Raw genomic sequence first — 113339 nt, forward strand, 5'->3', positions numbered from 1 at the left:
ATGGCTCCCGAGTGGTTCTCCTCCCACCGGATGCTCGGGGGTGTCTGCTACGTGGACCTCTACGCGGGCAGCCTCGTGGGCCTGCGGGACCGGATCCCCTACTTCAGGGACCTCGGGCTGACCTACCTGCACCTGATGCCGCTGTTCCGGGCGCCCGAGGAGAACTCCGACGGCGGGTACGCGGTCTCCAGCTACCGCGAGGTGGACCCGTCGCTCGGCACCATGGACGAGCTCGCGGACCTGACCCGCGAGCTGCGCGAGAGTGGGATAGCACTGGTGGTCGACTTCATCTTCAACCACACCTCGGACGAGCACGAGTGGGCCCGCAAGGCCAGGGCGGGCGACCCCGACTACCAGGACTTCTACTGGATCTACCCTGACCGCGAGATGCCCGACGCCTACGAGCGGACCGTGCGGGAGATCTTCCCCGACGACCACCCCGGCTCGTTCGTGCAGCTCGACGACGGACGGTGGGTCTGGACCACGTTCCACTCGTTCCAGTGGGACCTCGACTACAGCAACCCACGCGTGTTCCGGGCCATGGCCGGCGAGATGCTGTACCTGGCGAACCAGGGCGTGGACATCGTCCGCATGGACGCCGTCGCGTTCATCTGGAAGCAGCTCGGCACGTCCTGCGAGAACCTGCCCGAGGCCCACCTCCTGCTGCAGGCGTTCAATGCCGTGTGCCGGCTCGCGGCACCCTCGCTGCTCTTCAAGTCGGAGGCGATCGTGCACCCGGATGAGGTGGTGCAGTACATCGACCGCGGTGAGTGCCAGCTGAGCTACAACCCGCTGCAGATGGCACTCATCTGGAACTCGCTCGCCACCCGCGAGGTGTCCCTCCTCGCCCAGGCCCTCGAGCGGCGGCACGACCTCCCCGAGGGCACCGCCTGGGTCAACTACGTGCGCAGCCACGACGACATCGGCTGGACGTTCTCCGACGAGGACGCCGCGGAGCTCGGCATCGACGGGTTCGACCACCGCCGGTTCCTCAACGCGTTCTTCGTCGACAGGTTCCCCGGCAGCTTCGCGCGCGGGGTCCCCTTCCAGGACAACCCGCGCACCGGCGACTGCAGGATCTCCGGGACGACGGCGTCACTCGCCGGACTGGAGGCGGACGACGACGCCGGGGTGGCGCGGATCCTCCTAGCGCACTCGGTCATCCTCAGCACGGGCGGCATCCCGCTGCTCTACCTCGGCGACGAGGTGGGCCAGCTCAATGACTACTCCTACCTTGCCGACCCCGCGAAGGCGGGCGACAGCCGCTGGGTGGGTCGCCCCGCCTACCCCGCCGACGCCTACGCGCACCGAGACGACCCCGGGACGGACGCCGGGGCGGTCTTCACGGGCCTTCGCCGTCTCATCGAGGTCCGCCGGCAGACCCCGGAATTCGCCGGTGGCCGGCTCGCGCCCTTCCACACCCACAACCCGCACGTCCTCGGCTACCAGCGACCCGGCCGGCTCGGCGACCAGCCCGACAGTCGGGCATCGACCGTCGTCGTGCTCGCGAACTTCGCCGACACCCAGCAGGACGTCGACGCCGCGACGCTGTCCGGACTGCCCGAGACCGCCCTCGACCTCATCGGCGGCGGGCGCGCCCACCTCCGTGCGGGCGTGACGATCGAACCGCACGGCGTGCGCTGGTACCGGCTGTAGCCGGTCCAGCCCGTCGCCGGCCGGCCGCCCGGTACGGCCGCGGGTCAGGCCTCCCGGCGGGAGAACTCCCCCGCCGCGCGGACCTGCCCCGGTGTGGGCCGCACGCCGGTGTAGAGGACGAACTGCTCCTCGGCCTGGAGGGCGACCACCTCGGCGCCCGTGATGACCGGTGTGCCTGCCTGCCGGGCAGCGAGGATCAGCGGCGTCTCCGAGGGCGACGCGACGACGTCGAACACCACCAGCGCCGCGTCGATCGCGACCTGCGGGAAGGCGACCGCATCGGCGTCCGCGCCGGCCATGCCGAGGGGTGTGACATTGAGGATCAGGTCCGCCGTCGACTCCCCCACCTCCTGCTGCCATGCGAAGCCGTACAGTTCCGCGAGCGCGCGTCCCGTGCGCTCGTTGCGGGCGACGACCGTCACCCGGGTGAAGCCGGAATCGCGCAGGGCGGCCACCACGGCCTTCGCCATGCCGCCGGACCCCTGCACGAGCACCGAGTGCGTCGGAGGTACCGCGTGCTCGCGGAGCAGCCGCTCCACCGCGAGGTAGTCGGTGTTGTAGGCCGTGAGGACGCCGTCGTCGTTCACGATGGTGTTGACGGAGTCGATGGCCTTCGCGGACGGGTCGAGGTGGTCCACGAGGGCGATCACGTCCTCCTTGAACGGCATCGAGACGGCGCAGCCACGGATGCCGAGCCCGCGCAGCCCGGCGATGGCCGAGGGCAGGTCCTTCGTGGTGAAGGCCTTGTAGACGTAGTTGAGTCCCAGCTCGTCGTACAGGTAGTTGTGGAAGCGCGTACCGATGTTGCTGGGCCGCGCGGCCAGGGAGATGCAGAGGGTCATGTCTTTGTTCAGGATGGGCACTCCCCCATCATCCCAGCAGCACGCCCGATCGCCCCGCCGCCCGTGCCATGTCCGCGTGGCAGGTACTAATATTGGGACGAGTCTCTTCCGCGACGGCGCGTTGCCGAGGCACCACCATCCCCCGCATCGCTCCAGGAGCCAGCCCTTGAAGATCGACTTTGCGCAATCGGCCCAGTCCACCCTCGGTGTCGAGTGGGAGCTTGCGCTCGTGGACCGCTACAACGGCGAACTCGTCTCCGTGGCCGACCAGGTCCTGCGCGGTGTCAGTGCGAACCACCCTGAACTGCAGGACGACGACGAGCACCCGCACATCAAGCAGGAACTCCTGCTCAACACCGTGGAGCTCGTCACGGGTATCTGCACCACCGTCGACGAGGCGAAGGCCGATCTGTCCCGTTCCCTCGCCGCCGTCCGGGAGGTCACCGACCCCATGGGCGTGGAGCTCTTCTGCGCCGGGTCGCACCCCTTCAGCGCGCCCCGCGCCCAGCAGGTCACGGACCGCGACCGCTACGCGAAGCTGATCGACCGCACGCAGTGGTGGGGCCGGCAGATGGTCATCTACGGGGTGCACGTCCACGTGGGGCTCGACCACCGGGACAAGGCCCTGCCCGTGGTGGACGGCCTGGTCAACTACTTCCCGCACTTCCAGGCGCTCTCCGCCTCGTCACCGTTCTGGGGCGGCGAGGACACCGGGTACGCCTCGCAGCGGGCCCTCATGTTCCAGCAGCTGCCCACCGCCGGCCTGCCGTTCCACTTCGACGACTGGGCCGGCTACGAGTCCTACGTCCGGGACATGTCCACCACCGGGGTGATCGACTCCGTGAGCGAGATCCGCTGGGACATCCGCCCGGTGGGCAACCTCGGCACGGTGGAGATGCGCGTGTGCGACGGGCTCTCGACCCTGCAGGACGTCGGCGCCGTGGCCGCCCTGACGCAGTGCCTCGTCCACGAGTTCTCGAACACGCTCGACGCCGGCGGCAGCATCCCCCTCATGCCGCCGTGGCATATCCAGGAGAACAAGTGGCGGGCCGCCCGGTACGGTCTCGACGCCATCATCATCCTCGACGCCGAGGGCCGCGAGCAGCTCGTCACGGAGCACCTCGTCGAGGTCCTCGACCGGCTCGAGCCGATCGCCGCGAAGCTCGGCTGCAGCAGCGAGCTCGCCGATGTGGAGGGCATCCTGCAGCGCGGCGCCGGGTACCAGCGCCAGCGGCGGATCGCGGAGGAGAACGACGGCGACCTCCGCGCCGTCGTGCTCGACATGGTGCAGCAGCTGCGCGGATAGCCGGACGGGGGCTCGGCCGGCCCGGCCCGGTGTGAGCAGCCCGGATCAGCCGGCCCGACCCGGTCGGCCCGGTGCACGCCGATCTTCCTCAGCTCAGTGCGAACCGCCCGTGAAGCGGTCGTCCCTCGTCGGGTTGTCCGCGGAGCCCTCGAGGCCGACGTTCCCGGCGAGGGTCTCGGGTGACGGGTCGGCGTCGGGCACGGCCCGGCCGGCGATGAGGTCCTCCTCGTCGGCGGCGGTCAGCGGTGCGTCCCGGATCTGGCCCACGTCGGTCGGGTCGATCCCCTCGGTGTCGCCGAGGTCCTTCAGGTGATGTTCTTCGGTCGGCTGGTCCATGCACCCGAGCGTAGGCCCGGGGCCTCGGGCGCCGCAGCCCTACCCGGAACCGGGAGGACCGTCTTGCGCCCGCGTCCGGGGCGGTATAGCCGGACGCCTGCCGATCGCCCGGGCCCGGCACCTCCCGGGCTCAGTCCCCCGTGAGGACCAGGGCGTAGCCGAACTGCTGCAGGGTGACCCCCTGGACGACTGCCCCGCCGAGAACGTCCCTGCCCTGCACCTCGACGTGCACGGACTCGCTCCCGTGATTGATGACGGTGAGCAGCCGTCCCCGGCGGATCGCCTCGACCAGGGGCGGGAGCCCCGGCAGTACGGGTTCCACCTGCGCCGCTCCGAACAGGTGCCGGAGCACCTGCCCGGTGCCGTCGTCGTCGGGCACCGTGCCCAGATAGTACGCCGTGCCCGCGCCGGAGGAGTGCGCCGTCAGCGCAGGCCGACCGGCCTGCCTGCCGCCGTCGAACGCGGCCAGCACCTCGGCGCCGACGGCGTGCACCTCCTCGGCCAGGAGGATCCCCGGGAACGCGAACCCCCCGCCGCTCACCCGGGCCTGCTGCTGTCCCGGGCCCGATGATCCCGGAGCCACCAGCGCACCGAAGTCCTCGACCGCGATGCCCAGGAGGTCGCGCAGCTGGGTCCCGAACCCGCCGGCCCGGAACCGGTCGCTCTCGTCGACGACGTCGCTGAACGCCGTGACGAGCAGGTGCCCCCCGGCCTCGACGAACGCGGTCAGGTTCGCTGCGGCCTCGCGCGTCAGCAGGTAGAGGTGGGGCGCGACGACGGCGCGGTAGCGGGACAGGTCGGCGGTGGGCCGCACCAGGTCCACCTGCACGTGGAGGCGGTGTGCGGCGTCGTACCAGCCCCGCACGAGCGACAGGTAGTCGAGGGAGGTGGGATGGTCGGGATTCTCGATCGCCCACCAGTTCTCCCAGTCCAGCAGGATCGCCACGCGGGCCGTGCCGTCGTCGGGCGGCAGGCCGGGGAGATCACCGAGCTCCCGGCCGAGCGCCACCACCTCGCGCCAGGTGCGGATCTGCGTGCCGGCGTGCGGCAGCATCCCCGAGTGGAATTTCTCCGACCCTGCACGCGACTGACGCCACTGGAAGAACAGGATGCCGTCGGCCCCTCGCGCGACGGCCTGCATGCTCTGCGCGGCGAGCTGGCCGGGCGCCTTGGGCGCGTTGGACGGGCGCCAGTTGACCGCGCTGGAGGCCTGCTCCATCAGGAGCCAGGGCGTTCCGGGCTTGAGCGACCGCATGAGGTCGCCGTGGAAGGCCCCTTCCCTGAAACCCTCGGGATCGTCGGGATCCGGGTACAGGTCGTCGCTGATGACGTCGAGTTCCGCCGCCCACTGCGCGTAGTTCACCGGCTTGAAGGCGCCCATGAAGTTCGTGGTGATCGGCTGTGCGGCCCCAGCCGCGCGGATGATGTCGCGTTCCATCCTGTAGCACTCGAGCAGCATGTCCGAGGTGAACCGGCGGTAGTCGAGCAGCTGCCCGGGGTTGTGGCTGTAGGGCGCGTGGCGCGGCGGGAAGACCTCCGCGAAGGACCCGTAGCGCTGGGACCAGAACATGGTGCCCCACGCCTCGTTGAGGGCGTCGACCGTCCCGTACCTCGCCAGCAGCCACCGTCGGAACGCGTCGCGCGCGGCGTCCGAGTAGTCGATGTCCAGATGGCAGCCGTACTCGTTGTTGACGTGCCAGAGGACGACGGCGGGGTGCCGGGCGTAGCGCTCGGCGATCTGCGTGACGAGGGCTCCGGCCAGTTTCCGGTAGGCGGGAGAGGACGGCGCGTAGTGCTGGCGGCTGCCGTGCCAGTAGGACGTGCCGCGCTCGTCGGCCGCGAGCATCTCCGGGTAGGCGACCGTCGCCCAGGGCGGGGGCGACGCCGTCGCGGTGGCGAGGTCGACGGCGATCCCGCCGTCGTGCAGGAGGCCGATGACGCGGTCCAGCCACCCGAAGTCGAACTCGTGCTCGGACGGCTGGATGCGCGCCCAGGAGAAGATGCCCAGGCTGACCATCGTGACGCCGGCCTCGCGCATGCGGGCCACGTCCTCCGGCCAGATTTCCTCGGGCCACTGCTCGGGGTTGTAGTCGGCGCCGTAGTGCAAGGGGTCTCCAGGGGTCGGGACGGTCAGGAGCGGGAACTGCGCTCGCGCACGGACGTCGCGAGGGCGGCGAACACGAGGCAGCCCACCCCGGGGATGACGAGCGGCGGCAGCTGCCAGCCGACCATCGCGGTGAGGACGACGGCGGCCACGAGCCAGGCGACGCCCGCAGGGTCCTGCCGCGCGTCCGTGAGCCACAGGTGTCCCGCGGCCCGCCAGGAACGGGCGGCCTGCCAGCGGGCCGTGATACCCGCGAGGGCCACCAGCAGTCCCAGCAGCAGGACGATCCCGGCGGCCAGGACGAGTTGCCAGCCCGGCAGGGTCCGCGAGCCGGCGACGACGAGATCGACCAGGAGGAGCGCGGCAGCGACGAGCAACGCGACCCCGACGACCCAGCCCGTCCGTAGCGCTGCCGTGAAGTCGGCGGCGAAGTGACGGACGGTCGAGTCCTCGGCACGCAGGAAGCGGTGCAGGTGCGCGGAGCCGGCGGCGAACGATGCGGGAACGGTGACGATCGCGAGGCCCGCGATGCAGCAGAGCACGCCGACCCAGAGGACCTCGCCGAACAGGGCGAACTTCGCCGTCGCGCCCGGCCAGCGCAGGGCGCTGCCATCGCGGAGGGCGGCCTGCCGTCCGCGGCCGGCCGCGTCGCGCCGGCGGGGGCTCATCCCTTGAGGCCCTGCGTCGCGACGCCGTCGACGAGGAAGCGCTGGAAGATGATGAAGAACAGCATCACCGGCAGCAGGGCGAGCACGGAGATCGCGATGGTCGCCCCGTAGTCCGAGGTGCTCGTCTGGTCGTTGAAGATCCGGAGGGCGAGCGGCAGCGGGTACTTGTCCGGCGAGTTCAGGTACAGGAGCGGGCCGAGGAAGTCGTTCCAGCTCCAGATGAACGCGAAGATCGACGACGTGATGAGGGCGGGCTTGATCAGCGGCAGCGTGATCGAGAAGAAGATCCGGCCGTGGCCGCACCCGTCGATGCGCGCTGCCTCGTCCAGTTCACGCGGCAGGTTGCGGATGAACTGCACCATGAGGAAGACGAAGAACGCCTCGGTGGCGAGGAACTTGCCCGCCAGGAGCGGCCAGAAGGTGTCGATCAGGCCGAGGTTCCTGAAGATGATGTACTGCGGGATGATCAGCACGTGGAAGGGCAGGAGCAGCGTTCCGATCATGGCCGCGAAGAGGATCCTGCTCCCCCGGAAGTTGATCCTCGAGAACGCGTAGGCGGCCATGGAGGAGGAGATGACCGTGCCGATCACCGCGCCGATGCCGAGCAGCAGCGAGTTGAGGAAGAACTTCCAGGTGGGGATGCCGGCGATACCCTGCATCACCTTCACGAAGTTGTCGAAGGTGGGATTCTCGGGGAAGAAGCCCTGGTTGCTGCCGAACTCCGAGTTCGGCTTGAGCGACGCCGAGAACATCCACAGGAGCGGGTAGAGCACGATCGCCGTCAGGGCGACGATGCCCACGACCCAGAACGCGGTGGGGATGTGCCGGCGGAGGCTGCGCCGTCGCGGCCGGGGCTGCGGGTCACCGACGGTGTTCCGCGGGACGGGTACGGCGGGGTTCGATTCGATGGTGGTCACTTGGAGTCTCCTGCGTAGTGGACCCAGCTCCTGGAAGTACGGAAGAGGATGAAGGCGAGGACGCCCACGGCGAGCAGCAACACCCAGGCCATCGCCGAGGCGTAGCCCATCTGGTTGTTGGCGAACGCCCTCGTGTAGAGGTACACGGTGTAGAAGTTGGTGGCGCCCCCGGGGCCGCCGGTTCCCGACCCGATGATGTACGCCGAGGCGAAGACCTGGAACGCGTTGATCATCTCGAGCAGCAGGTTGAAGAAGATGACGGGCGAGAGCATCGGCACCGTGACGCTGAGGAACTTGCGCCACGCCTTCGCGCCGTCGACGGACGCGGCCTCGTACAGCTCGGCGGGGACGCCCTTGAGGCCGGCGAGGAAGATCACCATGGGAGCGCCGAACTGCCACACGGCCAGCAGGATCATCATGGGCATGATCAGCGAGGGGTTGCCGATCCAGCCGCCGAGGTTGATGCCGAAGAGATTCAGGGTGCCGTCCACGGGACCGTCGGTGGAGAACATGGCCCGCCACACGATCGCGATGCTGACGCTGGCTCCGATGAGGCTCGGTGCGTAGAAGGCCGAGCGGAAGAAGCCCGTGCCCTTCGCCTTGTAGTTCAGGAGCATGGCCACGGCGAGTGCTGCGGCCAGCTTGATGGGCGTCCCCACGAGGACGTAGATCAGGGTGATCCGCACGGATCCCCAGAACTTCTCGTCCTCGGCCATGCGGCCGAGGTTCTCCAGCCCCGTCCATTCGGGAGCGGTGAACAGGTTGTAGTCCGTGAACGCCAGGTAGAGCGACGCCAGCATGGGCCCCAGCGTGAGGCCGATGAAGCCCAGCAGCCACGGGGAGAGAAAGATGTACCCCGCGAGGGAGTCCCGGTTACGGGAACGCCGGGGCCGTGACGCGCCCGCCCGGCGGCTGCCCGCCGGGTGGGCGCCGGAATCGGCGCTGCGATCTGTTGCCGGCGCGTGCGCCGAGTCCGTGGTCACGGTCAAACTCCTTTGTCTGCTCAGCTGCCGAGGGTGACGGCGGCCTCGTCGAAGAACTGCTGGGCCGCCTCCTCGGGGGTCACGGTACCGAGACCGATGGACTTGCCGAGGTCCCAGAAGGTCTGCTCGATCGCGCCGAAGCCCGCCACCGGTGCTGCCGGGGCCTCGCCCAGGCGGTCGGCGATGGAGTCGAGGTAGTCCTGGACGGCCTTGTCGGGTCCCTCGAGGTTCGCACCTTCGAGCTGGGTCTCGGATGCAGGGATGCCGAGGGTCGCACCGAAGATGCCACCGACCTCGGGGCTGTTGATCAGGAAGTCGACGAACGCCGCTGCCGCCTCGGGGTGCTCGGTCGAGGAGGAGGCTGCCTGCATGAGGCCGACCTTGCGGTACAGGTCCTTCTCGTCCGGGTTGCTCGTCGGAGGAGCGACGATGGTGATCTCCTCGGCGCCGGAGTCCCCCAGGTAGCCGCCGAGGAAGTTGCTCCAGCTCATCTCGCTGGTGGTCAGGTTGCCGCCGAAGCCGGAGACGGGATTGATCTCCTCGAGCTTGCTCTGCGGCACGGTGACCTTGTCGCGGTTCGCCTGGCCTTCCTGCCAGTGCTCCGCGAGCTCCTCCTGCGTGAAGTTCAGTTCGCCCTCGTCGGTGAACAACTGGCGGCCGTCCTGGCGCAGCTTGAGCTCCAGGTCCTGGATCCGCTGCGTCGTGTCCGTGCCTCCGTAGACCGTGCCGCCGGATGCATCGGTGACGGACGCCATGTAGGTGTCGTACTCCTCCCAGCTCGTCCCGCCCGCATAGGGCTCGACGCCGGCCTCGGCCAGCAGGCCCGGGTTCTGGAAGACGGACCATGCGCTGTAGCCGGTGGGGATGGCGAAGGTGCCGTCCTCGAGCTTGCCGGTGGAGAGCAGGCTCTCGTCGATGGCGTCGGTGGTGATGCCGTTGCCGAAGTACTCCTCGAGGTTCAGGAGCAGGCCGTTGTCGCCGTACTGGCGGAGGTAGGTGTAGTCGAACTGCATGACGTCGGGGAGCCCGCCACCGGCAGCCTCGGTCTGCCGCTTCTCCCAGTAGGAGGGGTAGTCCGTGAACGTGTCGTTGATCGTGATGTTCGGATACTTCTCCTCGAACGCCGTGATGGCCTCGTCGTAGCGGGCGGCGCGGTCGTCGTTGCCCCAGAACGTGTAGTTGAGCGTGATCTGTTCTTCGGTGTCGACGGCTGCGGGTTCGCCCCCGCCTCCGCCGCAGCCGGTCAGGGCCAGCCCTGCAGCGGCCAGCGCTGCAACGCCCGTCAGGGTGCGCCGTGAGAGTGTGCGGAACATCTTTGTCCTCCTGGAAACATCTTCGTCAGCCATCGTGGAACGCCTCTGGGAAAGCGTTATCCGACAGCGTAGGTTGAATCGTATCAATGGTCAACAGCGTGCCTGCTGCAGCTTCTCCGCGCTTCATCTTCCCCTGTTCCGCCTGAAAGGACCTCACCCATGACCCACTTCGACCTCCCCCTGGCCCGACTGCGCGAATACCGCCCGGAACGCTACGAGCCCGCCGACTACGACGCCTTCTGGGACCGCACCCTGTCGGCACAGCGGGCACACGCCGCAGCTCCGCTGTTCCGGGAGGTCGACGCGGGTTACTCCCAGCTGATCACTGAGGACGTCACCTTCTCCGGGTACGACGGACAGCCGATCAAGGGCTGGCTGCTCAGGCCGAGGCATCTCGCCGGGCCCCTGCCGACCGTCGTCACCTTCATCGGCTACGGCGGCGGGCGGGGTCTGCCCGGCGAGTGGACGGCCCTGCCGAGTGCGGGCTTCGCCTCCTTCGTCATGGACCTCCGCGGGCAGGGCTCGGGGCACCGTACGGGTGATACCGCTGACGGCGCCCTCGCGGGGCCGCACCACGGCGGCTTCCTGACGCTCGGTGTCGGAAGCCCGGAGACCTACTACTACCGCAGGCTCTTCGTCGATGCCGTGCATGCCGTCGAGGCGGCGCAGGCGCATCCCGCCGTCGACGCCTCGCGGGTGGTCGTCTCGGGCGGGAGCCAGGGCGGGGGCATCACCCTCGCCGCGGCGGCCCTCAGCCGGCGGGTCAACGACACACCGCCGGTCGGCGCCATCGTCGACGTGCCGTTCCTCGCACACATCCGCCACGCGACCGAGGTCGTCGACACCGCGCCGTACTCCGAGATCGTCAGGTACCTCGGCACGCGGCGGAACGACGTCGACGGGGTCTTCAGGACGCTCAGCTACTTCGACGGCGTCAACTTCGCATCGCGCAGCACCATGCCCGCGCTGTTCTCGGTGGGACTGCTCGACGACGTCTGCCCGCCGTCGTGCGTGTTCGCGGCACACAACCACTACGCGGGCCCGAAACGCATGAAGGTGTACCCCTACAACGGTCACGAGCAGGGCGGGGCGTTCCAGGACGTCGAGCACCTGGCCTTCATCCGGGAGCTTGTCGGGACCTGAGCCCGGCGGGGGCATCGGATCCCCGGGATCCGGTGCGCCGTCCTCGCCGTCGGGATCCTGCGACCGGGAGGGATCACGGCGAACGGAGAGCCCGGTCCTGGAACCAGCCGATCAGCTCGCGTAGCGCGGTCAGGGAACGCTGTGGATCACCGTCGCGTCGGCCGTCGCGCCCGTCGCTCTCGATGTCCGCGAAGGTGGTGCGGTATCCCGGGATGTCCTCGGTGCGCGTGCCGGGGGCGGGCTCGAAGGCCATCGTCCACTCGGGGAACTGCCGTGCATCGATGGTCTCCTGGAGGAGGATCCGGACGTCCAGATGGCGGGGATCGGCGGCGATGACGGACATGCGCTCACGCAGCGTGTCACCGGGGCCCTCGAGGACCTGGAGGAAGCGCCCACTGCGGTGCAGCAGCATCCCCGTGAGTCCGGTGCGGGCGTTGTTGGCCCTGCTGATGGCCAGCAGGGCGGCCAGCTCCTCGTCCGTGAACGGGTGGGCTGCGCTGCTCGAGTAGACGATCGACAGCAGGTCGTTGGGGAGGTTGCTCACGTCTCCAATCTAGCGAACACGCCGGCGAACCGATCGATCCTTTCCGGCAGGGCCCTACGGCCCCGCACGGTCCGGCAGGGTCCGGCACGGTCCGGCAGGGCCCGGCAGGGCCCGGCAGGACCGCGTGCCCGTCCGCACGCGGCCCTGCCGGACGATTCGCGGGCTACCGCAGCGTCGCGAGGATCCCTGTCGCCTGGTGGGCGAGGGCGGCCCGGGCGCCTTCCGTCAGTGAGCCGGGCTTCTTCTGCCCGAGCCGTTCGAGGAACTTGCCCATGGCCCTGGCCGCGTTGCCGGCCTGGTCCCGTTCGATGGCACGCTGTGCCTGGTCGAGGGAGGCCCGCAGCTGCTGGACCGCCGGTCCTGACACCTCGCCGGCGACGACCAGTTCCTCGAACTGCCGCTGGAGGGCCGGCAGCGCACCCGGCAGGAAGGCGTCGGGTACCGGCACGTCCGTGACGTCGGTGTCGGATGCCAGGTAGAAGCCCGTGTAGGCCGGCTGGTTGTAGGCCGTGTTCTGGCGGGCGGTCTCCGCGCGGTACTGCGGATCGTGCATCAGCGTGTAGAGCTTCCGATCGGTCACCTCGGTGCTCGTGAAGATCCGGATGGCCGTGCTGTCCGCGGTGCGGACCAGCAGTTCCTCGCGCCAGTCGCCGAGGACGTCGGCGACGAGCGACGGGTTGCCCTTGGTGCCGTTGTTCGTCCGGGTGCCGGTCGCCGTCAGCAGTCGTCCGCGCTTCGCGTCGTCGATGGTCGGGGTCTGGTTGCCGGAGCCGTTCACGAGCTGGGTGGTGCCGTCCGCCGCCCACCGGATGCTCATGTTGGTCCCGAACCCGCTGCCCGGCAGCAGGGTGCCGGACGCCGAGCGCAGGCCCACAGCCCAGTTCTCGATACCCCGGACGCCCGGATCGACGTCGCCGATCATGCCGCGGCCGGTGTCCTTGCCCGTGTAGCCGCCGAACAGCACCTCCCCGTAGGCGGCGTCCCTCATGGCCCACCCGTACGGTGCCCCCGTGGCGCCCTCGTGGACGGAGAAGATCTCCTGGCCGGGACGGTCCGGGTCGATGTCCGTCACGTGGATGGCGTCACCGTGGCCGAGCTTCGCCTCCGTTCCCGGCGCGGAGCTACCGGCGGGGAGCGTGTCGAAGGAGCTGTAGAGGAGGGAGCCGTCGTCGTCGATCGTCGCGCTGCCGTAGACGATCTCCTGGCGGCCGTCGCCGTCCACGTCCGCGGCACTCAGCGAGTGGAAGCCCTGCCCGGACAGCGTGCCGAACTCCTCGCTGCTGCCGGTACCACCGTGGGGGCCGTCGTCGAAGGGGTTCGACATCGGCACATGGCCCGAATCGACCGCCCAGTCCTGCGTCAGCCGTTCGCCGTCCCAGCTGTACGCGACGATGTTGGCGCGCGTGTAGTAGCCGCGGGCGAACACCGCCGAGGGGTTCTCGCCGTCGAGGTAGGCGACGCCGGCCAGGAACCTGTCCACCCGGTTGCCCGGCTCGATGCGCGCCATCGCGTAGTCGCCCCAGAGCAGCCCGTCGTCACCGCGGCCCGGTTCGTACGGGACCGTCTCGAGCTCGGCTCCCGTGGCCCCCTCGAACACCGTCAGGTACTCGGGCCCGTCCAGGATGAAGCCCTCGAAGGCGCGGAGGTTGTTGCGTGCGCTGCGTGACGGCGCGTAGACGTCCACGAAGTAGTCGGTCAGGGCGCGGGCGTCGGCGTCGGAGAGCGGGTACTCGTAGCGCTGCTCGATCCCGAAGGCCTCCTCGAGGGTCGCCGGCCAGTTGCCGGCCGCGACCTCGGGGTGGTCCTGCCAGCCCGTGAACATCCCGACGACGTGCTCGTAGTAGCCGGCCGCGCCGAGGCGGTAGTCGTCACCGTTGCCGACACCGGCGGCGACGTCGGCCTCAGGCAGTGTCACGTAGCTCTCGTCGAGGACCTCGCCGCTCGGGCCGTAGGTGGTGGTCTTCGTGCCCGGTGCGGTCTTGAGCATCATCTCCGACCGGCCGTCGCCGTCGAAGTCGGACACCATGAACTGGGTGTAATGGGCGCCGGAGCGGATGTTGACGCCGAGGTCGACCCTGCTCAGCAGACGGCCGCCGGCCGTGTAGGTGTCGATGTAGGTGGCGCCCGTGTAGCCGACCTGCGAGACGTCCTTCGAGTTCGACGGTTCCCACTTGACGAAGTACTCGTACGATCCGTCGCCGTCCACGTCGCCGACACTCATGTCGCTCGCCGCGTAGGTGTACGCCTCGCCCGTCGGGGTCACACCGTCGGCGGGCTTCGCGAGCGGCAGGTCCGTGGACGCCTGCGCCCACGGTGCGACCTCGCCGCTCCGCTCCACCTCCACCCCGTCGACGACGGCACCCACGCTGTACCGCGCACCCGCAGCGGCGGCACCTGTGAGGGCCGGGTCGAGGAAGTTGGTGCTGTCGGTGACGGTGGCGATGGCCTCGCCGTCGCGGTAGACGGTGAAGTCCGTCCCCGTGAGCCCGTCGGCCGTTGCCCCCGTCACCTCCGTGGCCTTCAGCCGCCAGCTGAGGAAGACGCCCTGCGGGGTCACCGCACCCACGAGCCCGCGGTCGAGGTACTCGAGCTGCACTCCCCCGATGGACGCCCCGTTCCCCCGACCCTGGCCCTCCTCCTGGACCGCGACGGCGGGGACCGCCAGACCGCCGAAGGTGAGAAGAGTGCCGGTGGCGAGCGCCACACATGCCGAGACCGCTGTTCTCTGGACCGAACTCATCATTGAATCCTCTGTTTGGAAAACGCTTTCCTTAACAACCTAGGATTCCGTGCGCCGTCCGTCAAGGGGAAACGGAGAAGGGAGCAGCCGGAGCTGCTCCCTTCGCGTGCCGGTGTCCGTCGTCGGGACCTATGCCCGGTGATGTCCCGGTGCGTGCTGCGAGATCAGTTCACGCACGGGCCCGAACAGCGGGTGCCCGGGCTCGAGGCCCGTGATCGACGTCGCGGCCTCCCCCGGTTCCTGCGCGGCCAGGATCTCGGCCAGTGCGGCGACCTCGGGATCATCGGGCGCCGAGAAGGCCAGGGCCGCCCGCATCGCCTCGAGCAGGGCGACGGGCTGCACTCCCGCCTCGGCCAGCTCCGCGGCCGGACCGATGAACCGCTCGTGTCGGCTCAGCTTGCGGAGCGGCGCCCTGCCCACGCGTACCACCGTGTCCGGCAGGTGCCGGTTGGTGAAGCGCCGCAGGATCTTCTGCACGTAGGCCTCCTGCTCCGCGTCGTCGAACCCGTGCTTGGAGACCAGCAGTTGCTTCGTCTCCCCCAGCACGGCACGGACCCTGGCGGCGATGCCGTCGTCGGCCATGGCGTCGGCGATCTTCCCGACGCCGGCGGCGTACCCGAAGTAGGCCGCCGAGGCGTGGCCGGTGTTCACCGTGAAGAGCTTCCGCTCGATGTAGGGCGCGAGGTCGTCCACGTAGGTCGCCCCGGGGATCTCGGGCGCATGGCCCTTGAAGGGGGTCCGGTCGATGACCCACTCGAAGAAGGTCTCCACGGTGACGTCCAGTCCCTGCCCGGCCGCCTGGTCGGGGACGATGCGGTCGACGGCCGTATTGGCGAAGACCGTCCTGGACGCGAGGTCCAGGGCCGGGCCGTCGTACGCCTGCTCGACCTCCCGGCGCAGGATGTCGGTCGCGTTGATGGCGTTCTCGCAGGCCATGACCTGCAGCGGCGGCAGGTCGGCGTCGCGCCGGGCGACGGCCCGGGCGATCACGGGTGCGAGGAACCTGAGGACGTTCGGCCCCACGGCCGTGGTGACGATGTCGGCCGTCGCGATCTCCGCGACGACCTCGTCCTCCTGCGACCTCGAGTTGAGGGCACGGTAGTTGTCGACCGTCTTCACGGCCGGCTCCTCGCCGACCTCGTGGACGTCGTAACTGGGCGTCGAGACCAGCTGGTCGATGAGGGCGTCCGCGACGTCGGCGAAGACCACCTCGTACCCGGCTTCGTGGAGCAGGAGCCCCACGAAGCCGCGTCCGATGTTGCCGGCACCGAAATGTACTGCCTTCACTAGGCGTTGACCTTTCCGAAGAGGGCGAGGACCTCGTCCACGGTGGTCGCCTCGTCGAGCCTGGCCACCTGCTCCTTGTCCGAGAACACGCGGGCGATCGCGGAGAGGATGGACAGGTGCTCGTTGTTGACGCCGGCGACGCCGACCACGAACTTGACCTGCTTCCCGTTCCAGTCGATGCCCTCCGGGTACCGGATGATCGATACGGCCGAGCGCCGGATCAGGTCCTTGGCCGCGTTGGTGCCGTGCGGGATGGCGAGGAAGTTGCCCATGTAGGTGGGGACCGACCTCTCCCGCTCGTGCATCGCCGCGACATAGGTGACGTCGACCGCACCGCGGTCCACCAGCAGGCGGCCCGCCTCGTCGATGGCGTCCTGCTGCGTGGTGGCCGTGCCGTTCAGCACCACGCTCTCGTGGGCGAGGACGTCGCCCGTGGTCCCACCGGAATCCGCCTCGTTCCCGGAGCCCGTGTCGGCCGCCACGGCCGCAGGCGTCGGGTTGTGCGGGTCGAGGCCGCCCTCTGCCGCCGCGCTGGCGCGCACCAGTTCCACGATCTCCTCGTAGCGGGGGCTGTTCATGAAGTTGTCGACCGAGACGTGCGTCGCACTCTGCGTCAGGGGCTCGGCGCGGGCGGCGAGATCCTGGTGCGTGACGACGACGTCGTAGTCGTCCTTCAGGTTGGCGATGGCGAGGTTGACGACCTTGACGTCCGGGAAGCCGGCCGCCTTGATCTTGTTCCGGAGCACCGAGGCGCCCATCGCGGAGGATCCCATGCCGGCGTCGCAGGCGAACACGATGTTGCGGATAGGACCGTTGGTCGCCGAGGTGGAGCGGAAGGTGCCCGCCACCGAGCTCTTCTTGCCCTTCAGGCTCTCCATGCGGGACGCGGCGCCGGCGAGGTCGCCGTCGTCCTGGTTCTTGGCCGTCTTGAGGATGACGGAGGCGACGAGGAAGGACACGGCCGTGGCGAGCACGACGGCGAGCGCGACGCCGAAGTAGCTGTCACGGGCCGTCTGGGCGAGCACGGCGATGATGGATCCCGGAGCCGCCGGGGCCACGAGGCCTGCGTTGGTGATGCTCAGCGTCGCGATGCCCGTCATGCCGCCGGCGATCGCGGCCAGGATCAGCAGCGGGCGCATGAGCACGTAGGGGAAGTAGATCTCGTGGATCCCGCCGACGAAGTGGATGATGGCGGCACCGGGCGCCGAGGCCCTGGCCGCGCCGCGACCGAAGAACATGTACGCGAGCAGGATGCCGAGGCCCGGGCCGGGGTTGGCCTCGAGCAGGAACAGCATGGACTTGCCCTGCTCCAGCGACTGCTGGATGCCGAGGGGCGTCAGCACGCCGTGGTTGATGGCGTTGTTGAGGAAGAGCACCTTGGCGGGCTCGATGAAGATGCTGGTCAGCGGGAGCAGACCGTTGTTGACCAGGAACTGGACCACATTGCCGGCACCCGTGCTGAACGCCTGCACGAGCGGCGCGACGCCGTAGAAGCCGAGCATCGCGAGCAGCGCGCCCCAGATACCGGCGGAGAAGTTGTTGACGAGCATCTCGAAGCCGGGCCGGATCTTGCCGTCCCAGAGCGCGTCGATCTTCTTCATGGTCCAGCCGCCGAGCGGACCCATGATCATCGCGCCGATGAACATGGGGATACCGGCTCCGACGATGACGCCCATCGTCGCGATCGAGCCGACGACGCCGCCGCGGACGTCGTAGACCATCCGGCCGCCCGTGTAGGCGATCAGGAGGGGCAGCAGGTACGTGATCATCGGGCCCACGAGCCCGACGTTCGCGACGCCGTCGGTCTCGCCGAAACCGCCGAGCTGCGGTACGGGCAGCCAGCCCTTCTCGATGAAGAGGGCGGTGATGAGCCCCCAGGCGATGAAGGCGCCGATGTTGGGCATGATCATCCCGGACAGGAACGTCCCGAATTTCTGCACGCGGACCCGGGCGCTGGTGCCTGGCCTCGCTTCTGTTTGAGTTGCCACATTCTTTCCTTACCGTCGTTCCGCAACTTTGCGGGGAGGGATGAGTCCAGGTCGGGAAGCGTCAGCTTCCCGACCTGCTGGAGATGCGCTGGAGCCATTCGAGGAACAGCTTCAGCTCGGAACCGGAGAGCTGGTCGGGGTGCGAGGACTGCAGCGCGGCGTTGAGCGCTATCGCGGCCACGACCACCGAGGGCGTGCCCTCGGTGTCCGTTGTGGGATCGGCCTCGGAATCCGTGGCCACGGCCGAGATGACCGCTTCCCGCGTCATCGCGGAGAGTTCGAGGTTGCGCTTCGCCGCCGGTTCCGCGATCAGCATGAGCGTGACGCCGATGTTCGCGGCGAGGATGCTGCGCGCAGCTTCGTGCGGTGTCACCACGAGGCGGGCCGCCGCAGCTGCCCGCGCCAGGACTTCCTCGAGGAAGGCCTCCGCGCTGGCCACCATCGATGGCCGGCGCTCGGGCCGGATGTTGCCGAACATGACCAGGTAGAGGTGGGGATGGTCGAGGCCGAACTGCACGTGGTTGTCCCAGTGCATCCGGAGGTCCTCGACCGGCTGACCCGACGTCGGGAGATTCCTCTCGGCGTCGAGGTACTCGGAGAAACCCTCCGCGACGACGGCGTCGAAGAGGCCCTCCTTGTCCCCGAAGTGGTGGTAGAGGGTGGGTGCGGTGACGTGCGCAGCCTGCGTGATCTGCCGCGTCGAGACGGCCTCCCCGTTGGACTCCGCGAGAAGTGCCGCGGCGGCCCGGAGAAGCCTCGTCTTAGGCGTGGGTTCGCCTACCTTCTTCATGGCTGCTACCGTAGCACCTATAGCGGTGTTATATGAATTGGGTCACACGTTTCTCGTGCCGGAGGCGGCACAATGGAGACGAACACGACCACCGGCAAGGAAGCGAGGACGTTCAATGGTGAATTTCGCAGGAGTCGGAGTGAGCCCCGGGCGCGTGATCGGCCCCGTACGCCACATGCCGAAGTCGGTCGGGGAACCGCCCGCCGGCGAGCGCCACGAGACCCCCGATGCGCCCGAACAGGCGGTCGCTGCGCTCAGGACCGCGTCGAAGGCCGTCCAGGAGGAGCTCAAGCGGCGCGCCGAGATCGCCAAGGGGGATGCCAAGGGCGTCCTGCAGGCGACGTCCCTCATGGCCGCCGATCCCATGCTGCTGAAGTCCGCGACGAAACTGATCAACAACGGCATCTCCCCCGCCCGTGCGGTCTGGGAAGCCGGCGCATCGGTCGCCGAGATGCTCCACAACCTCGGCGGCTACATGGCCGAGCGGACCACGGACGTGCTCGATGTCCGGTCCCGGATCGTCGCCGAACTGCGCGGACTCCCCGCGCCCGGCATCCCGGCGTCCGACACCCCCTTCATCCTGGTCGCCGAGGACCTCGCGCCGGCCGACACCGCGACCCTGGACCCGGCGGTGGTCCTCGCCCTCGTCACCTCCGGCGGCGGTCCGCAGTCGCACACGGCGATCATCGCCCGCTCCCTGGGACTGCCCGCCGTCGTCGCCGCCACCGGTGTGGAGGAGATCGGCACCGGTACGCCCGTCTACGTGGACGGCGCCGCAGGAACGGTCACCCTGGAGCCCGGGAACGAGGAGGAGGCTGCGGCCGAGGCCTACCGGGCCGCCGCGGCCGCGCTCACCCTGTTCGACGGCATCGGCGTCACCTCGGACGGGCACGAGGTCCCCCTCCTCGCCAACGTCGGCGGAGCCAAGGACGCCGTCAAGGCCGCCGCGGCGGGGGCACAGGGCGTGGGCCTGCTCCGCACGGAGTTCTGCTTCCTGGGGCGCGACACGGAGCCGACGTCCGAGGAGCAGATCGAGGCGTACCAGGGCGTCTTCGACGCCTTCCCCGGCAAGAAGGTGGTGGTGCGCACGCTCGACGCGGGCGCCGACAAGCCGCTGCCCTTCCTCACCGATACCAGTGAGCCCAACCCGGCCCTCGGCGTCCGGGGCTACCGCACCGACCTGACGTCCCCGGGCGTCCTCGAGCGCCAGCTCAAGGCCATCGCGGACGCCGCCTCGCAGGCCACGGCCGACGTGTGGGTCATGGCCCCGATGATCTCGACCGCCGAGGAGGCCGCGGACTTCGCGAAGCTGTGCAGCAACGCGGGCCTGCAGACACCCGGCGTCATGGTGGAGGTCCCGTCGGCGGCGCTGATGGCGGAGGCGATCCTCGGTGAGGTGGCCTTCGCGAGCCTCGGTACCAACGACCTCACGCAGTACACCATGGCGGCCGACCGCCAGCTCGGCTCCCTCGCAGCACTCAACAACTCCTGGCAGCCGGCCGTCCTCCGGATGGTCGGGCTGACCGTCGAGGGGTCCGCGGCGGAGGGCCATGCGAAGCCCGTGGGCGTCTGCGGCGAGGCGGCCGCGGATCCGGCGCTCGCCGTCGTCCTCGTGGGCCTCGGCGTCTCGACCCTGTCGATGACGCCCCGCGCGCTCGCCGGCGTCGGCGCGGTCCTCAACAGCGTGACCCTCGCCGAGGCGCAGCGCATCGCGTCGATCGCCGTCGCCGCTCCGACCGCCGCGGAGGCGAAGGCGCGTGCCCGGGCGCAACTGCCCGTACTCGAGTCGCTCGGACTGTAGGGGCTCCGGGGCGTCCGCCTGGAGCGGGCGCCCCGCCGTCGCTCAGGCGGGAGCACACCCTGCACGGACCGCGGCCGCCGCGAAGCCGTCCCCGTCCACACGCGTGTCCGCGACCAGCAGCGACCATCCCCAGTCCAGGGTGCCGCCGGCCGCGAGGTGGAGCTCCCGGTGGAAGAAGGGTGCCGCGCACAGCATCGGGGTGTCGGCGCTCCGGACGAACCAGGAGCGCTCACCGGGATTGCCCTCCGCCGGCACCATGAGCACCGATGCGCTCTCCGACCTCACGCCGAGCCAGGGATAGGCGCTGCCCATGGCGTCCGCCCCGCCGACGACGCCTCCGGCCGCTCGACCCGCCCCGGTGGAGGGGGCGATGATGTCCGCGCCGTCGAAGGAGGGGGCGAGGCGGAGGAAGAAACCGCCGTAGCCGGCATCGGGGCGTCCTGCCGTCGTGGGGCTGCCGAAGGCGAGCGGACCGGGGCTGGTGTTGACCCACGTGCTGCGGACGGTGGTGCCCAGCCACTCGACGCCCCGGACCTGAACGGTGTCGGCGTGCCAGCTCCTCTCCTCGGTGAGGAGGACGGCGCCGTCGGCGCCACGCCAGTCGAGGTGCTGGAGGACACCGCCTCGCCGCCGCTCCGAGGCCCGCACCTGCTGGGAGCCGTTGTTCGGCAGCTGCACGTAGCCGTGACCCTCGCGGTACGTCGGGCCTCCCCAGAGGTTGACCGGGAACTCCTGGCCCGCGACGTCGACGTTCGAGACCGTGATGCCGAGCCCCCAGTGCCAGGGGTGGTCGGCGGGGCGGTAGTCGCTCACGCACACGCCCCGGGGTGTCGAGACCGGGTGCAGGAAGGGTCGCGGCGCGTGCTCCTCCGGCTCGCCGCGGCCGTCGTGCAGGATGCCCGCCGAACGTCCGTCGGAGGTCAGGACGGCAAGCGGCCCGTTCATGCCGCGGAGCCGATCATGCCGCGGGTCCGGCGGAACGGCCCTCGGGGCGGCCTTCGATGATCGGCCCGGCCAGCGGTCCCCGCAGGGCAGGGTCGGCGAGGTCGGCCCGGGAGATCCACCGGCCGTCGCGGGCCGAGGCGTACATGCCGGTGACGATCTCGAGCGCGCGGGTCGGATGATCGACGACGTCGGGCATCCCGCGCCCTGCGACGAGCGAGGCGTAGACCTCGGTGAACAACGCGTCGTGCCCGCTCGGCACCTCTTGGTCGGGCAGGACCCATCCGCCCGCGGTCCCGGCATCGACGTGGTCCGCGGCGGTGATCCGCCAGTGGGCGTGTCCGTGCCCGTACAGGTGTTCGAGTTCGATCGTGGCGTTCTCCGTGTCGATCCGGAGGAGGCTCGACTGCCGCGGGGCCAGCACCGTCGAGACCACCGAGGCGACGGCGCCCGACTCGAAGACGAGGGACGCGTGGGAGAGGTCCTCCGTCTCGACGTCGTGCTGCAGGCGCCACATCGTCGCCTGCACGGCGCGCCATTCACCGAGGAGGTACGCGAGCAGGTCGATCTGGTGGCTCCCGTGGCTGAGCGTGGTGCCACCGCCCTCCGTGGCCCAGGTGCCGCGCCACGGGACGGCGAAGTAGTCGGCCGTCCGGTACCAGGAGGTCTGGCAGAGCGCCGACAGGGGCCGTCCGAGGGTGCCGGAATCGAGCAGCTGCTTCACCTGGGCGGCGGCCGAACCGGAGCGCTGCTGGAACACGACGGCCAGGCCCCGCCCGGCCGCACGGCCGGCATCGACCATGAGGTCGAGCTGGGCCAGGCTGAGGGCTGCAGGCTTCTCGACGACGACGTGGGCTCCGTGCGCGAAGGCGGCGACCGTCTGTTCGGCGTGGCCGCCGGGCGGCGTGCAGATGTGGAGGACGTCGATGTCCTCGGCCGCGAGCAGGTCCGCCAGCGAGGTGTGGCGGCCGGGCAGGCCATAGGCCTCCGCGAAGGCGGCGAGGTGCTGCTCGGACGGATCCGCCGCCGCGACCAGCTCGACACCCGGGAGGTCGCGCAGGGCCGCGGCGTGGAGGTGCGCGACGCTCCCGGTACCGAGGATCGCGGCCCGCAGCGGCACCCGCGGTCCGGCACCGGTCGTCGCGGCAGGTGGGGGCGCTGGCAGTGGCACGGTTCCTCCATTTCCCGATCGGAAGGCAGTGCGGGAAACAGTAGCAGAGAAAGCGTTTACCGATGGGGGCCGCGCAGGCCGGCCGTTCGTGCTGACGTGCGACAATGGCCCTTCCCATGGAATTCACAGGGCACGGCCGGGTGGCTGCTGCCCGCGTCATCAGGAGAGCGATGTCGGCACCGGCCAGCAAGAGCCCTGCGACCCTGCACGACGTGGCACGGGAGGCGGGGGTCTCGCTGGCCACCGCGTCGAGGTCGCTCAACGGCAGCGCCCGCAAGGTCAACGAGGCCTACCGCGAGCGCGTCGTCGAGGCGGCCCAGCGGCTGGGCTACACGACGAATCTGTTCGCGCAGGCGGTGGCGAAGGGAAGCACCACCACGGTCGCGCTCCTGGTCGCCGACATCGCGGACCCCTACTTCTCGAGCATCGCCGCGGGCGTGATCGACGCGGCGAGCGAGGAGGGCCTGGTCGTGACCATCGCGGTGACCGGGCGCAATGCCCAGCGGGAGCTCGAGACCGTCAAGGCGCTGCGCGGGCAGCGCCCGCGCGTGATGATCCTCGCCGGCTCACGCACCACCGGATCGACCGTCGAGGAGCAGCTGCGCGGGGAGTTGTCGGCCTTCGAGGACACGGGTGGCAAGGCCGCGTTCATCAGCCAGGACGCGCCGCCTTTCGCGTCCGTGCTCCTCGACAACCGCGGGGGTGCCCGCGACCTGGCCGTGGCCCTGGCCGGGCTCGGCTACCGGGACGTCGCGGTGATCGCCGGACCTCCCGAGATCAGGACCGCCGAGGAACGGCTCGACGGCTTCGCCGCGGGCCTCGCCGAACACGGCATCCCGCTGCCACCCGAACGCGTCATCCACACGGACTTCACGCGGGACGGGGGCTACCGCGGCACCCAGGACCTTCTGGCGTCGAAGGCCCCCGTGGACCTGATCTTCGCCGTCAACGACGTCATGGCCGTGGGCGTCGTCTCCGCCCTGCGGGACGCGGGGATCGTACCCGGCGTCGGGATCGGCGTCGCGGGCTACGACGACATCCCGACCGTCCGTGACATCACGCCCGCACTGACCACGGTGCGCATCCCCCTCGAGGACGTCGGGCGACGCGCCCTGCAGCTCGCCACCGGACCCGCCCCGGGGAGCACCGATCCGATGGCCGACGGGTCGCGGAGGCCGATCCCCATGGAGACGGTCATCCGGGAGAGCACACCGCGGCGTCAGGTATAGGACGATGGGCGGGCGTACCGGGCCGGCTCGGGCCGGGCCGCGTCAGAAGGGCAGGACGGGATCCGCTGGGGATTCCTGCGCCGCGAGCTTCACGACGTCGTCCAGCGGCAACTCGGCCACCTCGGCGACGACATGGATGTCCGCCCCGTGGCTGAGCGCCTCGGAGACGGCCTCCTGCAGGACGAGTTCGGCACGGTCGAGTTCGAACTCGACGTCCTCCTTGTCCGCGGCGGCTACACGGATCTTCTGCAGGTCTTCGTTCGTCATGGCGCTGGGGTACCTCTTCTGGATCAACGGCGGGACGCTCCCCCGTCCGCTCGCCGGGCCGATGGTCCGCCGGGCCGGGGATGGCGTCGTCGAGATCATCGTAACCAGACCGACGGCCGTGCGGGCGGAATTCTACGCGACACACGGGTGTCAGCGGGGTGAACGGCCCGGCGGCGTGATCGCCCTGCTTCGGCCGTGCCGAATGCGTCCCCGCACCACTAGAATGGAACAAGCGGATCGTGGGTACAGCGCGGTCGTGGTCTAGCAGGAGGCCCGCGAAGCCAGGGTCATGCCTGGCCCGAGGTTCGAGGCTACTGATGGACCTGTTCCCCCCTTCCGGTGAGCTCGGTACGGCGTTGGGCCGCATCCGGGGACTGACCCTCACGCAGGAGACCGCGCAGAACGCCGTTGACCTGCTGGCGCGCGTCACCCAGGAGACGACCCCCAACGCGTTCGGCGCGGGCGTCTCGCTCATCCACCAGGCCCAGCGGCTCAGCGTGGGAGCGACGGACGATCTCGTCCGACTCGCGGACGACCTGCAGTACGAGCTGGGTGAAGGACCCTGCCTGGCGGCATGGTCCTCCCGCGGTCCGGTGGGGGTCGACGACACGACCACCGATCATCGGTTCCCGCAGTGGAGCGCCGCAGCGGCGGACGCGGGAGTGCGGGCGTGTTTCAGTTTCCCCCTCCTGCGCGGACGCGACGCGATCGGCGCCATGAAGATCTACTCGACGGCCCCGTCGGCGTTCGGCGAGCCGGACCGTGCCCGCCTCGCCAGACTGGCCACCGCCGCCTCCGCGCTGCTCGGCCACGTCCAGACGTCCGAGACGACGACCCGGCTCAGCACCGAGCTCAGGGAGTCGTTGCGGGCGCGCGACCTCGTCGGGATCGCGAAGGGGATCCTGATGCAGCGCGAGGGCCTGACCGAGGCCGAGGCGCTCATGGCCCTGACGCTCCGCGCCCGTACCACCGGCGTCTCGTTCCGCCGCCTGACCGCCGAGATCGCCGCCGAGACGGCCGACGGGACAGCCTTCGGGACGGATCCCGGGCCATCGGAGATGCTGTGATGGCATTCCCCCACGCGGAGGAGCAGCGGGCGCTGACCTACGCCGCGGTCACGGACTCCGGGTTCTCGATGGGCGAGGTGTGGCTGCACTACTTCTCGCTGAGCGGCGAGGTCGACGAGTACGAGGTCGAGGCGTATCTCGAGGGGCTGATGCCCATGCCTCCCCTCGAGTGCGACGTCCTCGCCCTCGCGGTCAACGAACTGATCGACGGCCTGCCGCCGAGGAAGCGGGCGCCGTTCAGCGACGAGCTGGTCCGCGCCCATGCCGGGGCCGACGGCGTGGCGTAGCGGCCTCCCCGGACCGGGCTGGTTGTCGGACCCCCCGCATACCCTCGGGGCATGGCAGAACGACCGGGATGGCATGGCATCCCACCCAGCGCGGACAGGTACGTCCCACCGCTCCAGCTCGACGCCCCCCGAGGTGCCGTCACCGAACCGCCGAGCTCGCCCGCGCTGTGGGTCGACCTCGACTACCCCGACGGCTCCCGGCGCACCGCGAAGGGCTTCGCCATGGCCTGGACGGGGACCATGGTCCTGGCGCAGTGGATCGAGTACTCGCGGGCCCGCGAGGCATGGGTGGACGCGGCACAGTGCCGACGCCGCACGCTGGAGCCACGGACGACGCACGCCGCCTGAGTGCCGGGCACGGCATGCTCGACCGGGGCGCCCGCCGTTCCCGTCGGACGAGGCCCCCTCGTAGAGTGAGGGCATGGACCACCCGTCGTCGTGCGTCACCCCGCGGGCGGACGCGTGAACCGGACGCCGGGCTGGCACGGGACGCCTCCGGCGACCCCCGGGTTCATCCCGCCCCTGCAGCTCGAGGCTCCGACCGACGGGATCACCGAGTCGGTGTCCCCCGCTCCGGCGCTGTGGGTGGACCTCGAGTATCGGGACGGCTCCGGGCAGACCGTGCGCGGCTTCGCGATGGCGTGGACGGGCTCCGCGGTGCTGGCGCAGTGGGTCGAGTTCTCGATCGCCCGTGAGGCCTGGGTGCGCCCCGACCAGTGCACGCGGCGCAAGCTCCCTCGCCGTCCGGATGCCGGACACTGACCCCTCCCCCCGCTTATTGCCCCTCCCTCCTTCTTCCCCTACACTCGCGGTAAGCGTTTTCCAAACGGGACGATACGGCCGAAACCAAGGAGCTTCAATGTCGACGAGGACAATCGGGATCATCATGAACGGCGTCTCGGGGCGCATGGGATACCGGCAGCATCTGGTGCGCTCCATCCTCGCGATACGCGACCAGGGCGGAGTCCTCCTCTCCGACGGGACGCGGGTCCAGGTGGAACCGATCCTGGTGGGCCGCAACGAGGCGAAACTCGCCGAGCTCGCCGCGAAGCACGGGATCGAGCACTATTCCACCGACCTCGACAGCGTCCTCGCGGACCCCACGTGGGAGATCTACGCGGACTTCCTCGTGACCAAGGCGCGCTCCGCCGCCATCCGCAAGGCCATCGCGGCGGGGAAGGCCATCTACACGGAGAAGCCCACCGCCGAGACGGCGGCCGACGCGCTCGAGCTCGCGAACCTCGCCGAGGCCGCCGGCATCAAGAACGGCGTGGTGCACGACAAGCTGTACCTCCCGGGCATGCAGAAGCTCAAGCGCCTCGTCGACTCCGGGTTCTTCGGGCGCATCCTCTCCGTGCGCGGGGAGTTCGGCTACTGGGTCTTCGAGGGCGGCTGGCAGGACGCGCAGCGGCCGAGCTGGAACTACCGCTCGGAGGACGGCGGCGGGATCGTCGTCGACATGTTCCCGCACTGGAGCTACGTGCTGGAGAACCTCTTCGGCAGGGTCGAATCCGTGTATGCGCGCGCCGTGACCCATATCGACGAGCGCGTCGACGAGCAGGGCCGCCCCTACCGTGCGACGGCCGATGACGCCGCCTACGCCGTCTTCGAGCTCGAGGGCGGCATCATCGCCCAGCTCAACTCGAGCTGGACGGTCCGCGTGGACCGCGAGGAGCTCGTGCAGTTCCAGGTCGACGGGACGCACGGCTCCGCCGTCGTCGGACTGTTCGGCTGCAAGATCCAGCCACGCAACGCGACCCCGAAGCCGGTCTGGAACCCGGACCTCGAGGACAGCCACGACTACGACGCCGACTGGATCGACGTCCCCACCAACGAGGTGTTCGAGAACGGCTTCAAGACGCAGTGGGAGGACTTCCTGCGCCATGTGCTCGAGGACGCGCCGCACCCGTACGACTTCCTCGCCGGCGCACGCGGTATGTACCTCGCGGAGCAGGGCCTCGAGAGTTCCCGCTCCGGGCGCCGTCTCGAGCTGGAGGACGTGCACACCACGGCACTCCCCCGCGAGGAAGCGGCCACGCCGGCATGATCACGCTCGTCGATACGGCGGGGGCCACGTCCGCCGTCGAACTGAACCCCGCGCCGTCGTTCTCCAGGCCGACGGATGCGCTGCGCAGCCGCACCGTGTACGCCGCAGCCCATGTCGTCCCCCGGACCACGGCCGACAACGTGCCCGGCGCGCCGGCCGACCTCGACTGGGATGCGACGCTCGCCTTCCGCCACCACCTGTGGTCCTGGGGGCTGGGCGTCGCGGACGCGATGGACACCGCGCAGCGGAACATGGGGCTCGACACCATGGCGACGCGCGAACTGGTCACGCGGAGCGCCGCGGAGGCGCGGGCCGTGAACGGCTCGCTGGTCGTCGGGGTCAACACCGACCACGTCGACGACCCCGTGATCTCCCTGCAGGCCGTGATCGACGCCTACAAGGAGCAGCTGCACTTCACCGAGGACGCGGGCGCGTCCGTCGTCCTCATGGCGAGCCGCCACCTCGCCCGTGCCGCGCGGACGGCGGAGGACTACGTACGGGTCTACTCGGAGGTCCTGGCAGCCGCCGGCGCACCCGTGATCCTGCACTGGCTCGGCAGCGCCTTCGATCCCGAGCTCGGGACCTATTTCGGTTCGGCGGACACGGATGCGGCGTCGACCACGCTGCTCAAGATCATCGCGGATGCCCCGGACAAGGTGACGGGTGTGAAGATGAGCCTGCTCGATGCGGACTCGGAGCGGTCGGTACGCGCCAGGCTCAACGAGCCGGCCCGCATGTTCACGGGCGACGACTTCAACTACGTCTCCCTCATCCGGGGGGATTCCGCGGGGTACTCCGATGCCCTGCTCGGAGCGTTCGCGGCCCTCGGCCCGCACGCCTCGGCCGCGGTCCAGGCGCTCGACGCGGGCGACGGCGACACCTACGAGCGGATCCTCGGTCCGACCGAGGCGCTCTCGCGCCAGATCTTCGCGGCACCGACGTTCTACTACAAGACCGGGGTGGCCTTCCTCAGCTGGCTCAACGGCCACCAGCCCGGCTTCTCCATGGTCGGCGGGCTGCACGCCGCGCGCAGCCTGCCGCACCTGTCGGAGATCGTCCGCCTCGCGAACGGGTGCGGGGCCCTCGAGCAGCCCGAGCTCGCCCGCGACAGGTGGCACGCTCTGCTGAGGACCGCCGGGGTTCCGGCATGACGGCGCCGGACGGTCGCCTGTCCATCAACCAGGCGACCATCAAGTACGCACCGCTCGGGGAGGCGCTGGCCGCCACGGCGAACGCCGGCATCGCCGGCATCGGCCTGTGGCGCGACTCCGTGCAGGCCGCCTCCCTCACCGGAGCCGCACGCCTCCTCACCGACTCCGGGCTCCGGTTCTCGAGCCTGTGCCGGGGCGGATTCTTCACCGTCCCGGAAGGCCGGGCGCGCAGGGCGGCGATGGACGACAACCGGAAGGCCATCGAGGAGACGGCGACCCTCGCGGCCGCGGGAGCACCCGGGTCGGCGGCCGTCCTCGTGATGGTGGCCGGCGGCATCCCCCAGGGCTCGAGGGACCTCGCCGGCGCCCGCTCGATGGTGCAGGATGCCCTCGCCGAGCTCGCACCGGAGGCACAGGCGGCAGGGGTGACCCTGGCCCTCGAGCCGCTGCACCCGATGTACGCGTCGGACCGCGCGGTCATCTCGACCCTGAAGCAGGCACTCGACCTGGCGTCACCCTTCTCCCCCGCCGCGGTCGGCGTCGTGATCGACACCTTCCATGTGTGGTGGGATCCGGAGCTGCCGGCGGGGATCGCCCGCGCGGGCACGGAAGGACGTATCGCCAGCTACCAGGTCTGCGACTGGGCGACGCCCCTCGCCGCGGACGTCCTGCTCTCGCGCCACTACCCCGGGGACGGCGTCATCGATTTCCGTTCCATCACGGCAGCCGTCGAGGCCGCCGGCTACACCGGCGACATCGAGGTGGAGATCTTCAACCAGGAGATCTGGGACACCGCGCCGGCCACCGCGCTCGCGCGGACCGTCGAGGGCTTCGAGGCGAACGTGGCCGTGCACCTGCGACGCATGGGCGCCGACCTCGGTCGGTAGCATCTGCGTATGGAATCTACTGAGGTCGTCCGGCAGTACTGGTCGTCGGTGTGGAGCAGGGACTGGAAGGCGGTGGGGCGGACGCTCGCCGCTGACGTGGAGGTCTTCTGGCCCGTCACGCGCGAGATCATCCGCGGCAGGGACAACGTCGTGGCGGTCAACTCCGAGCACCCGAACGGGTGGAGCATCGACGTCCTGAACGTGTACGACGCCGGGGAGGTGGTCGTGTCCGAGGTCCAGGTGCCCCAGGAGGACGTCGGCATCTTCCGCGTCGTGTCCATCTGGACGGTGGCCGACGGCGTCATCACCTCGGGTCGTGAGTACTGGACCCTGTACGGGGGCGAGGAGGGACGCGACTGGCGGCGCAGGTACGCCAGCGTCGGCGACCTGCCCTCCTGAACTCGAGGACGGATCCCGTCCGGCTCGCATCCGGCACTGGTCACAGCCCGCGAGGCGCCATAAGCTAAGCAAGCTGATGAAATGATCAGTGTCCGTATCCCCAACCCTCAGGGAGGCATGATGAGCACGAAGGTCGAAGAAACCGTCGAAGTGAATCTTCCAGTGACGACCGTGTACAACCAGTGGACGCAGTTCGAGGAGTTCCCGCACTTCATGGGCGGGATCAAGCAGATCACCCAGCTCAGCGACGACCGCCTCGAGTGGGTCGCCGAGATCGGCGGCATCCGCCGCCAGTGGGAGGCGAAGGTCCTCGAGCAGGTCCCCGACCGCAAGGTCTCCTGGGCCGCCACCGAGGGTGCGACCAATGCCGGTTCGGTGACGTTCGAGGACCTCGGCGGGATCACCCGCGTCAACCTCGTCCTCGAGTACGAGCCGGAGGGCCTCGTCGAGAAGATCGGCGACAAGCTGAACGTCGTCGAGAACCAGGCGAAGGCGGACCTCCACCGGTTCAAGGAGTTCATCGAGTCCGAGAGCTATGCCACGGGCGCATGGCGCGGATCGGTGGCCGGCGTCGGCACCGCGGGTACACCCACGGTCGAGGACGCAGCGGGGTCACGCGGTGACGGCGGCAAGGCCGGCGTGTCCGGCAAGGTCGCGGCCGGCGTCGGCGTCGCGGCAGCAGCTGCGGTGGTCGGCGTGGCCGCGGCGGCCGGCAAGAAGAAGGACGACGAGGACGTCGAGACGGTGGATGTGGAGACGGTGACCGTCGTCGACGCCGCACCCGTGGTCCCCGAGACCACCCCGATCGTCGACGAGGTGGACGTCGTCGACGTCGACCCCGTACCCGCCGTGGACGGCGTTCCCGGGACGGGCATCCCGACCGGGACCCAGGGCCTCGAGAACGACCCGCTGGACGGCGACGCGACGAACCGCCGGGGCACGCTCTAGGCCTCGGCGCATCGGTGGACCGGATTCCCTCGGGAGTCCGGTCCTCTGTCGTTCCGGCGGCTGTTCCTCGGTGCACCCTCCGGGCACCGCGGGACTCCGGGAGGGTCGGGGCGGCATCCCGTGCTCTGTCCCGGCCGGGCCTTGACACCTCCCCGGCCCCTGGTGGTCGAATGGCTGTAGAGCTTGGCGACGGTCAAGCAGCCGGCAGCCGCCAAGCTCCCCAGAGGGCGACCAGGCACTCTTCCGCCTGGCTGCCCCTCCCGTGGGCCGGGTCCACACCTGACCGCTGACTGCGCGCCGAGGCGGTCCGGGCCGCGTCCCGCTGCCATCGCGCGAGGACGGGAGCCTAGGTCCGGTCCTCCCGGGCCGCAGCGAGGACGATCCGCGTGACGGGCAACGACGGGTCCGTCCCGAAAGCGGTCCCGCTCGGGCTCCCGCCGTCCATCACGATCCGGGCTCCGAGCGCCGCGACCATGGCCCCGTTGTCGGTGCACAGCGACGGCGCCGGCACGGTCAGGGTGATACCGGCGGCGGCACACCGCTCGGCGGCCAGTTCCCGGAGCCGCCGGTTCGCCGCCACGCCGCCCCCGAGCAGGAGGTTCGTGATCCCGTGTTCCCGGCAGGCGAGCACGGCCTTGGACGTGATGATGTCCACCACCGCCTCCTGGAAGGATGCCGCGATGTCCGCCACCGGGACGTCGATCCCCGCCGCCTCGTACTGCTCCACGCTCCGGGCCACGGCGGTCTTGAGCCCGCTGAAGGACCAGTCGTAGCGGTGCGGCCCCGGCTGCTCCGCCGTCCCCATGTACTTGGGCTGCGAGAGCCCGCGGGGGAAGCGGATCGCCTTCGGATCGCCCTCCCGGGCCAGCCGGTCGATGGCGGGACCGCCCGGGTAGCCGAGACCGAGGATGCGGGCCGTCTTGTCGTACGCCTCGCCGGCGGCGTCGTCGATCGTGGAGCCCAGGAGCTCGACGTCGCTCGCGATGTTCCCGACGCGCAGGATCTCCGTGTGGCCGCCCGACACCAGGAGCGCGCCGAGGTCGGGGGGCAGCCCGTCGGCGAAGGTGTCCCCGAGCATCCCGACGCCGACGTGCGCGACGAGGTGGTTGATCGCGTACAGGGGCTTGCCGGTGGCGACGGCGAGCGCCTTGGCGGCCGACACCCCGACCATGAGGGCGCCGGACAGTCCGGGGCCCGCCGTCACGGCGATGGCGTCGAGCTCGTCGAGTGTCACGCCGGCGTCGTCGAGCGCCGTCCTGAGGGTCGGGACGAAGGCCTCGAGGTGCGCCCGCGACGCGATCTCGGGGATGACGCCGCCGAACCGCACGTGTTCGTCCATCGAGGAGGACACGGTGTTGGTCAGCAGCTGCGTGCCGCGCACGATCCCCACCCCGGTCTCGTCGCAGGAGGACTCGATGCCGAGCACCAGGGGTTCCTCGCGGGTCATCGCGTTCCTCCCCGGTCCGCGGCGAGGACGAGCCGCATGACCCAGGCGTCCACGCCGTCGCGGTAGTACCTCTTCCTGGTGTGGATCTTCACGAAGCCGAAGCGTGAATACAGTTCCTGCGCGCGCGGGTTGTCGGCGCGCACCTCCAGCATCACGGTCTCGGCGCCGCGACGCCGGGCCTCGTCGAGCAGCTCGGTGAGCAGGGCGCGTCCGATCCCCCGGCCCTCGAAGCGCGGCAGCACACCGAGAGTCTGGATGTCGGCCGTCGTGGCGATGACCATGACCCCCGCGTAGCCCACCGCCTCGCCGTCGACCTCGGCCACGATGTAGCGCCGCGTGTCCGGCTGGAAGAACTCCGTGTAGAACATCTCGAGCGGCCAGGCGTCGGTGGGGAACAGCTCGTTCTCCAGCCGCCCGATGGTCCCGATGTCCTCATAGGTGAGGCTGCGCAGGGTGAAGCTCACGCCGTCGCCCGCTTCCGTGGCCCGGGCACCCTGGCGTCGGACTCGCGCAGGTAGAGCGGCGCGGTGTCCCGCAGCGGCTCCCCGGCGAGGAGGCGGCACCGGGCCACGCGGGCGAGCGGTACGGCATCGGGATCGGACGTCGCGAGGGCCGGCAGGCCGTCCAGGTCGTCCGGGTAGAGGCTCGCGGCACGACCCGCCAGGGGCATGCCCTGCGGCAGGGTCGCCGCAGCGCCGACGTGCGGGCCGTCGAGGAGTTCCGGCAGCCGGCTCCCGTCCGCGGGCGCACGGTACGCGGCCCAGTAGACCTCCCCGCGGCGGGCATCGGTGCCCACGAGGAATCCGCCCCCGGCGGGGACGGCCCGGCCGGCGACGGCGTCGAAGGCCAGCGCGTCGAGGCTCAGGACCCCCAGGAGGGGGACGTCCCACACGAAGCCGAGCGTCCGCGCGGTGACGAGTCCGGCCCGCAGGCCCGTGAAGGGTCCCGGGCCCACGCCGGCGACGATGCCGTCGAGGTCGGGGCCCGCCACTCCTGCGTCGGCGAGGATCCGCTGCACCGCGGGGGCGAGGACCTCGGCATGGGACCGCGTGTCGGCACTGCCGAACCGGCCGACGACGACGTCGTCCCGCAGGAGCGCGACGGTCGCGGCGGCGGAGGTGTCGAGGGCGAGGAGAAGCACCCGTCCAGCCTAGTCGAGGAGGAGCGCCGGCAGCCCTGCACGCCAGCGCGGGCCGAAGCCTGCGAGGGTGACGGTGCGCACCTCGTCCTCGCCGTCGTCGTCGAACACCGTGACGGGGCCGTCGGTGGACCCTCCGGCCGGCGTGCCGCCGAGGGGACGGACGATGGCCACGTGCAGCCGGCTGTCGCTCAGGTGCTCCACGCGTCCCGCCCCCCACTCGACGACCGTGACGTTGACGGCCATCGTGGCCTCGAGGTCGAGGTCGTCCACGGCCGCCGCGCCGTCCAGGCGGTAGGCGTCCACATGGACGAGGCCGGGCCCGCCACCCGTCGAGCCGTGCTGGCGGACGAGCACGAAGGTCGGCGAGATGATGCGGTCCTCGACCGCGAGGCCCCGCCCCAGGCCCTGCGTGAACGTCGTCTTGCCGGCGCCCAGCTCACCGGTCAGGACCAGCAGGTCGGCGGGTCGCAGCAGCGGTGCGAGGGCGACGGCGAGCGCCTGCAGTTCCGCCGCCGAACCGACGTCGTAGGAGGCCGTCCACTCAGGCGCCGTCGTCATCGTGCGCCTCCTGCCGCGCGTCCAGGTACACCCGTTCCACGCGGTCGCCGATCCGCGTGACCACCTCGTAGTTGATCGTCTGGGCGGCGGCGGCCCAGTCCTCCACCGGGGGCGAGTCCGCGCCGCCGAAGAGCACCGCGCGCTCGCCGAGCGGACTCTCCGGCGAGTCGACCAGGCCCGTCGCCCCGAAGTCGATGACGAGCTGGTCCATCGCGATCCGTCCCACCACGGGGTAGATCCGGCCGCCGACGAGGACCGGCGCACCCGTGGCGATACGCGGGACGCCGTCACCGTAACCGACGGGGATGAGCCCGAGCGTGGTGGGCTTCTGCGTGCGGTAGCCGTAGCCGTAGGAGACGCCCTGGCCCGCGGGCACCTCCTTGCAGTTCGAGACCGTGGTGCTGAGGGTCATCACGGGCCGCAGCCCGAGGTCGGCGGAGCCCTGGTCGGAGAAGGGCGAGAGTCCGTAGATCCCCAGGCCGACACGCACGAGGTCGAAGTGGCAGTCGGGCCGGGAGAACGTGGCGGGGGTGTTGGCGAGGTGACGCACCTCCACGTCCACGCCCGCGTTCTCCGCGGCGGCGACGGCCTCGCGGAACGCCTGCACCTGGAGGTCGGTCTCGGGGCGTGTCGGTTCGTCGGCGACGGCGAGGTGGGAGAAGATCCCGACGACCCGGATCAGCCCCTCCTCCTGGTAGGCGACCGCCCGGCTGAGCAGGGCGTCCCACCGGTCCGGCGGGCAGCCGTTGCGGCCGAGGCCCGTGTCGATCTTCAGGTGGACGATCGCGGGACGCTCCAGTTCGCGTGCCGCCGCCGTCACGCGCTCGAGCTCCCACCCCGAGATGCCGAGGTCGAGTCCGTGCTCCACGCCCGCGGTGAAGTCGGTTGCGGCGGTGTGCAGCCAGGCGAGGATGGGCGCCTCGATGCCCGCCTTCCGGAGGGCGACGCCCTCGCTGATGTGCGCGACGCCGAGCCAGGCGGCCCCCGCCTCCAGCGCGGCGCGGGCGACGGGGAGGGCTCCGTGGCCATAGGCGTTGGCCTTCACGACGGCCATGACCCGGGCGGGATGGGCGACGTCGCGCAGGTGTCGGACGTTGTGCCGCAGGGCCTCGAGGTCGATCTCTGCAGCACGTTCGGAGGAAGTCACCCGCCCTATTCTGCCAGCTCGTGCGGCAGCACTCAGGGTTGATTCCCCGGGGAGGAGCGGGAACAATCGAAGGCGTGTTCGATCCTCCGCCCGCCGCTGCCGGGTGCGTCCTCCCCGACGGGACCGGGCAGGCCTGCGGCCGGGCCACGGACGGCACCCCCTTCCCGCTGTGCCCCGCCCACGTGGCGCTCGTCTCCGAATGGTCGGACGCCGCGTGGGGCGTGACCGATCTGCTGCCGGCGGCCTGCCGGGCGTGCGGTGCGAGGATCGGCGTGCGGTACCCGTCCGGCTGGGCGTGCGCGGCCTGCGAGTGGCGGATGGGTGACGTCCTCGACGACGGGCTGCCGGCTCCGCGGGTCGACGTCGTCTACTACATCCGGTTCCGGGACCGTATCAAGATCGGCACGACGGCGGACCCGCGCAAACGCCTCGCGCGCATCTGGCACGACGAGGTCCTGGCGTTCGAGCGCGGCGACCGGCTCGTCGAGCGGCGCCGGCACGACCAGTTCTCCGGGCTGCGCCTCGACCGCTCCGAGTGGTTCGAGGCGGCGCCGGACCTCGAGCAGCATGTCGGGCGGCTCGCCGCGGGCGTCGAGGACCCCTGGGCCCTGTATGCACGCTGGCTCGGCGAGGCGGCGGCCCTGCGCGGGTGACCGGCCCGGGCCCACACGCACGGGCGACCGGCCTGTCACCCGTGCGTGTCGGCCCGCGGCCCGGACGGACCGTTCCGGGGTCAGCGCGAACAGGTGTCGTCCCGGTCGGCGACCAGCTCCTCGCCGTCGGGCCTCACCGGGATCTCCAGGCGCGTCTCGGACGGGCGCGACGGCGAGGCGTCGGACTGGCGGGCGATGGTCGCCGTCGCGCGGCGCAGGGCCTCGGTCGGGACGTCCGACACGAGGTCCTCCAGGAAGGCGTACCGGCGCAGCCACTGCCTCCGCACGGCGCCACGCCCCGTGGTGACCCGATGCCACCAGTCGGCGATATCGCCCCACCCCGGCGCGGCCAGCGACCCTCCGACGTGCTGGACGGAGAGCGAGGCGCAGAGGTTCGCGAACCGGAGGCGGTCGGCGAGCGGGAAACCGGCGAGGTCGCCCATGACGAACGCGGCCCCGAAGCAGTCCCCCGCGCCCGTCGGATCGTATGCGGCGACGGGCAGGGCCGGCACCCACTCCTCCTCCCCCGTCTCCGAGTCGATGGCGATGGCCCCCTGCTGGCCGACCGTCACGACGGCGACGGGCACGCGGTCCGCGAGCGAGTACAGGGCGGCCCACGGGTCGTCGGTCCGCGTGTATGCCATGGCTTCGGCGGCGTTGGGCATGAACGCGTGGAAATGCTCGAGGGACGCCAGGGTCTCGGGAGCCCACTCGCCTGCCGCGTCCCAGCCGACGTCGCCGAACAGCTTGGTACCGGCGGCGGCCGCGGCCCGGGCCCACGGCTCCACCTCCCGCTCCAGGCTCACGATGGCGGCCCGGCACGACGGCGGCGTGCCGATCAGTTCGGTGGCGCGCAGCGGCGAGGGATGGCCGTGCGTGATCATCGAGCGGTCCTGGTGCACCGACAGGGACACCGTGACGGGCGAGTGCCACCGTCCGAACACGCGCGAGCGCGACAGGTCGACGTGCTCCTGGTCCTGCAGCACGTCCCAGTTGAACTGGCCGTACCCGTCGTCGCCGAACGCTGCCGCGAGGGTCGTGCGGAGCCCGAGCCTGCTGGCGGCGATCGCCTGGTTCGCGATGCCACCCGGCCCCGACCCCATGCCCTCGGTCCACACCTCGGTACCCGGGGACGGCAGCTGCTCGAGGCCGGTGAAGATGATGTCGAAGAACACCTGCCCGGCGAGCAGGAGGTCGAACTCGGGTCCGTCCGGGCTGCGCGTGGCCGCCAGCGGATCGAAGCGGTGCGGTTGGACCATGTACGGCAGAATATCCCCCAGGCGCCGGTCGCGGGGCGAGCGGCGGCCCGAAGGCCCCGATTCGAGCCCCGACAGCAGCAGCCTGACGACAGCCCATCCACGGAAGCGGGACGAGCCTTGCCTGAGACGGTCGGAACCGGCGCGCGCCTCGTCATCGTGGGCGGCGGTGGCTTCCGCGTACCGCTCGTCCACCGCGCACTCGCGGACGGCCCGTTCGCGGGGCTCGTGTCCGACGTCGTCCTGCTGGACGCCCGACCCGAGCGGGCGCATGCGATTGCGCGGGTCCTCGAAGCCCTGCCGCCGTCCGGCGGCCCGCGTCCGTCGGTTCGCGTGGAGGACCGCCTCGAGGACGCGCTCGAGGGTGCCGACATCGTCTTCGCCGCTGTGCGCAGTGGCGGGGCGGAGGGCCGCGTCCTCGACGAGCGCGTGGCCCTGGACGTCGGACTGCTCGGGCAGGAGACGGTCGGCGCCGGTGGGATCTCCTACGCGCTCCGCTCCATCCCCGACATGATGCGCGTGGCCGGGGCGATGCGCACCGTCGCGCCGGACGCCTGGCTCATCAACTTCACGAACCCCGCCGGGATGGTCACCGAGGCGCTCTCGGTGGTCCTGGGTGACCGGGTCGTCGGGATCTGCGATTCGGCCTCGGGCCTCGTGACCCGTGCTGCCCGTGCGGCGGGCGCGGATCTGCGGGGTGGGCTCGCCGGGGTGGACTATGTGGGCCTGAACCACCTGGGCTGGCTCCGCGCACTCGACGACGGCGGAACGGACCGCCTCCCCGGGCTGCTCGCCGATCCGGTGCGCCTCGCCGGTTTCGAGGAGGGCCGGCTCTTCGGGCCGGATCTGCTGAGGGTCCTCGGCGCGCTGCCCAACGAGTACCTGTTCTACTACTACTTCCACCGGGAGGCGCTCCGCTCCATCCGGAGTGCGGACAGGACGCGCGGGGAGATCCTGCGCGACCAGCAGCGCGACCTCTACCCGCGCCTTCTCGCCACCGACGAGCCCCTCGAGGTGTGGGAGACGGCCCGGCGCGAGCGGGAGTCGGGGTACCTCGCCGAGGCCCGCGCGGCGGAGGAGGAGCGCGACGAGGCGGACCTCGCGGGCGGCGGGTACGAGCGCGTCGCCCTGCAGGTCATGCGGGCGCTGCTCACGGGGCGGACTGCCGAGCTGATCCTCAACGTGCGCAATGGACGGACGTTCCCCGGGCTGCCCGAGGACGCCGTCGTCGAGGTGCCGTCCGTCGTGGACGCGACCGGGGCGCATCCCCTGCCGGCGGCCCCCCTGACGCCCCACCAGCTCGGGCTCATGTCGGCCGTGAAGGCCGTCGAGCAGGACACCATCCGTGCGGCGGTGCACGGGGACCGTGACGCCGCCCTCCGGGCCTTCGCCGGGCATCCGCTGGTGGACTCGTTCCATGCCGCGGGGAGGGCGCTCGCCGGTTACGAGGAGGCGTTCCCCGCGTTGAGGGAGTCCTGGGTCGGCTGACCCTGGTCGCCGGGCATCCGGCGACGCATCTCCTCCACCCCGAGGGCCACCAGGGCCGCGTCGGTGGTGGCGGCGATCCACTGGAAACCCGCCGCGGCGAGGAGGGCTGCCCGCTCGGGCGTGCCGGCGTAGGCTCCGGCGCGGAGACCGGCCCGGGTGCAGGCGCGGATGATCCGGGCGAGGGGAGAGTCCTGGCCGGCGTGCGCCGCCAGGAGGTCGTCCACCTGCAGGCCGAGCGCGAGGGAGAGGTCGAACGGGCCCACGAAGATCATGTCGACGCCGGGGACCGCGGCGATCGCCTCGACGGCGTCCAGTGCGGCAGCGGTCTCGATCATCACGGCGCACAGGGGCACGGGGTGCATGCCGCCGTCGGAGCCCGGGCTGGACACCGGACGGCTGCCGGGCAGCGGCCCCCAGCTGCGCGTGCCGAGGGGAGGATAGTGGCTCGCGGCCACCGCGGCCTCGGCGTCGGCCACGCTGTCGACGAGGGGGACGACGACGCCGTCCGCTCCCGCGTCGAGCGCACGGCCGATCAGCGCGGCCTCGTTCGCCGCCACCCGGACCAGCATCGGGGTCGCGGGCGTCGGCCGATGGGCCAGCGTGTCCCGCAGGGCGCGATCGTCGAAGTGGCCGTGCTGTGCGTCGAGGCCGACCCAGTCGACGCCCGACCTCGCGATCTCGGCTGTCAGGCGGGGTTCGCCGAGGGTGGCCCAGGTGCCGAGGAGCGGGGCATGGACGGGCGTCGTCGCAGTCATGATCCCATTGTGGCCTGCGGGGGCTGCCGTCGCCCTGCGGTCCCTCGCGTCGCGGCCGGGACCGGCGCCGCTAAGAGGAGGCGGTGCATGATGTGGAGGCCCGTCGGTCCGGCCGACGGGTGGAGGAACGCTCCCGGGACGGTCCCGACGATCGTGAAGCCGAGCGAGGCCCAGAGGGCGACCGCGCGGTCGTTCGTCTCCACGACGGCGTTGAACTGCATGGCGGTGTAGCCGGCAGCCCGCGCCGCGTCGAGCACGTGGACGGCGAGGGCGCGGCCCACGCCCCGGCCTCCGGCGTCGGCCGCCACGAGGAAGGACGCGTTGGCGACGTGCGCGCCGTTGCCACCCCGGTTGGCATGCAGCTGTGCGGTGCCGAGCACGCGGCCGGTCCCCGCGTCCACGGCCACGAGGACGACGAGCGTCGGATCGGCTCCGGCCGGGCCGGGGAGCCACTCGAGCCGTCCTGCCTCCTCGTCCATGGACGGATCCCAGCAGTAGGTCTCCCCCGCCCGGACCACCGGCTCCATGATGCTCCAGAGGGCGGGCCAGTCCTCCGGCCCGGCCGTCCGGAACTGCAGCATCAGGCCTTGAGGGCGGCGGCCCAGAGGTTGATGTCGGATTCGACGGCGAATTCGTCGATGCTGGTGAGTTCCTCGGCGGTGAAGTCCAGGCGCTCGACGGCGGTGAGGCTGTCCTCGAGCTGGCCCACACTGGAAGCCCCGATCAGCGCCGACGTCACACCGGTGCCCTTGGACTGGTCCCGGAGCACCCACGCGATCGCCAGCTGCGCCAGCGATTGGCCCCGGCTCTCAGCGATCCTGTTCAGGCCCCGGATCCTCTCCAGGTTCTCCCCGCTCAGCTGCCCCCGATCCAGCGACTTACCCGCCGCGGCCCGCGAATCCTCCGGCACCCCGCCCAGATACCTATCCGTCAGCAGGCCCTGCGCCAGCGGGGAGAACGCGATCGACCCGGCCCCGACCTGCTCCAAGGCCTCGAACAGGTTCGGGTCCCCGTTCTCCGTCCACCGGTTCAGCATCGAGTACGACGGCTGATGGATCAGCAACGGCGTCCCCAACTCCGCCAGGATCGCCGCGGCCTCCAGGGTCCGCTCCGGCGAGTACGAGGAGATCCCCGCATACAGGGCACGCCCCGAGCGGACCGCCGTGTCCAGGGCCCCCATCGTCTCCTCCAACGGGGTCTCCGGGTCCGGGCGGTGACTGTAGAAGATGTCCACGTAGTCCAGGCCCATCCGGGCCAGCGACTGATCCAGACTCGCCAGCAGATACTTCCGCGACCCGAAGTTCCCGTACGGGCCCGGCCACATGTCGTACCCGGCCTTCGTGGAGATCACCAGCTCGTCCCGGAACGGACCGAAATCATCCTTCAGATGCCGGCCGAAGTTCGTCTCCGCACTCCCGTACCGCGGACCATAATTGTTCGCCAGATCGAAATGCGTCACCCCCAGATCGAACGCCCGCCGCAGGATCGCCCGCTGGACATCGAACGCCCGATCATCCCCGAAGTTGTGCCACAACCCCAACGACACCGCGGGCAACAACAGCCCACTCGCCCCCACCCGCCGGTACGGCATCGAAGCATAACGGTCATCAGCAGGGTGAAAGGTCATGCCTTCATCCTAGGCGGAGCGTCGTCCGTCCGCCGGGAGGCCTGGTGGGACGGGACCGGGCTGCGCCCTCCCGTCCCCGTCCGTGCCGTCCGGACCCTGGCGCACCACGTCATCCCGCGGACGGTGGCGTGACCGTCCGGGGCGTCAGACCCTGACGGGGCCGTCCGGTGGTTCCGCGGAGGAACCGCGCCCCTCCATCGCCGGGCCGATGGCCCGGACCGACCTGTCGCGGCCGCTGGCCTTCGCCGCGTAGAGCGCCCGATCGGCAGCGTCGATGGCGGCGTCGAGATCGTAGCCCGTCGATTCGATCGCGGCGATACCGTAGCTGACCGTCGGCATCTCGAACCCGCCCGGGGTCGAGTGGCCGCGAAGGGCCATGCTGACGTCGCGGGTGATGTCCTCGCTCCTGGAGACCGTGGCACCGGGCAGCAGGAAGATGAACTCCTCGCCGCCGTACCGCCCGACGAGGTCCGTGGACCGGACCGTCTCGGTGCACGCCTCCGCGAACGCCTTCAGGACGGTGTCGCCTGCAGCGTGGCCGTGCGTGTCGTTCACGGACTTGAAGAAGTCGAGGTCCGCGAGGATCAGCGTCCCCGAGCGTTCCGTCCGTGCCAGGCGGTCCGTGTGCGTGGTGGCGAGGTCGAGGAAGCCGGAGCGGTTGAGCAGTCCCGTCAGCGCGTCCCGGTCGGCGCGGGCGCGGAGATCGGTCGCGATCTGCTCGGCGCTCAGCGCTGCCGCACTGAAGGACACGACGACGAGCAGGAGCATGGTGATGAGCGTCGTGATGCCGGAGCCGAAATAGGTGGTGAAGATCCTTCCGTCGGGGCCCTCGACGACGAACACGAGACACCGGGCCAGGTAGAGGATCGCAAGGAATCCGGAGGAGACGGCCAGGGGGGCCTGTACCTTGCTGTAGCTGCTCGGCAGTCGCCAGAGCTCCCAGGACGCGAGGCCGATGGTCAGGGACATCATGCCGAGGAACACGGGGCCACCGGACCAGGTGTTGGTGGCAGGGCTGTCGAGGGCGGACGCGAAGAGGGTGAGCAGCGGCGCCGCCGACAGTTGGATCCACGCGGGCTTGCTGGTGCGCAGGGTGCGCGCGCCCGCCCAGACGCTCACCGTCCCCAGGACGAGCAGGGTGTTGCCGAGGGGGTTGGCCCACACCTGGTGTGCCGTCCCGTCGAGCAGGAAACTGAAGGAGCCCGTGAAGAAGAGGGCGACGGCTGCGCACCACCAGGCGCTGTAGGCCGAGCGCGTCTGGCGGAACGACACGGTGTAGAACAGCACGAAGAGCGTGACGGCGATGGCCCCGAACGCTATCCGCAGTGTGGTCGTGTCCAGGGTCATGTCGTCCTGCCGCCTTCTGAGTGCCGGGTCCCGCAACCGGCTGTATCGGGTCCCGCCACGGGGGGACCCGATACAGCTCGGGGAAGAGTGTCCCGCCCAGTATGACCGGGGGCACCGACTGTCCGGTTCCCTCCGAGCCCGTCCTGTCGGAACCCTTGGACAGTCCTGACCTACGCCACGCCCGTGCGGAGGACGAGCGACGCGTGGGGCGGGAGCTGCACCGTGTCGGCGAGCAGCCCGACGCCGTCGACGGTGGAGAGCAGGACCTCGGCGTCGACGCCCCGGACGGGCACGGTCGCCATGCCGTCGCCGAGGTTCAGGATGACGTCCGTGCCGCCTCGGTGGAGGACGATCCAGCGGCTCTCCTCGTCGAAGTCGACCGAGATGCTGCCGAAGTCGGCATCCCGCAGTTCGGGGTGCGACCGGCGCAGGCGGATGAGGTCGCGGTAGGTGGCGAGCAGCTGGGCGTGGTGGCCCTGCTCGATCTCGGACCAGTCGAGCTTGGCGGACGCGAACGTCTCCGGGTCCTGCGGGTTGGGGACGTCCTCCGGGCGCCATCCCATGCGCTCGAACTCCTTCAGCCGCCCCTCGGCCGTGGCCTTGCCGAGTTCCGGCTCGGGGTGGGAGGTGAAGAAGGGCCAGGGTGTCGAGGCCCCGTATTCCTCGCCCATGAAGAGCATCGGCGTGAACGGGCCCAGGATGTTGAGGACGGCGGCCTGGGCGAGCTGCGCAGGGTTCAGGGTGGCGCTGATGCGGTCACCGGCGGCGCGGTTGCCGATCTGGTCGTGGTTCTGGGTCGCGACGACGAGCTGGAGCGGCGACACGCGGGCCGCGTCGATCTCACGCCCGTGACGGCGTTCCCGGAACGACGAGTAGGTGCCGTTGTGGAAGAAGCCCTTCTCGAGGACTTTCGCCAGCGCCCCCACGGAGTCGAAGTCGAGGTAGTACCCCTCGGTCTCACGCGTGAGGTTGACGTGCACCGCGTGGTGGAAGTCGTCGCTCCACTGCCCGGCGAGGCCGTATCCCCCGACGTCGCGGCCGTGGATGAGGCGCGGGTTGTTGAGGTCGGACTCGGCGATGAGGAACAGCGGCTTGCCGAGCTCCTCGGCCCACTCGTCGGTCCGCGTGGCGAACTCCTCGAGGATGTGGACGGCGCGCTCGTCATGGAGGGCGTGCACGGCATCGAGCCGGAGCCCGTCGACGTGGTAGTCCCGGAACCACTGGGCCAGGTTGTCGATGACGTACTTCCGCACCTCGTCGGACTGCGGGCCGTCGAGGTTCAGGGAGTCGCCCCAGGTGTTGGACAGGCCTTCGGTGAGGTACGGGCCGAAGAGGCCGAGGTAGTTCCCGCTCGGTCCGAGGTGGTTGTGCACGACGTCCTGGATGACGCCGAGGCCCTTCTGGTGGGCGGCGTCGACGAAGCGCTGGTAGGCTGCGGGGCCGCCGTAGGTCTCCTGGACCGCGTACCAGAGGACGCCGTCGTAGCCCCAGTTGTGGGTGCCGTTGAAGGCGTTCACGGGCAGCAGCTCCACGTACTGGACGCCGAGGTCCACGAGGTGGTCGAGCTTGCCGATCGCGGCGTCGAGCGTCCCCTCGGGCGTGAACGTGCCGAGGTGCATCTCGTAGATGACCCCGCCGTCGAGGCCGGGCGACTGCCACGATGCGTCCTGCCACTCGTGGGCCGCAGGATCGAAGGTGCGGGAGAGTTCGTGCACCCCTTCGGGCTGGCGGCGCGACCGCGGGTCGGGGACGGGCGTCTCGGAGCCGTCGATGAGGTACCCGTAGGACACGTCCGACGACGACGGCACATCGGACGGGTGCCACCAGCCGCCCTCGCCCTGCGTCATCGGGTAGCGGACGCCGTCGGCCACGAGGGTCAGGGTCTCGGCGCGGGGTGCCCAGACGTCGAAGATGGAACTCATGATGCGTCCTCCTGGACGAGTAGCGCTGCGGGGAAGGTCGAGAAGATGTCTGCCGCACGCACCGTGCCTCCGCTGACCGCGGTGCCGGTGAGTGCGCAGGTGTAGCTGCCGGCGGGGATCTCCAGCGTGGTGTCACCCCATCCGCCGCGCTCCGCGAGTCCCCGGGGCAGGCGCGTGATGAGCGTGACCGAGCCTCCGCGGTCGAACCCGAAGACGTGGTCCGCGGCCTCGCCGGACGCGGCGACGGCGGTGTACCCGGTGAACAGCTCGGGGCGGTCACGGCGCAGTTTGAGGGCGCGCGAGACGACGAGCAGCTTGGCGTGGGCGTCCGCACCGACCGGGGGCTGTGCGCCGAAGTTCAGGTCGGTGAGCACCTGCCGGCGTGCCTCGTAGTCCACCTCGCGACGGTTGTCGGGGTCCACCAGCGAGGTGTCCCAGAACTCGGTGCCCTGGTAGACGTCCGGGACGCCCGGCATGGTCAGCTGCAGCAGCTTCAGGCCGATCGAGTTGGACCAGCCCGCTGCCTGGATGCGCTCCACGAAGGCGGAGAGGACGCCGGCGACGGCATCGTCGTCGAACGCGGCATCCACGGCCGCGTGCATGCCCTGTTCGAAGTCCTCGTCCGGCGCGGTCCAGTGCGTACTGAGGTCGGCCTCGCGTGAGGCCTTCTCGGCGTAGGCGTGGGCGCGTTCCCTGCTCAGCGGCCAGGCACCGATCAGCGACTGCCAGAGCAGCGGCGCGAAGGTCGGGTCCTTGATCGGTGCGAGCTCCTCGAGCTGCGCGAGGACCGCCGTCCACTCGTCCGCGACCTCGGAGATGACCGAGATACGGGTGCGGGTGTCCTCGCTGCGCTTGGTGTCGTGCGTGCTGAGCGTCGTCATGGCCAGCGGGCCGTCCGTCTCGCGCTGGAGCAGGCGGCGGTGCAGGTCGAGCGGGTCGATGGCGAAGATGCCCGGGTCCGCGCCGACCTCGTTCAGGGACACGAGCCGCGAGTACCGGTAGAACGCGGTGTCCTCGACGCCCTTCGCCATGACCATCCCGGACGTCTGCTGGAACCTCCGGGCGAGTTCGGTCAGCTCACCGGAGCCCCCGTCGAGGAACGGGTCGAGGAGCGGGTGCAGCGCGGTGATGGTGTCCGTGAGGTCCGGTCGGCGCACCTGGGCGTCCCGCACGGCCTCGGCGAGGTACTCGGCCCCGCCCGGCAGGTAGCTGCGGTAGACGGGGAAGCAGGTCAGCAGCTCGGCGATGGCGTCCGCCGCCGCGTCGGCGTCGAGTCCGGCGTCGGCCGGGACGAGCCGGGCCAGTCGCAGCACCTCGGAACGGAGGATGCCGTCCGCGATGGCGCGCTTGGTGCCGTGGATCATCTCGTGGAACGGGTCCACCGGCACGGAGGCGGTGAGCGTGTGCTCTCCGGCCGGATCGGTGAAGAGCCGGTCGATGTCGGCGAGCGCGTCGTAGCCGGTGGTCCCCTCGGTGGCCCAGTCCCCGGGCAGCTTCTCCCCCGGCTCGAGGATCTTCTCCACGAGCACGTACGCTCCTCCGGTCAGGGCTCGGAGGTCGTCGAGGTAGCCCTTCGGATCGGCGAGACCGTCGGGGTGGTCGATCCGGAGGCCGTCCACGAGGCCCTCGTCGAACCACCGCTTCACCTCGCTGTGGCTCTCCTCGAACACCCAGGGGACCTCGACGCGCAGGCCCGCGAGGGTGTTCACGCCGAAGAAGCGCCGGTAGTTCAGTTCGGTGTCGGCGCGGCGCCAGTTCACCAGCTCGTAGTGCTGACGGGCATGCACCTCGGCGCCCGTGTCGCCGGGATGGGCCGTCCCCTCGGCGATCGGGTACCGGTTGTCGTAGTAGTGCAGCTCGCCGTCGACCACGGCGAGCTGCTCCAGCTCGCCGTCGCCGTCACCCAGCACGGGGATGCGGAGGCGCCCGCCGTTCGCGTCCCAGTCGACGTCGAACGCTTCCGCCATGCGGGAGGTGCGCCCTTCCTTCAGGAGCTGCCACCACCAGGCGTTGTCGGAGGGCGTCTCGATGCCCATGTGATTCGGGACGATGTCGACGAGCACACCCATGCCCGCCGACCGGGCGGCCTCGCTGAGGGCAGCGAGGCCGCCGGGACCACCGCGGTCCGGATCGACCGCGGTCGGGTCGGTCACGTCGTAGCCGTGGCCGGATCCCTTCTCGGCCGTCAGGATCGGTGACAGGTACACCCAGTCCGCCCCGAGGTCGTGCAGGTACGGCACGAGGGCCGCGGCCCGATGCAGGTCGAACTCGTTTCGGATCTGCAGTCGGTAGGTGGATCTGGGTGTCAGCACGGGGGGTCCTCCTGGGACATCAACTGGAGCGGATGGGTGTACCTGTCGGGGCCGGACGAGCGCTAGGGCGTGCCCGTCTTGGCGGTGACCTCGTTGGCGAGGATGGCGAGGGACGCCGCGACCGAGTGGTCCAGGTCCTCGACCTCGGAGTGCGCCCGCAGGACGACCATGGACTTGCCCTCGATGGAGATGGTCACGCCGGCCGGGATCGCCTCGCTGTCGGCGTACTTGCCGGCGGTGTCGATCACCTCGTCCCAGGACGTGCCGTACTCGTCCGACGGGATCGTGAAGTCCACGGCGTCGTCGTGCGCGTTGAAGTACAGCAGGAAGTTGGCGTCCACGATCCGCTGGCCGCGCGCGTCCCGGCCCTGGATGCCCTGGCCGTTGAGGAAGACCCCGATCGAGCGCCCGAATCCGCTGTCCCAGTCCTCGGGGGCCATGAGCTCGCCGGTGGTGTCGAGCCACACGATGTCCGGCAGCGCCTCGCCCTCGCCGCGTCGGACGGGGCGTCCGTCGAAGAACCGGCGACGGCGGAACGTGGGGTGCTCCGACCGGAGGCGGTTCACGGCCGCGGTGAATTCGAGCAGCGGCTGGTCCATCTTGTCCCAGTGGACCCAGCTGATCTCGGAGTCCTGGCAGTAGGTGTTGTTGTTGCCGTCCTGGGTCCGGCCCAGCTCGTCACCGTGCAGCAGCATCGGCACGCCCTGCGAGAGCAGGAGGGTGGCGATGAAGTTGCGCTGCTGTCGGACGCGGATCGCGAGCACCTCGGGATCGTCGGTGGGTCCCTCGGTCCCGCCGTTCCAGGAGCGGTTGTGCGATTCGCCGTCGTTGTTGTCCTCGCCGTTGGCCTCGTTGTGCTTCTCGTTGTAGGACACGAGGTCCCGCAGGGTGAAGCCGTCGTGGGCGGTGACGAAGTTGATCGACGCGACGGGACGCCGCATGGAGTGCTCGTACAGGTCTGCGGAGCCGGTGAGGCGTGAGGCGAATTCGCCGATGCTCGAGGGCTCTCCACGCCAGAAGTCGCGCACCGTGTCGCGGTACTTGCCGTTCCACTCGGTCCACTGCGGCGGGAAGTTGCCGACCTGGTAGCCACCGGGTCCGACGTCCCACGGCTCGGCGATGAGCTTCACCTGCGAGACGATCGGGTCCTGCTGCACGAGTTCGAAGAAGGCCGAGAGCCGGTCCACCTCGTAGAACTCGCGGGCGAGGGCGGAGGCGAGGTCGAAGCGGAAGCCGTCGACGTGCATCTCGGTGACCCAGTAGCGCAGCGAGTCCATGAGCAGCTGCAGGGAGTGCGGGTTACCGACGTTGAGGGAGTTGCCCGTGCCGGTGGTGTCCATGTAGTACTGCTTGTCGTCCTCCACCAGGCGGTAGTAGGACGCGTTGTCGATACCGCGCATCGAGATGGTGGGGCCCATGTGGTTGCCCTCGGCGGTGTGGTTGTACACCACGTCGAGGATGACCTCGATGCCGGCGAGGTGGAGTTCGCGCACCATGGCCTTGAATTCCTGGACCTGCTCGCCCTGGTCACCGGTGGAGGTGTACTGGTTGTGCGGGGCGAAGAAGCCGATGGTGTTGTAGCCCCAGTAGTTCGAGAGGCCCTTGTCCTGGAGCGTGCTGTCGTTGACGAACTGGTGCACGGGCATGAGCTCGATCGCCGTGACGCCGAGCTTCTGGAGGTGCGCGATGACCGACGGGTGGGCGATGCCGGCGTAGGTGCCGCGCTGCTCCTCGGGGATGTCCGGGTGCAGCTGCGTCAGGCCCTTGACGTGCGCCTCGTAGATGACGGACTGGTGGTAGGGCGTCCGCGGCATGCGGTCGCCGTCCCAGTTGAAGAACGGGTTGACGACGACGCCGAGCATCATGTGCGCGGCGGAGTCCTCGTTGTTGACCGAGTGCTCGTCGCCGAAGTTGTAGCCGAACAGCGCCTGGTCCCAGTCGAGGTCGCCGGAGATGGCCTTCGCGTACGGGTCCAGGAGCAGCTTGTTGGGGTTGCAGCGGTGGCCCTCGGCAGGGTTGTTGGGTCCATGGACCCGGTAGCCGTACTTCTGTCCGGGCGTCACGTGGGGGAGGTAGCCGTGCCAGACGTAGCCGTCGACCTCCTTGAGCTCGATGCAGGTCTCGGTGCCGTCATCGTCGAAGAGGCAGAGGACGACGAGGTCCGCGACCTCGCTGTAGAGCGCGAAGTTCGTCCCCGTGCCGTCGTAGGTCGCTCCCAGGGGGTACGCATCGCCGGGCCATAGTTCCATCAGTTGGTTCTCCTTGGTGTTTTCTTCCGTGGGCGCCTCGACGGCGGCCAGGGTGGTGCTCATCGGCTGCGGGGTCCTGGTGCCCCGGCCGCTTGATCCATACATAGCGCATGCAGCTGTCGCTGCGGTTAATTACGTCGCCCGCTCCTCACGTCACGGGACGACGCTCGTCGATCAGCTCCGCGACCACGGCACCGATGTCCACGGGTAGCGTGGAGACGACGACGGGCCCGCGGAGGGCGGCGCGCCGGCCGGCCCTCCCGTGGATCAGTGCTCCCGCTGCGGCGACAGCCGCCCACAGGTCCTCCTCGGCGACCCCCAGGCGCGAGGCAGCGCCGTCGTCGTCGGCCAGGGTCGCGGCCAGCGCCCCGATGATCCCCGACAGCGTGTCCCCGGCGCCCGCGGTGGCGAGCCAGGGCGTGCCGTCGGCCTGGACGAACAGTGTCCCCGAGGGGGCCGCGACGACGGTCGTGAAGCCCTTGAGGAGCACGGTCGCGCCGGTGAGCTCGGCGGCCCGCAGCGCGAACCGCGCAGGATCCGCCTCGATCTCGGGCCTTCCGACGTCGAGCCCTCGGGCGGCGAGCAGCTCCCGCAGCTCCCCCGCGTGGGGCGTGAGGACCACCTGGGGGCCCACATGCTCGGGGACCTCGGTGAGCGCGCCGGCATCGACGACGACGGGGAGCCCGGATCCGAGGGCATCGACGGCGCGACGCCGCTGGTCGTCGTCGTCCACCGCTCCGGGCCCCACGACCCAGGCCTGGGACCGCGCGTCCGCGACGGAGCCGGTGGAGGCGACCGCCTCGGGACTCCGTTCGTGGACGAGCGCGGCGACGGCGGCCGGCCCGGCGTAGCGCACCATGCCGACGCCGGTCGCGAGGGCGGCGCCGACGGCGAGGACGGCTGCTCCGGGGTAGCGGGTGGATCCCGCGGCGACGCCGAGGACCCCGCGGGAGTACTTGTGGTCGCGGGCGCCGGGGAGGCGCAGGAGGGCCGCGGCATCGGCCCCGAGCAGGCTGCGGGCCGCGGGCGTGAACGGGGAGAGGTCGAGGCCGATGCCCACGACGTCGAGCTCCCCGGCCGCCACGGCGCCGTCGCCGATCAGCAGGCCCGGTTTCGCCGCGCCGAAGGTGGCGGTGGCATCGGCCTGGAGCACGGGACCCTCCACGAGCCCGGAGTCCACGCCGATCCCGCTGGGCAGGTCGCAGGCGACGACGAGCGTGGTGCGTCGGCCACGGGGACCCGCTGCGTCGTCGAAGGCCCGCACGAAGGCGGCGGTCGTGCCCCGCAGGCCCCCGGTCGCGCCGGTCCCGAGGATCCCGTCGATGAGGATGTCCGCGGAGGCGGCGTGTGCCGCGAGCCCGGGGAGGGAGGCGTCGTCGAGCAGCACGCTCGAGCCGCCGGCGGCGGTGAAGGCCCGGAGGGACGCGGCGTGCACCCGCTCGGACGTGAGGACGGCGGTGACGGCCACGCCCCGGCGCAGCAGCCGCTCCCCCGCGTACAGGGCGTCCGCGCCGTTGTTGCCGCTGCCGGCCAGCACGACGGCGGTGGCTCCGTACGTGCCGCGACCGGCGTCCCGCAGCAGTCCCAGGACGACGCCGAACAGGCCGTGGGCGGCCTTCTGCATCAGGGCATGCCCCTGACCGGCGTCGATGAAGGGGGCCTCCGCAGCGCGGACGTCACTCCCGGAAAAGGCAAAGAGCATATGATCGAGCTTAGCGGTAAGCCGGCCGATAATCAGTACGGTTACTATTTTGCGCTCGCCGGAATCCGGCCTTCCGCGACCACCATCGCGGTGGCGAGACCGCCGTCGTGGCTGATGGACAGATGCCACGTCTCGACGCCGCGGGCCCGTGCGGCATCCGCGACGGTCCCGTCGACGACGACGGACGGCGCGCCGGCGGCGTCGACCTCGATGGTGCAGTGCTGCCAGTTCATGCCCACTGGAGCCCCGATGGCCTTGGCGATGGCCTCCTTGGCGGCGAACCGCGCAGCCAGGGACCGCGTGTTGAGGTGTCGTTCCGAGGGGACGAACAGCCGCTCCACGAGGGCCGGGGTCCGCTCGAGCTGCTGGCGGAAACGCTCGATGTCCACGACGTCGACGCCGATCCCGACGATCACGCCTCCGCCCTGCACGGTACCGCCGCGTGGCTGCGCGGCGGTACCCGGAGCGGACTACTCAACCGTGACCGACTTCGCCAGGTTGCGGGGCTGGTCCACGTCGTAGCCCTTCGCACTGGCGAGGGCGAGCGCGAAGATCTGCAGCGGCACGGTGGTCAGCAGGGGTGCGAGGAGGGTCGGCGACGCGGGGACGTAGAAGACGTGCTCCGAGTAGGCCTCCACGGAGGTGTCGCCCTCCTCGGCGATGACGATGGTCACGGCGCCGCGGGCACGGATCTCCTGGACGTTCGAGACGACCTTGGAGTGCAGCGAGTCGCGGGCACTCGGCGACGGCATCACGACCACGACGGGCTGCCCCTCCTCGATCAGCGCGATGGGGCCGTGCTTCAGCTCACCGGCGGCGAAGCCCTCCGCGTGGATGTAGGCGAGCTCCTTGAGCTTGAGCGCACCCTCCATGGCGACGGGGAAGCCGACGTGCCGGCCGAGGTAGAGCACCGACTTGGCGTTGGACATGTCGGCGCCGAGCTGCTTGATCTTGTCGGCGTCGTCGAGGATCGCCTGGATCTTCGCGGGGATGGTCGAGAGGTTGGCCAGGACGTCCGCGATCTCGTCGCGGTACTTGTTGCCGCGCAGCTGCGCGAGGTAGAGACCCAGCAGGTAGGCGGCGGTGATCTGCGCGAGGAACGCCTTCGTGGAGGCCACCGCGATCTCGGGACCGGCGTGCGTGTAGAGCACGGCGTCCGATTCGCGCGGGATCGTGGAGCCGTTGGTGTTGCAGATCGCCACGACCTTGGCGCCCTGCTCGCGGGCGTACCGGACGGCCATGAGCGTGTCCATGGTCTCGCCCGACTGCGAGATGGCGACGACGAGCGTCTTCTCGTTCACGATCGGGTCCCGGTAGCGGAACTCGTGGGACAGCTCCACCTCGGTGGGGATGCGGCACCAGTGCTCGATCGCGTACTTGGCCACCTGCCCGGCGTACGCGGAGGTGCCGCAGGCGAGCACGACGATCTTGTCGACGGAGCGCAGGATCGCCTCGTCGATGCGGAGCTCGTCGAGCATCAGGTTGCCGTCGACGTCGGAACGGCCGAGGAGGGTCTGGGCGACGGCGTCGGGCTGGTCGTGGATCTCCTTCTCCATGAAGGACTCGAACCCGCCCTTCTCGGCCGCGGCGGCGTCCCAGCTGACGTGGAACTCGCGGCCCTCGGCGGGGGCGCCGAAGAAGTCGGTGATGGCGACCGCGTCGGGCGTGATCGTGACGATCTGGTCCTGGCCGAGTTCCACGGCGCGCCGCGTGAAGTCGATGAAGCCCGAGACGTCGGAGCCGAGGAAGTTCTCGCCGTCGCCGAGGCCGACGACGAGCGGCGAGTTGCGGCGGCCCGCGACGACGATGCCGGGCTGGTCCTGGTGGATGGCGAGGAGCGTGAAGGCGCCCTCGAGGCGCTGGCAGGCCTGCTGCAGGGCGAGCGTGAGGAGGTCGCCCTCGGCTCCGCTCTCCACGAGGCCGCGGTAGAGGTAGCCCACGAGCCCGGCAGCCACCTCGGTGTCGGTGTCGGAGACGAAGGCGAGGCCCTCGCCCGTCAGCTCGGCCTTCAGCTCGGCGTAGTTCTCGATGATGCCGTTGTGGATCAGGGCGAGCCTGCCGCCGTCGGCCAGGTGCGGGTGCGCGTTCTGGTCCGTGGGCCCACCGTGCGTCGCCCAGCGGGTGTGGCCGATCCCGGTCAGCGAGCGCGGCAGCGGGTCGGCGGCCAGTTCGCCGATCAGGTTGGTCAGCTTTCCGGCCTTCTTCCGCGACTCGATGCCCGCCGGGGTGATCACGGCGACGCCCGCGGAATCGTACCCGCGGTACTCGAGACGGCGAAGGCCCTCCATGACGACGTCGAGCGCGCCATGGCGCGCTTCGGACGATTCCTGATCGAACGCCGGGGCGACTGAGTCAAGCGCCGACGATCCCTGGCCGTGGTCCCGGCCTACATACCCCACAATTCCGCACATGCCACCTAGAGTACCGGTGGCTGCGTTTGTTAATGCGCAGGGCACCGGGCAGAATCGTCGGGTGAGTGAAGCGAGCACGGGTACGCAGCAGGCCACCAGTGCCGAATCCTTCACCCCCTTCGTCGAGCTCGACCGCCAGATGTGGTCCCGCCTGTCGCACGAGATCGAGAGCCCCCTGAACGTCGAGGACGTCCAGCGCCTCCGCGGATTGGGTGACGCGCTGAACCTCGACGAGGTGCGCGAGGTGTACCTCCCCCTCTCCCGCCTGCTGAACCTCTACACCGCCGCGGCGGGGCAGCTCCATGCGGCGACCAACACGTTCCTCGGCGAGACCACCACCCGGACGCCGTTCGTGATCGGCGTCGCCGGCTCGGTGGCGGTGGGCAAGTCGACGACGGCGAGGGTGCTCCGCGAGCTGCTGCGGCGCTGGCCCGATACGCCGGATGTGGAACTCATCACCACCGACGGCTTCCTGTACCCCAACGCGGAGCTGCACCGCCGGGGACTCATGCAGCGCAAGGGGTTCCCCGAGTCCTACGACCGCCGCCGCCTGCTCCGTTTCGTGAGCGAGGTCAAGAGCGGGGCGGCCGAGGTCCGCGCGCCGGCGTACTCGCACCTCACCTACGACATCGTGCCCGGCCGGGAGATCGTGGTGCGCCGCCCGGACGTGCTGATCGTCGAGGGCCTCAACGTCCTCGCGCCTGCCCGACCGAGGACGGACGGCATCACGGGGCTGGCGGTGAGCGATTTCTTCGACTTCTCCATCTTCGTGGACGCGAAGACCGCGCATATCGAGCAGTGGTACATCGACCGCTTCCGGTCCCTGCGATCGAGTGCCTTCGCCGATCCCGAGTCCTACTTCCACCGCTATGCGGGCCTCAGCGACGAGGAGGCGCAGCGGACCGCCCGGGGCATCTGGGAACGCATCAACGAGCCCAACCTCGTGACCAACGTGCTGCCCACGCGCGGCCGTGCGCAGCTGGTCCTGACCAAGGATGCCGACCACTCGGTGCGTCGCATGCTGCTCCGGAAGACCTGACCGTGCGTGCACGGGGGTTCACGGCGGTGATGCTCCTCGCGGTGCTCCTTCCCGCGTGCTCGGGCCCGGGACCGGCAGCACCAGTGCCCACCGCCGTCGCGCCGTCCTCCGATTCCTCCCCCACCGGTGGCCCGTCGGCCTCCGGATCGGCGTCTCCCGGGCCGACGTCCGGGCCCGCCTCTTCCGGGCCGTCTGCCCACCCGTCTGCCGCCCCTTCTGCCGTCCCTTCTGCCGTTTCTTCCGCCAGCTCCTCCCCTGCCCCTGCTCCCGGCGACGCCGCGCCGGGTGCGCTCCCGGCGCCGGCCCAGCGGGACCCCGCACCCGCTGCCACGACCTCCGGTGCGGCGGCGGGCCCCACCGCGACGCCCTCTGCTTCCCCTGCGCCTTCCCCTGCGGTCGGCCTCCACTCCGATCCGGGCGCCGTCGACGTCGTCGTGAACAAGCGACGCCCCCTGGTGCCCCTGGACTTCATCCCCGCCGACCTGCGGCAGCCCGACGTCGCGACGGCCACGGAGAACGCCCTCCTCCGCTCCGACGTCGCCGCGGCCGTGGAAGGGATGTTCGCGGCGGCAGCGGACGACGGCGTGGCACTGACGCTCGTCAGTGGCTACCGCTCCTTCGCCGTCCAGGAGTCGACGTACGCCTCCTGGGTCGCGCAGTACGGTGACGCGGCGGGCGCCGACACGGTCTCGGCGCGGCCCGGCTATTCCGAGCACCAGACGGGGCTCGCGTTCGACATCGGGCAGGCGGACGGCGCCTGCACGCTGGTCCTCTGCTTCCGGGACACCCCCGCCGCCCGGTGGACGGCGACGCACGCCGCCGACTACGGCTTCGTCCTCCGCTATCCCCTGGGCTACCACGAGATCACGGGCTTCTCCGCCGAGTCGTGGCACTTCCGGTACGTGGGCAAGGACGTCTCGCTCGCGATGAGAGCGGCAGGTACCCGGACGCTCGAGGAGCACTTCGGCCTGCCCGCGGCGCCCTCCTACTGACCCTCCTACTGACCCGGACCGCAGGGCAGGGCCACCCCCGTCTCCCCGGCCAGCACCCGGAGCAGATCGTCCTGGAAGCCGGTGTCGTGCACGGCGTCGTGCGGCTCGCGGCGCCGCCGGTGGTACCAGTACCCGCCGCTCGCCGGCGCGTCCTGGTCGTCGGCCGTCGCCAGCCACACCTGTGTCCGGTGGCCGAGGTCCAGGTCGTCGGGCGCGTTCGGACCACCCATCCGCGTGGGGACCCAGCCAGGATCGACGGCTGCGGCCCTCAGGTCGGGGCGTACCCGGGCCAGCGCTGCGACGAAGGCCGTGACGAAGAGTTTGCTGTCGCCGTAGGACCCGGGCGCGTCGCCGCGCCAGTCCACCCCCTCGAGCGTCGGCCGCCCGCCGTAGTGCGAGCCGCTGCTGAGGTAGACATGGCGTCGCGGAGCGTCGAGCAGGGCGGTGAGCAGGTACGGCGCGATCACGTTGACGGGCATCACGGCGTTGCCGCTCCAGACACCGGCATTGTGGATCACCGCGTCCAGTGGCTCCGCGGCGTTCAGGTCCGCGGCGATGCGTGCCACCGCGTCCCGATCCTCGAGATCCCCCACGACCAGCTCGACACCCCGCGCCGTCAGGGCCGCGAGAGCCTCGGCACGGTCCTCGGTGCGGGCATGCGCGACGACGCCGTGACCCTGCTCCCGCAGGGTCTCCACCGCAGCCAGACCGAGGCCCTCGGTCGATCCGGTGACCAGCACCCTCATGATCGTGCCCGTCCGTAGGACCGCGGGTCCGTTGCGTGCATCGTCCGCCTCCGTCGTCGAATCCCCACCGCCGGCGCATCACCGCGTCAGGAGCCCAGCATCACCCGCCGGCTGGTGGTCCGCAACACCGCGCTCCCGCCACCGGGCCTGCCGGCGGACCGGCACGACCCCACGGCCGGATCCGCTCCGGTGAGGCCCACGACCTCACCGTGCCGACCCGGCACGGATAGGTGAACGTCACGGAGCGTTTACGCAGCGCGCAGGGGACGGAAACGCGCGCTCACTAGCCTCGGAGGGAAGCAGCCACACCAGCCCCTGGAGGACTTCCGTGAGCATCGACGAAGCAGCATCTCCCGCACTGGCGACAGCGGCCCCCGCACCTGTCGCGAGCGCGCCCCCGCTGGTCCACCGCCCCGGCCGATGGATCGACAACTGGGACGCCGAGGACACCACCCAGTGGAACAGTGGCGGCAAGTCCATCGCCCGGCGCAACCTGCAGTGGTCGATCGCCTGCGAGTTCCTCGGATTCGTGGTCTGGCAGCTGTGGTCGATCGTCGTGGTGTACCTGCCGGCGGCGGGCTTCACCTTCACCACCTCGCAGATCTTCTGGCTGATCTCCATGCCGTCGCTCGTCGGCGCGACGCTGCGCATCCCCTACACGTTCATGGTGCCGAGGCTGGGGGGCCGGAACTGGACCATCATCTCCGCCCTCCTCCTGCTGATCCCGACCATCGGTCTCGGACTGTGCGTCTCGAACCCCGAGACCCCGTTCGGGGTGATGCTCGCCGTCGCCGCGCTGGCTGGCTTCGGCGGCGGCAACTTCGCGAGCTCGATGGCGAACATCACGTTCTTCTTCCCCGCCCGGGAGAAGGGGTGGGCGCTCGGACTGAACGCGGCCGGCGGCAACCTCGGCGCCGCCGTCGCGCAACTGGTGGTGCCCATCGTCGTCGCCCTCGGCGCTGCCGCGACACTGGACCTGCCCCTCGCCGGCTGGATCTGGGTGCCCCTGATCCTCGCCGCCGCCTTCGGTGCGTGGAAGTTCATGGACAACCTCTCCAGCGCCAGGAGTGATCTCGCAGGGTCGCTCGCGGCCGTCCGGGAACCGCACCTGTGGATCATGGCGCTGCTCTACATCGGTACCTTCGGGTCGTTCATCGGGTTCGCCGGGGTCTTCCCGAAGCTGATCGTCGATTCCTTCCCCGCCTTCTCGACGATCGCCATGGGGCCCGCCACGCTGTCCCTCGCGTTCCTCGGCCCCCTCGTCGGATCCCTCGCCCGGCCCTTCGGCGGCCGCCTCGCGGACCGGTTCGGCGGAGCAGCGATCACCGTGTGCGCCTTCGCGGTCATGGCCGCGATCGCCCTGGCCGTCGTCTGGACGCTCCCCCTCTCGAACTTCTGGCTCTTCCTCGGCCTCTTCCTCGTCCTCTTCGCGGCGGCGGGTGCGGGCAACGGAGCGACCTACCGCATGATCCCCGTCATCTTCGCCCGGCGGGGAGCCGCAGCGGGATCCGAACTCCGCGAATCGGTGAGCACCGCCCGCAAGTCCGCCGCCGCCCTCGGGCTGATCTCGGCGGTCGGCGCCTACGGCGGCTTCCTCATCCCGCAGGTCCTGAACGCCTCGAAGGGCGCCTCGGGCAGCTACGAGGGAGCGTTCTACGGCTTCGTCGGCGGATACGTCCTGATGCTCGCCGTCACCTGGTTCTTCTACCTCCGCCGCTCCTCGACCCTCGGCAAGGTCTGACCGATGCAGCAGGCCGGGACCGGACAGCACACGCACTGCCCCTACTGCGCCCTCCAGTGCGCCATGACCGTCACCGCAGGCACGCACGACGGCGGCGCCTCCGTCGACGCGCGCGACTTCCCGACCAACAGGGGCGGACTGTGCCGCAAGGGCTGGTCCGCCGCGGAGCTGCTCGCCCACCCCGACCGCCTCACCGCACCGCTCCTCCGGGACGCCGACGGCGTCCTGCGGGAAGCCCCGTGGGACACAGTCCTGCAGCTCATCGGCGATCGTGTCCGGGACATCCAGGCCCGGCACGGCCGGGACGCCGTCGCGGTGTTCGGGGGCGGCGGACTCACCAACGAGAAGGCCTACACGCTCGGCAAGTTCGCCCGCCTCGCGCTGCGCACGTCCCGCATCGACTACAACGGACGCTTCTGCATGTCGTCGGCGGCCGCCGCGGGCAACCGGGCGTTCGGCGTGGACCGCGGCCTCCCCTTCCCCCTCGAGGACCTCGGTGCCGCCTCCGTGGTCCTGCTCCTCGGCTCGAACGCGGCGGACACCATGCCACCCTTCGTCCAGCACCTGCGGGGGGCGCAGGCCGCGGGCGGCCTGGTCGTCGTCGACCCTCGGCGTTCCGCGACCGCCCGCCTCACCGACCAGGGCAGGGGCGTCCACCTCCAGCCCACCCCCGGCACCGACCTCGTCCTGCTTCTCGGCCTGGCCCACGTCGTGGTGGCCGAGGGACTGGAGGACCGCCGCTTCCTCGAGGCGCGGGCCAGCGGGTACGACGACGTGACGCGCGGCCTCGCACGGTGGTGGCCGGAACGGGTGCAGGGCATCACGGGTGTCCCCGCCGCCTCCCTCCGCGCCGTGGCGAGGCTCCTCGCCGCCGGTGCCCGACGTGGTGCGGAGGGCGGCCACGGTGCCTACATCCTGACCGGACGGGGGATCGAGCAGCACGCGGACGGCACCGACACCACGACGGCCGCGGTCAACCTCGCGCTGCTCCTCGGGCTGCCGGGCACCGCGCACAGCGGCTACGGGACCCTGACGGGCCAGGGCAACGGGCAGGGCGGCCGGGAGCACGGGCAGAAGGCGGACCAGCTGCCCGGCTACCGGAAGATCACCGACCCGGCGGCGCGGGCCCACGTCGCCGGGGTCTGGGGCGTCCCGGAGGAGGCGATCCCCGGGCCCGGCCTGCCCGCCGTCGAACTCCTCGCCTCGCTCGGCAAGCCCGGCGGCACGCACTGCCTCTTCGTGCACGGTGCGAACGTCGCGGTCTCCGCGCCCGACGCCGCGACGGTCGTCGACGGCCTGCGCTCCCTCGACCTCCTCGTCGTGTCCGACTTCTTCCTGTCGGAGACCGCCGCGCTGGCCGATGTGGTCCTGCCGGTCCTGCAGTGGGCGGAGGAGGAGGGCACGGTGACGAACCTGGAGGGCAGGGTCCTGCGCCGCCGCCCGGCCGTCGGGCCGCCCCCCGGTGCCCGCAGCGAGCTGTGGATCATGCAGGAGCTCGCCCGTCTGCTCGAGGCGCCCTCCCTGTTCAGCGAGGACCCGTCCACCATGTTCGACGAACTCGCCCGCGCCAGCGCCGGCGGCCTCGCCGACTACTCGGGACTCGACTACGGGGTGCTCGACGGCGCCGACCCCGCGTACTGGCCGTACCCGGCGGGCTCCACGGGGACGCCGCGCCTGTTCCTCGGCGCCTTCGCCCACCCCGGCGGGCGCGCCGTCCTGGTTCCCGTCTCCCCGCGGGCCGGCACCGCGGCGGCCCGCACGCCCGCCCCGCTGCTCCTGGCCACGGGCCGGCTCCTCGAGCACTACCAGTCGGGCACCCAGACCCGCCGCGTCCCGGCGCTGCTCGCGGCGCAGCCGGCCGCACGGCTCCAGCTCCACCCGTCCACCGCGCACGACCTCGGCATCGCGCAGGGCGACCCCGTGGTCGTGACGAGTGCCCAGGGCGAGGCCCGGGCGCTGGCGGACCTGACCCCCGACATCCGCCAGGACACGGTCTTCCTGGCCTTCCACTTCGCGGACGCCGGCTCCGCGAACCGTCTGACGGGCAGCGCCACCGACCCGGTGTCGGGCATGCCGGAGTTCAAGACGACACCCGTCGGCGTGACGCGCCTGGACTCCGCCGATCCCCTGCACGCCGCCCGACTGGAGGTCGTCGCTTGAATCCGTCCGAGCCCCTCGTCCCGTCCCGCGTCGTCGTCGTGGGCTTCGGGCCCGTCGCGGCGCGCCTCGTCGAACACCTCGAGCCCCTCGTCGCCGCGGGTCGGGTCGCCCTGACCGTTCTCGGACAGGAGCCCGACGCCGCCTACAACCGGGTGCTCGTCGCCGATGTCGCCGTCGGCCGCACCAGCGAGGCCGCCATCGGGCTCGCGGACACGGACACCCTCCGGGCGACGGGCATCGACGTGCGCCTCGGCGCTCGCGTCGACCGGATCGACCGGCCCTTCCGGCGCGTGCTGCTGACCGACGGCGAGGCGGTCGACTACGACCGGCTGGTCCTCGCGACAGGGTCACGGCCCGTCCGTCCGCGGCTCACGGGGCTGGAGGGGCCGGCCGGGTCCGACGACGCGCACCTGCTGCCGCCGGGCGTCAGCTTCCTCCGCGACCTCTCCGATGCCCGGACCGTGGCCGCCGCGCTCGCGGCGCAGCAGCGGATCGTGGTGCTGGGCGGCGGCATCCTCGGCATCGAGGCAGCCCTCGCGGCGGCGGAGGAGGGCGGGCGCGTGACCCTCGTGCATCACGGCCGGTCCCCCATGGAGCGGCTCCTCGGGGACGGTGCCCGGGTACTGGCGACGGCGCTGCGGCAGGCCGGCATCACCGTGGTGGCCGGGACGTCCACGGGGATCGAGCTGGAGCACGGGCACTTCGCGGGTGTCCGGCTGGAGGGCGGCGTCCGGGTCGACGGCGGGGCGCTCGTGCTCGCCTGCGGCGTGCGTCCGCGCACCGAGCTCGCCGAGGGCTGTGACCTGGCGGTCGCGGACGGCATCCTCGTGGACCACACGCTGCGCGCGGTCGGCATGGAGGACATCTGGGCGATCGGCGACTGCGCGGAGGTGTGCTGCCTCCGCAGCTCCTGCAGGGCCTGCGCGGGCGCCACCGCACCCCAGGGCCTCATCGGCCCGGGCTGGCAGCAGGCGGACGACGTCGGGGCGGCCTTCGTGGCGGACCTGTCGGGCGACGGGGGCGTGCCCCTGACCGGATTCCGATCCGCACCCGACCCGGGACCCGGCGTGCGGCGCGACCCCGTCGTCGTGCTGAAGGCCCGGGGCGTCGACGCCGTGGTCGCCGGTGAGACGGACGCCGATCCCTGGACGGTGGAGCCCGGACTCGCGGTGGCCGAGTGGGCCGACCCGGGTCACGGACGCTACGCGAAGATGGTTACCCGCGACGGGGTCCTGACCGGCCTCGTCTGCGTCGGGATGCCGCGCACGGGTGCCGAACTGATCCTCCTGTTCGAGCGGGGCAGCGAACTCCCGGCGGACCGCTCCAGCCTGCTGCGGCTCGACAGCGCCGAGGGGCTGCTGACCGCATCGCCTCCCGGACCCGCCGCCACCCTCTGCCGGTGTGCGGGGGTCACCCGCGGCACGGTCCAGGACTCCGTGGCGGCCGGCTGCACCTCCGTGCAGGACGTCTCCGCCGTCACCCGGGCCGGCACCGGCTGCGGCGGGTGCCACGACGGCATCCGGGCCGTCATCGAACAGCACTTCGCCGCAGCGGTCGCATCGTGACGCCGGTGCCGATCCGGCAGCCCGGGCGCAGCCGGCGTGACATCGTGACGCCGGTGCCGGCTCGAGGACCCGTGCGCTGCAGCGATCGCGTCAGGACGCGGCGACCGCTCGAGAGCCCGTGCGCCAACCGGAGGACTCCGTGGACGGGCACGCCTGCTGCGTCGGCGCCTGCGTCACCCTGCAGGACCCCCCGGGGCTCGATGCGCAGGAGCCGGGTGCTGCGCGCGTCAGACGTTCAGCCGGTACCCCCGCTTGACGACCGTCTCGATCAGGGCCGGGTCGGGCAGTGACTTCCGCAGGCGGTTGACGCTCATGTCGAGGGCGTGGCCCGCACCGGTGGGGGTGAGGAGGTTCGTCAGGGCCTCCCGGCTCAGGACAGCGCCGCGCGCCGACAGCAGGGCCTTGAAGAGCACCAGCTGCGCGGGCGCGAGGTCCACCCGGGCGTCGTCCACCCGCACGGACCGTCCTCGCACCTCGACCTGCCCGGAGCGCGTGCGGAGATGCTCCACGTGGTGCTCCGCGAGGTGGTCGCAGACGAGCCGGATGAGCGCGCCCATGCGGAACCGCTCGGGGACGATCGGCGTGATGCCGGCGTCGAGCAGCGGCTGCGCCGTCACAGGGCCGACGGCGGCGGCGAGGACGCCGTGCCGGAACCTGTGCACCAGGTCCTCCTGCATGCCCTGCTCGGCCGCGGTGCTGAACATGGCGTCGACCGCCGGCGCGCTCGTGAAGGTGACGCAGTCGAGCTGCCCGGTGCACACGGCCTCGATGAGCCGGGGCAGGCGTTCGGAGCCCTCCGGCTTGATCCACCGGTAGGGCGTGACGGTGAGCAGCGTGGCGCCCGCGTCCCGGAGCCGTTCGAGCTGGTGCTCGTCGGCGTAGGCGTGCAGCTGGACGCCGATCGTCAGGCCCGCGAGGTCCTCCTGCAGCAGCTGGTCCACGAGGGTCGCCGTCGTCTCGTCGGAGCTGATGCCGGCGTCGTCCAGCCCTGCCGCACGCACCGCTCCCCTGGCCTTCGGACCGCGGACGTAGATCCGGCCGCTCCCGAGGACGTCGAGGAGGTCGTCGCCCAGTCCTGCGGCGTCGGCGGCCTCGAACCAGCGGCGCATCCCGTACGCGGTCGTGATGATGAAGAGGTCAGGGCGCGCCGACACCACGGCGGCCGTGTCCGCGAGGAGCGCCACGTCCTCCGCGATCGGCGCGATCTTCAGCGCCGGTGCGTGGAAGACGGACGCGCCCCGCCGCTCGAGCGCGTCGATCAGGTCGCCGGACCGGCGGTCCGACGTCACGCCGATGCGGAATCCGGCCAGCTGGCCCCCGGGTCCGTCGGAGCGGATGGCCTCGGTCATGATGCCAGCGACTCGGTGAGCCGCGCGAGGTGCGCGGCACTGCCCTGCAGCTCGAGGCCCACGCGCACCACCTCGCCGATGACCAGGACGGCGGGTGACTGGCAGCGTGCCGCGCCCGCCGCCGTGACGATCGTGGACAGCGTCCCCGACGTCGTCCGCTGCGAGGTGCTGTACCCGCGCTCGACGACGGCGACCGGCATGTCCGGCCGCATCCCCGCCCGGCCGAGACCGGCGACGAGCTGCGGCAGCGTCGAGACGCCCATGAGGACCACGATGGTCCCGCCGAGGCTGGCGAGGTGCAGATGCTCCTCGTCGGTCAGCGGCGCGTGTCCGGAGACCACGGTGAAGAGGTGGCTGACGCCGCGGTGGGTAACGGGGATGCCCGCCGCCGCCGGCACGGCGATCGACGAGCTGATCCCCGGCAGTACGGTGCAGGGCACCCGCGCCTCGAGGCAGGCGGCGAGCTCCTCGCTGCCGCGTCCGAACACGAAGGGGTCTCCGCCCTTCAGCCGCACGACGTGCCGTCCTGCGAGGGCGTGCTCCACCAGGAGGGCGTTGATGCCGGCCTGGGGTACGCGGTGGTGGCCGGGCAGCTTCCCGACGTCGACGAGCTCAGCCGACGGTGCGATCTCGGCCAGCGACTCCGTGGGCCCGAGCCGGTCGTAGAGGACGACGTCGGCCTCCCTCAGCGCGGCCGCAGCGTCGAGGGTGAGGAGTCCCCGGGCGCCCGGGCCACCGCCGACAAGGCTCACGTGCCCGGTGTCGGATGCGGCCGGCTCCCGCGTCAGGAGCGCGCCGGCCTCCCGGCACCGCTGCCGCAGGACATCGTCGTCGTCCCCGCACCCGGGTCCGTCCCCGTCGTGGCGGGGAACCCCGTCGGCATCCTCGGACCCTCCGGGTCCTCCGACTCCGTGGCGTCCGTCGAGCAGCGGGGGCCCGAAGCCGGACGGTGGCGTGCCCGCGCCCTCCACCCTGACGACGAGGGTGGCGCCGTCGAGCGCGCAGAGGGCGGACGCGGCCGTGTCGAAGCGGTCGACGTCGGCTCCGGAGGCGCGGTACCGGGCGACGATCCGCCGTGCCGCGCCCGCGGTCCCGAGGACCACCACGCGGCGTCCGGTCAGGTCGATGTCGAGGTGCACGCCTCAGCCCTCCAGGTTTCCGGTTGCCGGTCCCGTCGGGACGCGGACGGGGATCACTGCTCCCAGACCCACGCGCGCGGCTCCGGCGTCGATCTCCTCCGGCGTCGCGGGGCGGCGCTGGCCGCGCTCCTCGACGAGGACGATCGACTGGTCGGCGGCATCCGGGGCGTTGACGAAGGACCGGAAGCGGCGGAGCCTGTCGGGGTCCTTCAGGGTGGCAGCCCACTCGTCCTCGTAGTGCTCGACGTGGCGGGCCATCGCTGCCTCGAGGTCCGCGGCGATCCCGAGGGAATCGCCGACGACGACGTCGCGCACGTGGTCGAGGCCGCCGTCGAGGTCGTCCATCCAGCGCGCGGTCCGCTGCATCCGGTCGGCGGTGCGGATGTAGTACATGAGGTAGCGGTCGATGTACCGGATCAGGGTCTCGCCGTCGAGGTCCTGGGCGAGGAGCTGGGCATGAGCCGGCTGGAAGCCGCCGTTCCCGCCGACGTAGAGGTTCCAGCCCTGGTCGGTGGCGATCACGCCGACGTCCTTGCTCCGGGCCTCCGCGCACTCGCGGGCACATCCCGACACGCCCATCTTGAACTTGTGCGGGGCCCGCAGCCCGCGGTACCGCAGCTCCAGGTCGATCGCCATGGCCACGGAGTCCTGCACGCCGAACCGGCACCAGGTCGAGCCGACGCAGGACTTCACGTTCCGCAGGGCCTTGCCGTAGGCCTGGCCGGACTCGAACCCTGCCTCGACGAGGATCTTCCAGATCTCCGGCAACTGCTCCAGCCGCGCCCCGAAGAGGTCGATTCGGAGCGCGCCGGTCAGCTTCACGTACAGGCCGAACTGCTCGGCGACCTGCGCGATGACCGCGAGCTTCTGCGGTGTGATCTCGCCGCCCGGGATGCGGGGCACCACGGAGTAGGTGCCGTTGCGCTGCATGTTCGCGAGCGCGCGGTCGTTGGTGTCCTGGAGGGTCCCCCTCCCGCCGTCGAGCACGTACTCGCCGCGCTGGGTGGCGAGGATGGACCCGATGGCCGGCTTGCAGATGTCGCAGCCGTGGCCGGCCTTCGCCTCCTCCGATGCCCCGAAACGGCGGAGCACCTCCTGGAAGGACGCGAGGTCGAGGGCCTGGATGGCTTCGAACAGTTCGGGCCGCGACATCGCGAAGTGCTCGCAGATACCCTTCGGGACGGTGCGTCCGGCCTTCGTGAGTTCGCTGTCGAGCAGCTTCTTGAGCATCGGGACGCAGGAGCCGCACTGCGTCCCGGCACGCGAGCACGCCTTGAGGGACGGCATGTCGAGCGCCGGCTCCGCGGCTGATCCGTCCGCGCCGAGTCCGTGGACTGCGGACCGGCAGGCGCCTGCAGTCACGTTGTTGCAGGAGCAGAGGATGACGTCGTCGGGCAAATCGGACGGCGGGGCCTCGCCTCCCGCGGCGGAGGAGAGGTAGGCGCCGGGCTCAGCGGGCAGTTCACGCCCCAGCAGCGGTCGCAGCGCGGAGTACGGCGCGGCGTCGCCCACGAAGATGCCGCCGAGGAGCGTCTTGGCGTCGTCGGTGACGACGAGCTTCTGGTACAGCCCCCTGGCGGGGTCGGCGTAGACGATCTCGAGGCTGCCGTCGGTCTCCGCGAGCGCGTCCCCGAAGCTCGCGACCTCGACGCCCGAGAGCTTGAGCTTGGTGGCGGTGTCGAAGCCGGGGAAGGTGGAGAGCCCCCCGAGGATGCCGTCGGCGCAGACCTCCGCCATGGCGTTCGCCGGAGCCACCAGGCCCATGCTGACGCCCTCGTAGCTCGCCACCTCCCCGATCGCCCACACACCGGGCATCGCCGTCTCGCAGGCCGCGCTGATCACCACGCCGCCGCGGGGTGCCACCTCGAGCCCTGCATCCCGGGCGAGCTCGTCCCGGGGCCGGATCCCGACGGCGAACACCACGAGGTCGGCCGGGAGGACGGCGCCGTCGCTCAGGGCCACACCGGTGACGCTGCCGGCGTCGTCCGTCTCGATGGCGACGGGCGATCCTCCGCAGTGGATCCCCAGTCCCTTGGCGCTGATGAGCCTGCCGAGCGCCTGGCCGCCGCCCTGGTCGAGCTGCGCGTTCATGAGCCAGCCGGCGCGGTTCACCACGGTGGACGTGGCGCCGAGCTGCTGGAGCCCGCCGGCGGCCTCGAGGCCGAGGAGCCCGCCGCCGATGACGACGGCGCGGGGTTCCCTGCCGAGGCCTGCCGCAAGCCGGGCCGCCTCGGAGCGCAGCCACTGCACGTCGTCGAGGGTCCGGTAGACGGCGGCATGCTCGCCACCCGGCAGGGGCAGGCGCACGGCGTCCGATCCCGTCGCCAGCACGACGTCGTCGTAGGCGTACTTCCCGCCCGATGCGCCCTCGACGCACCGTGCGGCGAGGTCGAGGCGGACGGCCCGCTCCCCCGTGACGAGTCGGATCGCCGGCTCCCGCCACATGAGCGGCTCCCCGAGTCCGAGGTCCACGTCACCGGTCAGCGCGCTGCTCAGCGCCACGCGATCGTACGGTGCATGGGGCTCCTCGGTCAGGACCGTGATGTGCAGTCCGTCGGTACCGCGCCGCCAGAGCGCCTCGACGAATCGGTGGGCGGCAGGGCCGCCGCCGACGACGACGATGCGCCGTTCCCGTGGCGCGGCACCGGCCTCGGCGTGCCGGGGTGATCGGGTCTCGCTCATGTGGTGCCTTCCGTCCGGACCGGGGCGCTCCCGCTGTTCTCCCTCCACGGTACGAAGAGGCAATTTCCCGCATGTGTCGCCGATGTGTCGCAAGGTTAACTTCGGGCTCACGGGCCGGGGCCTCCACCGTGAGGCGGTCGTTACCGCGGCGCAACAGCGCCGGGACCTCGATGACACGTCGGCGGCCTAGCGTTGCAGGAACGCATCAGCCACCGAGGAGAACGCCATGACCGAGCTCATCCTGCAGCGTCCTGCCCCCTCGAACACCACCTGGGTCGCCGTCTGCCGTCTCGACGACCTCGAGGAGTGCTGGGGTGAGGCGGCGCTGGTGGGCCAGGAGCAGATCGCCCTGTTCCGGTTGCCCGGCGGCCAGGTGCACGCCGTCGGCAACATCGATCCGCGGACACGCGCAGCCGTCATGGCGCGGGGGATCGTCGGATCGCGGGGGACGGCACCCACCATCGCCTCGCCCCTCCACAAGGAGGTCTACGACCTGGTGAGCGGGGCATGCCTCTCGGGAGGCGAGGGTCTCCGCGCCTATCCGGTGCGGTGCGTCGACGGCGTTGTCGAGGTCGACGTTGCCGCCTGAACCGTGGACGGTGTTTCAATGGCTGGCATGACCGCTGACCGGGCACCCGACGGCCCACCCGTCCTCATCGCCTGCTCCCACGGCACCGACAACGCGCAGGGTCGGCAGGAGATCGACGCCGTGCGTGCGGGGATCCAGGCGCTCCGTCCGGGGGTGGAGGTCCGCGAGGCCTACGTGGACGTGCAGCAGCCGGACCTCGTGGACGTGGTCGCTTCCCTTCCGCCGGGCCGTCCCGCCGTCATCGTGCCGCTGCTGCTCTCCGTCGGGTACCACGTGAAGGTGGACATCGCCCGGGCTGCGGCGAGCAGGCCCGGAACGGTATCGGCCCTCCCGCTGGGCCCGGACGCGCGGCTCGCCCGGGTGCTCCAGCAGCGGCTCACCGAGTCGGGGGTGTCCGACGCGGACCCCGTGGTGCTCGCAGCGGCGGGCTCCTCCGACGCCTGTGCCGCGGAGGACGTCGCCGAGGTGCAGGCGGTCCTCGCGGAGCTCCGGACCGGCCGGGTGCGGGCAGGTTTCGGCTCGAAGGCCGCCCCTTCCGTCCCCGACGCCGTCACGACCCAGCGGACGTCGGGGCAGCTACCGGTCGCGGTGGCGTCCTACCTGCTGGCCCCGGGCTACTTCCACGACCAGTTGGCGAAGGCCGGCGCCGACGTCGTGAGCGCCCCGCTGCTGCCGAGCCCGGTGATCGCGGAGATCGCGCTGTCCCGGTACGACGACGCCGTCGCGCGCCTGCTGGACGGGTCCTCGTACGCCGTTGCCGGCTGCGACAGGCCGTGCCGGGCGCAGGTCTCGTCGTGCGTACGCGGCGGCATCGCCCGCGTGGACTGACGGCGGTCGACGGGGCGGTCCGGGCCCCTGGCCCGTAGCCACTCGCCACGGGCGTCGTCTCAGCCCTCCCCGCCCGACGCCGCACGGGCGGCGGCGTCGACGCGTCGCGCGTGGGCGGTGCGTCCCTCGGCGGTGAGCGCACCGAGGTTGGGGTCACCCGGTCCACGCCCGATCGATCCGTCGATGAGCTCGCGCAGGATGTCGGCGTGCCCCGCGTGCTGGGCGGTCTCCGAGACCATGTGGACGAGGATCTGGTGCAGCGTGACGGAGCGCCGTTCCTCGGGCCACCACGGCACCGCACCGGGCGCGTCGAGCGGCAGCGCCCCGATGGTCGAGTCGCTGTGGGCGGCCGAGAAGGCATGGAGGTCGAGGATGGCATCGCGGGACTCCTCGGGCGTCGCCCACATGTCCGCCTCCGGCTCGGCGTCGTCGGCGAGCCAGGGCAGCAGCCGTCCGCTCGGACGCCCGAAGACCTCCCCGAAGTAGTCGAGCTGGACGGACGCCACGTGCTTGACGAGTCCGAGCAGGTTGGTGCCGGAGGGCACGAGCGGGCGGCGGATGTCGTACTCGCCCAGCCCTTCGAGCTTCCCGACGAGGTCCTCCCGCCGTCGCCGAAGGTACAGGAGCAGGGTCGCCTTGTGGAGGTCCTCGGTGTCGTCCGGGATGCTGGTGTTCATGCGGGCACCGTAGCCGGGCGGGGCGCACCCTGGAAGGAAAGATCCCGTGCGTTCCTGGACCGGGTCGGGGGGTGAGTCACCTACCCGTCAGACGGCCGGCTCGAGGGACAGGCGTTCCTGGACCGTCGCGGCGAGTTCCTCGGCGATGCGCTGGGCGGTCCCGATGTCGGTCGCCTCGACCATCACCCGCACCACCGGCTCGGTACCGGACGGACGCAGCAGCACGCGACCGGTCTCGCCCAGTGAGGCCTCGGCCTCGCGCACGGCATCCTGCACGCCCTCGTCGGAGTTGGCCGCAGTGCGGTCCACCCCGCGGACATTGATGAGCACCTGGGGAAGCCTCGTCATGACGGACGCCAGTTCCTTGAGGCTCTTGCCCGTCCCGTTCATGCGTGCGGCGATCTGCAGGCCCGTGAGGACGCCGTCGCCCGTTGTCGCGTGGTCGGCGAAGATGACGTGGCCGGACTGCTCGCCCCCGAGGCTGTAGTCGCCGTCGCGCATCCCTTCGAGGACGTAGCGGTCCCCGACCGCTGTCTCCTTGATGGTGATGCCGGCATCGCGGAGCGCGATCTTCAGTCCGAGGTTGCTCATCACGGTGGCCACGAGCGTGTCCTCCTTGAGCTTCCCGGCGTCCCTCATGGCGAGGGCCATCACGGCCATGATCTGGTCGCCGTCGACCACCGTGCCTTCGTGGTCCACGGCGAGGCAGCGGTCGGCATCGCCGTCGTGGGCGATGCCGAGGTCCGCGCCGTGCTCGAGGACGGCGTCCTGCAGTTTCCCGAGGTGGGTGGAGCCGTAACCGTCGTTGATGTTCACGCCGTCGGGGTCGGCGCCGATGACGACGATATCCGCACCGGCGTTCCGGAAGACCTCGGGTGAGCAGCCGCTCGCAGCACCGTGGGCGCAGTCGATGACGACCTTGAGACCTTCGAGCCGGTTGGGCAGTGTCTTGAGCAGGTGGACCACGTAGCGGTCCTCGGCGTCGGCGAAGCGCTGGATGCGGCCCACGTCGCCGGCGACCGGGCGGCGCTTGGGACTGGCCATCTCCTCCTCGATGGCGTCCTCGAGCGCATCGCTGAGCTTGTTGCCGCCCCGGGCGAGGAACTTGATGCCGTTGTCGGGCGCAGGGTTGTGGGAGGCGGAGATCATGACGCCGAAGTCGGCGTCCAGGTCGGCGACGAGGAAGGCCGCGGCCGGCGTGGGCAGCACCCCGGCGTCGTACACGTCCACACCGGAACTCGCGAGGCCGGCCTCGACCGCGGCGGCGATGAACTCGCCGCTGATGCGGGGGTCGCGGGCGATCACAGCGGTGGGACGGCGTCCGCCGTCGACGGCGTTGTGACCGAGGACGACGGCGGCGGCCTGGGCCAGCTGCAGGGACAGTTCCGCCGTGATCAGGCCGTTGGCCAGACCGCGCACGCCATCGGTGCCGAATAGTTTACTCATCGTTGATCATCCTAAGTGAAGTACCGAGGGCCGCCCAGGCGGGTCCCCAACAGGTTAAAGCAAGATGCCCGTCCGGAAAGTCCGGACGGGCATCTGCGCGTGTCCTTCCCCGAAGGAGATCTGGACCCGACCCTACGCAAGGGAGCGTGGAGCCAAGTGCCGAATCCGGCCGAGGGGCCCCGGGAGAAATCGCGCCGGCGATTTCTCCCGGGGTAGGCAGGATCTAGCGCTTGGAGTACTGAGGCGCCTTGCGTGCCTTCTTGAGACCGGCCTTCTTGCGCTCGATGACGCGGGCGTCACGGGTCAGGAAGCCTGCCTTCTTGAGGGCGGGGCGGTTGTTTTCGCGGTCGATCTCGTTCAGCGTGCGCGCGACACCGAGGCGGAGGGCACCGGCCTGGCCGGAGGGTCCACCACCGTGGATGCGGGCGATGACGTCGTAGGCGCCGTCGAGCTCGAGGAGCTTGAAGGGGTCGTTGACTTCCTGCTGGTGCAGCTTGTTCGGGAAGTAGTCGGCGAGCTCGCGCCCGTTGACGATCCACTTGCCGGTGCCGGGGACGAGGCGCACGCGGGCGACAGCTTCCTTGCGGCGTCCGACGGCTCCGCCGCCTACGGTCAGCGCAGGGCGCTCCTTGACGGCGGTCTCGCTGCCTTCGGTGGACTCTGAGGTGTAGCTCGTGAGCTCCTCAGTCGGTTCATTCAGCTCTTCAGTGTTCTGAGCCACGGTTCTCCTTGAAGTGATTTCTTAGTACTGGTGGTCAGGACTACTGGGCGACCTGGGTGATTTCGTATGTCTTGGGCTGCTGCGCCGCGTGGGGGTGCTCGGCGCCACGGTAGACCTTCAGCTTGCCGATCTGCTGAGCGGCGAGTGAGTTCTTGGGGAGCATGCCACGGATGGCCTTCTCGACTGCGCGCTCCGGGTTCTTGTCCAGGAGTTCGACGTAGCTGGTCGACTTCAGGCCGCCCGGGTAGCCCGAGTGGCGGTAGGCGCGCTTCTGCTCGAGCTTGGAGCCGGTCAGGGCAACCTTCTCGGCGTTGATGATGATGACGAAATCGCCCATGTCCATGTGGGGGGCGAAGGTCGGCTTGTGCTTTCCGCGGAGCAGGATTGCGGTCTGGCTGGCAAGGCGACCCAGGACGACGTCGGTTGCATCGATTACGTGCCACTGACGGGTGATGTCGCCTGGCTTCGGGGTGTACGTACGCACGGTTATGGCCTTCGTTTCTATTTCGGTGTCGCCCTTGGTTCCGGAAGCATCCGTACCCGCGGGCTCAGCTTATTTATGCGCTACCGGAACTTCAGGTGAGGGCTGAAATACGACCAGTTATCCCGCAACACTCGGCTCCGCCCCCGGGCCAGGTGGTTCTGCAACTGAACCGCTCCGAAGGACGCAGACGTATCGAGCTGGGATACGCACAACGACTACCAAGAGTACCGTGCCGCACTGGCGCGGGTCAAAATGGGCCGGCGGTGCTAGCGGGCTGGCTGCAACAGTCCCGTGGACCTTGCGGCCGCAGGAGCTGCCGGGCATGTTTCCTGCACGGTCCCAGCCCGCCGGATGCACCCGAGCCCAGGAGTTACGGTGGCGCTCCACCGGGCCGACTTGGAAGCGCTCACTCGGGCCAATAGAGACCTCCGAGGGTAGTGGAAGCGCAGGTTCTGCTCAGGGTCTGTGCAGTTCTGCGAGCGTTGGAGCAGGATCAGGGCAGATCCGGTCCTGCGTGTTCCGCGGTTGCTAATTTTCTGGCAGTGCTGGCGCTGGGTCAGCCGCTCGAAGTCCCCCTCAGGAGTCCCAACATGTTCCTCGTGTCGAACACCCGCATGCACATCCTCCCCCGCCTGGTGCGCAAGGAAGACGGCGCCACCGCCGTCGAGTACGGCATCATGGTCGCCCTCATTGCAGTCGTCATCATCGCTGCGGTCACGCTGCTTGGTGGGGGTCTGAAGGAAACCTTCTCAAAGGCTCAGTGCAGCGTCAATGGAAAGACCTACACTGCAGCGGTTGCTCCAGCGACAACCGGCACCTGCGCCTAGATCGAGTTCCCGTGATGGTGGCGGCCGCCTCTGACTGCCACCATCACGTCCGTCACAATCCATGGCCAGGAGCAACGTGAGCACGAACGCGGAAAGAGGAGCGGCGGCTGTAGAAATGGCGCTACTTCTGCCGGTCCTCATCCTTCTCCTCCTGGGCATCATGGAATTTGGACGCGCGTTCGGCGCTCAGGTGACACTAACCAGCGCAGGTCGAGAAAGCGTTCGGGTCATGGCGATCTCGAAGGATGAACTGCAGGCGAAGAACTCCGCTGTCGCAGCAGCCTCGACGCTGCGTCCAGCTTTGACCGCCTCTAACGTTGCCATAGCGGTCCCCGGAGCAACATCCGGGGACCGGTGCCCCGCAGGAAGTACTGCCACAGTGACGATCACGTACTCCCTGAGTACCCTGACGAACATTGCCGGGCCGTTCTCGATGACCGGCAGGGCGGTCATGCTGTGCGGGGGATGAGATGCAGCAAGAATCCCAGAGATGCAAGTCACGAAGAAGGCGCCGTCAGCGTCCTCGTCGCTCTCCTCATGGTGGTTCTCCTCGGCTTTGCCGCGCTCGCCATCGACATCGGCATGATCGCCTCCGAGCGCGCACAACTGCAGAACGGTGCGGATGCTGCGGCCTATGCTGTAGCCCAAAAGTGCGCCGCAAACCCGGCCGATTCTCTGTGCGAGACGAACTCAAGCCTCGCGTCGAGCCTCGCAAACCAAAACGCACTTGATCAGAAAAGCAACATCAAGCAAATTGTCCTGGACAAGCCGGGACGCAAAGTCTCCGTGACAGCGGGAGCACTCCAAACCGGAGGCACACCCAATCGGCTGTCCCTCCTCTTCGCCAACGTGCTCGGCATCAGTTCGAGCGAGGTGACGGCGACCTCCAGCGCGATCTGGGGCAGCCCGACGAAGGGCACCGCGCCTTTCCCGTTGGCCTTCTCCATCTGCCAGGTGCAGGGCCAGGTCGGTGGATCGTTGCAACTCCTCCAGGCACACGGCGACAACGCGAATCCGGATTGCAACTACGGCCCCTCCGGCGCCGTGGTACCCGGCGGATTCGGCTGGCTCACCCAGTCGTCCGGCCAGTGCGGCGCCTTCGTCGATATCGCGGTGCAGTTGGGTGGTGGCGACACCGGCAGCGACGGACCGAGCAACTGCGACACCATCCTCAACGGCTGGGCAGCGGACATCGACGCCGGCAGGCCCGTCACGGTCCTCCTCCCGGTGTTCGACCGGGTGACCGGCACCGGGGCCGGAACCCAGTACCACCTGGTCTACTTCGCGGCCTATGACGTGAAGGGGTGGGCTTTCTCCGGTAACAACCATCTTCCGATGACGTTCAACCCCTCCGTGACCGACGGATCGGTCACCAGGAACTGCAACGGGAACTGCCGCGGCATCATCGGAAAATTCATCAACTATGTCTCCCTTGCCGACGGTTACACGCTGGGACCCGTCACCAGCGGCGGAGTCACCATCGTCCGGCCCGTGCTCTAAGTGATCGCTAGGAAAGTATCCCCATGAAATCCCGCCTCCTGGCCGGCGTCGCCGCCGTCGTTCTCGCCCTCGTCGGAGCGATGATGCTGTACGCCTACGCGCAGGGCGCCGAAGCTCGCGCGGTCGAGGGCCTCGACCCGGTCGACGTGCTCGTCGTGGCCACCGTGATCCCCGCCGGCACACCCACCGAGGAACTCATGCCCTTCCTGAAGACCGAAAGCCTTCCGGCGACTGCCGTGGGCGCATCGGCACTCAAGGACCTCGAAGCCTCCGGCGGCAAGGTCACGGCGGTGGAACTGATGCCGGGTGAACAGTTGCTCACCGAACGGCTCATCGACCCCGCTGATGCTTCGGCCGCCAGCAGTGTCGATGTACCCGAGGGTCTGCAGGAGGTGTCCTTCACCATCGAGCCGGACCGCGCAGTCGGCGGCAAGATCGCCCCGGGCGACACCGTGGGCATGTTCATCTCCCTGGAGTCGGGCGGCCTCGAGGAGGCTGCGGATGTCCCTACGACGAAGCTCGCTCTCCACAAGGTCCTCGTGACCTCCGTACAGCGCGCGCCGACCGCTGTCGCCGCTGACCCCGCAGTCGATCCCGAGGAGCAAGCCCGCGCCGAAGCCGAGGCGCTGCCGAGCGGTTCGCTCATGATCACCGTCGCCGTAGACACCACCCAGGCGACGAAGATCGTGCACGCCAACCAGAACGCGACGTTGTGGCTCAGCAAGGAAACGGACGCCACGATCGAGGGCGACTCCCCCGTCATCGAGAACAAGGAACTGTACCGATGAGCAGATTCGTCCTGATCACCCCGAGCTCGGACTTCGAGCACAAAGTACGCCTCGCCGTTGCCGGCGGCCTGCAGGGCCACGTCAAGAGCCTGCCAGCGAGTACCCTCGCGGATGACTCGGACGCCATCCTCGACCAGCTGGTTCTGGAACGCCCGGAGGTCCTGATCTTCGGCCCCGGGATCGCCATCGAGGACGCGCTCCGCCTCGCCATCATCGTGGACGTGAAATTCCCCGAGGTGAGCGTGGTGCTGGTGCACGAGGACCACCCCGAGATCGCCCTGCAGGCCATGCGTGCAGGGGTCCGGGACATCCTCACCCCACTGGCCGACGTCGCCAGCATCCGCGCACAACTCGAACGCGCCTGCCAGGCGTTCGCAACACGCCACCGCTCGGGTCATGAGCTGCCCCACGAGCAGCAGAGCGGACTCGTGATCGGCGTCTTCTCTCCCAAGGGCGGCGTCGGCAAGACCACCATCGCCACGAATCTCGCGGTCGGCCTGGGTAAGGTCGCACCGATGAGCGTCGTCATCGTGGATCTGGACCTCCAGTTCGGCGATGTGGCTACCGGGCTCTACCTGAACCCGGAGTACTCGGTGCTCGACGCCGTCTCCGGAGCCGCCACCCAGGACTCCATGGTCCTCAAGGCCTTCCTCACCGCGCACCCGTCCGGCATCTATGCCCTGTGCGGCCCCCGCAACCCTGCCGATGCCGACCGGGTCTCCTCCGAACAGGTGACCCGCCTGATTCAGCAGCTCGCCCAGGAGTTCCGCTACGTCGTCGTCGACACCGGCCCCGGGCTCACGGAACCCAGCCTCGCCGCCCTCGAGCAGTGCACGGATGCCGTCTGGGTGACCGGCATGGACGTACCCAGCGTCCGCGGCCTGCGGACGGGGCTCGATGTGCTGAACCAGCTCAACCTCACACCGGAGACCCGTCACGTCGTCCTGAACTTCGCGGACACCAAGACCGGCCTCTCGGTCGAGGACATCGAAGCAACCCTGGGCGCGCCCGTCGACGTGTCCATCCCCCGTTCCCGTGCCATCACCCTGGCGACGAACCGCGGCGTCCCGCTCCTCCAGGACAAGGTGCGCGACCCTGCCACGAAGAGCCTCACCGAACTCGTACAACGGTTCGATCATGACTGGCGCGCGAAGTCGCAGCGGAAGCTGCACCGCCGCGTGGTGGTCCGATGAAGCTCTCCGCACGCATCCAGGCGGCGACCCTTCCGGCCGCGCCGGCCCCGGCGAAACCGTCTTCCGCAGAGAACCCACCGGAAGCACCTCGCCCAGCGCCCCTCGCCCCCGCCGTCGTCCGCGAAGCACCGGACAAGCCCGGGTCCGCGAAAGTGGACGTGTTCGCCGGCCTCAAGCAGCGCGCAGCCTCCGCCCTCTTCGAGCGCATGGGGGTCCGTGCCAGCGACACCTCCATCTCCGAGGACGACCTCAAGGCCGTCGCCCGTGAGGAACTCAGCCAGATCATCGACGCCGAACAGGTGCCGCTCAGCCGCGATGAACGACGCCGCCTGATCCAGGACGTGGCCGACGACGTCCTCGGATTCGGCCCACTGCAGCGGCTCCTCGACGACCCTTCCGTCACCGAGATCATGGTGAATCGGATGGACCAGATCTACGTGGAGCAGCAGGGCAAGCTGAGACTGAGCGACTCCCGGTTCAGCTCCGAGGAGCACCTGCGCCGCGTGATCGAGCGCATCGTGTCGAAGGTCGGCCGGCGCATCGACGAGTCCTCCCCCTTCGTCGATGCCCGGCTGGAAGACGGCTCGCGCGTCAACGCCGTCATCCCACCTCTTGCCGTCAACGGTTCCTCGCTGACCATTCGAAAATTCAGCAAGGTGCCGCTGACCGTCCAGAACCTCATCGACTTCGGCACGCTCACACCGGAGATGGCAGAACTACTCGACGCCTGCGTGAAGGCGAAGCTGAACATCATCGTCTCGGGCGGTACGGGCACCGGGAAGACCACCCTGCTCAACGTGCTCTCCTCGTTCCTTCCCGACAACGAGCGAATCGTCACGATCGAGGACGCCGTCGAACTGCAGATCCAGCAACAGCACGTGGTACGCCTCGAGAGCCGCCCGCCCAATACCGAGGGCAAGGGAGCGGTGACCATCCGGGACCTCGTCCGCAACTCCCTCCGTATGCGACCCGACCGCATCGTCATCGGCGAGGTGCGCGGCGGTGAGTCCCTGGACATGCTCCAGGCCATGAACACCGGCCACGACGGCTCCCTGTCCACCGTGCATGCGAACTCACCCCGCGATGCCGTCGCCCGCCTCGAGACGCTCGTCCTCATGGCCGGCATGGACCTGCCGCTCCGGGCCATCCGTGAACAGCTCGCGTCCGCGGTGAACCTCGTGGTCCAGATCTCCCGCCTCCGCGATGGCTCCCGTCGCATCACGCATGTCACGGAGGTGCAGGGCATGGAGGGCGACGTCGTGACACTCCAGGACGCGTTCGTCTTCGACTACTCGGCCGGCGTCGACCACAAGGGCCGATTCCTCGGCAAACCCGTACCCACGGGTATCCGGCCCCGCTTCATGGAACGGTTCGAGGACATGGGCATCACCGTATCGCCCGCGGTCTTCGGCTCGCTCCCCCCGCGCGGGCGGTAGCCGGATGACCGTCCTGCTCGTCGCCGGGCTTGCTCTCGTCATCGGTTCCATCGTGCTCACCCTGATCGCCTTCAGACCCTCGCAGTCACCCGTACCACTCGATCGTCGACGCCCGCCTGTGGACGAGTCCGATTCGCACCTCTCGCGTTTCGCCGGAGCAGCAGGGCGGGCGATGGACGCGTTCCTGCACCGCCACCCGATGCGCTTCCTCAATCAGGCGGTGCTCGAAACTGCCGGCGTGAGGATCAGTCAGGCGGAGGTGTATCTGCTCATGATCCTCGCCGGTGTCACCGGGCTCCTGCTCGGTTGGGTGTTGCTGGCGCCCATCATCGGTATCCTGCTGCTCCTGCTGTCCCCCGTAGCAGCGCATCTGGTGATGTCCTTCCTGACAGGACGACGGCGGCGGCGCTTCGATGTCCAGCTCGGCGATACCCTGCAGCTGCTCACCGGCGGTCTCCGGGCCGGCCACAGCATCCTCCGTGCCATCGATGCGGCGGCAACCGAGGCCGACAGCCCGACCTCCGAGGAGATGCGCAGGATCGTCGCCGAGACGAGTCTGGGCAAGGATCTCCTGGCCTCCCTCATGGATACGTCGGAACGCATGAAGAACGAGGATTTCGCGTGGATCGCCCAGGCCATCCAGATCAACCGGGAGGTCGGTGGCGACCTCGCCGACGTGCTCGACCAGGTGGGGCACACGATCCGCGAACGTACCGAGATCAAGGGCCATATCCGGGCCCTCGCGGCAGAGGGCAAGTTCTCCGCCTATATCCTCGCTGCCCTGCCCTTCGGCATCGCGCTGATCCTGACCGTCATCAGCCCCGGGTACGTCGATCCCCTGTTCACCAAACCACTGGGGTGGGTCATGCTCGGGGGCGCCGCCGTCATGATGACGATCGGCGGGCTCTGGCTGCGCAAGATCATCGACCTGAAGTTCTGAAGGAGATCGACCCATGGACCTCATCCTGCTTATGTCGCTCCTGCTGACGTCGGCGCCCATCGCCTATTTCACCTGGTCCCTGCTTACCTCGGACACCAAGATGCGCCGCACCGTGCAGAACAACCTCACCCAGGGCAGGGGCCCGGCCGGCGCTACCGCCGATCGTCCCAAGCCCCTGCTGCGGCTCGGGAAGCGCCTCACGCCGCAGGCTTACATAGCGAAGCTTGACCGTTTGCTTTCGCTTGCTGGCCGCCCGGCCGCGATGCCGCTGGCGAAGGTCCTCACAGCCAAACCTCTCCTCGGCCTCGTCGGCGGTCTGGCCGGGCTGCTGCTGGTCGAGTCCAACCCGAGCAAGCTCTTCGTGCTGCTCTCGATCTTCATCACGGTCCTCGGCTACTTCGTTCCTGATCTCCTGCTCTACAGCAAGGGCCAGGAGCGCCAGAAGGCCATGGCTCTGGAACTGGCCAACACCCTCGACCAGATGCTGATCTCCGTCGAGGCGGGGCTCGGCTTCGAGAGTGCGATGCAGCGGGCCGGCGAAACCGGCAAGGGCCCCCTGGCCGAGGAGCTCGTTCGGACACTCCAGGACATGCAGGTGGGCCGGAGCAGACGTGAGGCATACCTGGCCATGGCAGACCGCAGCACCATCCCGGAACTGCGGAGCTTCGTGAAGGCCATCGTCCAGGCCGACGCGTATGGGATCGCCCTGTCGGGGGTGCTGCGGACGCAGGCGAAAGTCATGCGAGTGAAGCGTCGCCAACGTGCCGAGGAGAAGGCGATGAAGCTGCCCGTCGCAGTATTGTTCCCGCTGCTGCTGTTCATCTTCCCGGTGCTGTTCATCGTGATCCTCGGCCCTGCCGTACTCAATGTCATCGACACGTTCGCCGGTCAATGAATAAGGTTCTCGGCATCGCTATCGGGGTCAGCACTTCCGCATTTCTCGCTCAGCATCGGTCCACTTATGGGCAAATGGTCAGATACCGGCCGTAGCCTGAGGGAGTGCATTCGAATAGTGCCCCGAAGAGCCTGCCGCTGTTGGACCTGGACGTCCTCTCCCACCTCGAGCAGCAGCTGAACGACGCCCGGCCCGCCCGGGCCTTCGCCCGTGACTACATCACCGGGTTCGAGGATCGTTACCTCCGCCTCATGAGCTCGATCGGCAACCGCGACCTGCCGGCTGCCCTCGACGCCGCCCTGAGCCTCCGCAACTCGTCCACCATGGTCGGTGCCGCACGGCTCTCCGCCATGACCGCGGAGTTCGAGACGGCCGTGTCGTCGTCCGACCTCGATACCGCCCGCGACGTGCTCCCGGTGATCGAGCGGTGCGGGCTGGACACCATCCTCGAACTCGAAGCCCGGTACCTGGCCGCAGGCTAGGCACAGGCAGGGAGCGGACAGGACTCAGGAACGGGCCGACGTCAGCCTGTAGCCGACACCGCGTACGGTCTGCAGCCACCGGGGGTTCTTGGGGTCCTCGTCGAGCTTCCGGCGCAGGTTCCCGATATGGACCTCGATCGCGCGCTCGTCCGAGTCGCTGATGTAGGTGTCCTCGCCGTAGTAGTCACCGCGGACCACCCGCACGAGGTCCGCCTTGGTCCTCACCGCCCCGTTGCTCTTGAGCATCTCGTTGAGCAGGTCGAACTCGCTTCGCGTGAGCGGCAGGTCCCGGCCGTCGAGCACCACGGTGCGGGCGGCCGCGTTCAGGGCCAGGCCGTTGTGTTCGACCATCGTCGAGGCCGCGGCAGGGGCGGCCGACGGCGCAGCCGGGGTGTCCACGGGTGGTGGGGAAGGCTCAGGGGTGATGCGCGGGCGGCGCAGCATGGCGGCCACCCTCGCGCGGAGTTCCCGTGGCCGGAACGGCTTTGTGAGGTAGTCGTCGGCGCCCGACTGCAGGGCCGTGAGAGTGTCCAGCTCGTCCCCCCGCGAGGTCAGCATGACCACGTAACAGGTACTGAAGGCCCGGATCCGCCGGAGCACCTCGTAGCCGTCGATGTCGGGGAGCCCGACGTCGACCGTGACCACCGCTGCACCGTGGGCACGGACCAGCTCGACGCCGGCCCTCCCGTTGGGCGCCACATGCACGTCGAATCCCGACTGTTTCAGCACTGCCCCTACAAGGTTCCGCACATCGGCGTCGTCCTCGATGACGACTGCCACTCCCGGATCACTCATTCGATTCCAACCCTTTTCCGACCTGCGCTGCGATCTGTCCGACCCCCATGATCCCCATTGTGCATGCCTTCTGCAGAGAATTATGCCGCCTTGCATTCCAAAACGCGGGCCGGACTACATAATGGGAGAAGTACGTAGGTCTCAGCGTCGGAAAGTTCTTCTTCATGCGGTATTTCCTCTTTCCCCGGAAAGTGCGTGCCTAGGGATGACGGTGCCGCGCGTCTGCGCGCGGTGGCATCGAGAGTGAGCATCAGCCGTCCGGCGATGCTGTGTCAGGTCCCCCTGACCGTGATCGTCGTCGTCATCGGTGTGACGGCCCCCCTCCTCAGACCGGGCCTGTCCTCCGATCCCACGTTCGACCTGGGGTTCTCGATGGTCCTGGTGCTCCTGGCCCTGTCGGTCGTCGTGCCGTGGCGTGAATTGCCGCGCGGCAGCCTCCTGATCGTCCCCGTCCTCGATTTCGTCGCCATCGCCCTGGTGAGGGCAGGTGCCATGGAGACGCAGCCTGCGCTCGGCGTCCTCGTCGTCTTCCCTGTCCTGTGGCTCATGCGCTCCTCGTTGCCCTCGTGGGTGTCGCTGGGACTTTCGGTGCTCGGTTCGCTGCTCGTGACGGCCTGGCCGCTGCTGGGCTCGTTCGACCCCTCCCAGCTGCGGTCCTACGTGGGCCTCCTGCTGCTCCCGATCGTGATGCTGTGCATCGGTGTCATCATCCGGGTGATGAGTTCCGGGGCGCTGGCCCGCGAGGTCGAGATCGAGCGCAAGGACCGCGAACTCAACGAACTCCTGCGTGCGGCCATCGACCGCGAGCGTGTCCTCACGGCGATCCTCAACACCGTCGACGTCGGCCTGACCGCCGTCGACGCGCACGGCAACACCACGCTGACGAACCGTCAGCAGGAGCTGTTCAACCGTCTCTCCGGCCACGACGACGCCCACGGCGGTCTCTTCTTCGGCGCGGACCGCGTGACGCCGCTGGCGGTGGACCGGCAGCCCGTCTACCGTGCCCTCACGGGCGAGACCTTCGCCGACGAGCTCATCTGGGTGGGCGACGGCGACGCTCAGCGTGCCCTCTCGACAGCCGCACGGCCCATCAAGAATGCCGACGGCAGGATCGCGGGTGCCCTGATCGCCTGCAGCGACGTGACGGAGCTGGTGGAGGCCGTGTCCGCGAAGGACGCCTTCATCTCGAACATCTCCCACGAGTTCCACGCGCCGCTGACCTCGGTGCTTGGCTACCTCGAACTCGTGCTGGAGGACGAGCATCAGCTGCCGGCCCATCTGCGGGGCTACATCGACGTCGCGGGACGCAACGCCGAGCGCGTCCTCCACCTCGTCGCCGACCTCCTCTCGACGGCAGGGGACCGTGTCAGGGTCCACCCGCGCCCCGTGGATCTTGCCGCCCTCATCGAGATGAGTGTCCGCTCCAACAAGCTCCGCGCGCAGAAGAACGGCGTGAAGCTGAAGACGGATGCCCAGACTCCGCTGTGGACGCTCATCGACCCCCTGAGGATCTCCCAGGTGCTCGACAACCTGCTCTCGAATGCCATCAAGTACTCCCCCGGCGGGGGTGTGGTGAAGGTCCACGCGGAGGAGTCCGAGTCGGCGATCGCCCTGCACGTCGAGGACAGGGGCATGGGCATGACGGAGCAGGAGGCCCGTCAGGTCTTCTCACGCTTCTACCGCACGCCCGCGGCACGCCACTCCGACATCGACGGTGCAGGGCTGGGGCTCGCGATCACGAAGTCCATCGTGGAGAGCCACGGCGGATCGATCCACTGCGTCAGCTCGCCCGGCAAGGGGAGCCGTTTCACCGTGACCCTGCCCGTGAACGGTGAAGTGAGCCGCATGCCGCAGGACTCCATCGGGGAGTCCGTCTAGATGCTGCAGCACGTCCTGGTCGGCGTTCTCGCCGCGGGCCTCGGGTATGCCCTCTTCGGGCTCGCGGGGAGGGACCGCCGGACGGTCCTGCCGGGCCGGTACCGGCTGCCCCTCGCGCTGTCCGCCGGCGTCCTGGCGGGTGCAGGGAGCGTGGTCGGTGGCGAGCCGTGGAACGGCCCGCTCGTCGCCGTCCTCGCGGCGTTCGGGGTGCTGCTCGCCGCCATCGATCTGCGGTCCAAGCTGTTGCCGAATGCCGTCCTGGTGCGCTTCACCGCTGCCACCGTACCCCTGCTGCTCCTCGCTGCCGTGGGGACAGGCAACTGGGGTGGCCTGCTCGGTGCGGCAGCCGGCGGTGCGACACTCTTCGTCGTCTACTTCCTGCTGGCCCTCATCTCCCCGGCGGGGATGGGCATGGGCGACGTGAAGCTCGCCGCGGTGCTCGGCCTGTTCGGCGGGTGGGCCGGGTCGGCGGCCTGGCTCGGCACCCTGCTGGGTGGGTTCCTGCTCGGCGGCGTGGCAGGTGTCGCGGTCCTCGTGCTGCGCCGCGGGTCCCGCGGGTCCACCTTCCCGTTCGGCCCCGGCATGCTGCTGGCTGCGTTCGCGAGCCTCGTCCTCCTGGGCTGACGGCCCTCCCGGCAGACCGAGGCATCCACGGCGTCCGCCGCGGTCCTCCCGCCGTACCGGCGGTCGTCGAGCCACGCCGCGGCGTGGTCCTCGCGCGATGCCGCTCCTAGTCGCCTGATCGGCCTGTGGGTTCCCCCGCCGGTTCCACCGACGGACCGGGTGGTTGATCGACTGCTGGATCGGCAGCACCTGGGCTCGCCGCCGCGGCCAGGTGCGCGACGGTTCGTCGGGCCCGGGTGAGGTCGGCACGCGCAGCGAGCTCCCCGTTCCCGGGGTAGGCGATCTCCTCGAGCACGAGGGGGTGCGGCGCGGCGAGGATGGACCGGGCGTCCTTGACGCGGGCGGCCAGCCTCTCGGCGAGCCAGGACGGCGGCATCTCCCCCGACCCGACCCGGAGCGTGGATCCGATGAGCGCGCGGACCATGTTGTGGCAGAAGGCGTCGGCCTGCACCGTGGCGGTGATGGCGCCGTCGTGCCCGCGGACGAACTCGTACCGCTGCAGTTCACGGATGGTGGTGGATCCCTCCCGTGGCTTGCAGAACGCGGCGAAGTCCTGCATGCCGCGCAGGTGCCCCGCCCCCTCGTTGAGCAACGCGACGTCGAGGGGCGCCGGGTACCAGAGCGTGGTGTGCCTGCGGAGCGGGTCCTGCCCTGTCGCGGTATCCGCGATCGCATAGCTGTAGCGGCGCCAGAGCGCTGAGAACCGGGCGTCGAATCCCTCGGGGGCACAGGTGGCGGCCCGGACGACGACGGCGGGCACGGAGTTCCTGACGGACCGTCCCCGGCCCGTGACGCCGTCCGTGAGTACGCGGTTGATGGTGCCGGTGATGCGCCGCAGGAACGCGTCGGCGGGATCGACGTCGCGTCCCCTCGTCATCGCGTGCCATTCCGCCGGCGTGAGGTCGATGTGCGCCACCTGACCCCGGGCATGGACACCGGCGTCGGTGCGGCCGCCGACGGTGAGGCGCACGGGCCGGCGCAGCAGCGTGAAGAGCGCGTCCTCGAGGACGCCCTGCACCGTCGTGAGCCCCGGCTGGAGGGCCCAGCCGGAGAACGGTGCGCCGTCGTAGGCGATATCGAGCCGGACACGCAGGAGCCCGCCCTCCCCCGGGGGGACGGCGGGCTCCTGGATCGTCATGGCGTGCGGCGGGAAGGAAGAATTACTTCTTCTCGTCCTCGACGGTACCTTCGACGACGACGACCTCGTCGGCCACGCCGGCTTCGGCGTCGACCGTGGTGTCCTCGGCTGCGACCTCTTCGGCCGAGGCCGCGGACTCTGCCGATTCAGCGGACTCGGCCGACTCGACAGAATCCACCGACTCGACGGAATCCACCGAGTCCACGGACTCGGGCGATGCCGGCGCTTCGGCGACGGGTGCTGCAGCAGCGGCGGGAGCCTTGGCCTGCTCGGCCTCGGCGACGACGGACTGCTTGGCGGACATGGGCTCCAGCACCAGTTCGATGACGGCCATGGGGGCGTTGTCGCCCTTCCGGTTGCCGATCTTCGTGATGCGGGTGTAGCCACCCTCGCGGTTGGCGACGGCCGGGGCGATCTCCGTGAAGAGCTCGTGGACGATGCTCTTGCTGCTGATGATGCCGAGGACGCGACGACGCGATGCGAGGTCACCCTTCTTGGCGAAAGTGATCAGGCGCTCGGCATGCGGCCGGAGGCGCTTCGCCTTGGTCACCGTGGTGGTGATGCGCTTGTGCTCGAACAGTGAGGCGGCCAGGTTGGCGAGCATCAGGCGCTCGTGCGCCGCTCCGCCTCCGAGACGTGGGCCCTTGGTGGGTGTGGGCATGGTTCTTTCTCCTCATTAGGTGTCCGCCCGCCGCAACGGGCGCGCGGTGGGCGGACAGGTAGCGTTTTAGAGCTCTTCGTCGCCGTAGGTGACGTCGTCCTCTTCGATGGCGGCAGCGCGGGCGGCAAGGTCGAAGCCTGGAGGGGAATCCTTCAGGGACAGACCGAGCTCGACGAGCTTCGCCTTGACCTCGTCGATGGACTTCGCACCGAAGTTGCGGATGTCCATGAGATCGGCCTCGGAGCGCGCAACAAGTTCACCCACGGAGTGGATGCCCTCGCGCTTCAGGCAGTTGTACGAGCGGACCGTCAGTTCGAGGTCCTCGATCGGCAGTGCCATGTCGGCAGCGAGTGCTGCGTCCGTCGGCGACGGGCCGATCTCGATACCCTCGGCGGCGGTGTTCAGCTCGCGGGCGAGACCGAACAGTTCGACCAGGGTGGTTCCGGCGGATGCGACGGCGTCGCGCGGGGCGATGGCATCCTTCGTCTCGACGTCGACGATGAGCTTGTCGAAGTCAGTGCGCTGCTCCACACGGGTGGCTTCCACACGGAAGGTCACCTTCAGGACCGGCGAGTAGATCGAGTCGACCGGGATACGGCCGATCTCGGAGTCGCCCGACTTGTTCTGCGACGCCGAGACGTAGCCACGTCCACGCTCGATGGTCAGTTCGAGCTCGAACTTGCCCTTCGAGTTGAGGGTCGCGATGTGGAGATCCGGGTTGTGGAACTCGACGCCTGCGGGAGGCGCGATGTCCGCTGCCGTCACGACGCCGGGACCCTGCTTGCGCAGGTAGGCGACGACCGGCTCGTCGTGCTCCGAGGAGACGGCGAGGTTCTTGATGTTCAGGATGATCTCGGTGACATCCTCCTTCACCCCGGGAACAGTGGTGAATTCGTGCAGCACTCCGTCGATCCGGATGCTCGTGACAGCAGCACCTGGGATGGAGGACAGGAGCGTGCGGCGGAGCGAATTGCCGAGGGTGTAGCCGAAACCGGGCTCGAGGGGCTCGATGACGAACCGCGAGCGGTTGTCGGCGACTACTTCTTCAGTCAGGGTGGGGCGCTGTGCAATGAGCACTTACATATCCTTTCAGGAAGCATCCGCTATATGACGCTTCGAAATGGGCGGGACTGCGGGTCAGCCGGCAAAGCTGCTGGAACGGCACCGAACCGCCCTGCCTGACCACGGGTGGTCCTGCAGGGCGGTACGGTGACCGGCACGTCGATTAGACGCGGCGACGCTTCGGCGGACGGCAGCCGTTGTGGGCGCTGGGGGTGACGTCCTGGATGGACCCGACCTCGAGGCCCGTGGCCTGCAGCGAACGGATGGCGGTCTCGCGGCCCGAGCCCGGACCCTTCACGAAGACGTCAACCTTCTTGACGCCGTGCTCCTGCGCACGCTTGGCAGCGGCCTCGGCGGCCATCTGCGCGGCGAAGGGCGTCGACTTGCGTGAGCCCTTGAAGCCGACCTCTCCGGCGGAAGCCCAGGAGATGACAGCACCGCTCGGGTCCGTGATGGACACGATGGTGTTGTTGAACGTGCTCTTGATGTGCGCCTGACCGAGCGCGATGTTCTTCTTGTCCTTGCGACGCGGCTTGCGCACCGCTCCACGAGTCTTGGGGGGCATTGCTTCTCCTACGAAGGTATTGGGTGAACCGTTGATCGGCCGATCGGACTAGCCGGGTGAACCAGCGGGATGAACCCCAAAAGGGGCCTCCGCCGGCGAGGGTTCCCTGGCTCGGCGAGCTCTGCGAGCCGAGTCGGGGAGCCGGTGGGGATCTAGCGTCCGACCTTCTTCTTGCCTGCGACCGTACGCTTCGGACCCTTGCGAGTACGGGCATTCGTCTTCGTACGCTGTCCGCGTACGGGAAGGCCGCGGCGGTGCCGAATGCCTTCGTAGCTGCCGATCTCGACCTTGCGGCGGATGTCGGCTGCGACCTCACGGCGGAGGTCACCCTCGACCTTGAAGTTGCCCTCGATGTAGTCGCGGAGCTGGACCAGCTCGGCGTCGCTGAGGTCCTTGACGCGCGTGTTCGGGGAGATCCCCGTGTCCACGATCGTCTTCTCTGCACGGGTCTTGCCCACGCCGTAGATATAGGTAAGCGCGATGACTACCCGCTTTTCGCGGGGGATGTCTACGCCAGCGAGACGTGCCATAGTGGCGGTGCTCCTTTGGTGGTACCGGAGGTCTGAAGCAGAACGTCCCCGGAACGCGTGTTCCGGTCCCCGGCCTCCGAGCCGGGGGTGTACGTTCCTCGCGGAACGCTGTTCTGCCGTTGGGGTGTACTTCTACGCGTGGGGAGAACCTCGGAAAGAGGTTCTTAGCCCTGGCGCTGCTTGTGGCGCGGGTTTTCGCAGATGACGAGGACGTTGCCCTTGCGGCGAACCACCTGGCACTTCTCGCAGATACGCTTCACGCTCGGCTGGACCTTCATGGTTTTCCTTTGCGTTCGTTCTTATTTGTAGCGGTAGACGATACGGCCCCGGGTGAGGTCGTACGGGCTCAGTTCCACGACGACCCGGTCCTCGGGGAGGATCCGGATGTAGTGCTGACGCATCTTTCCCGAGATGTGGGCGAGAACAATGTGTCCGTTGGCCAGCTCAACGCGGAACATCGCGTTGGGCAGCGCCTCGTTCACAGTGCCTTCAATCTCAATGACACCGTCTTTCTTGGCCATATCCTCCGCTAACGTCTATGCCCACCAGTTGCGTGGCGGGCGGGTTTGGGGTTTCGATTGTCGGACCCGCGGGAAGCCGGAGCTTCTCACGCAGGAAGGTCTCCGGGGCCCGATTGGGCACGAAAGCAGAGACAACCAACAGATAACTCTACGCTACAGTCCCCTGATAGTTAAATTCGGGTGCTCCTGCCGCGATCTCGCCCGGGCGATAGGGCCCGGGGCGATCAGTCGCCCAGTGGGGCCGGCGTGACGCCGAGGGCTTCGAGCCGGGACGCTCCCCCGTCAGGGGCCGACAGCACCCAGATGCCGCCGTCGTGCACGGCGACGCTGTGTTCCCACTGCGACGCACGCTTGCCGTCGGTCGTGATGACGGTCCAGTCGTCGTCGAGCACCGCCGTCTCGAGGCCTCCCTGCACGAGCATGGGCTCGATCGCGAGGCAGAGGCCCGGGCGGACCTTCGGGCCACGGTGCGTACTGCGGTAGTTGAGGACGTCCGGCGCCTGGTGCATCTGGGTGCCGATGCCGTGGCCCACGTAGTCCTGCAGGATGCCGAGGGCAGGCCCGGGGACGGACGAGACGTAGTCGTCGATCGCCGCTCCGATGTCGCCGACGAAGCGTGCGGATGCCAGGGCCGCGATCCCCCGCCACATCGCCTCCTCGGTGATGTCCGAGAGACGGACGTCCTCCGGGCGTGCTGCACCGACGATCACGGTACGCGCGGAATCGGAGTGCCATCCCCGGACGACGGCGCCGCCGTCGATGGAGATGATGTCGCCGTCCTGCAGTGTGTAGCCGCCCGGGATCCCGTGCACCACCTCGTGGTTCACGGAGGTGCAGATACTGGCGGGGAAGCCGTGGTAGCCGAGGAAGTTCGACGTCGCGCCCTCCTCGCGGAGGATCCCCTCGAAGACGCTGTTCAGCTGGGCCGTCGTGACACCGACGGCCGCGGCGGACACCGTCTCGTCGAGCGCCCTGGACAGGACCAGCCCGGCATCGCGCATCACACGCATCTGGCTGGTGGTCTTGTACTCGATCTTGGGCTGACGGAACATGGGGGTCCTAGCTCGCGACCGTGAGTGCTGCCATGACGCGCTCGGTGACGTCGTCGATCGTGCCGAGGCCATCGACCTTCGTCACGATGCCGCGCTCGTCGTAGCGTGACACGACGGCCTCGGTCTGGTCGTGGTAGAGGCCGAGGCGGTGGCGGATGACCTGCTCGTTGTCGTCGGAACGGCCGTCCAGCTTGGCACGGCCGAGGAGGCGCTTTACGAGTTCCTCGTCGTCGGCCGTCAGCTGGAGCACCACATCGAGCTCGAGCTCGTTCTGGCGCAGGATGTCGTCCAGCTCGGTGATCTGCGCCGCGGTGCGGGGGTAGCCGTCGAGCAGGAAGCCCTCCTGCACGTCGTCTGCGGCGAGGCGGTCGCGCACCATGCTGTTGGTCACGCTGTCCGGCACGAAGTCGCCGGCATCCATGTACTTCTTGGCCTCGACACCCAGGGGCGTCTCGCGCCTGACGTTGTCGCGGAAGATGTCGCCGGTGGAGATGGCGACCAGGCCCAGGCGCTCGGAGATGCGGGCGGCTTGGGTCCCCTTGCCCGACCCGGGGGGACCGATGATGAGCATTCTGGTCAACGCAGCAACCCTTCGTAGTGACGCTGCTGGAGCTGCGCGTCGATCTGCTTCACGGTCTCCAGTCCCACACCGACCATGATGAGGATCGAGGTACCGCCGAACGGGAAGTTCTGGTTCGCACCGATGGCCACGAGGGCGATCAGCGGGATCAGCGCCACGAGGCCGAGGTAGATGGCGCCCGGGAGCGTGATGCGGGACAGCACGTACTGCAGGTACTCGGCGGTGGGGCGGCCGGCGCGGATGCCCGGGATGAACCCGCCGTACTTCTTCATGTTCTCGGACACCTCGTCCGGGTTGAACGTGATGGCCACGTAGAAGTAGGTGAAGAAGACGATCAGGAGGAAGTACAGCGCCATGTAGAAGGGATGGTCGCCGCTGGTCAGGTACGTGGTGATCCAGTTGACCCACGCCGGAGGGGCGGTGCCGTCCTGGGGTGTGTTGAACTGCGCGATCAGGCTCGGCAGGTACAGCATCGAGGACGCGAAGATCACGGGGATGACGCCCGCCATGTTCACCTTGATGGGGATGTACGTGCTGCTCCCGCCGAGGGTGCGGCGGCCGATCATGCGCTTGGCGTACTGCACGGGGATGCGGCGCTGCGACTGCTCCACGAAGATCACGAGGGCGACGACGACGACGCCCATCGCGAGGACGAACGCGAAGACGGTGGCGCCCTGGGTGCGGAAGATCTCGCCGAGCGAGGTGGGGAAGCCGGCGGCGATGGCCGTGAAGATGAGGAGGGACATGCCGTTGCCCACGCCGCGCTCGGTGATGAGCTCGCCCATCCACATGATGAGGCCGGTGCCGGCGGTCAGCGTGAGGATGAGCAGCACGATGGTGATCAGCGAATCGTCCGGGATCAGGGGCACGGGGCAGTTGCCGAGCAGAGCGCCCGAGCGGGCGAGGGAGACGAGGGTGGTCGCGTTCAGGAGGCCGAGGGCGATCGTCAGGTAGCGCGTGTACTGGGTCAGCTGGGACTGGCCCTGGGCGCCTTCCTGGTGCAGCTCCTGGAAGCGGGGAATGACCACCCGGAGGAGCTGCGTGATGATGCTCGCCGTGATGTACGGCATGATGCCCAGCGCGAAGATGGAGACCTGCAGCAGGGCTCCGCCGCTGAAGAGGTTCACGAACTGGTAGAGGCCGCCGTCGGTGTTGCCCAGTGCCAGACACTGCTGGACGTTGCCGTAGTCGACGCCCGGAGCGGGGATGAACGCCCCGAGACGGAAGATGGTGATGATTCCCAGCGTGAACAACAGCTTGCGCCGCAAGTCTGGCGTCCGGAATGCCCGGCCAATAGCGCTAAGCAAGCGTCCTCCTGAAGGTCTGTTGGTCCTGACGCGGACCGTACACAACAACCGAGTCTAACGGTTGGTCACCGGTGAGAGAGAACCGGCGGGTGATGGGTGGCCGGAGCCGAAAAAGACTCCTGATGAGCTGTTCTAGCACAGCCCATCAAGAGTCTAGTTCCTAAGTGCCACGGATCACAGCCGCCCCTCCCCCGGACGGGCCGGGGAAGGGGAGGCGCGCGACCTACAGCTCGGTGGTGGTCCCACCGGCAGCGGCGATCTTCGCCGCAGCGGACGCCGAGAAGGCGTCGGCCGAGACGTTGACGGCCACGGCGATCTCGCCGGTCCCCAGCACCTTGACGGGCTGGTTCTTGCGCACGGCGCCGTTCGCGACCAGGCTCTCCACGGTGACGTCGCCGCCCGCGGGGTAGAGCTCGGACAGCTTGTCGAGGTTCACGACCTGGAACTCGACACGGAACGGGTTCTTGAAGCCGCGCAGCTTGGGAAGGCGCATGTGCAGCGGCAGCTGGCCGCCGGCGAATCCTGCCTTCACCTGGTAGCGGGCTGCAGTTCCCTTGGTACCACGGCCTGCGGTCTTACCCTTCGAACCCTCACCACGGCCGACACGGGTCTTCGCCGTCTTGGCACCCGGTGCGGGGCGGAGGTGGTGGACCTTGAGCGCGTGGACGCGCTCGACCCTGGCCTCGGTTGCGGCCGGAGCCGCGATGTCGTTCTCTGCCATTAGTTGGCCTCCTCGACCTTCAAGAGGTGCGGAACCGTGTTGATCATGCCGACGGTGACGGCATCCGCTTCACGGACCACGGTGTGGCCGATCCGCTTGAGACCGAGCGACCGCAGCGTGTCGCGCTGGTTCTGCTTGCCGCCGATGGCGGACTTGATCTGGGTGATCTCCAGCTTCGCGGTGCTCACTCGCACGCGCTTCGGGGTGATCGCGGTCATCACGCACCTGCCTTCTGAGCTGCGATCGCGCGCAGCATCTGGTGGGATGCGACCTCGTCCAGCGGCAGGCCACGGCGGGCCGCGACTGCCTGGGGCTCTTCGAGGCGCTTCAGCGCATCAACGGTCGCGTGGACGATGTTGATGGCGTTCGCGGAACCGAGCGACTTGGACAGGACGTCGTGGATGCCGACGCATTCCAGGACCGCACGCACCGGACCGCCGGCGATGACGCCGGTACCCGGGGAGGCGGGACGCAGGAGGACGACGCCGGCTGCTGCCTCGCCCTGCACCAGGTGCGGGACGGTGCCACCGATACGCGGTACGCGGAACATCGTCTTCTTGGCTTCCTCGACGGCCTTCTGGATGGCGGAGGGGACTTCCTTCGCCTTTCCGTAGCCGACGCCGACCATGCCGTTGCCATCGCCTACCACCACGAGGGCGGTGAAGCTGAAGCGGCGGCCGCCCTTGACGACCTTGGCGACGCGGTTGATGGTGACGACGCGTTCGATGAACTTGTCCTTGTCGTCATTCCGTCCGCCGTCGCGCCCGCCACGGGAGTTGCCGTCGCGTCCGCCGCGGGAGTTGCCGCCGCGCTCGCCACCGCGTGAGTTGCCTCCGCGGCCACGGTTCGCGTCAGCCGACGCGGTGTCCGTCGTGCCTGCAGCCGGAGCGTCGGCCGCGGGCTGCTCTGTAGCCGTATTCAATGGGGCTTCCTTTGCCTTGTTCTCCTCGGTCACAGTGCCAGCCCACCTTCACGTGCGCCGTCTGCGATTGCGGCAACGCGACCGTGGTACTTGTTGCCGCCGCGGTCGAAGACGACCGCTTCGACGCCGACGGCCATGGCACGCTCGGCGACGAGTTCGCCGACGCGCTTGGCCTTGGCGGTCTTGTCACCGTCGAATGCACGGAGGTCCGCTTCCAGGGTGGAGGCCGATGCCACGGTCACGCCCCTGGTGTCGTCGACGACCTGCACGAAGACGTGGCGGGCCGAACGGTTGACGACCAGGCGGGGGCGGACGGCCGTGCCCGAGACGCGCTTGCGTACGCGGAGGTGGCGGCGTCCGCGCGAGGCGGACTTGCTCTTCGAGCTGCGCTTCTTGTTGATGCTCAGACCCATGGTTACTTACCAGCCTTTCCGACCTTGCGGCGGATGATCTCGCCTGCGTAGCGGATGCCCTTGCCCTTGTAGGGGTCGGGCTTGCGCAGCTTGCGGATGGTTGCAGCGACCTCGCCGACCTGCTGCTTGTTGATGCCTGCGACCGAGAGCTTGGTGGGGCTGTCGACGGTCAGGGTGATGCCCTCGGGAGCCTTGACGGCGACCGGGTGGCTGTAGCCCAGCGCGAACTCGAGGTCGCTGCCCTTGGCCTGGACACGGTAACCCGTGCCCACGATCTCGAGGTTCTTCTTGTAGCCCTCGGTGACTCCGACGATCATGTTGGAGATCAGCGTGCGGGTGAGGCCGTGCAGCGAACGCGATTCGCGCTCGTCGTTGGGGCGCGAGACGGTGAGCGTACCCTCGTCCAGGGAAACCTCGATGGGGCTGGGAACCATGTGGCTCAGCTCGCCCTTCGATCCCTTGACGGAGACCTCGCTACCGTTGACACTGACCTCGACACCCGCGGGAACGGTGATGGGGAGACGTCCAATACGTGACATTTTTCTTTCCCTTTCCCGTTACCAGACGTAGGCGAGGACTTCCCCACCCACACCCTTCTTGGATGCCTGGCGGTCGGTGAGCAGACCGGAGGACGTGGACAGGATGGCGATGCCGAGTCCGCCGAGCACGTGGGGCAGGTTCGTGGACTTCGCGTACACGCGCAGACCCGGCTTGGAGATACGGCGGATGCCGGCGATGGAACGCTGGCGGTCCGGTCCGAACTTGAGGTCGATGGTCAGCTTCTTGCCGACCTCCGCTTCCTCTTCCTTCCAGCCGGCGATGTAGCCCTCGGCCTTCAGGATGTCCGCGACGCGGGCCTTCAACTTGCTGTACGGCATGGACACGGAGTCGTGGTAAGCCGAGTTTGCGTTGCGCAGACGCGTGAGCATGTCTGCGACAGGATCTGTCATTGTCATGTGGGCTCTTGCCCTTCCTCGAAACGGTTTCCGTTCCCCGGTCGGCGCGGGAGGCGCCGGCTGGGGAGGACCTGAGACGTAGTTAGATTAATCTTCGGATTTGAACGGGAAGCCGAGCGCCTTGAGGAGCGCGCGGCCCTCGGCGTCGGTCCGGGCGGTCGTGACGACGGTGATGTCCATGCCACGTACCCGGTCGATACGGTCCTGGTCGATCTCGTGGAACATGGACTGCTCCGTGAGGCCGAAGGTGTAGTTGCCGTTGCCGTCGAACTGCTTGCCGTTGAGGCCGCGGAAGTCACGGATACGGGGCAGGGCGAGGGAGACCAGGCGGTCGGTGAATTCCCACATGCGGTCGCCACGCAGGGTGGCGTGGGCGCCGATGGGCATGCCCTCACGGAGCTTGAACTGCGCGATGGACTTGCGGGCCTTCGTGACCTGGGGCTTCTGGCCCGTGATCGCAGTGAGGTCCTTGACGGCGCCGTCGATGAGCTTGGAGTCCTTGGCGGCGTCACCTACGCCCATGTTCACGACGACCTTGACCAGGCGCGGGACCTGGTTGACGTTCGCGTAGCTGAACTCTTCCTGCAGGGCGGCCTTGATCTCGGACGCGTAGCGCGCCTTGAGGCGGGGAAGAACCCGGGTTTCTGCGGTTTCGACAGTCATTACAGATCCTTCCCTGATGACTTGGCCACGCGGATGCGGACGACCCGCTCGCGACCGTCGCGCTCGACGGTCTCGGTGCGGTATCCGACGCGGGTCGGCTTCTTGGTCTCGGGATCGACGACCGCGACGTTGCTGATGTGCACGGGGGCCTCGAGGACCTCGATGCCACCGGTCTTGGTGCCGCGCTGCGACTGCCCGACCTTGGTGTGCTTCGTGATCCGGTTGATGCCCTCCACGAGCACGCGGTTGGTGTCCGGGAACACCTTCAGTACCTTGCCCTGCTTGCCGCGGTCTCCGCCGCGTTCCTGCTTGGCTCCGGTGATGACCTGGACGAGGTCACCCTTCTTGATCTTGAGCTTAATCTTCTGTGCCATGGACTACAGCACCTCCGGCGCCAGCGAGATGATCTTCATGAAACGCTTGTCGCGGAGCTCGCGACCGACAGGGCCGAAGATACGGGTACCGCGGGGGTCGCCGTCGTTCTTCAGGATCACTGCTGCGTTCTCGTCGAACTTGATGTAGGAACCGTCCGCGCGGCGGCGTTCCTTCTTGGTGCGGACGATGACCGCCTTGACGACGTCGCCCTTCTTGACGTTGCCGCCGGGGATCGCGTCCTTCACGGTGGCGACGATGACGTCGCCGATGCCTGCGTAGCGGCGCCCGGATCCTCCGAGAACGCGGATGGTCAAGATTTCCTTGGCCCCCGTGTTGTCGGCGACCTTTAGCCGCGACTCCTGCTGAATCACTTGTTACTCCTGTCGTCGCGCCGGTTCTCTTGTCGAGCCTTGCGGAACGGATATGGGTTGGCCCCGTAATACTGGTACTCAGCACGTGCACGCCTGGGCGCGCGGCTGTGCGTGGATCTTCTGCACAGTGGATTCGTGGTGAACAAGATTATCGGGCTTTTGCCTATTTGCCCGGTGTGAAGGAAACCCTGGGAAGGGACCCGGCGAGGAGAACCTCGAGAGGGCATGCGCCAGCCCACCAGACAGACAAGATTCTCATGGTATCGCGAAAATGCCCCGGACACGAAATCGTGTCCGGGGCACCTCGGGTGGGACCGGCTGGACCGGTCCCGTCACTGCTCGGGTCCTACTTGGCCTTCTCGACGATCTCCACCAGGCGCCACCGCTTGGTAGCGGAGAGCGGGCGGGTCTCGCTGATCAGGACCATGTCGCCGACGCCGGCGGCGTTCTGCTCGTCGTGCGCCTTGACCTTGGAACTGCGGCGAAGCACCTTGCCGTACAGGGCGTGCTTCACGCGGTCCTCGACCTCGACGACGATCGTCTTCTCCATCTTGTCGGACACGACGTAGCCACGGCGTACCTTGCGGTAACCGCGCGAGCTGGCGTCGTGGACGGCCTTCTCGGTTCCTGCTGTCGTCTCGCTCTGCTGCTCACTCATTTGGCGTCCTCCTCAGAAGCCTCGGTGTCCACGGACGGTTCGTCCTTGGAGGCCTTCTTGGCTTTCTTGGGCTTCTCCGCCTTCTCGGGCTTCGCTTCCTCGACGGGAGCTACGACCTCGGGGCGGATGCCCAGTTCACGCTCGCGCAGCACTGTGTAGATGCGTGCGATGTCGCGCTTGACCGAACGAAGACGTCCGTGGCTTTCCAGCTGGCCGGTGGCCGACTGGAAACGGAGGTTGAACAGCTCCTCCTTGGCCTTGCGCAGTTCTTCCACCAGGCGGTCCTTATCGAAGCCGTCCAGCTGGTCTGTTGCCAGTTCCTTTGAACCCAGAGCCATAACTATTCACCACCCTCACGACGCACGATGCGTGCCTTCAACGGCAGCTTGTGGATCGCGAGGCGCAGGGCTTCGCGGGCTACCTCTTCGGAAACGCCGGACAGTTCGAACAGAACCCGTCCCGGCTTGACGTTGGCCACCCACCACTCGGGCGAACCCTTACCGGAACCCATGCGGGTCTCGGCAGGCTTCTTGGTCAACGGGCGGTCCGGATAGATGTTGATCCAGACCTTGCCGCCACGCTTGATGTGGCGGGTCATGGCGATACGAGCGGACTCGATCTGGCGGTTGGTGACATATGCCGGGCTCAGAGCCTGGATGCCCCACTCGCCGAAGCTGACCTCGGTACCGCCGGTCGCAGCCCCGGAACGGCCCGGGTGGTGCTGCTTACGGAATTTGACTCGACGTGGGATAAGCATTTAAGCCTGTCCTCCTTCAGCCGCTGCCGGAGCTGCGGCGGTCTCGGCGGGTGCCGAGGCACCCTGGCCCTCGGAGCGCTCAGGTGCGCGACGACGGCGGTCGCCTCCACGGTCGCCACCACGGTCGGCGCCGGCAGGGCCACGGCCCGGACGGTCTCCACCGCGGCCGCGGGAAGGAGCTGCTGCAGCCTGGGCTGCGAGTTCCTTCGCCGTGACGTCACCCTTGTAGATCCAGACCTTCACGCCGATGCGGCCGAAGGTGGTCTTCGCTTCGAAGAAGCCGTAGTCGATGTTGGCGCGGAGCGTGTGCAGGGGAACGCGTCCCTCACGGTAGAACTCCGAACGGCTCATCTCCGCGCCGCCGAGGCGACCGGAGCACTGGACACGGATGCCCTTGGCGCCGGCACGCTGTGCGGACTGCATGGCCTTCTTCATCGCACGACGGAACGCCACGCGTGATGAGAGCTGCTCGGCGATGCCCTGGGCGACCAGCTGGGCCTCGATCTCGGGGTTCTTGACCTCGAGGATGTTCAGCTGGACCTGCTTGCCGGTGAGCTTCTCGAGCTCGCCGCGGATGCGGTCCGCCTCTGCTCCACGGCGGCCAATGACGATGCCGGGACGTGCCGTGTGGATGTCCACGCGGACACGGTCACGGGTGCGCTCGATCTCGACCTTGGCGATGCCGGCGCGGTCCATGCCGGTCGACATGAGCTGGCGGATCTTGATGTCTTCGCGGACGAAGTCGCGGTAGCGCTGGCCCGGCTTGTTGCTGTCGGCGAACCAGTGTGACCGGTGGTCGGTGGTGATGCCGAGTCGGAACCCGTGCGGGTTTACTTTCTGTCCCACTTAGCGGACCTCCACTTTCTGAGGGGTAGCGACGACAACCGTGATGTGGCTGGTCCGCTTGTTGATGCGGAACGCGCGGCCCTGGGCACGCGGACGGAACCGCTTCATCGTGGGGCCTTCATCGACGAATGCTTCGCTGATGATGAGGTTGTCCTCGTCGAAGGCGACGCCGTCACGGTCCGCGAGGACGCGGGCGTTGGCCATCGCTGACTGGACCACCTTGAATACCGGCTCCGAAGCAACCTGTGGGGCAAACTTCAGAATGGCCAGGGCCTCGCTCGCCTGCTTCCCACGAACAAGGTTGACGACGCGCCGGGCCTTCATGGGCGTTACGCGGATGTGCCGCGCAATAGCCTTGGCTTCCATTGCTTTCCTTCTCTCGTCGAAGAGCAGCGCCTAGCGGCGCTTGCCCTTGCGGTCGTCCTTAACATGGCCGCGGAAAGTCCGCGTCGGAGCGAATTCGCCGAGCTTGTGCCCGACCATCGACTCGGTGACGAACACCGGGATGTGCTTGCGTCCGTCGTGCACCGCGATCGTGTGCCCGAGCATGTCGGGGACGATCATGGAGCGGCGGGACCACGTCTTGATGACGTTCTTCGTGCCCGATTCGTTCTCGCGAGCGACCTTTACGTAAAGGTGCTGATCGACGAAGGGGCCTTTCTTCAGGCTGCGTGGCATGTCTCCAGGCTCCTATCGCTTGTTCTTGCCGGAACGACGGCGACGCACGATGAGTGAGTCGCTCTCTTTGTTGGGGCGACGCGTACGGCCTTCGGCCTTACCGTTGGGGTTGACCGGGTGACGTCCACCGGAGGTCTTGCCCTCGCCACCACCGTGCGGGTGATCGACCGGGTTCATGGCCACACCACGGACGGTCGGGCGGATGCCCTTCCAGCGGTTACGACCGGCCTTGCCCCAGTTGATGTTCGACTGCTCGGCGTTGCCGACCTCGCCGACCGTCGCGCGGCAGCGGACGTCGACGTTGCGGATCTCACCGGAGGGCAGTCGCAGCTGGGCGAAGCGGCCTTCCTTGGCGACGAGCTGGACGGATGCACCGGCGGAGCGGGCCATCTTCGCGCCGCCGCCCGGGCGGAGCTCGACGGCGTGGATAACGGTACCGACGGGGATGTTACGCAGCGGCAGGTTGTTGCCGGGCTTGATGTCGGCCCCGGCGCCGGCCTCGACGAAGTCGCCCTGCTTGAGCTTGTTCGGCGCGATGATGTAGCGCTTGGTGCCGTCGACGTAGTGCAGGAGGGCGATGCGCGCGGTGCGGTTCGGATCGTACTCGATCTCCGCGACGCGGGCGTCGACGCCGTCCTTGTCGTGGCGGCGGAAGTCGATCAGGCGGTACTGACGCTTGTGTCCACCGCCCTTGTGGCGGGTCGTGATCTTACCGGTGTTGTTACGTCCACCCTTCTTGGGAAGGGGGCGGACCAACGACTTTTCCGGCGTCGACCGTGTGATTTCAGCGAAGTCGGCAACGCTCGAGCCGCGACGGCCCGGGGTTGTCGGCTTGTATTTACGGATTCCCATAACTCAATTCCTCGTTAAAGTGGTCTCCGCTCTAGGAGAGCGGACCGCCGAAGATGTCGATCGTGCCCTCTTTGAGGGACACGATGGCACGCTTGGTGCCCTTGCGCTGGCCCCAGCCGAACTTGGTGCGCTTGCGCTTCCCAACCCGGTTGATGGTGTTGATGGAGTCGACCTTCACGGAGAAGATCTTCTCGACCGCCAGTTTGATTTCTTCCTTGTTCGAGCGGGGGTCGACCAGGAAGGTGTATTTGCCTTCGTCGATCAGGCCGTAGCTCTTCTCCGAGACGACGGGTGCAATGACGACGTCGCGCGGATCCTTTGCGATGGTGCCGCTCACTTGGCATCCTCCTCGGAGATGACATCAGCCGAGCCGACGAACTGGTCGTAGGCGGCCTTGGTGAAGATCACGTCGTCGGACACCAGCACGTCGTACGTGTTGAGCTGGTCTACGTAGAGGACGTGTACCTCGGGGACGTTGCGCACCGACAGTGCGGCGACATCGTTGGCACGCTCGATCACGACGAGCAGGCGGGGCCGCTCGGAGATCGCGCGCAGGGTCTCGATGGCACCCTTGGTCGACGGCTTGCTGCCGGCGACCAGGGACTCGAGGACGTGGATACGGCCGTTGCGTGCCCGGTCCGAGAGGGCTCCGCGCAGGGCGGCGGCCTTCATCTTCTTGGGGGTGCGCTGGCTGTAGTCGCGGGGCGTGGGCCCGTGGACGACGCCGCCGCCGGTCATGTGGGGAGCGCGGATCGAACCCTGGCGGGCGCGACCGGTTCCCTTCTGCTTGAACGGCTTGCGGCCTGCGCCACTGACCTCGGCGCGGGTCTTCGTCTTGTGCGTACCCTGGCGGGCGGCAGCGAGCTGGGCGACGACGACCTGGTGCAGCAACGGCACGTTGGTCTGTGCGTCGAAGATCTCCGCGGGGAGATCGACCTTTACTGGATTGACAGCCATGTGGCTATGCTCCCTTCACGGCGGTGCGTACGAGGACGACCTGGCCGCGGGCGCCTGGGACGGCACCCTTGATCAGCAGCAGCGACTTCTCGGCGTCGACAGCGTGAACCCGGAGGTTCAGCGTGGTCTGACGAACGGCGCCCATGCGGCCTGCCATTTTCATTCCACGGAAGACGCGGCTGGGGGTGGATGCTCCACCGATGGAACCGGGCTTGCGGTGGTTCTTGTGGGCACCGTGGGAGGCGCCGACACCGTGGAAACCGTGGCGCTTCATGACGCCGGCAAAGCCCTTGCCCTTGGTGGTGCCGATGACGTCGACCGTCTGGCCGGCCTCGAACATCTCGACGGAGAGTTCCTGGCCGAGCGAGTAGGAGTCGGCGTCTGACGTGCGCAGCTCGACCACGTGACGGCGGGGCGTGACGCCGGCCTTCTCGAAGTGGCCGGCGAGCGGCTTGGTGACCTTGCGGGGGTCGATCTGGCCGAAGCCGATCTGCACGGCCGTGTAGCCGTCCTTGTCCGCGCTGAGGAGCTGCGTGATGACGTTCGAATCGGCCTGGACGACCGTGACGGGGATGAGGATGTTGTTCTCGTCCCAGACCTGGGTCATGCCGAGCTTGATGCCCAGCAGTCCCTTGACCTGACGCGTAAGTGAAGTAGACATGAGTATCCGCCCTCCCCTACAGCTTGATTTCGATGTTCACGTCCGCGGGCAGATCGAGACGCATCAGCGAATCGACGGCCTTGGGCGTGGGATCAATGATGTCGATCAGACGCTTGTGAGTACGCATTTCGAAGTGCTCACGGCTGTCCTTGTACTTGTGCGGGGACCGGATGACAACGAATACGTTCTTCTCCGTGGGCAGGGGCACGGGGCCCACTACCGTTGCGCCTGCGCGCGTCACCGTCTCAACGATCTTCCGTGCTGAAACATCGATGACCTCGTGGTCATATGACTTCAGCCGGATGCGGATTTTCTGTCCCGCCATGGCGTCTCGACTCTCTCTCACACTGCCGAAGCAGTTCCGGTACGTTCGTACATTTCCTGCGCCCGTTGTACGGCGCTTCCTGGTCAGGCTGAATCCGGACTGATCCGGGTTCCTCACCCTGCCAGGGCTCCGACCCCCGCGCTCGGGCGTGTCGCGCTGTGCGGACATACGACACAGTGTGGACACACACGCTCCGCTGATTCCGGTCTGGCCGGACGGGGTGGATCATATTTGGGCCATGCATTGCGGCGGACCTGATCCCTGCATCGGGCATTATCCCGACCGGGATGAAGTCTCAGACCGCGCGCGTAGGCACTTGAACAACTTATCTAGTGTCGCAGATCCCCTGCGCGATTGCGAACCGGGGTGGCGTCCCTGCGCGTGATCTGCAGTACTCGATCCTTGCTCGACCCGGTCACACCGCCGGCGCGAGGCCTAAGCTGTTGGCCCGACCACCATGAAGGAGAACCGTCATGAGCAGCGCCAACAGGACCACGACCATCCTGCCCGTCCGGGACCTCGACCGGGCGACGGATTTCTATGCGAACACCCTCGGCCTCTATGCCGACAAGGCCTCGCACGAAGGGAGCTTCTTCTTCAGCGAGGACGGGCACAACGGCATTGAGCTCCTGCTGAAGCCGGACAGCAACCCGTCCAGCAACACCGAGCTCAGCTTCGAGGTGGAGGACATCGCGGCGGAGATGGCATCCCTCGAACGGAACGGCGTCACCTTCGAGGACTACGACCTCCCCGGCCTGAGGACCGTGAACCACATCGCGGAGGACGACCGCATGCGGGCGGCCTGGTTCACCGACACGGAGGGGAACATCCTCTGCCTCCACCAGCTCGTCACCTGAGGACTGTGCACGGTGCAGTCGGCCCGAGCCCGTCCACGCAGAAGGGCCCCGCTGCCGAAGCAACGGGGCCCTTCTGACGATCATTCAGGCAGTCGCGACGACTACTTCAGGATCTTGGTGACACGTCCCGAGCCGACGGTGCGGCCGCCTTCGCGGATCGCGAAGCCGAGGCCCTCTTCCATGGCGATGGGCTGGATGAGCGCAACGGTCATCTCGGTGTTGTCGCCCGGCATGACCATCTCGGTGCCCTCGGGGAGGGTGATGACGCCGGTCACATCCGTGGTGCGGAAGTAGAACTGCGGGCGGTAGTTCGAGTAGAACGGGTTGTGACGCCCGCCCTCGTCCTTGGCCAGGATGTAGACGTTGGCCTCGAAGTCGGTGTGAGGGGTGATGGAACCCGGCTTCACGATGACCTGGCCACGCTCGACGTCTTCGCGCTTGATGCCGCGGAGCAGCAGGCCACAGTTCTCGCCGGCCCAGGCCTCGTCGAGCTGCTTGTGGAACATCTCGATACCGGTGACCGTGGTCTTCTGGACCGGACGGATACCGACGATCTCGACCTCGGAGTTGATGGCGAGGGTTCCACGCTCGGCGCGGCCCGTCACGACGGTTCCGCGACCGGTGATCGTGAAGACGTCCTCGACAGGCATGAGGAACGGCTTGTCCTTGTCGCGGATGGGGTCGGGGACGTTGTTGTCCACGGCATCCATGAGGTCCTCGACGGACTTGACCCACTCGGCGTCGCCTTCGAGGGCCTTGAGGCCCGAGACGCGGACGACAGGAGCGTCGTCACCGTCGAAGCCCTGCGCGCTGAGCAGCTCGCGGACCTCCATCTCGACGAGATCGAGGAGTTCCTCGTCGTCGACCATGTCGGACTTGTTCAGCGCGACCAGCAGGTAGGGGACGCCGACCTGGCGGGCGAGCAGGACGTGCTCGCGGGTCTGGGCCATCGGGCCGTCGGTCGCTGCGACAACGAGGATGGCGCCGTCCATCTGCGCCGCACCCGTGATCATGTTCTTGATGTAGTCGGCGTGGCCGGGAGCGTCTACGTGTGCGTAGTGGCGCTTCTCGGTCTGGTACTCGACGTGCGAGATGTTGATGGTGATGCCGCGCTGCTTCTCCTCGGGAGCCGAGTCGATCGACGCGAAATCACGCTGCTCGTTGAGTGTGGGGTACTTGTCGTACAGCACCTTGGAAATGGCAGCCGTCAACGTGGTCTTTCCATGGTCAACGTGACCGATGGTACCGATGTTAACGTGCGGCTTAGTCCGCTCGAACTTTGCCTTCGCCACGGGTTCCTCCTAGAACGTTTGAGAAGATCTGCTTCCCAGCCGCGCTTTTCGCAGCTGAAACTCATGCAAGTCTACTGGGGGCTTTTGGTTTTGATGAAATTGCTGATCGCAGCCGGACCGCGCGGTCCGGCTGCTGGGGGCGGGGCCGGCCTGCCGTCGGACAGGCCGACCCCTCCCCCGGGATCCCGTTTCCGGGGAGACCTACTCGCCGCGGGTCTTCTGGATGATCTCGTCGGCCACTGCCTTCGGGACCTCCGAGTAGCTGTCGAACTTCATCGAGTACACGGCACGGCCCTGGGTCTTCGACCGCAGGTCACCGATGTACCCGAACATCCCCGACAGCGGGACGTGCGCGGTGATGACCTTCACACCGCTGGCGTCCTCCATCGACTGCATCTGGCCACGACGTGAGTTGAGGTCGCCGATCACTTCACCCATGTATTCCTCAGGGGTGCGGACCTCCACCTCCATCAGCGGCTCGAGCAGAACGGGCTTGGCCATCCGGGCGGCTTCCTTGAACGCCATGCGTCCGGCGATCTTGAACGCCATCTCCGAGGAGTCGACGTCGTGGTAGGCGCCATCGAGCAGCGTCGCCTTGATGCCGACCACGGGGTAGCCGGCGAGGACGCCGTCGTTGAGCGCGTCCTGGATGCCGGCATCAACACTCGGGATGTACTCGCGGGGCACGCGTCCACCGGTGACCTTGTTGTCGAAGGCGTACAGGACACCCTCCTCGACCTCCATCGGCTCGATCGCGATCTGGATCTTCGCGAACTGGCCGGAGCCACCCGTCTGCTTCTTGTGGGTGTAGTCGTGCTTGGCGACCTTGCTCCTGATGGTCTCGCGGTAGGCGACCTGCGGCTTGCCGACATTCGCCTCCACGCGGAACTCGCGGCGCATGCGGTCCACCAGGATGTCCAGGTGGAGCTCGCCCATGCCGGCGATGATCGTCTGACCGGTGTCCTCGTTCAGGGAGACCTGGAACGTGGGGTCCTCGGCCGAGAGCTTCTGGATCGCCGTGGACAGCTTCTCCTGGTCGCCCTTGGTCTTCGGCTCGATCGCGACCGAGATCACGGGGGCGGGGAAGCTCATGGACTCGAGCACGATCTGGTTCGCCGAGTCGGACAGCGTGTCACCCGTGGTGGTGTCCTTCAGGCCGATCGCCGCGTAGATGTGGCCCGCAGAGGCCTCCTCCACGGGGATCTCCTTGTTGGCATGCATCTGGAACAGCTTGCCGATGCGCTCCTTCTTGCTCTTCGTGGAGTTCACCAGCTGCGTCCCGGCGGTCACGTGCCCGGAGTACACGCGGATGAACGTCAGCTGCCCGAAGAACGGGTGGGTCGCGACCTTGAACGCGAGGGCCGAGAACGGCTCCTCGGTGCTGGGCTTGCGCGTCAGCTCGACCTCTTCGTTCCGGGGATCGTGGCCGATCATCGGGGGCACGTCGAGGGGGGAGGGCAGGTAGTCGATGACCGCGTCGAGCATCGGCTGGACACCGCGGTTCTTGAACGCGGAACCGCAGAGGATCGGGTAGAGCTCGGAGTTGATCGTCATCTTTCGGATGCCGGCCTTCAGCTCCTCGATGGTGATCTCCTCACCCTCGAGGTACTTGCCCATGAGCTCGTCGGAGGACTCGGCGACGGTCTCCACGAGCGTCGCCCGGTACTCCTCCGCCTTCTCCTGGAGATCCGCGGGGATCTCCTGGACCTCGTACTTCGCACCCATGGTCACGTCACCCTTGGAGTCGCCGGGCCAGACGAGCGCACGCATGTGGAGCAGGTCGACGACGCCGATGAAGTCGTTCTCGGCACCGATGGGGAGCTGCAGCACGAGGGGCTTGGCGCCCAGCCGGCTGATGATGGTGTCGACGGTGAAGTAGAAGTCGGCGCCCAGCTTGTCCATCTTGTTGACGAAGCAGATGCGGGGCACTTCGTACTTGTCGGCCTGACGCCAGACGGTCTCGGACTGGGGCTCGACGCCCTCCTTGCCGTCGAACACGGCGACGGCGCCGTCGAGGACGCGGAGCGAACGCTCCACCTCGACGGTGAAGTCGACGTGCCCGGGGGTGTCGATGATGTTGATCTGGTTGTTCTCCCAGAAGCAGGTCACGGCGGCAGACGTGATGGTGATGCCGCGCTCCTTCTCCTGTTCCATCCAGTCGGTGGTGGAGGCACCGTCGTGCGTCTCGCCGATCTTGTGGTTGACACCCGTGTAGAACAGGATGCGCTCGGTAGTAGTGGTCTTGCCGGCATCGATGTGGGCCATGATGCCGATGTTGCGGACCTTGTTGAGGTCGGTAAGCACGTCCTGTGCCACGGTGTCTCCCTTATGACGAGAATGGAGTTCTGCTGGCCTGCGGTCCGGGCCGTCCCTGGTGGGTGACGGCCCGGCCCGGCAGCTCTGCTACCAGCGGTAGTGTGCGAAGGCCTTGTTGGACTCGGCCATCTTGTGGGTGTCCTCGCGGCGCTTCACTGCGGCACCGAGGCCGTTGGAGGCATCGAGGATCTCGTTCTGCAGGCGCTCGGTCATCGTCTTCTCGCGGCGGGCCTTCGAGTAGCCGACGAGCCAGCGGAGGGCCAGGGCGGTCGAACGACCGGGCTTGACCTCGACGGGGACCTGGTAGGTCGCTCCACCGACACGGCGCGAGCGGACCTCGAGGGTCGGCTTGACGTTGTCCATGGCCTTCTTGAGGGCTGCGACGGGGTCGCCGCCCGACTTGGCGCGTGCACCCTCGAGGGCGCCGTACACGATGCGCTCAGCGGTGGACTTCTTGCCGTCGACGAGCACCTTGTTGATCAGCTGCGTGACCAGGGGTGAACCGTAGACGGGATCTACAACGAGCGGCCGCTTCGGGGCCGGGCCCTTACGAGGCATATTACTTCTTCTCCATCTTTGCGCCGTAGCGGCTGCGAGCCTGCTTGCGGTTCTTCACGCCCTGGGTATCCAGTGCGCCGCGGACGATCTTGTAGCGGACACCGGGGAGGTCCTTCACACGGCCACCGCGGACGAGCACGATGGAGTGTTCCTGGAGGTTGTGGCCGACACCGGGGATGTAGGCGGTCACTTCGATGCCACCGTTCAGGCGCACGCGGGCGACCTTGCGGAGAGCCGAGTTCGGCTTCTTCGGGGTGGTGGTGTAGACGCGGGTGCAAACGCCGCGCTTCATGGGGCTGCCCTTCAGTGCGGGCGCCTTGGTCTTCGAGACCTTAGGTGTCCGGCCCTTGCGGACCAGCTGGTTAATCGTAGGCACTTTCGTGTTCTCCGTAATGTCCGAGAATGAGATTCCTGTCGCCCTACTCCGCGGTCGCGGCGGCTTCGCAGGGCCGCACCGTCCAGAGGTCGGGATGATCAGTCGTTTGGCGCATCACCAACTGACAAGCTGCCGCAGAACGACTGTAGGCGTGCGAAAATGTGGCATTCGTTGTACAACCTACGTACAACACGGAGATACGTTTCGCAACGCCAATCCACTGCCACACAAACAATTGGTCCTCAGTCTACCAGAGATCGCGTGACGGCCCGGGCGGCACTCCCCCGTGTGGTAGGGCGTCCCGGTGGGGACGGGAAAGGCCCCGGACCGGGATCGGTCCGGGGCCTTCCGTCCGCGGGTCGTACCGGCGTGAGCCGGTGACCCGCGGTGGGCAGGATCTCCTAGCGGAAGTCGCTGTTGCCCATGTCGTAGTCGTCCAGCGGGATGGCGTGGAACTCGGGGCTCAGGCCGCCCTCGACACCGGCGTAGTCGAAGTCGCTGAACGCGCTCGGACCGGTGAAGAGGTTCGCCTTCGCTTCCTCCGTGGGCTCGACCGTGACCTTCGTGTAGCGGTCCAGGCCGGTACCGGCCGGGATGAGCTTACCGATGATCACGTTCTCCTTGAGGCCGAGCAGCGGATCGCTCTTGCCTTCCATGGCGGCCTGCGTGAGGACACGCGTGGTCTCCTGGAAGGAAGCGGCCGACAGCCACGACTCGGTGGCGAGCGACGCCTTGGTGATGCCCATGAGCTCGGGACGGCCTGACGCCGGCTTCTTGCCCTCGGACACCACGCGACGGTTCTCGTCCTCGAAGCGGCGACGCTCCGCGAGCTCACCGGGGAGCAGGTCCGACTCGCCGGACTCGATCACGGTGACGCGACGCAGCATCTGGCGGACGATGACCTCGACGTGCTTGTCGTGGATGCCCACACCCTGGCTGCGGTACACACGCTGCACCTCGTCGACCAGGAACTCCTGGGCCTTACGGGGGCCGAGGATACGCAGGATCTGCTTCGGGTCGACCGCGCCGAAGACGAGCTGCTGCCCGACCTCGACGTGCTCGCCGTCGGTGACCAGGAGGCGTGCACGGCGCAGGACCGGGTACGCGATCTCCTCGGAGCCGTCGTCGGGCGTGACCACCAGGCGGAGCTGCTTCTCGGCGTCCTCGATGGTGACGCGGCCCGCGACCTCGGAGATCGGGGCGACACCCTTGGGGGTGCGCGCCTCGAAGAGCTCCTGGATACGGGGCAGACCCTGGGTGATGTCCTCCGCGGAGGCCACACCGCCCGTGTGGAAGGTACGCATGGTCAGCTGCGTGCCGGGCTCACCGATCGACTGCGCGGCGATGATGCCGACGGCCTCCCCGATGTCCACGGTCTTGCCGGTCGCGAGGGACCGGCCGTAGCAGAGCGCACACGTTCCGACGCTGGACTCGCACGTGAGTACCGAGCGGACCTTGATCTCCGCGATACCCGCCGCGAACAGCTCACCGATGACCACGTCTCCGACGTCGGAGCCCGCAGCGGCGAGCACCGCGCCCTTGGAGTCGACGACGTCGGACGCCAGCGTACGAGCGTAGGCCGAGTTCTCGACCTCCTCGTGCAGTACCAGCTCGCCGTCGGCGTTCGGTACGGCGATGGTGACCTTCAGGCCACGCTCCGTGCCGCAGTCGTCCTCGCGGACGATGACGTCCTGTGACACGTCGACCAGTCGACGGGTCAGGTACCCCGAGTTGGCCGTACGCAGGGCGGTGTCGGCGAGGCCCTTACGGGCACCGTGCGTCGCGATGAAGTACTCCAGGACCGACAGGCCCTCGCGGTACGAGGACTTGATCGGACGAGGGATGATCTCGCCCTTGGGGTTGGCCACGAGGCCACGGATCCCGGCGATCTGGCGGACCTGCAGCCAGTTGCCACGGGCACCGGAGGACACCATGCGGTTGATGGTGTTGTCCTTCGGCATCGCGGCGCGCATGGACGCGGCGACCTCGTTGGTCGCCTTGTTCCAGATGTCGATGAGCTCCTGGCGGCGCTCCTCGTCGGCGATGAGGCCCTTGTCGAACTGCGACTGGACCTTTGCGGCCTGGGTCTCGTAGCCCTCCATGATGCCGGCCTTGTTGATCGGCGCGGAGATGTCCGAGATCGCGACGGTGACGCCCGAGCGCGTGGCCCAGTAGAAGCCGGCGTCCTTCAGGTTGTCCAGCGTCGCCGCCGTGACCACCTTCGGGTAGCGCTCCGCGAGATCGTTGACGATCGTCGAGAGCTGGCCCTTGTCGGCGACCTTCTCCACCCACGGGTAGTCCAGGGGGAGCGTCTCGTTGAACAGGACCTGTCCGAGCGACGTCTCGATCAGTGCCGGCGTGCCGGGCTCCCAGCCCTCGGGAGCGGCGATGTCGGCACTGGGGACGAAGTTGTCGACGCGGATCCGGACCACCGAGTTGAGGTGGAGCGAGCCCATGTCGAACGCCATGATCGCCTCGGCCATGCTCGTGAAGACGCGGCCCTCACCGGCACTGCCCTCACGCTTGGTGGTGAGGTGGTGCAGGCCGATGATCATGTCCTGCGACGGCAGGGTCACGGGACGGCCGTCCGAGGGCTTCAGGATGTTGTTCGAGGAGAGCATCAGGATGCGCGCCTCGGCCTGGGCCTCGGGGCTCAGCGGCAGGTGCACTGCCATCTGGTCGCCGTCGAAGTCGGCGTTGAACGCACCACAGACCAGCGGGTGGAGCTGGAGTGCCTTGCCTTCGACGAGCTGCGGCTCGAACGCCTGGATGCCGAGACGGTGCAGGGTGGGTGCACGGTTCAGCAGCACGGGGTGCTCGGTGATGATCTCCTCGAGGACGTCCCATACCTGGGGGCGGTACCGCTCGACCATGCGCTTGGCGCTCTTGATGTTCTGCGCGTGGTTGAGGTCCACCAGGCGCTTCATCACGAACGGCTTGAAGAGCTCCAGGGCCATCTGCTTGGGCAGACCGCACTGGTGCAGCTTCAGCTGCGGGCCGACGACGATGACCGAACGGCCCGAGTAGTCGACGCGCTTGCCGAGGAGGTTCTGGCGGAATCGACCCTGCTTGCCCTTCAGCATGTCCGAGAGGGACTTCAGGGGACGGTTGCCCGGTCCGGTGACGGGACGGCCGCGCCGACCGTTGTCGAACAGGGAGTCGACCGCTTCCTGCAGCATGCGCTTCTCGTTGTTCACGATGATCTCGGGAGCACCGAGGTCGAGCAGGCGCTTGAGGCGGTTGTTCCTGTTGATGACGCGGCGGTACAGGTCGTTGAGGTCGGACGTCGCGAAACGGCCGCCGTCGAGCTGGACCATCGGGCGCAGTTCCGGCGGGATCACCGGGACGGCGTCGAGGACCATGCCCAGGGGGCTGTTCGTCGTCGTGAGGAACGCGTTGACCACCTTCAGGCGCTTCAGTGCACGCGTCTTCCGCTGGCCCTTGCCGTTCTGGATGATGTCGCGCAGCAGCTCGGCCTCGGCGGGCATGTCGAAGTTCTCGAGGCGCTTCTTGATCGCCTCGGCTCCCATGGAACCCTCGAAGTACAGTCCGTAGCGGTCGCGCAGTTCGCGGTACAGGCCTTCGTCACCCTCGAGGTCGGCGACCTTGAGGCTCTTGAAGCGGTCCCACACCTGCACGAGGCGCTCGATGTCGGCGTCCGCGCGCTTGCGGACGTTCGCCATCTGGCGGTCCGCCGAGTCGCGGGCCTTCTTCTTGTCGGCAGCCTTCGCGCCCTCTCCTTCGAGGCGGGCGAGCTCGTCCTCGAGGTCCTTGGCGATGGTGGCGATGTCGGAGTCGCGCTGGTCCGTCATCTGCTTCTTCTCGAGGTCGTGCTCGGCCTGGAGGTTCGGCAGTTCGGCGTGGCGGTTCTCCTCGTCGACCGACGTGATCATGTAGGCGGCGAAGTAGATGACCTTCTCGAGGTCCTTGGGGGCAAGGTCCAGCAGGTAGCCGAGACGCGAGGGGACGCCCTTGAAGTACCAGATGTGCGTGACGGGAGCGGCGAGCTCGATGTGGCCCATGCGCTCCCGGCGCACCTTGGCACGTGTGACCTCGACGCCGCAGCGCTCGCAGATGATGCCCTTGAAGCGCACGCGCTTGTACTTGCCGCAGTAGCACTCCCAGTCCCGCGAGGGGCCGAAGATCTTCTCGCAGAAGAGGCCGTCCTTCTCGGGCTTGAGCGTGCGGTAGTTGATGGTTTCCGGCTTCTTGACCTCGCCGTAAGACCAGCCGCGGATTTCGTCCGCGGTGGCAAGGCCGATTCGCATGAGGCCGAAGGAGGATTCGCTGGACATATGGTCCCTGTTCTCTCTTTGTTCTCTAAATTCTTGAAGTCTCGTGAGGGTGCGGCGGAAAGCCGGGTGGACGCCGTACCGGTGTTCGAGGAAGGGGCCTTCAATATTTCAAGGCCGCCCGCGGCCGCAGAAATTTCGTTGGCCCCGTTCGAATGCCGGTACGGCGTCGTGAAACCTAGACTTCCTCGACAGAGCTCGGCTCGGCCCGTGACAGGTCGATGCCCAGCTCTTCCGCGGCCCGGAAGACTTCTTCATCCGAGTCACGCATTTCGATCGTCGTACCGTCGGTGGAGAGGACCTCCACGTTGAGGCAGAGCGACTGCATTTCCTTGATGAGGACCTTGAAGGACTCGGGAACGCCCGGCTCGGGGATGTTCTCGCCCTTGACGATGGCCTCATACACCTTGACGCGTCCGTGGATGTCGTCCGACTTGATGGTCAGGAGTTCCTGCAGCGTGTACGCCGCACCGTAGGCCTCGAGGGCCCACACTTCCATCTCACCGAAGCGCTGGCCGCCGAACTGTGCCTTACCACCCAGCGGCTGCTGCGTGATCATCGAGTACGGGCCGGTGGAGCGCGCGTGGATCTTGTCGTCCACCAGGTGGTGGAGCTTCAGGATGTACATGTAGCCGACGGAGATCGGATCGGGGAACGGCTCGCCGGAGCGGCCGTCGAACAGGCGCGCCTTGCCGGACTCGCCGATGAGGCGCTCTCCGTCGCGGGTCACGTTCGTGGAGCCGAGCAGGCCGACGATCTCGTCCTCGGTGGCGCCGTCGAACACGGGGGTGGCGACGGTGGTCGTGGCGATCTCCCGGGGAAGGTTCGGGAGGTTCTTGAGCCACTCGGGCTCGCCGTCGATCTTCCAGCCCTGCTTGGCTGCCCAGCCGAGGTGGATCTCCAGGACCTGGCCCACGTTCATGCGCCCGGGGACGCCGAGCGGGTTCAGGACGATGTCGACGGGCGTGCCGTCCTCCAGGAACGGCATGTCCTCGATCGGGAGGATCTTGGAGATGACGCCCTTGTTGCCGTGACGGCCCGCGAGCTTGTCGCCGTCCGTGATCTTGCGCTTCTGCGCCACGTACACGCGGACCAGCTGGTTGACGCCCGGGGGCAGCTCGTCGTCATTGTCGCGATCGAAGATGCGCACGCCGATGACGGTTCCCGACTCGCCGTGGGGGACCTTCAGCGAGGTGTCGCGGACTTCGCGGCTCTTCTCGCCGAAGATGGCGCGCAGCAGGCGCTCCTCGGGGGTCAGTTCCGTCTCGCCCTTGGGGGTGACGCGACCGACGAGGATGTCGCCGGCCTCGACCTCGGCACCGATGTGGATGATGCCGCGCTCGTCGAGCGCGCCGAGGACCTCCTCGGAGACGTTCGGGATGTCACGGGTGATCTCCTCGGCACCGAGCTTGGTGTCGCGGGCATCGACTTCGTGCTCCTCGATGTGGATCGACGTCAGGACATCGTCGGAGACGATGCGCTGCGACAGGATGATCGCGTCCTCGAAGTTGTGGCCCTCCCAGGACATGAACGCGACGAGCATGTTCTTGCCGAGCGCGAGCTCGCCCTGGTCCGTGGAGGGACCGTCGGCGATGATCGTGTTGTACTCGACGCGGTCGCCCTCGGAGACCAGGACGCGCTGGTTGTACGCGTTGCCCTGGTTCGAGCGGGCGAACTTCATGATCGGGTAGTTCGTCTCGGTGCCGTCGTCGTTGAGGATGTTGACCAGGTCGGCCGACACCTCGTTGACCACGCCGGCCTTCGTCGCGGTGACGGCGTCACCGGCGTCGACGGCGGCGTTCTTCTCCATGCCGGTGCCCACGAGGGGACGCTCGGAACGGAGCAGGGGCACGGCCTGGCGCTGCATGTTCGCACCCATGAGGGCGCGGTTGGCGTCGTCGTGCTCCAGGAACGGGATCATCGCGGTTGCGACGGACACCATCTGGCGCGGGGAGACGTCCATGTACTCGACCTCGTCGGGCACGACGAGCACGGGCTCGCCGGAACCACCACGCGTCCGGACGAGGACCATGTCCTCGGTGAACGTGTTGTCGGCGTTGAGGGGCGCGTTCGCCTGGGCGATGAGCCGCTCCACCTCGTCGTCGGCGGTGAGGTAGTCGATCTGGTCGGTGACCAGGCCCTCGATGACCTTGCGGTACGGGGTCTCGATGAAGCCGAACGCGTTGATGCGGCCGTACGAGGCGAGCGAACCGATCAGGCCGATGTTCGGGCCTTCAGGGGTCTCGATGGGGCACATGCGGCCGTAGTGCGACGGGTGGACGTCACGGACCTCCATGCCGGCACGGTCACGGGACAGGCCACCCGGACCCAGCGCGGACAGGCGACGCTTGTGCGTCAGTCCGGCGAGCGGGTTGTTCTGGTCCATGAACTGCGACAGCTGGGAGGTTCCGAAGAACTCCTTGATCGCGGCGACGACGGGGCGGATGTTGATCAGGGTCTGCGGCGTGATCGCCTCGACGTCCTGGGTGGTCATCCGCTCGCGGACGACGCGCTCCATCCGGGACAGGCCCGTGCGGACCTGGTTCTCGATGAGCTCGCCGACGGCGCGGATGCGGCGGTTGCCGAAGTGGTCGATGTCGTCGACCTCGACGCGCAGTTCGACGTCGCCGCCGTCGCGCTTGCCGCCGAGGGTCTTGTCACCGGCGTGCAGGGCGACCAGGAACTTGATCATCGCGACGATGTCGTCGATGTTCAGCACCGAGGCGTCGGAGTCCGTGAGGTCCTTGTCGATGCCGAGCTTGCGGTTGATCTTGTACCGGCCGACCTTCGCGAGGTCGTAGCGCTTCGGGTTGAAGTACAGGTTGTCCAGGAGGGTCTGGGCAGCCTCGACCGTGGGGGGCTCGCCCGGTCGCAGCTTGCGGTAGATGTCGAGGAGGGCGTCCTCGCGGGTCTCCGTCGCGTCCTTCTCCATGGTGGCGCGGATGGAGTCGTACTGGCCGAACTCCTCCAGGATCTGGCCTTCGGTCCAGCCGAGGGCCTTGAGCAGCACCGTGACGGACTGCTTGCGCTTGCGGTCGAGGCGCACGCCGACCTGGTCGCGCTTGTCGATCTCGAGTTCGAACCAGGCGCCACGCGACGGGATGATCTTCGCGCTGAAGATGTCCTTGTCGCTGGTCTTGTCGGCGGTGCGCTCGAAGTAGGCACCGGGCGAACGGACGAGCTGCGACACGACGACACGCTCGGTGCCGTTGATGACGAAGGTGCCCTTGTCCGTCATGAGGGGGAAGTCACCCATGAACACGGTCTGCTGCTTGATCTCGCCCGTGTTGTTGTTCATGAACTCGGCCTTGACGTACAGCGGGGCGGAGTAGGTCGCGTCGCGATCCTTGCACTCGGCCATGGTGTACTTGGGGTCCGCGAACTCGGGCTCGGAGAAGCTCAGGGACATGGTGCCCTGGAAGTCCTCGATCGGGGAGATCTCCTCGAAGATGTCGGCCAGACCGGAGGTCGTGGCTACACCCTGCAGTCCCTTTTCCAGCGCTTCCTCGACGCGTGCCTTCCAGCGCTCGTTGCCGACGAGCCAGTCGAAGCTGTCCGTCTGCAGGGCGAGGAGGTTGGGAACGTCAAGCGGTTCGTGAATCTTTGCGAATGAGAGCCGGGGTGCGGCGCCGTCGGCGTCGACCTGGCTGGTAGCGGTTGCATTATTAGAGGTGCTCGGGGCGACCAAGAGGGATCCTTCCACAGACCGTCAGGCTTGTCAGCGCTTCGCCTC

General features: G+C 69.0%; 111 protein-coding genes (1 of these 111 cut by a window edge). 35 read left to right on the top strand and 76 right to left on the bottom strand.

Going from position 1 to position 113339, the window contains the following annotated elements; all coding sequences use genetic code 11:
* Positions 1–1656: the 3' portion of an alpha-amylase family protein gene (locus CXQ97_RS02455; RefSeq protein WP_104179230.1), read on the top strand. The gene continues 255 nt to the left of window position 1, outside the view; the window shows 1656 of its 1911 coding nt (coding positions 256–1911); its start codon lies beyond the left edge, outside the window; its stop codon occupies positions 1654–1656.
* A 44-nt stretch (positions 1657–1700) separates the two neighbouring features.
* Here the strand turns inward: CXQ97_RS02455 and CXQ97_RS02460 are convergent, their stop codons facing one another.
* Entirely contained in the window at positions 1701–2519 is an 819-nt protein-coding gene (locus tag CXQ97_RS02460) for a shikimate 5-dehydrogenase (RefSeq protein WP_258062149.1), read from the bottom strand.
* A 145-nt stretch (positions 2520–2664) separates the two neighbouring features.
* Here CXQ97_RS02460 and CXQ97_RS02465 point away from each other — a divergent pair, with 145 nt between their 5' ends.
* Positions 2665–3804: a glutamate--cysteine ligase gene (locus CXQ97_RS02465; RefSeq protein WP_104179231.1), complete on the top strand. Its 1140-nt coding sequence runs from the start codon at positions 2665–2667 to the stop codon at positions 3802–3804.
* Between the two features lie 93 nt (positions 3805–3897).
* Here the strand turns inward: CXQ97_RS02465 and CXQ97_RS02470 are convergent, their stop codons facing one another.
* From CXQ97_RS02470 to CXQ97_RS02495, 6 genes are all read right to left on the bottom strand, one after another.
* Positions 3898–4140, bottom strand: coding sequence for a hypothetical protein (locus CXQ97_RS02470; RefSeq protein WP_104179232.1), 243 nt, complete (start codon positions 4138–4140; stop codon positions 3898–3900).
* A 130-nt stretch (positions 4141–4270) separates the two neighbouring features.
* Positions 4271–6247, bottom strand: coding sequence for a beta-galactosidase (locus tag CXQ97_RS02475; RefSeq protein WP_104179233.1), 1977 nt, complete (start codon positions 6245–6247; stop codon positions 4271–4273).
* Positions 6248–6270: 23 nt separating this feature from the next.
* Positions 6271–6912 (bottom strand): hypothetical protein, encoded by a 642-nt coding sequence (locus CXQ97_RS02480; RefSeq protein WP_104179234.1) that lies wholly within the window; start codon positions 6910–6912, stop codon positions 6271–6273.
* The gene (locus tag CXQ97_RS02485; RefSeq protein WP_258062151.1) at positions 6909–7829 is read right to left on the bottom strand and encodes a carbohydrate ABC transporter permease; all 921 of its coding nucleotides are present in this window, start codon (positions 7827–7829) and stop codon (positions 6909–6911) included. The genes CXQ97_RS02480 and CXQ97_RS02485 overlap by 4 nt, the downstream gene beginning before the upstream one ends.
* Positions 7826–8680 (bottom strand): carbohydrate ABC transporter permease, encoded by an 855-nt coding sequence (locus tag CXQ97_RS02490; protein ID WP_258062185.1) that lies wholly within the window; start codon positions 8678–8680, stop codon positions 7826–7828. The genes CXQ97_RS02485 and CXQ97_RS02490 overlap by 4 nt, the downstream gene beginning before the upstream one ends.
* Positions 8681–8832: 152 nt before the next feature.
* Positions 8833–10125: an ABC transporter substrate-binding protein gene (locus CXQ97_RS02495; RefSeq protein WP_104179236.1), complete on the bottom strand. Its 1293-nt coding sequence runs from the start codon at positions 10123–10125 to the stop codon at positions 8833–8835.
* Between the two features lie 159 nt (positions 10126–10284).
* Here CXQ97_RS02495 and CXQ97_RS02500 point away from each other — a divergent pair, with 159 nt between their 5' ends.
* Complete coding sequence (locus tag CXQ97_RS02500; protein ID WP_104179237.1) at positions 10285–11268, top strand: acetylxylan esterase; 984 nt, start codon at positions 10285–10287, stop codon at positions 11266–11268.
* A 73-nt stretch (positions 11269–11341) separates the two neighbouring features.
* Here CXQ97_RS02500 and CXQ97_RS02505 read toward each other — a convergent pair whose 3' ends face one another.
* From CXQ97_RS02505 to CXQ97_RS02525, 5 genes are all read right to left on the bottom strand, one after another.
* The gene (locus CXQ97_RS02505) at positions 11342–11812 is read right to left on the bottom strand and encodes a BLUF domain-containing protein (RefSeq protein ID WP_181034949.1); all 471 of its coding nucleotides are present in this window, start codon (positions 11810–11812) and stop codon (positions 11342–11344) included.
* A 163-nt stretch (positions 11813–11975) separates the two neighbouring features.
* Positions 11976–14552, bottom strand: a complete 2577-nt coding sequence (locus CXQ97_RS02510; RefSeq protein ID WP_104179376.1) for a rhamnogalacturonan lyase — start codon at positions 14550–14552, stop codon at positions 11976–11978.
* A gap of 129 nt (positions 14553–14681) precedes the next feature.
* Complete coding sequence (locus tag CXQ97_RS02515; protein WP_104179239.1) at positions 14682–15839, bottom strand: mannitol-1-phosphate 5-dehydrogenase; 1158 nt, start codon at positions 15837–15839, stop codon at positions 14682–14684.
* The gene (locus tag CXQ97_RS02520; RefSeq protein WP_104179240.1) at positions 15839–17827 is read right to left on the bottom strand and encodes a PTS mannitol transporter subunit IICBA; all 1989 of its coding nucleotides are present in this window, start codon (positions 17825–17827) and stop codon (positions 15839–15841) included. Before CXQ97_RS02520 ends, CXQ97_RS02515 begins: the two co-directional genes overlap by 1 nt.
* 61 nt (positions 17828–17888) lie before the next feature.
* Positions 17889–18617: a TetR/AcrR family transcriptional regulator gene (locus tag CXQ97_RS02525; protein WP_104179241.1), complete on the bottom strand. Its 729-nt coding sequence runs from the start codon at positions 18615–18617 to the stop codon at positions 17889–17891.
* 115 nt (positions 18618–18732) lie between these two features.
* Between CXQ97_RS02525 and ptsP the strand changes: the two genes are divergently transcribed.
* The gene (gene ptsP, locus CXQ97_RS02530) at positions 18733–20418 is read left to right on the top strand and encodes a phosphoenolpyruvate--protein phosphotransferase (RefSeq protein ID WP_104179242.1); all 1686 of its coding nucleotides are present in this window, start codon (positions 18733–18735) and stop codon (positions 20416–20418) included.
* 42 nt (positions 20419–20460) lie between these two features.
* Here ptsP and CXQ97_RS02535 read toward each other — a convergent pair whose 3' ends face one another.
* A complete protein-coding gene (locus tag CXQ97_RS02535; RefSeq protein WP_104179243.1) occupies positions 20461–21363 on the bottom strand; it encodes a DUF6807 family protein in 903 nt (300 codons plus the stop codon).
* Between the two features lie 13 nt (positions 21364–21376).
* Positions 21377–22531 (bottom strand): Gfo/Idh/MocA family protein, encoded by a 1155-nt coding sequence (locus CXQ97_RS02540; protein WP_258062152.1) that lies wholly within the window; start codon positions 22529–22531, stop codon positions 21377–21379.
* A gap of 116 nt (positions 22532–22647) precedes the next feature.
* Here CXQ97_RS02540 and CXQ97_RS02545 point away from each other — a divergent pair, with 116 nt between their 5' ends.
* Positions 22648–23760: a LacI family DNA-binding transcriptional regulator gene (locus CXQ97_RS02545; protein ID WP_258062153.1), complete on the top strand. Its 1113-nt coding sequence runs from the start codon at positions 22648–22650 to the stop codon at positions 23758–23760.
* Between the two features lie 42 nt (positions 23761–23802).
* On the opposite strand, the gene CXQ97_RS02550 is transcribed toward CXQ97_RS02545, so the two are convergent.
* Positions 23803–24027 (bottom strand): hypothetical protein, encoded by a 225-nt coding sequence (locus tag CXQ97_RS02550; RefSeq protein ID WP_104179246.1) that lies wholly within the window; start codon positions 24025–24027, stop codon positions 23803–23805.
* Positions 24028–24344: 317 nt separating this feature from the next.
* Between CXQ97_RS02550 and CXQ97_RS02560 the strand changes: the two genes are divergently transcribed.
* The 9 genes from CXQ97_RS02560 (at position 24345) to CXQ97_RS02600 (ending at position 30813) form a co-directional block, all read left to right on the top strand.
* Positions 24345–25094 (top strand): GAF and ANTAR domain-containing protein, encoded by a 750-nt coding sequence (locus CXQ97_RS02560; protein WP_104179248.1) that lies wholly within the window; start codon positions 24345–24347, stop codon positions 25092–25094.
* Positions 25094–25381 (top strand): hypothetical protein, encoded by a 288-nt coding sequence (locus CXQ97_RS02565; RefSeq protein WP_104179249.1) that lies wholly within the window; start codon positions 25094–25096, stop codon positions 25379–25381. The genes CXQ97_RS02560 and CXQ97_RS02565 overlap by 1 nt, the downstream gene beginning before the upstream one ends.
* Positions 25382–25432: 51 nt before the next feature.
* Positions 25433–25729, top strand: a complete 297-nt coding sequence (locus tag CXQ97_RS02570; protein ID WP_104179250.1) for a hypothetical protein — start codon at positions 25433–25435, stop codon at positions 25727–25729.
* A gap of 114 nt (positions 25730–25843) precedes the next feature.
* Positions 25844–26143, top strand: coding sequence for a hypothetical protein (locus CXQ97_RS02575; protein WP_219815373.1), 300 nt, complete (start codon positions 25844–25846; stop codon positions 26141–26143).
* Between the two features lie 97 nt (positions 26144–26240).
* The gene (locus CXQ97_RS02580) at positions 26241–27428 is read left to right on the top strand and encodes a Gfo/Idh/MocA family protein (RefSeq protein ID WP_104179252.1); all 1188 of its coding nucleotides are present in this window, start codon (positions 26241–26243) and stop codon (positions 27426–27428) included.
* A complete protein-coding gene (locus CXQ97_RS02585; RefSeq protein ID WP_104179253.1) occupies positions 27425–28579 on the top strand; it encodes a dihydrodipicolinate synthase family protein in 1155 nt (384 codons plus the stop codon). The genes CXQ97_RS02580 and CXQ97_RS02585 overlap by 4 nt, the downstream gene beginning before the upstream one ends.
* On the top strand, positions 28576–29466 hold the full coding sequence (locus CXQ97_RS02590) for a sugar phosphate isomerase/epimerase (RefSeq protein ID WP_104179254.1): 891 nt from the start codon (positions 28576–28578) through the stop codon (positions 29464–29466). Before CXQ97_RS02585 ends, CXQ97_RS02590 begins: the two co-directional genes overlap by 4 nt.
* 9 nt (positions 29467–29475) lie before the next feature.
* Positions 29476–29865 (top strand): nuclear transport factor 2 family protein, encoded by a 390-nt coding sequence (locus CXQ97_RS02595; protein ID WP_104179255.1) that lies wholly within the window; start codon positions 29476–29478, stop codon positions 29863–29865.
* A 120-nt stretch (positions 29866–29985) separates the two neighbouring features.
* A complete protein-coding gene (locus CXQ97_RS02600) occupies positions 29986–30813 on the top strand; it encodes an SRPBCC family protein (RefSeq protein WP_104179377.1) in 828 nt (275 codons plus the stop codon).
* 346 nt (positions 30814–31159) lie between these two features.
* Here CXQ97_RS02600 and tsaD read toward each other — a convergent pair whose 3' ends face one another.
* The 5 genes from tsaD to alr are packed head-to-tail and all read right to left on the bottom strand — an operon-like array spanning position 31160 to position 35106.
* Positions 31160–32260, bottom strand: a complete 1101-nt coding sequence (gene tsaD, locus CXQ97_RS02605) for a tRNA (adenosine(37)-N6)-threonylcarbamoyltransferase complex transferase subunit TsaD (RefSeq protein ID WP_104179256.1) — start codon at positions 32258–32260, stop codon at positions 31160–31162.
* Complete coding sequence (gene rimI / locus CXQ97_RS02610; protein ID WP_104179257.1) at positions 32257–32724, bottom strand: ribosomal protein S18-alanine N-acetyltransferase; 468 nt, start codon at positions 32722–32724, stop codon at positions 32257–32259. The genes tsaD and rimI overlap by 4 nt, the downstream gene beginning before the upstream one ends.
* A complete protein-coding gene (tsaB, locus tag CXQ97_RS02615) occupies positions 32721–33401 on the bottom strand; it encodes a tRNA (adenosine(37)-N6)-threonylcarbamoyltransferase complex dimerization subunit type 1 TsaB (protein ID WP_104179258.1) in 681 nt (226 codons plus the stop codon). The genes rimI and tsaB overlap by 4 nt, the downstream gene beginning before the upstream one ends.
* A 9-nt stretch (positions 33402–33410) precedes the next feature.
* On the bottom strand, positions 33411–33959 hold the full coding sequence (gene tsaE / locus CXQ97_RS02620) for a tRNA (adenosine(37)-N6)-threonylcarbamoyltransferase complex ATPase subunit type 1 TsaE (RefSeq protein WP_104179259.1): 549 nt from the start codon (positions 33957–33959) through the stop codon (positions 33411–33413).
* A complete protein-coding gene (gene alr / locus CXQ97_RS02625; protein WP_306739481.1) occupies positions 33943–35106 on the bottom strand; it encodes an alanine racemase in 1164 nt (387 codons plus the stop codon). Before alr ends, tsaE begins: the two co-directional genes overlap by 17 nt.
* 74 nt (positions 35107–35180) lie before the next feature.
* Here alr and CXQ97_RS02630 point away from each other — a divergent pair, with 74 nt between their 5' ends.
* A complete protein-coding gene (locus tag CXQ97_RS02630) occupies positions 35181–35759 on the top strand; it encodes a GIY-YIG nuclease family protein (RefSeq protein WP_306739482.1) in 579 nt (192 codons plus the stop codon).
* Positions 35760–35839: 80 nt separating this feature from the next.
* Here the strand turns inward: CXQ97_RS02630 and CXQ97_RS02635 are convergent, their stop codons facing one another.
* Positions 35840–37018 (bottom strand): PfkB family carbohydrate kinase, encoded by a 1179-nt coding sequence (locus tag CXQ97_RS02635; protein ID WP_104179260.1) that lies wholly within the window; start codon positions 37016–37018, stop codon positions 35840–35842.
* Positions 37019–37135: 117 nt separating this feature from the next.
* Here CXQ97_RS02635 and CXQ97_RS02640 point away from each other — a divergent pair, with 117 nt between their 5' ends.
* Complete coding sequence (locus tag CXQ97_RS02640; RefSeq protein ID WP_104179261.1) at positions 37136–38503, top strand: 6-phospho-beta-glucosidase; 1368 nt, start codon at positions 37136–37138, stop codon at positions 38501–38503.
* Here CXQ97_RS02640 and CXQ97_RS02645 read toward each other — a convergent pair.
* From CXQ97_RS02645 to glmS, 10 genes are all read right to left on the bottom strand, one after another.
* Positions 38458–39258, bottom strand: coding sequence for an HpcH/HpaI aldolase/citrate lyase family protein (locus tag CXQ97_RS02645; RefSeq protein WP_104179262.1), 801 nt, complete (start codon positions 39256–39258; stop codon positions 38458–38460). The genes CXQ97_RS02640 and CXQ97_RS02645 overlap by 46 nt on opposite strands.
* The gene (locus CXQ97_RS02650) at positions 39255–39839 is read right to left on the bottom strand and encodes a GNAT family N-acetyltransferase (RefSeq protein WP_104179263.1); all 585 of its coding nucleotides are present in this window, start codon (positions 39837–39839) and stop codon (positions 39255–39257) included. The genes CXQ97_RS02645 and CXQ97_RS02650 overlap by 4 nt, the downstream gene beginning before the upstream one ends.
* Entirely contained in the window at positions 39839–40885 is a 1047-nt protein-coding gene (gene mgrA, locus CXQ97_RS02655; protein ID WP_104179264.1) for an L-glyceraldehyde 3-phosphate reductase, read from the bottom strand. Before mgrA ends, CXQ97_RS02650 begins: the two co-directional genes overlap by 1 nt.
* Before the next feature lie 144 nt (positions 40886–41029).
* Complete coding sequence (locus CXQ97_RS02660) at positions 41030–42232, bottom strand: GGDEF domain-containing protein (protein ID WP_104179265.1); 1203 nt, start codon at positions 42230–42232, stop codon at positions 41030–41032.
* Positions 42233–42402: 170 nt separating this feature from the next.
* Positions 42403–44154: a malto-oligosyltrehalose trehalohydrolase gene (treZ, locus tag CXQ97_RS02665; RefSeq protein ID WP_104179266.1), complete on the bottom strand. Its 1752-nt coding sequence runs from the start codon at positions 44152–44154 to the stop codon at positions 42403–42405.
* The gene (gene treY / locus CXQ97_RS02670) at positions 44151–46466 is read right to left on the bottom strand and encodes a malto-oligosyltrehalose synthase (protein WP_104179267.1); all 2316 of its coding nucleotides are present in this window, start codon (positions 46464–46466) and stop codon (positions 44151–44153) included. Before treY ends, treZ begins: the two co-directional genes overlap by 4 nt.
* Before the next feature lie 62 nt (positions 46467–46528).
* On the bottom strand, positions 46529–48715 hold the full coding sequence (gene glgX / locus CXQ97_RS02675) for a glycogen debranching protein GlgX (protein ID WP_104179380.1): 2187 nt from the start codon (positions 48713–48715) through the stop codon (positions 46529–46531).
* A gap of 148 nt (positions 48716–48863) precedes the next feature.
* Complete coding sequence (locus CXQ97_RS02680) at positions 48864–50417, bottom strand: bifunctional ADP-dependent NAD(P)H-hydrate dehydratase/NAD(P)H-hydrate epimerase (protein WP_104179268.1); 1554 nt, start codon at positions 50415–50417, stop codon at positions 48864–48866.
* Between the two features lie 44 nt (positions 50418–50461).
* A complete protein-coding gene (locus CXQ97_RS02685) occupies positions 50462–50833 on the bottom strand; it encodes a holo-ACP synthase (protein ID WP_104179269.1) in 372 nt (123 codons plus the stop codon).
* 54 nt (positions 50834–50887) lie between these two features.
* On the bottom strand, positions 50888–52828 hold the full coding sequence (gene glmS, locus CXQ97_RS02690; RefSeq protein WP_104179270.1) for a glutamine--fructose-6-phosphate transaminase (isomerizing): 1941 nt from the start codon (positions 52826–52828) through the stop codon (positions 50888–50890).
* Positions 52829–52889: 61 nt separating this feature from the next.
* Between glmS and coaA the strand changes: the two genes are divergently transcribed.
* On the top strand, positions 52890–53867 hold the full coding sequence (gene coaA, locus CXQ97_RS02695; protein WP_258062155.1) for a type I pantothenate kinase: 978 nt from the start codon (positions 52890–52892) through the stop codon (positions 53865–53867).
* A 434-nt stretch (positions 53868–54301) separates the two neighbouring features.
* Positions 54302–54859 (top strand): D-alanyl-D-alanine carboxypeptidase family protein, encoded by a 558-nt coding sequence (locus CXQ97_RS19740; protein WP_181034950.1) that lies wholly within the window; start codon positions 54302–54304, stop codon positions 54857–54859.
* Between the two features lie 5 nt (positions 54860–54864).
* Here the strand turns inward: CXQ97_RS19740 and CXQ97_RS02705 are convergent, their stop codons facing one another.
* The gene (locus CXQ97_RS02705) at positions 54865–55605 is read right to left on the bottom strand and encodes an SDR family NAD(P)-dependent oxidoreductase (protein ID WP_306739483.1); all 741 of its coding nucleotides are present in this window, start codon (positions 55603–55605) and stop codon (positions 54865–54867) included.
* Between the two features lie 358 nt (positions 55606–55963).
* Between CXQ97_RS02705 and CXQ97_RS02710 the strand changes: the two genes are divergently transcribed.
* Genes CXQ97_RS02710 through CXQ97_RS02720 form a run of 3 tightly spaced genes read left to right on the top strand, consistent with a single transcriptional unit; the run spans position 55964 to position 61071 of the window.
* A complete protein-coding gene (locus CXQ97_RS02710) occupies positions 55964–57346 on the top strand; it encodes an MFS transporter (protein ID WP_258062187.1) in 1383 nt (460 codons plus the stop codon).
* Positions 57347–57349: 3 nt separating this feature from the next.
* Positions 57350–59506 carry a molybdopterin oxidoreductase family protein gene (locus CXQ97_RS02715; RefSeq protein ID WP_104179274.1) on the top strand — a complete coding sequence of 719 codons (2157 nt, stop codon included), beginning with the start codon at positions 57350–57352 and terminating at the stop codon, positions 59504–59506.
* Positions 59503–61071, top strand: a complete 1569-nt coding sequence (locus CXQ97_RS02720) for an FAD-dependent oxidoreductase (RefSeq protein WP_104179275.1) — start codon at positions 59503–59505, stop codon at positions 61069–61071. The genes CXQ97_RS02715 and CXQ97_RS02720 overlap by 4 nt, the downstream gene beginning before the upstream one ends.
* A 227-nt stretch (positions 61072–61298) precedes the next feature.
* Here the strand turns inward: CXQ97_RS02720 and CXQ97_RS02725 are convergent, their stop codons facing one another.
* From CXQ97_RS02725 to nirB, 3 genes are read right to left on the bottom strand one after another with little or no spacing between them, the layout of a single operon-like run.
* Positions 61299–62420 carry a uroporphyrinogen-III synthase gene (locus CXQ97_RS02725; protein WP_104179276.1) on the bottom strand — a complete coding sequence of 374 codons (1122 nt, stop codon included), beginning with the start codon at positions 62418–62420 and terminating at the stop codon, positions 61299–61301.
* On the bottom strand, positions 62417–63559 hold the full coding sequence (gene cobA / locus CXQ97_RS02730; RefSeq protein ID WP_258062158.1) for a uroporphyrinogen-III C-methyltransferase: 1143 nt from the start codon (positions 63557–63559) through the stop codon (positions 62417–62419). Before cobA ends, CXQ97_RS02725 begins: the two co-directional genes overlap by 4 nt.
* Before the next feature lie 3 nt (positions 63560–63562).
* Positions 63563–66241: a nitrite reductase large subunit NirB gene (nirB, locus tag CXQ97_RS02735; RefSeq protein ID WP_104179277.1), complete on the bottom strand. Its 2679-nt coding sequence runs from the start codon at positions 66239–66241 to the stop codon at positions 63563–63565.
* A gap of 226 nt (positions 66242–66467) precedes the next feature.
* Between nirB and nirD the strand changes: the two genes are divergently transcribed.
* Both nirD and CXQ97_RS02745 read left to right on the top strand, forming a co-directional pair.
* Entirely contained in the window at positions 66468–66830 is a 363-nt protein-coding gene (nirD, locus tag CXQ97_RS02740; RefSeq protein WP_104179278.1) for a nitrite reductase small subunit NirD, read from the top strand.
* Between the two features lie 18 nt (positions 66831–66848).
* The gene (locus CXQ97_RS02745) at positions 66849–67658 is read left to right on the top strand and encodes a sirohydrochlorin chelatase (RefSeq protein WP_104179279.1); all 810 of its coding nucleotides are present in this window, start codon (positions 66849–66851) and stop codon (positions 67656–67658) included.
* 59 nt (positions 67659–67717) lie between these two features.
* Here CXQ97_RS02745 and CXQ97_RS02750 read toward each other — a convergent pair whose 3' ends face one another.
* The 4 genes from CXQ97_RS02750 to rplM all read right to left on the bottom strand — a co-directional run bounded on the left by CXQ97_RS02750 (position 67718) and on the right by rplM (position 70986).
* The gene (locus CXQ97_RS02750; protein WP_104179280.1) at positions 67718–68335 is read right to left on the bottom strand and encodes a DinB family protein; all 618 of its coding nucleotides are present in this window, start codon (positions 68333–68335) and stop codon (positions 67718–67720) included.
* 87 nt (positions 68336–68422) lie between these two features.
* Positions 68423–69781, bottom strand: a complete 1359-nt coding sequence (gene glmM, locus CXQ97_RS02755) for a phosphoglucosamine mutase (protein WP_104179281.1) — start codon at positions 69779–69781, stop codon at positions 68423–68425.
* A 223-nt stretch (positions 69782–70004) separates the two neighbouring features.
* Positions 70005–70502, bottom strand: coding sequence for a 30S ribosomal protein S9 (gene rpsI / locus CXQ97_RS02760; RefSeq protein ID WP_055768155.1), 498 nt, complete (start codon positions 70500–70502; stop codon positions 70005–70007).
* A gap of 40 nt (positions 70503–70542) precedes the next feature.
* A complete protein-coding gene (gene rplM, locus CXQ97_RS02765) occupies positions 70543–70986 on the bottom strand; it encodes a 50S ribosomal protein L13 (protein WP_104179282.1) in 444 nt (147 codons plus the stop codon).
* Positions 70987–71576: 590 nt separating this feature from the next.
* Between rplM and CXQ97_RS02770 the strand changes: the two genes are divergently transcribed.
* The 9 genes from CXQ97_RS02770 (at position 71577) to CXQ97_RS02810 (ending at position 79047) form a co-directional block, all read left to right on the top strand.
* Positions 71577–71813 carry a Flp family type IVb pilin gene (locus CXQ97_RS02770; RefSeq protein WP_104179283.1) on the top strand — a complete coding sequence of 79 codons (237 nt, stop codon included), beginning with the start codon at positions 71577–71579 and terminating at the stop codon, positions 71811–71813.
* A 76-nt stretch (positions 71814–71889) separates the two neighbouring features.
* Positions 71890–72282 carry a TadE/TadG family type IV pilus assembly protein gene (locus CXQ97_RS02775; protein WP_104179284.1) on the top strand — a complete coding sequence of 131 codons (393 nt, stop codon included), beginning with the start codon at positions 71890–71892 and terminating at the stop codon, positions 72280–72282.
* The gene (locus CXQ97_RS02780) at positions 72279–73313 is read left to right on the top strand and encodes a pilus assembly protein TadG-related protein (RefSeq protein WP_104179285.1); all 1035 of its coding nucleotides are present in this window, start codon (positions 72279–72281) and stop codon (positions 73311–73313) included. The genes CXQ97_RS02775 and CXQ97_RS02780 overlap by 4 nt, the downstream gene beginning before the upstream one ends.
* A 23-nt stretch (positions 73314–73336) precedes the next feature.
* Positions 73337–74101 (top strand): Flp pilus assembly protein CpaB, encoded by a 765-nt coding sequence (cpaB, locus tag CXQ97_RS02785; RefSeq protein WP_104179286.1) that lies wholly within the window; start codon positions 73337–73339, stop codon positions 74099–74101.
* Positions 74098–75294 carry an AAA family ATPase gene (locus CXQ97_RS02790; protein WP_104179287.1) on the top strand — a complete coding sequence of 399 codons (1197 nt, stop codon included), beginning with the start codon at positions 74098–74100 and terminating at the stop codon, positions 75292–75294. Before cpaB ends, CXQ97_RS02790 begins: the two co-directional genes overlap by 4 nt.
* Positions 75291–76730, top strand: a complete 1440-nt coding sequence (locus CXQ97_RS02795) for a CpaF family protein (protein WP_104179288.1) — start codon at positions 75291–75293, stop codon at positions 76728–76730. Before CXQ97_RS02790 ends, CXQ97_RS02795 begins: the two co-directional genes overlap by 4 nt.
* A 4-nt stretch (positions 76731–76734) precedes the next feature.
* Positions 76735–77670 (top strand): type II secretion system F family protein, encoded by a 936-nt coding sequence (locus CXQ97_RS02800; RefSeq protein ID WP_104179289.1) that lies wholly within the window; start codon positions 76735–76737, stop codon positions 77668–77670.
* Positions 77671–77683: 13 nt separating this feature from the next.
* Positions 77684–78565, top strand: a complete 882-nt coding sequence (locus tag CXQ97_RS02805) for a type II secretion system F family protein (protein WP_104179290.1) — start codon at positions 77684–77686, stop codon at positions 78563–78565.
* A 104-nt stretch (positions 78566–78669) separates the two neighbouring features.
* Positions 78670–79047: an Hpt domain-containing protein gene (locus CXQ97_RS02810; protein WP_146069556.1), complete on the top strand. Its 378-nt coding sequence runs from the start codon at positions 78670–78672 to the stop codon at positions 79045–79047.
* Between the two features lie 24 nt (positions 79048–79071).
* Here the strand turns inward: CXQ97_RS02810 and CXQ97_RS02815 are convergent, their stop codons facing one another.
* Positions 79072–79842, bottom strand: coding sequence for a response regulator transcription factor (locus CXQ97_RS02815; RefSeq protein WP_104179292.1), 771 nt, complete (start codon positions 79840–79842; stop codon positions 79072–79074).
* Between the two features lie 243 nt (positions 79843–80085).
* On the opposite strand from CXQ97_RS02815, the gene CXQ97_RS02820 reads away from it, so the two are divergent.
* Positions 80086–81720, top strand: coding sequence for a cell wall metabolism sensor histidine kinase WalK (locus CXQ97_RS02820; RefSeq protein ID WP_146069557.1), 1635 nt, complete (start codon positions 80086–80088; stop codon positions 81718–81720).
* Complete coding sequence (locus tag CXQ97_RS02825; RefSeq protein WP_104179294.1) at positions 81721–82344, top strand: A24 family peptidase; 624 nt, start codon at positions 81721–81723, stop codon at positions 82342–82344. It begins immediately after the preceding gene.
* 106 nt (positions 82345–82450) lie between these two features.
* Here CXQ97_RS02825 and CXQ97_RS02830 read toward each other — a convergent pair whose 3' ends face one another.
* From CXQ97_RS02830 to rpsJ, 30 genes are all read right to left on the bottom strand, one after another.
* Positions 82451–83482, bottom strand: coding sequence for a tRNA pseudouridine(38-40) synthase TruA (locus CXQ97_RS02830; RefSeq protein WP_104179295.1), 1032 nt, complete (start codon positions 83480–83482; stop codon positions 82451–82453).
* A gap of 22 nt (positions 83483–83504) precedes the next feature.
* On the bottom strand, positions 83505–84143 hold the full coding sequence (gene rplQ, locus CXQ97_RS02835) for a 50S ribosomal protein L17 (RefSeq protein ID WP_104179296.1): 639 nt from the start codon (positions 84141–84143) through the stop codon (positions 83505–83507).
* Between the two features lie 66 nt (positions 84144–84209).
* Positions 84210–85220, bottom strand: a complete 1011-nt coding sequence (locus tag CXQ97_RS02840) for a DNA-directed RNA polymerase subunit alpha (RefSeq protein WP_104179297.1) — start codon at positions 85218–85220, stop codon at positions 84210–84212.
* Positions 85221–85368: 148 nt separating this feature from the next.
* Positions 85369–85770: a 30S ribosomal protein S11 gene (gene rpsK / locus CXQ97_RS02845; protein WP_019481517.1), complete on the bottom strand. Its 402-nt coding sequence runs from the start codon at positions 85768–85770 to the stop codon at positions 85369–85371.
* Positions 85771–85922: 152 nt separating this feature from the next.
* A complete protein-coding gene (gene rpsM / locus CXQ97_RS02850) occupies positions 85923–86300 on the bottom strand; it encodes a 30S ribosomal protein S13 (RefSeq protein ID WP_104179298.1) in 378 nt (125 codons plus the stop codon).
* A gap of 164 nt (positions 86301–86464) precedes the next feature.
* Positions 86465–86578, bottom strand: coding sequence for a 50S ribosomal protein L36 (gene rpmJ / locus CXQ97_RS02855; RefSeq protein ID WP_026531446.1), 114 nt, complete (start codon positions 86576–86578; stop codon positions 86465–86467).
* A gap of 21 nt (positions 86579–86599) precedes the next feature.
* Positions 86600–86821, bottom strand: a complete 222-nt coding sequence (gene infA / locus CXQ97_RS02860; RefSeq protein ID WP_019481515.1) for a translation initiation factor IF-1 — start codon at positions 86819–86821, stop codon at positions 86600–86602.
* Between the two features lie 224 nt (positions 86822–87045).
* Positions 87046–87873, bottom strand: coding sequence for a type I methionyl aminopeptidase (gene map / locus CXQ97_RS02865; protein WP_104179299.1), 828 nt, complete (start codon positions 87871–87873; stop codon positions 87046–87048).
* A 7-nt stretch (positions 87874–87880) separates the two neighbouring features.
* Positions 87881–88444: an adenylate kinase gene (locus tag CXQ97_RS02870; RefSeq protein WP_104179300.1), complete on the bottom strand. Its 564-nt coding sequence runs from the start codon at positions 88442–88444 to the stop codon at positions 87881–87883.
* Positions 88445–88449: 5 nt separating this feature from the next.
* Positions 88450–89760: a preprotein translocase subunit SecY gene (gene secY / locus CXQ97_RS02875; protein WP_104179301.1), complete on the bottom strand. Its 1311-nt coding sequence runs from the start codon at positions 89758–89760 to the stop codon at positions 88450–88452.
* A 223-nt stretch (positions 89761–89983) separates the two neighbouring features.
* Positions 89984–90481 carry a 50S ribosomal protein L15 gene (rplO, locus tag CXQ97_RS02880; protein WP_104179302.1) on the bottom strand — a complete coding sequence of 166 codons (498 nt, stop codon included), beginning with the start codon at positions 90479–90481 and terminating at the stop codon, positions 89984–89986.
* Positions 90481–90699, bottom strand: coding sequence for a 50S ribosomal protein L30 (gene rpmD, locus CXQ97_RS02885; protein WP_104050948.1), 219 nt, complete (start codon positions 90697–90699; stop codon positions 90481–90483). Before rpmD ends, rplO begins: the two co-directional genes overlap by 1 nt.
* Entirely contained in the window at positions 90699–91403 is a 705-nt protein-coding gene (gene rpsE, locus CXQ97_RS02890; protein ID WP_258062163.1) for a 30S ribosomal protein S5, read from the bottom strand. Before rpsE ends, rpmD begins: the two co-directional genes overlap by 1 nt.
* Before the next feature lie 29 nt (positions 91404–91432).
* Positions 91433–91816 (bottom strand): 50S ribosomal protein L18, encoded by a 384-nt coding sequence (rplR, locus tag CXQ97_RS02895; RefSeq protein ID WP_104179304.1) that lies wholly within the window; start codon positions 91814–91816, stop codon positions 91433–91435.
* 2 nt (positions 91817–91818) lie between these two features.
* Entirely contained in the window at positions 91819–92355 is a 537-nt protein-coding gene (gene rplF / locus CXQ97_RS02900) for a 50S ribosomal protein L6 (RefSeq protein ID WP_104179305.1), read from the bottom strand.
* 18 nt (positions 92356–92373) lie between these two features.
* Positions 92374–92772: a 30S ribosomal protein S8 gene (gene rpsH / locus CXQ97_RS02905; RefSeq protein ID WP_043440638.1), complete on the bottom strand. Its 399-nt coding sequence runs from the start codon at positions 92770–92772 to the stop codon at positions 92374–92376.
* 87 nt (positions 92773–92859) lie between these two features.
* A complete protein-coding gene (rplE, locus tag CXQ97_RS02910; RefSeq protein ID WP_104179306.1) occupies positions 92860–93435 on the bottom strand; it encodes a 50S ribosomal protein L5 in 576 nt (191 codons plus the stop codon).
* Positions 93435–93809, bottom strand: coding sequence for a 50S ribosomal protein L24 (gene rplX, locus CXQ97_RS02915; RefSeq protein WP_104179307.1), 375 nt, complete (start codon positions 93807–93809; stop codon positions 93435–93437). Before rplX ends, rplE begins: the two co-directional genes overlap by 1 nt.
* A 3-nt stretch (positions 93810–93812) precedes the next feature.
* A complete protein-coding gene (gene rplN, locus CXQ97_RS02920; RefSeq protein ID WP_049829173.1) occupies positions 93813–94181 on the bottom strand; it encodes a 50S ribosomal protein L14 in 369 nt (122 codons plus the stop codon).
* Positions 94182–94527: 346 nt separating this feature from the next.
* Positions 94528–94839: a 30S ribosomal protein S17 gene (rpsQ, locus tag CXQ97_RS02925; protein ID WP_104179308.1), complete on the bottom strand. Its 312-nt coding sequence runs from the start codon at positions 94837–94839 to the stop codon at positions 94528–94530.
* A complete protein-coding gene (gene rpmC, locus CXQ97_RS02930) occupies positions 94836–95177 on the bottom strand; it encodes a 50S ribosomal protein L29 (RefSeq protein WP_104118809.1) in 342 nt (113 codons plus the stop codon). Before rpmC ends, rpsQ begins: the two co-directional genes overlap by 4 nt.
* Positions 95178–95179: 2 nt before the next feature.
* Positions 95180–95596 (bottom strand): 50S ribosomal protein L16, encoded by a 417-nt coding sequence (gene rplP / locus CXQ97_RS02935; RefSeq protein WP_049829176.1) that lies wholly within the window; start codon positions 95594–95596, stop codon positions 95180–95182.
* On the bottom strand, positions 95597–96442 hold the full coding sequence (gene rpsC / locus CXQ97_RS02940) for a 30S ribosomal protein S3 (RefSeq protein ID WP_104179309.1): 846 nt from the start codon (positions 96440–96442) through the stop codon (positions 95597–95599).
* Positions 96443–96808 (bottom strand): 50S ribosomal protein L22, encoded by a 366-nt coding sequence (gene rplV, locus CXQ97_RS02945; protein WP_104050957.1) that lies wholly within the window; start codon positions 96806–96808, stop codon positions 96443–96445. It abuts the gene before it with no gap.
* Between the two features lie 30 nt (positions 96809–96838).
* A complete protein-coding gene (gene rpsS / locus CXQ97_RS02950; protein WP_026549122.1) occupies positions 96839–97120 on the bottom strand; it encodes a 30S ribosomal protein S19 in 282 nt (93 codons plus the stop codon).
* A gap of 12 nt (positions 97121–97132) precedes the next feature.
* Positions 97133–97972 carry a 50S ribosomal protein L2 gene (gene rplB / locus CXQ97_RS02955; RefSeq protein WP_104121367.1) on the bottom strand — a complete coding sequence of 280 codons (840 nt, stop codon included), beginning with the start codon at positions 97970–97972 and terminating at the stop codon, positions 97133–97135.
* 31 nt (positions 97973–98003) lie between these two features.
* The gene (gene rplW / locus CXQ97_RS02960; RefSeq protein WP_104179310.1) at positions 98004–98309 is read right to left on the bottom strand and encodes a 50S ribosomal protein L23; all 306 of its coding nucleotides are present in this window, start codon (positions 98307–98309) and stop codon (positions 98004–98006) included.
* Positions 98306–98929, bottom strand: coding sequence for a 50S ribosomal protein L4 (gene rplD, locus CXQ97_RS02965; RefSeq protein WP_104179311.1), 624 nt, complete (start codon positions 98927–98929; stop codon positions 98306–98308). The genes rplW and rplD overlap by 4 nt, the downstream gene beginning before the upstream one ends.
* Before the next feature lie 4 nt (positions 98930–98933).
* Positions 98934–99590, bottom strand: a complete 657-nt coding sequence (gene rplC / locus CXQ97_RS02970) for a 50S ribosomal protein L3 (RefSeq protein WP_104179312.1) — start codon at positions 99588–99590, stop codon at positions 98934–98936.
* A 16-nt stretch (positions 99591–99606) separates the two neighbouring features.
* On the bottom strand, positions 99607–99915 hold the full coding sequence (gene rpsJ, locus CXQ97_RS02975) for a 30S ribosomal protein S10 (protein WP_026531952.1): 309 nt from the start codon (positions 99913–99915) through the stop codon (positions 99607–99609).
* 473 nt (positions 99916–100388) lie between these two features.
* Between rpsJ and CXQ97_RS02980 the strand changes: the two genes are divergently transcribed.
* Positions 100389–100772: a VOC family protein gene (locus CXQ97_RS02980; protein ID WP_104179313.1), complete on the top strand. Its 384-nt coding sequence runs from the start codon at positions 100389–100391 to the stop codon at positions 100770–100772.
* Between the two features lie 101 nt (positions 100773–100873).
* Here the strand turns inward: CXQ97_RS02980 and tuf are convergent, their stop codons facing one another.
* From tuf to rpoB, 6 genes are all read right to left on the bottom strand, one after another.
* Entirely contained in the window at positions 100874–102064 is a 1191-nt protein-coding gene (gene tuf, locus CXQ97_RS02985) for an elongation factor Tu (RefSeq protein WP_104179314.1), read from the bottom strand.
* Between the two features lie 201 nt (positions 102065–102265).
* Positions 102266–104380 carry an elongation factor G gene (gene fusA, locus CXQ97_RS02990; RefSeq protein WP_104179315.1) on the bottom strand — a complete coding sequence of 705 codons (2115 nt, stop codon included), beginning with the start codon at positions 104378–104380 and terminating at the stop codon, positions 102266–102268.
* An 87-nt stretch (positions 104381–104467) separates the two neighbouring features.
* Positions 104468–104938 carry a 30S ribosomal protein S7 gene (gene rpsG / locus CXQ97_RS02995; protein WP_043440595.1) on the bottom strand — a complete coding sequence of 157 codons (471 nt, stop codon included), beginning with the start codon at positions 104936–104938 and terminating at the stop codon, positions 104468–104470.
* Between the two features lies 1 nt (position 104939).
* A complete protein-coding gene (gene rpsL, locus CXQ97_RS03000; protein WP_043440593.1) occupies positions 104940–105314 on the bottom strand; it encodes a 30S ribosomal protein S12 in 375 nt (124 codons plus the stop codon).
* A gap of 401 nt (positions 105315–105715) precedes the next feature.
* The gene (locus tag CXQ97_RS03005; protein ID WP_104179316.1) at positions 105716–109609 is read right to left on the bottom strand and encodes a DNA-directed RNA polymerase subunit beta'; all 3894 of its coding nucleotides are present in this window, start codon (positions 109607–109609) and stop codon (positions 105716–105718) included.
* Between the two features lie 175 nt (positions 109610–109784).
* Complete coding sequence (gene rpoB, locus CXQ97_RS03010) at positions 109785–113294, bottom strand: DNA-directed RNA polymerase subunit beta (RefSeq protein ID WP_104179317.1); 3510 nt, start codon at positions 113292–113294, stop codon at positions 109785–109787.
* Between the last annotated feature and the right edge of the window lie 45 nt (positions 113295–113339).

Origin of the sequence: Arthrobacter sp. B0490, from assembly GCF_002929355.1 — a bacterium.
In the GTDB taxonomy this organism is placed as follows: domain Bacteria; phylum Actinomycetota; class Actinomycetes; order Actinomycetales; family Micrococcaceae; genus Arthrobacter_D.

What these genes read in the sequence shown, in the direction of transcription:
- mgrA (WP_104179264.1), bottom strand. Translation starts at nt 40,885, where the DNA reads ATGACCTTTCACCCTGCTGATGACCGTTATGCTTCGATGCCGTACCGG.
- rpsK (WP_019481517.1), bottom strand. Translation starts at nt 85,770, where the DNA reads ATGCCCCCCAAGACTCGTGGAGCGGTGCGCAAGCCGCGTCGCAAGGAC.
- CXQ97_RS02770 (WP_104179283.1), top strand. Translation starts at nt 71,577, where the DNA reads ATGTTCCTCGTGTCGAACACCCGCATGCACATCCTCCCCCGCCTGGTG.
- cpaB (WP_104179286.1), top strand. Translation starts at nt 73,337, where the DNA reads ATGAAATCCCGCCTCCTGGCCGGCGTCGCCGCCGTCGTTCTCGCCCTC.
- CXQ97_RS02595 (WP_104179255.1), top strand. Translation starts at nt 29,476, where the DNA reads ATGGAATCTACTGAGGTCGTCCGGCAGTACTGGTCGTCGGTGTGGAGC.
- CXQ97_RS02805 (WP_104179290.1), top strand. Translation starts at nt 77,684, where the DNA reads ATGGACCTCATCCTGCTTATGTCGCTCCTGCTGACGTCGGCGCCCATC.
- CXQ97_RS03005 (WP_104179316.1), bottom strand. Translation starts at nt 109,609, where the DNA reads ATGTCCAGCGAATCCTCCTTCGGCCTCATGCGAATCGGCCTTGCCACC.
- CXQ97_RS02580 (WP_104179252.1), top strand. Translation starts at nt 26,241, where the DNA reads ATGTCGACGAGGACAATCGGGATCATCATGAACGGCGTCTCGGGGCGC.
- glmM (WP_104179281.1), bottom strand. Translation starts at nt 69,781, where the DNA reads ATGAGTAAACTATTCGGCACCGATGGCGTGCGCGGTCTGGCCAACGGC.
- CXQ97_RS02510 (WP_104179376.1), bottom strand. Translation starts at nt 14,552, where the DNA reads ATGAGTTCGGTCCAGAGAACAGCGGTCTCGGCATGTGTGGCGCTCGCC.
- CXQ97_RS02480 (WP_104179234.1), bottom strand. Translation starts at nt 6,912, where the DNA reads ATGAGCCCCCGCCGGCGCGACGCGGCCGGCCGCGGACGGCAGGCCGCC.
- rpsJ (WP_026531952.1), bottom strand. Translation starts at nt 99,915, where the DNA reads ATGGCGGGACAGAAAATCCGCATCCGGCTGAAGTCATATGACCACGAG.
- map (WP_104179299.1), bottom strand. Translation starts at nt 87,873, where the DNA reads ATGTTCCGTCAGCCCAAGATCGAGTACAAGACCACCAGCCAGATGCGT.
- tsaD (WP_104179256.1), bottom strand. Translation starts at nt 32,260, where the DNA reads ATGACCCGCGAGGAACCCCTGGTGCTCGGCATCGAGTCCTCCTGCGAC.
- CXQ97_RS02470 (WP_104179232.1), bottom strand. Translation starts at nt 4,140, where the DNA reads ATGGACCAGCCGACCGAAGAACATCACCTGAAGGACCTCGGCGACACC.
- CXQ97_RS02825 (WP_104179294.1), top strand. Translation starts at nt 81,721, where the DNA reads ATGCTGCAGCACGTCCTGGTCGGCGTTCTCGCCGCGGGCCTCGGGTAT.
- CXQ97_RS02570 (WP_104179250.1), top strand. Translation starts at nt 25,433, where the DNA reads ATGGCAGAACGACCGGGATGGCATGGCATCCCACCCAGCGCGGACAGG.
- rplP (WP_049829176.1), bottom strand. Translation starts at nt 95,596, where the DNA reads ATGCTTATCCCACGTCGAGTCAAATTCCGTAAGCAGCACCACCCGGGC.
- CXQ97_RS02715 (WP_104179274.1), top strand. Translation starts at nt 57,350, where the DNA reads ATGCAGCAGGCCGGGACCGGACAGCACACGCACTGCCCCTACTGCGCC.
- CXQ97_RS02525 (WP_104179241.1), bottom strand. Translation starts at nt 18,617, where the DNA reads ATGAAGAAGGTAGGCGAACCCACGCCTAAGACGAGGCTTCTCCGGGCC.
- CXQ97_RS02545 (WP_258062153.1), top strand. Translation starts at nt 22,648, where the DNA reads ATGGAATTCACAGGGCACGGCCGGGTGGCTGCTGCCCGCGTCATCAGG.
- rplX (WP_104179307.1), bottom strand. Translation starts at nt 93,809, where the DNA reads ATGGCACAGAAGATTAAGCTCAAGATCAAGAAGGGTGACCTCGTCCAG.
- CXQ97_RS02980 (WP_104179313.1), top strand. Translation starts at nt 100,389, where the DNA reads ATGAGCAGCGCCAACAGGACCACGACCATCCTGCCCGTCCGGGACCTC.
- ptsP (WP_104179242.1), top strand. Translation starts at nt 18,733, where the DNA reads ATGGTGAATTTCGCAGGAGTCGGAGTGAGCCCCGGGCGCGTGATCGGC.
- rpsG (WP_043440595.1), bottom strand. Translation starts at nt 104,938, where the DNA reads ATGCCTCGTAAGGGCCCGGCCCCGAAGCGGCCGCTCGTTGTAGATCCC.
- nirB (WP_104179277.1), bottom strand. Translation starts at nt 66,241, where the DNA reads ATGAGCGAGACCCGATCACCCCGGCACGCCGAGGCCGGTGCCGCGCCA.
- rpsS (WP_026549122.1), bottom strand. Translation starts at nt 97,120, where the DNA reads ATGCCACGCAGCCTGAAGAAAGGCCCCTTCGTCGATCAGCACCTTTAC.
- rpsH (WP_043440638.1), bottom strand. Translation starts at nt 92,772, where the DNA reads ATGACAATGACAGATCCTGTCGCAGACATGCTCACGCGTCTGCGCAAC.
- rplC (WP_104179312.1), bottom strand. Translation starts at nt 99,590, where the DNA reads ATGTCTACTTCACTTACGCGTCAGGTCAAGGGACTGCTGGGCATCAAG.
- rpsQ (WP_104179308.1), bottom strand. Translation starts at nt 94,839, where the DNA reads ATGAGTGAGCAGCAGAGCGAGACGACAGCAGGAACCGAGAAGGCCGTC.
- rpmC (WP_104118809.1), bottom strand. Translation starts at nt 95,177, where the DNA reads ATGGCTCTGGGTTCAAAGGAACTGGCAACAGACCAGCTGGACGGCTTC.
- CXQ97_RS02565 (WP_104179249.1), top strand. Translation starts at nt 25,094, where the DNA reads ATGGCATTCCCCCACGCGGAGGAGCAGCGGGCGCTGACCTACGCCGCG.
- infA (WP_019481515.1), bottom strand. Translation starts at nt 86,821, where the DNA reads ATGGCCAAGAAAGACGGTGTCATTGAGATTGAAGGCACTGTGAACGAG.
- CXQ97_RS02870 (WP_104179300.1), bottom strand. Translation starts at nt 88,444, where the DNA reads ATGCTCATCATCGGTCCCCCCGGGTCGGGCAAGGGGACCCAAGCCGCC.
- CXQ97_RS02750 (WP_104179280.1), bottom strand. Translation starts at nt 68,335, where the DNA reads ATGAACACCAGCATCCCGGACGACACCGAGGACCTCCACAAGGCGACC.
- treZ (WP_104179266.1), bottom strand. Translation starts at nt 44,154, where the DNA reads ATGAGTTCCATCTTCGACGTCTGGGCACCCCGCGCCGAGACCCTGACC.
- CXQ97_RS02660 (WP_104179265.1), bottom strand. Translation starts at nt 42,232, where the DNA reads ATGACCCTGGACACGACCACACTGCGGATAGCGTTCGGGGCCATCGCC.
- CXQ97_RS02680 (WP_104179268.1), bottom strand. Translation starts at nt 50,417, where the DNA reads ATGCTCTTTGCCTTTTCCGGGAGTGACGTCCGCGCTGCGGAGGCCCCC.
- glgX (WP_104179380.1), bottom strand. Translation starts at nt 48,715, where the DNA reads ATGGAACTATGGCCCGGCGATGCGTACCCCCTGGGAGCGACCTACGAC.
- CXQ97_RS02560 (WP_104179248.1), top strand. Translation starts at nt 24,345, where the DNA reads ATGGACCTGTTCCCCCCTTCCGGTGAGCTCGGTACGGCGTTGGGCCGC.
- CXQ97_RS02815 (WP_104179292.1), bottom strand. Translation starts at nt 79,842, where the DNA reads ATGAGTGATCCGGGAGTGGCAGTCGTCATCGAGGACGACGCCGATGTG.
- rpsM (WP_104179298.1), bottom strand. Translation starts at nt 86,300, where the DNA reads ATGGCACGTCTCGCTGGCGTAGACATCCCCCGCGAAAAGCGGGTAGTC.
- CXQ97_RS02790 (WP_104179287.1), top strand. Translation starts at nt 74,098, where the DNA reads ATGAGCAGATTCGTCCTGATCACCCCGAGCTCGGACTTCGAGCACAAA.
- rplF (WP_104179305.1), bottom strand. Translation starts at nt 92,355, where the DNA reads ATGTCACGTATTGGACGTCTCCCCATCACCGTTCCCGCGGGTGTCGAG.
- CXQ97_RS02745 (WP_104179279.1), top strand. Translation starts at nt 66,849, where the DNA reads ATGGCTGGCATGACCGCTGACCGGGCACCCGACGGCCCACCCGTCCTC.
- tsaE (WP_104179259.1), bottom strand. Translation starts at nt 33,959, where the DNA reads ATGACGACGGCGCCTGAGTGGACGGCCTCCTACGACGTCGGTTCGGCG.
- CXQ97_RS02780 (WP_104179285.1), top strand. Translation starts at nt 72,279, where the DNA reads ATGAGATGCAGCAAGAATCCCAGAGATGCAAGTCACGAAGAAGGCGCC.
- CXQ97_RS02830 (WP_104179295.1), bottom strand. Translation starts at nt 83,482, where the DNA reads ATGACGATCCAGGAGCCCGCCGTCCCCCCGGGGGAGGGCGGGCTCCTG.
- rpmD (WP_104050948.1), bottom strand. Translation starts at nt 90,699, where the DNA reads ATGACCGCGATCACCCCGAAGCGCGTGCGAGTGAGCACCGCGAAGCTG.
- CXQ97_RS02550 (WP_104179246.1), bottom strand. Translation starts at nt 24,027, where the DNA reads ATGACGAACGAAGACCTGCAGAAGATCCGTGTAGCCGCCGCGGACAAG.
- CXQ97_RS02585 (WP_104179253.1), top strand. Translation starts at nt 27,425, where the DNA reads ATGATCACGCTCGTCGATACGGCGGGGGCCACGTCCGCCGTCGAACTG.
- CXQ97_RS02590 (WP_104179254.1), top strand. Translation starts at nt 28,576, where the DNA reads ATGACGGCGCCGGACGGTCGCCTGTCCATCAACCAGGCGACCATCAAG.
- rplO (WP_104179302.1), bottom strand. Translation starts at nt 90,481, where the DNA reads ATGGCAGAGAACGACATCGCGGCTCCGGCCGCAACCGAGGCCAGGGTC.
- CXQ97_RS02645 (WP_104179262.1), bottom strand. Translation starts at nt 39,258, where the DNA reads ATGACTGCGACGACGCCCGTCCATGCCCCGCTCCTCGGCACCTGGGCC.
- rplD (WP_104179311.1), bottom strand. Translation starts at nt 98,929, where the DNA reads ATGGCTGTCAATCCAGTAAAGGTCGATCTCCCCGCGGAGATCTTCGAC.
- CXQ97_RS02800 (WP_104179289.1), top strand. Translation starts at nt 76,735, where the DNA reads ATGACCGTCCTGCTCGTCGCCGGGCTTGCTCTCGTCATCGGTTCCATC.
- rplR (WP_104179304.1), bottom strand. Translation starts at nt 91,816, where the DNA reads ATGGGTCTGAGCATCAACAAGAAGCGCAGCTCGAAGAGCAAGTCCGCC.
- CXQ97_RS02795 (WP_104179288.1), top strand. Translation starts at nt 75,291, where the DNA reads ATGAAGCTCTCCGCACGCATCCAGGCGGCGACCCTTCCGGCCGCGCCG.
- CXQ97_RS02705 (WP_306739483.1), bottom strand. Translation starts at nt 55,605, where the DNA reads ATGAGGGTGCTGGTCACCGGATCGACCGAGGGCCTCGGTCTGGCTGCG.
- rpmJ (WP_026531446.1), bottom strand. Translation starts at nt 86,578, where the DNA reads ATGAAGGTCCAGCCGAGCGTGAAGCGTATCTGCGAGAAGTGCCAGGTG.
- glmS (WP_104179270.1), bottom strand. Translation starts at nt 52,828, where the DNA reads ATGTGCGGAATTGTGGGGTATGTAGGCCGGGACCACGGCCAGGGATCG.
- CXQ97_RS02535 (WP_104179243.1), bottom strand. Translation starts at nt 21,363, where the DNA reads ATGAACGGGCCGCTTGCCGTCCTGACCTCCGACGGACGTTCGGCGGGC.
- rplQ (WP_104179296.1), bottom strand. Translation starts at nt 84,143, where the DNA reads ATGCCCACACCCACCAAGGGCCCACGTCTCGGAGGCGGAGCGGCGCAC.
- CXQ97_RS02635 (WP_104179260.1), bottom strand. Translation starts at nt 37,018, where the DNA reads ATGGTCCAACCGCACCGCTTCGATCCGCTGGCGGCCACGCGCAGCCCG.
- CXQ97_RS02650 (WP_104179263.1), bottom strand. Translation starts at nt 39,839, where the DNA reads ATGCTGCAGTTCCGGACGGCCGGGCCGGAGGACTGGCCCGCCCTCTGG.
- CXQ97_RS02600 (WP_104179377.1), top strand. Translation starts at nt 29,986, where the DNA reads ATGAGCACGAAGGTCGAAGAAACCGTCGAAGTGAATCTTCCAGTGACG.
- CXQ97_RS02500 (WP_104179237.1), top strand. Translation starts at nt 10,285, where the DNA reads ATGACCCACTTCGACCTCCCCCTGGCCCGACTGCGCGAATACCGCCCG.
- rplE (WP_104179306.1), bottom strand. Translation starts at nt 93,435, where the DNA reads ATGACTGTCGAAACCGCAGAAACCCGGGTTCTTCCCCGCCTCAAGGCG.
- CXQ97_RS02725 (WP_104179276.1), bottom strand. Translation starts at nt 62,420, where the DNA reads ATGACCGAGGCCATCCGCTCCGACGGACCCGGGGGCCAGCTGGCCGGA.
- rplV (WP_104050957.1), bottom strand. Translation starts at nt 96,808, where the DNA reads ATGGAAGCCAAGGCTATTGCGCGGCACATCCGCGTAACGCCCATGAAG.
- nirD (WP_104179278.1), top strand. Translation starts at nt 66,468, where the DNA reads ATGACCGAGCTCATCCTGCAGCGTCCTGCCCCCTCGAACACCACCTGG.
- CXQ97_RS02495 (WP_104179236.1), bottom strand. Translation starts at nt 10,125, where the DNA reads ATGTTCCGCACACTCTCACGGCGCACCCTGACGGGCGTTGCAGCGCTG.
- rplB (WP_104121367.1), bottom strand. Translation starts at nt 97,972, where the DNA reads ATGGGAATCCGTAAATACAAGCCGACAACCCCGGGCCGTCGCGGCTCG.